This window comes from Streptomyces sp. NPDC040610 (genome assembly GCF_055594065.1).
In genome coordinates, this window is sequence record NZ_JBVIXA010000002.1 from 212,270 (window position 1) to 327,612 (window position 115,343).

The window sequence follows — 115,343 nt, forward strand, 5'->3', positions numbered from 1 at the left end:
GGCGTGACCGGCGCCGCCCGCGCCACCGGCCGCCGCCGCTCGCGCCGGGCCGCGGGTGGCGGCGCCGGAGCACACGCGGAGGGGGACGGACCGGTCAGGGAGGCGCCGACTGCCCTTACATGTACCTCTACACGCACCGAACGAGCGGTTTGCGGAAGGGGCTCTTCCGGGGGCGTCGCGGACGGTGGACGCTCGCCGGGAAGGCCGCCGTCCGCCTCTTCTCGCGGAGCGGCGGCGCGGAAGGCCTCACTGGGAAAACACTGAGGCCCGACCCCCGAGGAGCGACATCACCATGGCCCCACACAGGAGGACCGTCCGGAGCGTGCTCGCCGCATGCGCCGCGGTGGCGCTGGCGACCGCCCTGCCCACCAGCGCCCAGGCCGCCACCGGCAAGTTCTACTACACCGGCACGGACGGATCCAACAATCTGATCATCAACCCCACCAGCGGCCTCTGCCTCAATCTCACCAGGACCTCACTCGGCGTCGACAACCAAACCGACACCAAGGCCACGGTGTACGAGGGCACCGGCGCGCTCCGCTGCCAGGGCGCCAAGGAGGTCGTACCGGCGGGGACAGGGGTGACCTGGGGGACCTTCCGGGCCAACACGGTGTGGTTCGGGACCGGGGCGCCGTAGACGCCCGCCTTCACGCCGAACTGCCGCCGCGTGCGGAGGCGTTGACGACGGCGGGCGCCGCGCCGGGCCCCCGGGGTCGCACGAGCGCCGAGAGCATGACCGCGCCTGCCGCCACCGCGGCCGCGTACACCACGGCCGAGACGGCGAGGCCCTCCGGCAGCGTCGTACCGGCGGGCCGCGCGATGGCGACGTACGACGTGAACAGCAGCCTCCACGCGCTCCACGCGAAGAGCGAACCCGACCCCAGCCAGCCCAGGGTCAAGGGGATCCAGCACGGCAGCCGGGCCGGTCGACCGCGACTGACCGCCCATGTGGCGGCCGCGGCCGTGAGCGCCCAGAGTCCCCAGAGCCCCGTCAGCAGGCGCCCGTCGGCGTGCTGCCGCGCCGGGTGCGCGATACCGGCCGTGCCGCCGAGCGCCCAGTAGACCCACACCACGCCGATGACTGTCGCGGCGCCGACAGCCCCCGGCGCACCCCGTCGACCGGCCGGGCCGAAGCCACCGACCCGACCGGCGAAGGCGTCCGGCCAACGCCGCCCGAGGTAGGCGGGCAGGGCGAGAGCCAGGCCGAGCCCCATGCCCACGAAGCTGAACTGGATCAGCCCGGCCTCCCAGCCGGGCATGGCCGGACCGTCGTCCCCATGGCGCTCGGGCGCGCCGTCCGACAGACCCAGCACGGAGTCCAGTACGGCATACGGCAGCACGGGGACGAGGAATCCCGTGCCGACCCACGCGACGGACACGACAAGCGGCGCCGGTATGCGCAGGCCCCAGGGCCGGACGAGGGCGAGGGCCGTGCCGATCCCGATGCCCGCCATGGCGACGGTCACGGTGTTGAGCACGACCCAACCGGCCGTGCTGAACGAGTCGTCGACCGGCAGCAGCCCCGCCATCGCGCCGACCACCCAGGAGATCTTGATCACCGCATAGGGCGTGATCGCGAGCGCCGCCCCGTACGCCGCAAGGCGCCCCGCCCGGTCCAACCGATCCATCGAGGGTTCCCCTTCACTTCCCGCCGAGAACCCTCACCCTCGCGGGCGGCCCCGCCCGTCGCGTCACCCAGCGGGGCTGTCCCTCTCCCCCGCACGGCGGAGGCGGGATGAACCGAGTGTGCATGGACGTGACGGGGCAGGGCCAGAGTCAGGGTCAGGGGGCCTTGCCGGGGCTTCGGGGGGTGCGGGGCACTCCGATGTCGTCCAGGAATTCGGTGTAGGCGCACAGCCGGGCGGTGTAGTCGCGGATCAGGGCGACGCACTCGTCCAGGTCCCGCACCGCCACCTCGGGCAGTTCCCGCAGCAGCTCCCAGGGTCCGTCGTCGTCGCCGGGGCGCAGCGCGTCGACGCCCGCCTCCCCCGCCACGACGAACACCTCGTCGCGCAGGTCCACCGACACCGACACGCGGGCCTCGCGGCGGTCACCGCGCCGTTCCTCGCCCACCAGGTCGAACGAGACTCCGACGGAGACATAGGCATGGACCGCGGGCGGCAGGATCCCGCCGTAGCGCGGCGTGACGGCGCCCTGGTGGGCGAGGAACCGGTCGTATCCGTAGGACTGGAAGTCGCGCACCGCTTCGTTGAGCGCTGCCATCAGTAGGGCCGCACCCGCGGCTGCGGCATCCATGGCCACAGGATAGGACGGGCCTTCCCTGTTTTTGCAGGCCTGTTTTGCAGGCCCCGCTCTTACAGGGCTATCCATTCGCGAGAAGTGGTGACTTCGTCGAGGACGTCGGGCAGCGGTACGACGCCGAGGCCGGGGCCGGTGGGGACGTCCAGGTGGCCGTCGGCGAGGACGAAGGGCTGCGTGATGTCGGTGGCGAAGTAGCGGTGGGAGCCGGAGGTGTCGCCGGGGAGGGTGAAGCCGGGCAGGGCGGCGAGGGCGACGTTGGCGGCGCGGCCGATGCCGGTCTCCAGCATGCCGCCGCACCAGACGGGGATGCCGTGGGCGCTGGCGATGTCGTGGATGCGGCGGGCCTCGAGATAGCCGCCGACCCGGGCGGGCTTGATGTTGATGACGGAGCAGGCGCCGAGCGAGATGGCCGCGGCCGCGTGTGCGGCGGACTCGATGGACTCGTCCAGGCAGACCGGGGTGCCGAGCTGCTTGGCGAGCGCGGCGTGCTGCACCATGTCGTCGTTGGCCAGGGGCTGTTCGATGAGCAGCAGGCCGAAGTTGTCGAGCTCGGTCAGGTGCTGGGCGTCCGCCAGGGTGTAGGCGGCGTTCGCGTCGACCTGCAGGAGCAGCTCGTCGCCGAAGCGCTCGCGCACGGCGCGTACGGGCTCGACGTCCCAGCCGGGTTCGATCTTCAGCTTGATCCGGACGTAGCCCTCGGCGATGTAGGCCTCGACGGCGTCGAGGAGTTCGGGGACGGAGTCCATGATGCCGACGGAGACCCCGCACGGAACCCGGTCCTTGGCGGCACCCAGATAGGAGCCGAACGACTCGCCAGCGCCGCGGAGTTGGGCGTCCAGCAGGGCCGTCTCCAGCGCGGACTTCGCCATCCGGTGCCCGGTGAAGGGGTCCAGGATCCGTCCCACGGCCTGCACGTCCACGCCGTCCTTCGGCAGGGCGGGGATCAGGAACTCCCGCAGGACGTGCTGGGCGCCGTCGACGTACTCGGAGCAGTAGCGCGGCTCGGACATGGCCGCGCACTCGGCCCAGCCCTCGCCGTCGGCGGTGACGACGCGGACCAGCAGCACATCGCGGCTGGTCTCCACGCCGAAGGAGGTACGGAACGGAGCGACGAGGGGCATCGCGATCCGGCGCAGCTCGACACCGGAGATCTTTGTCTTCATGGCGGGTGGCTCCCTTTCAGGCGGGGTCAGGAACGTTCGAGCAGGGTCAGTGATCAGGAACGGGGTGGGGTGCGCCGGACCACGTAGCGGCGGCGTTCGTGGAAGCCCACGACGTGGGCGCCTTCGGCGAGGAGGCCGCCCAGGGTGTGCCGTACGGCCAGGCGCCAGGCACGGGCGGCGCCGGGATCCGTGTGGCGCAGGGCCTCTATGTCGTCCGGGAGGTCGATGAGGACGGTGTCGGCGTCGGTCGGGCCGGTCTCCGGGCGGCCTTCGTGGTCGCGCAGAGCGTGGGCGGCGCCGACGGGCAACTCGATCGCGTCCGGCGGGGCGGGCGCGGTGAGGTCCCAGGCGGCGAGGACGCGGTCGGACTCGTCGCCGCCGTTGATGGCGTCGTCCATCGCGCCGTAGAAGGAGGTCAGGTACTCCTCCGGGCGGGCGCCGAGTTTGACGAGGTTGAAGTAGGCGTTGCGGCGGATGAGCGGGTCGTAGGTCCAGGTGATGCGCGTCAGTCGGCGGGCGAGGGCCCACTGCCGCTGGTGCTTCTTCAGGGCGAGGCCCACACCGCGGCCCATGACGGCACCGGTGATGTGCGAGTGCAGGCTGGCGCCTATGGGCACGCCGAAGAAGGCGACGGACGCCCCGACGAGACGGCCCTCCTCGTACGCCCCGGCCACGTAGTTGCCCGCGTGGGAGAGGGCCCGCATGGCCTCGGCCGAGAGGGGTGAGTGGCCGGGTTCGCTGCCCCAGATGTCGGCGTAGAGGAGGCTGACCGCTTCGAAGTCGTCCATGGCGTGGAGTTCTCGGATGGTCGGTCCGTTCACGCCGGTCGGCTCGTTCAGGAGCGTCGACGCGCTCGGGAGGGGCGAGGCGTTCGCGAGGGCCGAGGCGTCCGGGACGCGTGATCCGGTCATCGCACCGCTCCGACGAGATGGGCCAGGAGCCGCGCGCGGTCCGGCATGGTGGCGGTGAGCACGTGTTCGTGGTCGGCGTGCGCGCCGTCGCCGACCGCGCCGAGTCCGTCGAGCGTGGGGCATCCGGCCCCGGCGGTGTAGTTTCCGTCGGAGGCCCCGCCGACCGCGGTCTGCGACAGCGGGCCGAGGCCGAGCCATACGGCTTCCTCGGCGGCCAGGGCGAACAGTTTCCGGGACGCTTCGGCGGCCAGGGGCGGTCGGTTGGGGCCGCCGTCGATCTGCAGACGGGCGGCGGGGTTCCGCGGCTCCAGGTTCTTGATGAGCCGGTCGACCGCTTCCTGCGCCGCCTCGTCGGGTACGCGGACGTCCACGCTCAGCTCGGCCCGCGCGGGCACGGTGTTGCTCGCGCTTCCGGCCCGCATCACCGTGGGCGTCACGGTGGTGCCGGGGCCGGTGGAGGCGGTGACGGTGTCGGCGATGCCCTGCAGGGTGAGGAGTTGATGGGCGAGTTCGGTGGCCGCGTTGACTCCCTTCTCCGGTTCGAGGCCGGAGTGGGCGGCGCGGCCATGGACGGTGATGTCGTAGAGGGACACGCCCTTGCGGCTGGTCTTCAGCGCGCCGCCGGGTGCCGAGGCCTCCAGGACGAAGGTGGCCGTGCACTGGCGCGCGATGTCCTCGATGAGCCGGCGGGAGGTGGCCGAGCCGGTCTCCTCGTCCCCGGTGACGAGGACGCAGAGGCCGTCGAGTGAGGGCAGCGAGGCGAGGGCGTGGAACATCTGGACCAGTCCGGCCTTCATGTCGAAGACCCCGGGGCCGCGGGCGACGCCCTGCTCCACCGACCAGGGGTGGGTGGCGAGGGAGCCCATGGGCCAGACCGTGTCGTGGTGGCCGAGGAGCAGGACGCGCGGTGTGCCGAAGGTCCAGCGCACATGGGTGACGCCGTCGGTGACCAGGGTGCGGGGCGAGGCGCCGAGCAGTCGGCGCCCTTGGGCGGCGACCACCTGGGCGCTGCGGGCCACGGCGGCGTGGTCGGCCGAGTAGGACTCGCAGGTGACGAGTTCTTCGAGGTCGGCGAGCATGGCGTCGAGGCTCGGCGCCGGGCTCGCCTGGCGGTGCGGCTGCCGGGCCCCCCGGACGTCCGGCTGCGGGATCGCCCGTCGACCCGGCTGTGGCTCCGGCTGCGCGGAGGGGCTTGCGTCGTCGTGTGGCACGGGTGAGTCCTCCAGGGTGGGTTGGCCACCACGCCGACCGTGCGGCGGGATCCGCAGGCGTGGTGAGGTGACGACCTGATGCGGCGTCGGACCAGGTGCTTGTTCAGGCCGAGCGCTCGTTGAGCGCGGGCCCTCGTTCAGCCCATGTGCTTGTTCATGAGCCGTCGCGTGTTCCCGCCCAGGATCTTGAGGATGTCCTCCTCGGGCAGGCCCCGGCGGACCATGGCCTCGGTGACCCGGGGCAGGTCGGCCGGGCCTTCCAGGCCGGGAAAGCGGAAGAAGGGGTCCTCGTCGTCGACGTTCTCGCAGCAGGGCGGGGTGAGATCCGCGATGATCTCGTCGAGGAAGTCCGCCCCGAGGCCGACGTGGTCGACCCCGGCCACCGAGACGACGTGCTCGATGTGGTCGACGACCCGGTCGACGCCCACCTTCGACTCGTCGTCGGTGAGGAAGTCGGCCACGAAGTTCACGCACACCAGGCCGCCGGTGTCGGCCACGCCGCGGATCTGCTCGTCGGTGAGGTTGCGGTGGTGGTCCCGTAGCGCACGGGCGTTGGAGTGGGTGGCGATCAGCGGGCGGGTGGCCAGTTCAAGGACATGGGCGACCCCGCTGTCTCCCAGGTGGGAGATGTCGAAGAGCATGCCCAGGCGTTCCATTTCCCGCAGCGCCTCGACGCCGGGGGCGGTCAGTCGGCTGCCGGTGGCGTTCTCCCGGCTGCCGTCGGCGAGGGGCGTACGTCCCCAGTGGGCGATCGAGGCGATGCGGACGCCGAGCCGGTACAGGGTGGAGAACAGCTCCACGGAGGCGTCGACGCCCGGCGCGCTCTCCAACGCGAGGACGAGGGCGATCTTGTCCTCGGCGAGGGCCTTGTCGATGTCGGCGCCGTTGAGGCACAGGGCGACGTGGTCGGCGTTGGCCTCGGCGATGACGTGGCCGCACTCGATCATGCGGAGGGTCTGCCGCAGCGCGCCTTCGGGGCGGTACTGCTCGTCGATGAACACCGGCAGGACCTGGATGCCGACGCCGCCCTCGCGCAGCTGCGGCAGCCACCGTTCCCGGAAGAAGCCGCCCCACCGCTTGGGCGGGCGAGCGGAGACGGCCATGAGGAGGTCGTTGTGGGCATCGGCGACGACGGCGCGGCGATGGAGGCCGAGGGACACGACGGAACCTTTCGCGTGGCGGGGAGCAGGGGTGGCCCGGCGGCACGTCGCCAAGAGGCGGCGCGACAGGGGCAGGCCGACCGGACAGGGGCCGGGTGCGGGACCGGTCCGGAACGATGCGGGCGTACGGGACACAACGTACGCACGACGAACCCCCGGGATCTTGGTCCAACGGGACAAACCAGCGGGCCGATGCTTGGACACGCGGACAAACCCGGGGCGCGGCGCGGTCTTTAGAGTGGCGAACCACTACCCCCCTGCACCCCACGTGGCCTGACCCGTCACACCGTACGTCCGCAGAAGGAGACACCCATGCGACGCAGGACAAGCGCTGCCATGACCCTGGCTTTCACCGCCTCTTTGTTGACAGCTCCCGCCGTGTCGGCCGCGTCAGCCGAGCCCGCCGGGTCACCGCGGTGTGACGCCAAGCCCATCCAGGCGGCACTGAAGGCGCTGAGCGGTGTCGGCGCCTCGGGGATCAGCGTGACGGTGAAGAGTCCGCGCTGCGGTGTGCGGAAGAACGGAGTCGGCCTCGCCGACCTCAGGACGGGCCGCAAGGCCGTCGGCAACGAACACAGCCGTATCGCCAGCAACACCAAGACATGGACGGCCACGGTCGTGCTGCAACTCGTCGGCGAGGGCAGGATCAAGCTCGACGACACCGTCGACGACTACCTGCCCGGTCTGATCCGCACCAACGTCTACGACGGCCGCAAGATCACGATTCGGCAGTTGCTCCAGCACACCAGTGGCCTGCCCGACTACCTGGAAGCGCCGTTCTGGAAGGACGACGAGGAGCACCGCTGGGATCACATCGAGCCCCTCCTGACGGTCAAGCAGGCGCTGAAGCTGCCGCCGCCCGACGACAGGACCCCGGACGGCTTCTCCTACTCCAACACCAACTACAACCTGGCCGGACTGATCGTCACCGAGGTCACGGGGCGGAGCATCGGCACCGAGATCAAGCACCGGATCATCAAGCGCCTCGGGCTGCGCGAGACCTACTGGCCCGGTGACCGCGTCACGATCCGCAAGCCGGAACTGCGCGGCTACGTGGAGCGGAACGGCGCCCTGGTGGACAAGACGGAGTGGAACACCTCCGCGGCCGACGCGTCGGGTGCCCTGGTCTCATCCGGTGCGGACGTGACGGCCTTCTGGACGGCGCTGATGTCCGGGAAGCTCCTCGCCCCGGCGCAGTTGGCCGAGATGAAGCGGACCATTCCGGATGACTCCGCGGGGTCGCGCTACGGCCTGGGCGTCGAGCGGTACGAGCCCCGTCCCGGCCTCGTCGCCTGGGGGCACAGCGGCTACATGGAGACCGGCCACAAGCTCAGGAACGCCGTCACGGATGACGGCAAGCGGGCCGTGACGCTGCTGATCGGCTCGGAGTCGTTCGACGACAAGAAAGTGGACGCCGTCGTCAACCGCCTCATCCGCGATCTGCGCTGACCGGCGCGCGCCGCGCCCCTGGGGTTCACCCCGGGGGTCGGCGCCCCGGGGTCGCGGCACCGGTGCACATCATGGGGGTGCGCCGGTGCCGCGCCTCACCCCGGCGCGTCGGTGAACCCGGCACCGGCGGTGCCGCCGAGCCCCGCCAAGGTCCTCAACTGCAGCCAGAGGACGAGCCGTTCGTCGGCGTTCCCCAGGTCGACGCCGAGCTGGCGCCCGGCCTGCTTGAGGCGGTAGCGGCAGGTGTTGGGGTGGACGGAGAGCGCCTTGGCCGCGCTCGCCACGTCGCACCCGGCGTCGAACCAGGACACCAGGGTGCGCGCGTAGTCGGTGCCGTGCTCGGTGTCCGCCGCGAGCACCCGCCGCCAGGAGCCCTCCCTCAACTCCCGCCGTTCACGCATCACTTCGGAGAGCCGCAGCAGCGTCACCCGGGGGCGCACCTCGTCGACCGTCGCCACCGGCAGCGCGTCGCCGAGGAGCCGCAGGACGAGATCCGCGTCCGCGCGCGAGTCCGCCACCCCGCCGAGGTCCGGCACCACCGCGCCGAGCGCCGCTCGCACCGGCACCCGCAGCGACCGCCCGGCCCGGCGCACGATGTCCTGCGCCAGCCGCCGGTGCCGCCGTTCGCCCGCCACCCGTTCCTGCGGTACGTGCGCCACGCCCGGCTCCCCCGCCGCGGGCAGCAGCGCGTACACCACCCCGTCCAGAAGCACACACGCGTGCCGCCCATAGCGCGCCTCGCACTGCAGGCGTACGACGTCGAGCAGCCGCAGCGACGTCCGCTCGGCGTCGGGCACGCTCGCCGCCGCGTCCAGGACGAACGCGGCCACGCGCACCACGTCGAGGCCCAGGCGGTGCGCGGCCGTCGAGGCGTCCGCCGTACCGTCGAGGAGCCTGCGCAGCAGGTCGGTGTTCTGATGGCGCGCCAGTTCCTGGGCCGCGCGGGTGCGCAGCAGGAGCAGCGCCGCCGTGGACGCGCCCTGGGCCAGGGTCTGCTCGGCGTCCGGGGCGAGCGTGCCGTCGTCGACCACCCAGACCGAGCCGAGCGCCTCGCCGCCCGCCCGCACCACGGTGGCGAGCCTCGACAGGCCGCCCTCCTTGAGCGGGGGCAGCCGCACCGGCCTGTCGGCGGCGAACACCAGCCTGACCTGTTCCGCGTTGTCGAGGCTGCCCGGTACCTGAAGGCCCAGGATGCCCTGGCGGCGGTCCTCGTCGACGGGCTGGCCGGGCACGGTGGAGTAGGCCAGGATGCGCCCGCGCGGATCCTCCACCGACGTCGCCCCGCCGGTCGCCGCCGCGATCGCGTCGGCCAGCGCGAACAGGTCCCCCACGCCGCCGCCGTGGGTGGACCGGCCGTCGATCGCCGAGGCCAGCATCAGGTGCACGTGGTGCCAGGCCGTCTCGTCGTCGACCGTCAGGAGCGCGACCCCGCACGCCTCGGCCGCGCCGACCGGCCCGTCCGCACCCCGCACCACGACACCGGTCATCCCGGCGTCCGCCGCGGCCCGCACCAGCGGTTCGGCCGCGGGCGCGGGCACGCCGACCGCGAGCAGCAGGGCTCCGGGCGCGTGCGGCAGCGGAACGTGCGCGTCGTACAGCAGCACCTCGGTGACCGGGGTGGCGGGCCCTGCGGGCGCGGTGCGCAGCCGCAGCGACGAGCCGCCGACTACGTCCACCAGGTCGCCGAGGGTGCAGGCGTCCATGGGTGCTCCTCATCGCGTCGGCCTCGGATCGGCCCGGGCCGCCGTCCTGACAGCCCAGAGTGCTCCCCCGAGGCGTCCGACCGTTTGGCGGATCCCCACAGAAACTTAGGCCCGTGTTGTCCGGATTGACAACCCCGGTCGCCCAGGACTGGCGTCGGCTCTTCCTCGTGGACGGTCCACACGTGGTGGCGGCCCGGCGCCCTGAGGGCGCCGGGCCGTCCGTCGTGTCGGGCTTCCGCTCAGCGGACGTCGACGTCAGTGGAGGTTGATGTCAGCGGATGTCAGTGGATGCCGGTGTCAGCGGATGTTGACGTCGATGCACGCGTAGAAGGCGTTGGCCGTGTCGCCGATGTTCCATACCGCGAGGACCTTGTGCCTGCCGGTGGCGTTGCCGAGGTTGACCTGGTGCGAGACGGTCGCGGGGGGCTGCTGGTTGCCGCCGTCGATGGTGGCGACCTTGGTGCCGTCGACGAAGTACTCGTAGTTCGCGGTGCGGTGCCGGGCGGTGAACGTCCAGGTGAACGTCTGCGTCCTGCTGACGTCGCTGACCCGCCAGCCCTTGCTGTCGTTGTCGAGCTCCGCGAACCTCGCGTTGCCGCCGCTGCAGCTGCGCAGGCCCTTGGGGCCCTCGACGCTCTGCGGTTCCCACTTGATCTCGCCGCACGACACCGTGCCCTGGGCGCACTGCGCCTGGCGGCTCGCGGGTGCGTTGACGTATCCGTGCGCGCTGGCCGAGCCGGTCGGCAGGGTGAGGGCGAGGACCGGTGCCAGACCGGCGCCGATCATGGCGGCTACCTTGCGCTTCTTGTCCATGCGTACTCCTTCACGGCATTGCTTCATGGGGGGGGTGACGTGAAGTGCTCTGGGGTGGGGGGTGGGGGTGCGGCAGACCGTTGTGCACAGTGGGGCCTGATATTCACGGCTGCCGATTAGTCTGGACCATAGACTTTGGCAGGTTACGGTCAAGGGTGATTTCGGGCCACGTTCGCGACCGCCCACGGCTGTCGGCGCCGGTCGGATGCCGGTCAGGCCGCCGTCAGGTACCGCGTGAGCATGGCGACGAGTTCGTTCTCCAGGCGGCGGGTGTCCACCGAGCGCGGCGCGGCGACGAGTTGGTGAACGACGAGGTCGACCGCGGACACCACGAGATGCGCGGCGACCTCGATGTCGGTGACGCGGACCTCGGGGTGGCACGCGAGCAACTCCCGCGTATAGGCCACCCGTTCCCACTGGTGCCGGGCCATCCGCTCCGTCAGCTCGGGAGCGTGCGGGGCCTGCTCCATCATGACCTGCAGCAGCTTCGGGTCGTCGAGGTGGTTGTCGATCACGGCACGCACGAATCCGCGCATGATCACTTCGAGGGAGTCGGAGTGGTCGCCGTCCTGGCGTTCCTTGAGCGCGAGCGCCCCGGCGTGGAGGTGCCGGTTCACCAGCTCGAGGAGGATCGCGTCCTTGTTCGGGTAGTACTGGTACAGCGAACCGATCGAGATCCGCGCCCGCTCCGCGATCCGGTTCGTGGTCCCCGCCGCGTACCCGTACTCGGCGAAAACGTGAGCAGCCGCGGTGAGGATGCGCTCCCTGGTGAGCTCGGCCCGCGCCTGACGCGGTTGCTTACGTGCTCGGAGCGCGTGCGGGTCCGATGCCATGCCACCCTCCTCGGCGCACCCCGAAAGCGAGTAGCGCGGGATGCGAGTAATTGCTCACAATAGTGCCACGACCTGCGGTTGAGCAGTGCGCGGCCGATGCGGGCGTGCGCTCCGGAGCCGCGACCGACCAGCTGCACCAGCCCCGGCCCTACCGGCCGCACCAGCCCCACCAGCCCCACCAGCCCCAAGGAGCCTTCGTGACGCAGACCGGTGTCCGCCCCCGGCGGCTTTCCCTGGCCGAGGTCCTGGAGCGGCTCGGACCGCCCGACGCCCTGGTGGAGGCGAAGGTCCTCGACCGCATCGACGAGCACTTCCGCCGCTTCATCGCGCACTCCCCCTTCCTCTCCCTGGCGACGGCGGACGCGGCGGGCCGCGCCGACTGCTCACCGCGCGGCGACTACCCGGGGTTCGTGAAGGTGCTCGACGAGCACACGCTCGCGATGCCCGACCGACCCGGCAACAAGATCGCCGACTCGTTCCGGAACCTGGCGGAGAACGACGGCGTCGGCCTGTGCTTCCTCATCCCCGGAGTCCGCGAGACGCTGCGGGTCAACGGCAGCGCGTACGCCACCGACGAGCCCGACGTCCTCGCCCGGATGCACACCGAGGGCCGCGAGGCCGAACTGGCCCTGATCATCGAGGTGGAGCAGGCCTACTTCCACTGCGGTCGCGCCCTGGTCCGCTCCCGCCTGTGGGACCCCGCGAGCCAGGCGCTGGCCGACGAGATGCCCTCGGCCGGGGAACTCGTCACCTCCCAGCTGGGCTGGGACGTCGACCCCAAGGTCGTCGACGAGGGCCTCGAAGACGCGTATCACACGCTCTACTGACGCCACGTCAGTCGCTTCACCGGCCCCCCTGCGGACCCGTCCGCCCCACCGCCCGCCCCTCCACCCCCTCAGCCCCACCGACCAGCCCCGAGGTGAATCAGCGATGCAGGCGCAGCACACCGTCATCGACCGCGTCGACCAGGTGGCCGAGGACGTCGTCTCGCTCGTCCTGCGCGCCGCCACCGGCCCCCTGGCACCCTGGGAACCGGGCGCGCACATCGACCTGACGCTGCCGAACTGGCTGACCCGCTCGTACTCGCTGTGCGGGGACCCCGCCGACCAGGAGCGCTATCGCGTCGCGGTGCGCCACGACCCGCTGAGCCGGGGCGGCTCGGAGTACATCCACCACTACTTCCGCCCGGGCCGCGCCCTCGAAGTGTCGCCGCCCCGCAACCACTTCCCGCTCCTGCCCGCGCCGCGCTACCTCTTCCTCGCCGGCGGGATCGGCATCACCCCGCTGCTGCCGATGCTGTCCGCGGCCGTCGCGGCGGACATCCCGGCCACCCTCGTCTACGTGGGCCGGTCGACGTCGACCATGCCGTTCGCCGAGGGGCTGCGCTCGCGGTACGGCGACCGGGTGCGGCTCGTCGCCACCAGCGAGGACGGCCGACCGGACCTCGGGGCCCTGGCCGCCGACCTCGCACCCGACGCCCTGGTGTACTGCTGCGGCCCCGCCCCGATGATCGCCGCGGCGGGGGCCGCCTTCCCCGTGGAGCGGCTGCACACCGAACGGTTCCGCCCGGCCGCCCGGACCTTCGCCCCGAACACGTCCTTCGACGCGGTGTGCGCCCGCTCCGGCCGAACCGTCCCCGTCGCCGCCGACCAGTCGCTCCTGGACGCCCTGAACCGCGCCGGACACCGGGTGCCCTCGGGCTGCCGCGAGGGCGTCTGCGGCAGTTGCGAGGTCACCGTGCTCTCCGGCGGCCCCGAACACCGCGACGACATCGGCGCCCCCGCCGGTCGCATGTACGCGTGCGTGTCGCGCGCGCTCACGCCGGAACTGCACCTGGACCTCTGACGTCCCCTTCCCGGCGCCATGACCCCGGGCTTCGAGACAGTGGTCTCAAGTCCGGGCAAGACGTTCATGCATCTGAACGTGCGAAATGCGGTCGCCTTCGACCACTGGTCCACGGCGGCCCGTGATTCCGCGACAGCCGCGACCACCACCCCGTGGCGCCGCTCCTTGCCCGTTCAGGACGGGCACGAACGGGTACCCCGAAAGGCGGACGGGTCATCTCCGCAGTCGCCGACCTGCGGAAGTCTCCACCAGTTCATCGATATGGACACCACCGGTACCCGCAGTACCGTACGGTTTCTCGTACACGGTACGACGAGTGGCTGCCGATGAACCGCGCGTCCGTGGCAGTCTCTAGCCAGTCGGCTGGCTTTTGTTGAACAGCCAGGAAGGAACGACTCAATCCGATCGCGGATTGTCCAACGGGGTGTCGAGGAAGCATAGATTCCGGTCTCGGAATGCCAACGGGGTGTTGTCTCACGATTGATTAAGTGATGTTGCATGGCTCCGAGTCCCGGCCTGACCAGCCCGCGGGAGTCAGCCGCGGGCCGGCCCTTGGGCCACACACGGCAGCAGAGCCCTCCTCTCCCTCATCCGCCGTCCTCGGGACGGCGCCCGGAGCCTGGCCGCCGCCGCGACTCGGAGCACCGCAGACCCGACCAGCATCCGCTGCACTCACTGTGTGAGGAGTTCTCCATGCAAGCGTTAGGTGTCCTCGTCGTGGACCGGCATCCCGTCATCAGGTACGCCCTCTCATCCCTGCTGGACACCAGAGTGGCGTGGACCGCCGAAGCGGCGACGAGCGACGAGGCATGGCACGTCGTCAGGAACTCCTGCCCGGGTGTCGTCGTCCTCGAACTGGAGCTGGAGGGCACGACCAGCGGCGCCGACCTGTGCCAGCAGGTGAAGGCGATGGAGAACTCGCCCCGGGTCGTGGTCTTCACCGGGGACACCTCACCCGGCGCCGTCGTCGCCGCGATCTCGGCCGGGGCCGACAGCTTCCTGCACAAGAGCGTGGGCAGCGCGGAGCTGGTCGACGCGGTCGTGCGCACCCACCTCGGCCAGCGCATGTGGATACTCGGCAAGAACGAACGCGACCACATAGACGTGCGGAGCGTCACGTCCGACGGGCTGCCCGCCATCACCCGCAGGGAAGAAGAGGTGCTGAGCCTCGTGCTGCGGCGGTACACCAACGAGGAGATCGCCGGTGAACTGTCCCTGGCCCCGCAGACCATAAAGAATCAAGTCAGCAGCGCGCTGCGGAAACTGGGCGTCAGCGGACGCCGTGAGCTGTTCCGCAAGTACTCCTTCCAGGCGGGCGTGACCACCGGAGCCAGAGGCTGACCGGGCGGACCGCCCCCGCATGCCCTGCCGTGCAGACGTCGTCCCGTACAGCTGTCACCAGATCCAGATGTCACCCCCTCCCACCCGAACTCCCACCCGAACGCCCCTGGACGAAGTCGCGCGCCCCGGCACGCGCGCCGGGGGAATCGATGATGTCGGCCAGCAGCTCACGGTGCGAGCGGTACTCGTCGGCCAGCTCCCCGTCGCGCGCCCGGGCCAGGACGGCCTTGCTCGCGAGGACGGCGTGGTCCGCGTGCGCGGCGATCGTCTCCCCCAGCTCACAGGCGGCCGCGACGGCCGCCCCCGCGGGCACGACGCGGTTGACCAGACCCAGCGCGAACGCACGCTGCGCGTCGATCGGTTCGCCGGTCAGAGCCATCTCCATCGCCACGACGGGAGCGATCGCGCGCGGCAGCCGCAGCAGACCGCCGGCCGCGGCCACAAGCCCCCGGCGCACCTCGGGCAGCGCGAACCTGGCGTCCGCCGACGCCACCACCATGTCGCAGGCGAGCACCATCTCGAAGCCACCACCGACCGCCGCCCCCTCCACGGCGGCGATCAGCGGCTTGGCCGGTGGCCGCTCCGTGAGCCCTCCGAAGCCGCGATCCGGCAGGGAGGCACGCTCACCGCGGGCGAAGGCCGCGAGGTCCATCCCGGCACAGAACGCCGGCGGAGTGCCCGTGAGCACGCCCACCCGCAGTTCCTCACGGTCGTCCAACTCCGCGAAGGCCGCGGCGACGCGCTCCGCCATGGCACGGGTCAGCGCGTTGCGCACACGGGGCCGGTTCAGGCACACGACGAGGATCGGGCCGCGCCGCTCGACCAGTACATCGGCAGCGTTCCCGGGGGCGCCGCCGCCGTCGGCGCGGTCCTCTCCGCGGCCGCCGTCCGCCTCGGCGGCGGGGCCCTGCCTGAGCTCTCCGGTCACACCTCTGCCCACCCTGAATCGGCGTGTTACGGGGGTTTGACCAGCAAGCGTAGTGCGGGCGTCGGGAGTCACCTACGCCCTGGAAGTACTCGTCCTGATGCCCGTTTGAGTACCCCCGATGACTGTACGGGCGCGTCCGCGCACACGTGCAATCCCTATGCGGGGAGGGGGGCCGTCCCCCTCATGCCGCCCGACGAGGGAGAGGTTTGCCATGGACGCGCTGACGGAGGCCCTGCAGGCCGATGCGCCGACCCGCGAGTGGGAGGGCCTCCCGCCGCCCTCCGCCTATCTGGCGGCACATCTGCGGGCCGAGGACATGGACCGGTTCGTTCCCGGCGAGGAACGCGACGTCCGCACCACCCTGCACGTCGACACCGTACCCATGCCCGAACTCGCCCCGGACGAGGTCCTGGTGGCGGTCATGGCCAGCTCCATCAACTACAACACCGTGTGGTCGGCGACGTTCGAGCCCGTGCCCACGTTCTCCTTCCTCCAACGCCTCGGCCGCCAGGGCGGGTTCGCGAGCCGCCACGACCAGCCGTACCACGTCGTCGGATCCGACGCGGCGGGCGTGGTCGTGCGCGCGGGAGCGGGCGTGCGCCGCTGGGCCGCGGGAGACCACGTGGTGGTGAGCTGCGTCCAGGTGGACGACCAGGAGCCGGCCACGCACGCCGACGGCATGATGGGCGCCGAGCAGCGCATCTGGGGCTACGAGACGAACTTCGGGGGCCTCGCCCACTACGCTGTGGTGCGCGCAAGCCAACTCCTGCCCAAGCCCACGCACTTGACGTGGGAGGAGGCCGCGTCCGTGCTGCTGACCGCGGCGACGTCGTACCGCATGCTGGTGAGCGACAAGGGTGCCCGGATCAAGCAGGGCGACATCGTGCTGATCTGGGGCGCGGCGGGCGGACTCGGCGGCTACGCCCTGCAGATGGTGAAGAACGCCGGGGGCATCGCCGTGGGCGTCGTCGGCTCCGAGCGCAAGGCCGAGGCGCTGCGGCGGCTCGGCTGCGACGTCGTCATCAACCGCGCCGACCTCGGTCTCGACGCGGGGGCCGACCGCACGCCGGAGCAGACCATCGATCTGGGCAAGCGGCTCGGGCGGGCCATCAGGGACGCGCTCGGCGAGGACCCGCACGTCGTCTTCGACTACGTCGGCAAGGCGACGTTCGGGCTCTCCGTCTTCGTGGTCCGGCGCGGCGGCACCGTGGTCACCTGCGGCTCGAGCACCGGCTACGACCACCACTTCGACAACCGCTACCTGTGGATGAACCTCAAGCGCATCGTGGGCAGCCACGCCGCCAACCTGCAGGAGCAGTGGGAGTGCAACCGGCTCTTCCAGCTCGGCCGCCTCACCCCCGTCCTCTCCGACGTCTATCCGCTGGAGAAGGTGGGCGAGGCGGCCGCGCTGGTCCAGCGCAACGAACACCTCGGCAAGGTCGGCGTGCTGTGCCTGGCGCCCGAGCCCGGTCTCGGCGTCACCGACCCCGAGCGGCGCCAGGCCCTGGACCCTGAGGGCAAGAACCCCTTCGCCGCGCGGCGGCCCGTGCGGGCCTGACGGACATGAGAGTGCGGGCCCGCGCGTCGCGCGGCCCCGCACTCTCATGTGTCTGCGGTTACTGCTTGCGGTAGACGGACACCGCGTCCCTGCTGTCGTAGTGGAACGGCTCCTTGCGCCAGCCGCCCCAGCGGTCCTCGAGCTCCAGGCCGCCGAGACGGGCCATCAGGTCCTGCTCAGACGGCCACACGAAGCGCATGGTCGCCGCGATGATCTTGTTGCCCTTCTCGCTCATGATGACGTCCGTGCGCTTGACCATCTGCGTCGTCGGGTCGACGTGGTTCATCTCGAACCAGGCGAGCCGCGGGTGCCCGGCGAGACGGCCGGAGATGCGGAACGGCTCCGTCATGCCGTAGTCGTTCTGCCGCCCGCGCTGGTAGTACGTCATGTCCGGCACGATGTTCTGGACGACGAGCCGCCCGCCGGGCTTGAGCGCCTTGGCGCTGTTGGCGAGGCAGCGCGCCTGCTCGTCCTGGTCGGGCAGGACGAACAGCGTGGCCAGGGCGATGAAGACGACGTCGTACTTCTCCTCGACGTCGACATCGGCGAAGTTGCCCTCGATGGCCTCGATCTGGTCCCCGCCGGGCTTCTCCTTGAGCTTCTGCAGCATCTTCGGGGAGGCGTCGATGCCGGCCACCCGCACGCCGCGCTGCGCCAGCGGCAGGGCCACGCGGCCGGTGCCGATGCCCAGTTCAAGGGCCGTGCCGTCCTTGGCGAGCGCCGCGAGGAAGTCCGCGGCCTCCTCCGCGTCGTCCCGGCTGTCGTCGGGCGTCCAGGAGTCCCAGATGTCGGCGTAGCGGTCCCACTCCTCCGCCGCCTCTTCCTGCCACTGCTTGCTGGTCTTGCGACCGGTGTGCTGACTGGTCATCTCGTCACTCACCTCTCATCACGTGGAGAAATCCCGTTGTCATGCCCTGGCCCCCGGGTGTCATCCCATGGCCTTGGCGAAGCCGGACTCGGGCAGCCGGCCCGACTTCACATCGGTGAGCGCGCCGTCGAGCGCGCCGGCTATCTCCGCCACGTCGTCCTCGGTGATGACGAGCGGCGGCATGAGCATCAGGTTCGGCACCACGCGCAGGCTGGAGCTGAGCACGCCCCGGCTCTCCAGGGCCATGCGCAGCTTGTTCACCTTGCCGGGCGACCACGAAGGGCCGCCGGGCTCACCGAGCTCCAGGCCGCAGAACAGGCCGAGGCAGCGGAAGCCGGTCAGTTCGGGGTGCTGGGCCTGGAGCTTGCCCAGGGCGGCCAGGAGGTCCGACTCGCGTCGGCGCACGTTCTCCAGGACGCCGTCCTCGGTGAGGGCCCCGATCACCGCGAGGGCCGCCGCCGCTGCCACCGCGTGGCCGTCGTTGGTCGAGCCGACGCTGAGCGCGGTGTCGCCCGTGGTGCGCTCGTGCAGCTGCTCGTAGAGGCGGTCGTGGATGGCGACGGCCGACATCGGCACGTACCCCGAGGTGATGCCCTTGCCCAGGGTGATGATGTCGGGGGTGACGTCGGGCAGTTGCCCGGCCCGGGTGAAGTCGCCGACGCGGCCCATACCGGTGACGACCTCGTCGAAGATCAGGTGGATGTCGTGCTCCCGGCAGAACCGGCCGAGGGAGCCCAGGTACTCGGGGGAGAGAATGTGCCCGCCCTCGCCGACGACGGGCTCCACGATCACCGCGGTCACCCGCTCGGGGCCGAACTCGCGGATCAGCCGCTCCATGTCGCTGACGCCGGGCGTCGCACCGTGGGAGAACGGTCCCGGGGCGTGGTGCACCTCGGGGAGCATGGGGCCGGTCTGGTGGTGCAGGTAGGGGACGCCGGTCACCATGCCGGCGCCGGGGCCCTGCCCGTGGAAGCCGTCCCACATGGCGAACACGGCCATGCGCTCGGGCTGTCCGGCCCGCAGCCGCAGGAAGCGGGAGAGCTGCAGGGCCATCTCCACCGCCTGGGCGCCGTTGCTGGCGAACCGGACGTGGTTGATGCCCTCGGGCAGATGGCCGACGAGGGCCTCGGCGCAGTCCACGGTGACCTGGGCGGGGCGGCCGTAGCCGTAGCTGTTGGCGAACGGCAGCTTGTCCACCTGCTGCTTGATGGCCTCCTTGACGCGCGTGTTGCCGTAGCCGAGCGTCACGTTCCACAGTCCGGAGCGGCCGTCCAGGTACCAGCGTCCGCCGGAGTCGCGGACACGCACACCGTCGGACTCGGCGAGCAGGTCGTCGGGGGACAGCGCCTTGAGGTACGGGCGCGGCACGCCGCTGTTCCACAGGGCGTAGTCAGCGGGGTCGATCACGATAGGTCCCTTTCTCTGCTGGGGGTGCGCTCGCTGGCGGTGGTCGGGGGTTCGGGATGGGGGTGGGGTGCGGATGGGTCGGGGGTGTCGGTGGTGCGGGTGGGTCGAGAGGTGTCGGCGGTGCGGGTGAGGTCGGGGAGCGTCGGCGGTGCGGGTCGGCGCACGGGGTCAGCCCGGTCCGAGTCCGAGCAGCCGGGCCGCGTTGCCGTACAGCCAGCCGTCCGTGACCTCGTCGCCGAGGCCGAGGTCGGCCACCTGCCGGGCGAGCACGGCGACGGGGTCTGCGTTGACCCAGGTCGCCGAGCCGAACAGGACCCGGCCGCGCAGCGCGGTGCCGCCGTACAGGAGCAGTGGCTCCCAGCCCGATCCGGGGCGGGCCATCCACGGCGGCCGGTGGGAGGAGATGTCGAGGTAGACGTGGCGGTGGCGCTGGGCGACGGAGATCAGGTCGAGCACCCAGGGCCAGGCCGCGTGCCCCGCCACGATGGGCAGGCCGGGGTGGCGCAGGGCGATCCAGTCGACGTTGCGGGGGTGGCACAGCTCGGCGGCGTGCCGTGAGAAGTGGTGCCCGGTGTGCAGCCACAGCAGCATGCCGAGCTCCTGCGCCCGGGCGTAGACCGGGTCGTACGCCGCGTCCCGCGGGTCGACGCCCTGCCAGAACGGGGTCACCGCGAAGCCGCGCATGCCGAGGCCGTGGCAGCGTTCCAGCTCCGCGACGGCTCGGGCGGGGTCGGTGAGGTCGATGCCCGCCCAGGCCTGCAGCCGGTCGGGGGCCTTGGCGGCGACGGCGGCGACGCGGCTGTTCACGTCGTCCCCGTCGGCCGTGGCGCCGCCGCAGCTCATCAGGACCTGGTGGACGACGCCGTTGTCGTCCATGTCCGCGAGGAGCGCCTCGGTGTCCACGCGCTCCGGCTGTGCCGCGACGAGCAGGTCGACAGCGCCGTCCTGGTCGCCCGCGTCCAGGCGGGCCCGGAAGCGGGGATGGTCGGCGCCGAACACCGCCGTGGCGTGGCGGCCGAAGGCGCGCAGGTACGACGGTGCCACCGCGCCGAGCCCGCGGAAGTACGTGCGCCAGCACTCCCGGTCCAGGGCCAGCGCGCACACGTCGATCACGCGGTGCGCGGCGGCCGCCGGTTCAGCGGATGCGGTCACGGGTGACCTCGATCCCTGCGGCCACCCGGTCCCAGGTGTCGGGGGTGACGCCCTGCGCGCGCAGCGTCTCCTTGCGGACCTTGCCCGTCTCCGTCACGGGCAGCTCGGCGACGACCCGTACGTAGCGCGGCACCATGAAGTGGGCCATGCGCGGCCGCAGATGGGCGAGGAACTGCTCCGGGTCGAAGCGGACGCCGGACCGCAGCACGAGGGCGGCGAGTATCTCGTCCTCGGCCTGGTCGCTGGGCACCGCCACGGCCGCGGCCAGGGCCACGGCGGGGTGGCTGAGCAGTTCGGCCTCCACCTCGGCGGAGGAGACGTTCTCGCCCCGGCGCCGGATGGCGTCCTTGATGCGGTCCACGAAGAAGAAGTCGCCGCCCGGTTCGCGCAGTACGGCGTCCCCGGTGTGGAACCAGCCGTGCCGCCACGCCGCCGCGGTGGCCTCCGGCATGCCGTGGTAGCCGTGGAACAGCGACCACGGCCGGTCGGCGCGCAGCACCAGTTCGCCCGCCCGGCCGTCCGGTACGTCGATGCCGTGCTCGTCCACGACCCGGCACTGCACCCCGGGGCGCGGCCGCCCGCAGCTGCCGGTGCGCTGCGGGTTGAGCGCGGACACCAGCGGCGCCGACGTCTCGGACATGTTGAAGCCGGTGTAGACGTCCACGCCGAAGCGGCGGCCGAAGTCGAGGGCCTGGCGCGTCAGCGGGATCACGCAGGCGGCCCGCAGCGGATGGTCGGTGTCGCCCGGGCGGGGCGGCAGGCCGAGCAGGAAGTCCACCATGGCGCCGAGCAGGGTGCACATGGTGACCTCGTAGCGGCGGATCACCTCCCAGAACTCGCTCGTCCTGAAGCCCTCGGTGACGACCATCGAACCGCCGAACAGGAGCATGCAGTAGGCCACTTCGGTGCCGCCGCCGTGGCACAGCGGCAGGTTGAGCAGGTACCGGTCGTGCTCGGTGATGTCGTCGTCGAGGAGTGCCGTCACCGTCGAGTAGTGGTGGATGTAGGAGACGAGGACGCCCTTGGACGGTCCTGTGGTGCCGGAGGTGTAGATCACCGCCATGGTGTCCCAGGGGGCGACCGGCCGCTCGGGCGGCACGAAGTCCTCCGGCCGCCCGCGCAGCGCCGCCGGGCCGTGGACGCGCGGGGCGCCGGGCAGGGCGTCGGGCCACGGGTCGTCGGGGCCGCCGCCGAGGACGACGACCTCCTGGAGCCGGCCGCCGCCGGTGTGCTGGAGCCGGTCGACGAGCAGCGCGTGCGCGACCAGGACGCGGGCGCCGGAGTTGGCGAGCACGTGCCCGAGCAGGCTGCCCCGGTAGGCGGTGTTGACGGGGACGTGGACGGCGCCCAGCAGATTGACGCCGTACCAGACACGCAGCGCGTCCCGGCCGTTGGGCAGCCAGCACAGCACGGTGTCGCCCTGGCGCACGCCGAGGCGGTGCAGGGCGGCGGCGGTGGCCCGCGCGTCGTCGTAGGCCTGTCCGTACGTCCACGCGGTGCCGTCGCTGCCGTCGGCGCTGTCGTCGAAGACGGCGTACACGCGGTCGGGGTGGGCCTGGGCGCGGGCGGCGAGCAGCGCACCCGTCACGCAGTGGGCGGCGTCGGGCACCCTGGGGTCCCCGGGCGGGAGGATCTCGACGAGGCGGTCGGACGCCTGCTCGGCGGCCTCGGTCGCCGGGGCCGGGCCGGGGGCGGTCGTGGCGCCGGTCATTCAGGGATCCCGGGCACGTCGACCATGTGGCCGCCGGAGGCGTCGTAGTGGCGCAGCGTCCGCAGGTACTGCTCCCAGTTGACCAGGGTCTGCGCGTTCCTGCTCACGGGGCGCACGGGGATCAGCGGGCCGATGCTGACCGCGGGCGGGCGGGTGACGGCCCACAGCACGACGTCGGCGATGTCCGCGGGATCCAGCAGATCGCTGACCTCCACGCCCAGGGTCTCGGGGTCCTGCGCCAGGTCGGTGCGCACCCAGCCGGGCAGCACGGCGATGGCGCGCACCCCCAGGTGCCGGTTCTCCAGGTCGATCTGGGCGGTGAGCGCGTTCAGGGCGCGTTTGGTGATGGAGTACGGGGCCGACCAGTCGGCCTGCAGCAGGCTGCCCTCGGAGCTGATGTTGACGATCCAGCCGTGGCCGCGTTCGCGCATGCCGGGCAGCACGGCGCGGGCCAGCAGGAACGGCACGTCCAGGTTGAGGTGGAAGGCCTGCCGCCAGTGCCGGGGGTTGGTTTCGTGGATGGGCCCGGTGCGTGCGAGGGCGGCGTTGTTCACCATGATGTCGATGGGGCCGAGGGCCCGTTCGGCGGCGGCCACCGTGTCCTTGGGGGCGCCGTCGGCCGCCAGGTCGGCGACGAGGGTGACGGCGGGCACCTCGTGGCCCGCCACGTCCTGTTCGACGGCGGCGAGCTGTTCCCCCCGGCGGGCCACGAGCGCGACGGAGGCACCCGCCTGGGCGAGCGTGCGGGCGATGCTCGCCCCGATCCCGGAGGAGGCGCCCGCGACCAGCGCCACCTTGCCCTTCAGGGGCCTGTCGTCGGTCACCTGCGGTCTCCTTCCGGCACGGTGGGGTGGGGGCGCGGCACGGAGGGCGTCACTGCCGGGGTCCTTCCTCTAGGGGGTGCTCGGACGGGTCCAGGTGCGGCAGTCCGGCCAGGCAGTGGCCGCCGCCGTCCACGCGCAGCTGCGCGCCGGTCAGACCGGCCGCCGCGGGGCTGATGAGGTAGCAGATGAGCGCCGCGACCTCCGTGGGCTCGCTCATCCGGCCGGTGGGCACCAGGCGGTTGGTCGCGTCCAGGAACGCGGGGTTGGTGACGTCCGTCATCGGGGTGCGGACGAAGCCCGGGAGCACGCTGTTGGCCCGCACCTTGAACCGGGCGGCCGAGGTGGCGAAGTGGCTGGTGAACTGGGCGGTGGCGGCCTTGCTGAGGCCGTAGCTCGCCAGGTTCGCCACCGGTGCGCTCACCGCGGCGAGCGAGGAGACGACGGCCACCGCTCCGCCCCTGCGGGTCGCAGCCCAGTGCTTGAGCAGCGCGTCGCACGTACCGGCGTACGACAGGGAGTTGAGGGCGAGGAGCCGCTGGCGGTTGTCGGAGTTGTCGCCGGCGCCGTCGAAGGAGACGGCGCCCGCGGCGTAGGCGAGGGCGTCGACGCCCCCGGTGCGCTCCCACGCCTCGTGCACCAGGCCGCCCGCGCGCGCCGGGTCGGACAGGTCGGCGGTCACCACCCAGGCCCTGCGGCCCAGTTCACGGACCTCGGCGGCGAGCTTCTCCAGCTCGGGGCGGCGGCGGGCGACGAGGACGACGTCGGCGCCGCGGGCCGCGCTCTCCCGCGCGATGCTCGCGCCGATGCCGCTGCTGGCGCCGGTGACCATCACGACGCGCCCGGTGAGCCGGAACGGATCGGGCACCTCGGTGTCGGCCGCGGCCGGGTCGGGGCGCGGCGGGCGCGCCGACGGCATGGGCACGATGCCCGCGTCGAGCCCGCCGTCCAGCGGCAGGGTCTCCCCCGCTACGCTGCCGAAGCCCCGTGACGCCAGCAGGCGCAGCGCCGCCGTGAGTTCGGGCGGGGTGACGGGGCGGCGGGTGACCAGGTGCCGGAGCAGTTCGCCCTCGGCCTCGTCGGTGAGTTCGTGCCCGAGGAAGGGGGCGTAGCCGACGCGCACGGTGTTGGCGAGCACCCCCTGGGTGGCGCACCGCTTGGCCAGGTGCTGCCACCAGGCGTGGTCGGCCGCCCGTTCCGCCGCGCACTCGGGCTCCGCGTCGTCGTGGACGTGCGGGCCCGCGTCGGTGACCAGGACGGCACGGCCGTCGCCCCGGCGGGCCATGGCCTCGAGGACGCGGGCCACGTGCGCGCGGCGCAGCGACGCCGAGGCGCGGCTGCCGAGCGCTTCGTTGCCGAGGGCCACGACGCAGTACACGTCGGGGGGTTCGGGTGTGTCGGCGCCGTTGACGGCGGTGACGTGGAAGCCGAGGCTCTCCCAGGCCTCCTTGACCGCGCGCGTGTGGGTCGCCCCGGGCGCGGATTCGAGGAGGACGTGGCGGCCGACGGGGGCGAGGGACTCCGTCTCAAGCCGCGACGCGGGGACCGACTCGGCCGTCTTCCACTGCTCGGTCGCCGTCCGGTGTTCGGTCGTCGTCCGCTGTTCAGTCATCGGAGGCTCCCACGAGGATGGCGCTGGCGACGGATCCGATCGTGTAGTTGAGGCTGAGGGCCAGGTCGACGCGCGCGGCCCTGCCCTCCGTCCCGGACACCGGGTCGAAGGTGCACACCTCGGCGGGCTTCTCGCAGTTGGCGGTCGGGGCGATGTGGCCGTGGCCCATCATCTGGAGCGTCGCGGCCACCCCGATCACGCCGAGCGGCGCCCCGCTGTGGCCGAACACGGCCTCCTGGACGGTGACGGGCAGCCTGGCCGTCCGCTCCCCGAAGATCGCGGGCATGATGTTGCCCTCCATGAGGTTGAAGGCCCGGTCGCCGGTCGCGGCGCCGTTGACGTAGTCGATCTCGTCCGGCGAGGCGAGACCCGCCATGCAGGAGCGCGCGGCGCGCACCGCCCCGGCGCCGTCGGTGTCGAGGGCCAGGTTCGGCTGGGCGTTGCGGGTGGTGGTCTGGCCGAGGATCCGGCCGTAGCTGCGCGCTCCCCGGCGCCGGGCGTGCTCGCGGCTCTCCAGGATCAGCGTGGCGGCGCCGTTGCCGTAGTTGAGTCCGGCGGCCCGCTCGTCGTAGGGGCGCATGGGTTCGTCGATGAGGGTGGCGGTCTGCGGCTCGGTCCCCAGGACCGACCGGGCCTCCAGTTCGGCGTACTGGCGCAGGCGGCTCTCGCGCCAGTAGTCGGCGCCGGTGACGACCGCGATGTCCGTCTCGCCGGCCGCGATCATCCGGGCGGCGTTCCCGATCAGTACGGCGGACGAGGCGCATCCGCACGACAGCGTGTAGCTGGGTCCGGTGGCACCGACGAGGCCCGCCTGGGTGGTCTCGACGTCCGACATCACCGCGTTGAGGACGTTGCGGAACAGCACGGAGCGGGCCTCGCGCGGGCTGATGTGCCGGGTGTCGGCGAGCAGCACCGGAAGGTAGGTGTCGACGATGGCGTCGGCCGTGGCGTTGCGGCCCGCGAGCACCGCGGCCTCGCGGAGCGCACCCGTGCGCCAGTCCAGGGTGGCGTCCTCGCACGCTTCCAGGAGGGCGAGCAGCCCGTACAGATGGATGTCGGAGTACTTCGCGACGAAGCGCGGCGGGATCTCCGGCAGCCGGGCGACGACGGACTCCGGGTCGAGGGGCACGCTGCCGAAGTACGTGCCGTCGTCCTGTGCGAGGAACGAGTCGCCGTGCGCGACGGCCGTCCAGAACTGCTCCGGTGTCGCCGTCGGCGCCCCGCGCCCCGGCAGACAGAAGCCCATCCCGGTGACGAGTGCGTCCCGGGGGCTCTTGGTCGTGGTCACCGCTCGGAACCCTTCGCTCGATTCGCCAAGTTCGCCCAGCTCGCTCGGTGCGCTCAGATCCGGTAGAGGAGGCTGCCCCAGCACCAGACCCCACCGCCGATGGACGGGGAGAGGACCAGGTCGCCGGGTTTCACGACGCCGCGCTCGCGCAGCTCCGAGACCGTGGTGGGGATGGAGGCGCTGGAGACGTTGCCGCGGAAGGAGAGGTTGGTCAGGACGCGGGCCGGGTCCGCGCCCAGGTTGTGCTGGATGCCCTTGGCCAGCGGCTCGGTCCCGGAGTGCGGGATCAGCCAGTCGATGTCGCCGATGGTCAGCTTGTTGCGGCCGAGGATCTCCTCGACGGTGTCGGCGATGTGCGCGAGGGCGACGTCGTTGAGGTCCGGGTGGCTCTTGACCCAGCCCTTCTCGCCGCCCGCCGCGGACATGTTGGCGAGGCTGCCGTCGGTGTGGAACACGGAGTCGATCAGGCCCGGCGCGGCGCCGGGGGTCGCCTCCAGGACGCAGGCGCCGGCGCCGTCGGAGACGAGCATCGAGCCCTTGGAGCCGGGACGCACCCGCCGGGTGACGCGCTCGGTGGTCGCCACCAGCGCCTTGCGGTAGCCGGTCGGGGAGGTCAGGAACGAGGCCGCGGTGTGCACCGCCTGGATGAACCCGGCGCAGGAGCCGCACACTTCGAAGGCCATGGAGCCCTTCATGCCGAGCTCCGCCGCGGTCAGCGCGCCCACCTCGTGGACGTAGTTGCGGTCCGTCCAGTGGCTGACGACCACCACGTCGATGTCGTCGGCCTCGACCCCGGCCTGTTCGAGGGCCTGCCGGGAGGCCGCCGCGGCCATGAGGACGGGGGTCTCCTCGTCACCGGCCCGATAGCGGGTGCGGACGCCGACTCCGCCGATGACGCGGTCCTCCACGACGCTCGTCGTGGCGTCCTCCACGCCCTCGTTGTGTATTTCCTCGGAGCCGAAATAGTGGCCGAATCCGGTGAAACGTATTCCGGCGTCTTCCCAAATGCCGTGCTGGCCTGTCGTCATGGACGGAAAACTAGTGGCGTCGGCATTCGAGGGCATCTGGCCTCCAGTACTCGATGATTCATTCCGCGGGTACTCGACGTACCCCACTCATAGGCGCACTCCGCCCGGCCCTGCGGTTTTCGTCACGGCACCCAGCCGGGCGGCCCGCCGCCGTCGACGCGAATCACGGAACCGGTGACATAGGGGTTTTCCGCGGCGAAGCACACCGCGTCCGCGATCTCCTCCTCCGCGCCCCAACGGCCCAGCGGCACGAAGCGCTTCAGCCCGTCCATGTAGTGGGCGTGCCGCGGGAAGGCGGTGCTCTTCTCGCGCAGCGCCTCGCCGTCCATGACGCCCGGCGCGACGGCCGCCACCCGTATCCCGTAGGGGCCGAGTTCGTAGGACCAGGTGCGGGTCAGCGCCTCCACGCCCGCCTTCGCGGCGGTGTACGCGGACTGCCCGTAGGCGCCGGCCGCGAGGCCGGAGGAGACATTGACGATGGCGCCCGCCACCTGGTGCCGCACCATGCTGGCGGCGGCCTCGCGTCCGACGAGGAACACCCCCGTCAGGCACAGCCGCAGCGTCTTCTCCCAGTCGTCGAGCGGATGCGTGAGCAGCTCGGCGGCGCTCTCGTCCCGCGGCTTGCGCAGCAGCAGCCGGGAGAGGTTGCGGCCCGCGTTGTTCACGCACAGATGCAGCGGCTGGTCCGCCGTCAGCTCGGCGAAGACCTCCCGGACGGACTCCTCCGACGTGACGTCGGCGCGCACCGCCCGAAGGTCGAGGCCCTCGGCCTCGGCCATGGCCCGCACCTTCTCTAGGCGGCCCTGGTCGAGGCCGAGGACCGTGGTGCGCCACCCGCGCTCCGCCAGCATCCGGCCGACGGCCAGGCCCAGGCCCCGGGTGCCCCCGGTCACCAGCGCGTTCCTGGAATCGGACAAGACCGTTCACCTCTCGCTCTCGGATTCACCCGCGGACTTCTCTGGTACGCCGGTTCACTGGTACCGGAAAACCATGGCGCCCCAGCTCAGACCGCGCCCGATACTGACGCCGAGCAGCAGTTCGCCGGGTTTCACCGTGCCGTCGCGCACATATTCGGAGAGCGCGCTCGGCATGCCCACGCTGGAGGTGTTGCCGCGCCGCGGGAGATTCAGGAGCATGCGTTCGCGGGGAATTCCGAGGCGGTCCGCCATCGGGTGCAGGAGATTGGTGTTGGCCTGATGGGGAATGCACCAGGAAATCTGTTCCGGCGCCAGGCCGTTGCGCTTGAGCACGGTCTGCCCGGCGTCGACGAGCATGTCCGGCGTGACCTCGGAGAGCACTCCCCCGCGCATCACCATCTTGTCGTTCTCGTCGATGTCGAAGGCGTCGTAGTAGCGGCCGTCGGCGCGCAGGACCACGTCGATCATCCCGCTGCGGGTGGGTAGTCCGTCGGCGCCGCCGCCCACGGACTCGCCGCGCCGCCAGACCGCCGCCGCGGCGCCCGCGCCGAACAGCGCGGAGTTCTTGAAGTCGAAGTTCAGGATGGCGCGCGGGCTCTCGGCGCACACCACGAGCGCGGTCCTCGCGCCCGTCGTCGCGAGGAGACCGCGGGCCACCACGCTCGCGTACAGGAACCCGGCGCAGGCCACCGCGGTCACGTCGAAGCAGAACGCGTCCCGCGCCCCCAACTGCCGTTGCACCGGCAGGGAGATGTCCATGTAGTTGTTGCCGATGGAGGACGGGTTGGCGCGCGGCCGCGCGGTCGCGCTGGTGCCGACGATCACGTCCACGTCGGAGATGTCGAGGCCCGCGTCGTCGAGGGCCGCCCGCGCCGCCTTGACGCCCATCTCGGCGAACCGCTCCTCGGGTCCGGCCCAGTGACGGGTACGGACGCCCGTGTACTTGCGGATCCAGGCGTCGTCCACGTCGAGGTCCGGCAGCCCGGCGAAGTGGTCGTTGGTGACCGGCTCGCCGGGGAAGTAGTGGCCGACTCCGCCGAGCACGACCGGCGGACCGCCGTTGTCGAGCGATGACTGGGTTTCGGACATGGGGGGAGGTCCTTTCCTCGTCTTCCCGTCGTGTGCGCGCTGTCTCGTCGTCGCGCCGTGTCGTCGTCGCGCCGTGTCGTGCCGACGTCGCGTGCTGCCGTCGCGTGCTGCCGTCGCGATGCCGTCGCGCCCTGCCGTCGCGTCGTCGGCCCTGCGCCGCTGGTGCGGCCCGTGCCCGTACCCGTGCCTCAGAGCTGGTAGAGGAGCGCTCCCGAGAACCAGCCCGCGCCTGCCGCGGGCGACAGGATCACGTCGCCCTTGCGCAGTTCGCCGGACTCGGTGAACTCCGAGAGCGCGCTCGGGATCGTCGCGCTGGTCGTCTGGCCGCGGGTGCGCAGGTTCGTCAGGACCATCGCGGGGTCGGCGCCGATGCGCCGTATCAGCTCCTCGCTGATCCGGGTCGACCCCGGATGCGGCACCACCCAGTCCACGTCGGCCATCGTCATGCCGGCGCGCCGCAGCACCAGGTCCGTGGCCTCGCCCGCGGTCGCCGCCGCCACCTGTGCGATGGAGGGCAGGCTGACCGTCCAGCCCTCGCTGCCCCGGGCCTTGGAGACGCCCGCGTGCTCGCCGTAGCTGAGCACGACGGAGTCCCGCAGCCGGGAGTCGTCCGGCGGCCCCGCCTCCAGGACCGCGGCGCCCGCCCCGTCCCCGCCGACGTAACTGCCGCGCCGTCCGGGCTTGAGCCGCCGCGAGAACTGGTCGGAGCAGACCACGAGGGCGCGCCGCCACTGATGGCTGGTCAGCATCGCCGCGGCCGTCTGCACGGAGTGCACGAAGCCGACACAGGCCGCGCACACGTCGAAGGCCAGGGCCCGCTCGGCGCCGAGCCGCATCGCGATCCGGGGTGCGTCCTCGGGCGCGTACCGGCGCTGCGACCAGGAGGAGAAGACCATCAGGTCGAGGTCGGCGGCTTCGAGACCGGCGTTGCGCAACGCGTGCCGTCCGGCCTCCACGGCCATGAACGGCACCGTCTCCGTGTCGTCGGACAGGTGCCGCCGCTCCACGCCGAGGTCGGGGCCGAGGACCGCGGCCTCCATCTCGGGCGCCTCCGGCAGGTCCGCCGGTATCTCCTCGCAGTGCTGCGGGAAGTAGTGCCCGAAGCCCCGGAAGGACAGGCCCTTGCCCATCCAGATTCCACCGCTCACACCGTGCTCCTCACCTGTAGAAACCCTGCGGGTCGAGACTGCGCAGCCAGGCGATCTCCGCCTCGGTGACCTCCGGTTCCGCGGTGCAGCCCGCGCTGCTCACGGGCCAGCGGGTCAGCGTCGCCACGGCGTCCTCGGGCCGGGCGGGTCCGTCGCCGCCGGGCGGCAGCCAGGTGGCGAGCCGGAAGGGGCCCGGGGTGCCCGCGCCCGCCGCCTCCTCCGTGCGCCGGAACCGCCCGAAGTGGCTGACCACCTCGCGCACCCGGGCGCCGGGGCTTGTCACATAGGCGACGCGCTCGACGAACTTGCGCGGCGAGGCCGTGGAGAGGACCAGGCAGTCGGTGCTCGTGGCGATGTCGTTGGCGCCGCCGGAGCCGGTCAGCCAGCGGCCGTCGGCCAGCAGGCTGGTGTTGACGTTGCCGTCCGCGTCGACCTCACCGGCGGCGAGGACGCCGAGGCAGCGCGGGTTCGCCGACACCATGCCGCCGAGGATCTCCGGGATGCCGCCGAGCTGCTGGGAGCGCGTCGCGTGCAGCTGGCTGAACAGGAAGACGTCACCGGGCTCGGGATCCGTGGCGTAGAAGCCGAGTTCGGCGCAGATCGGCACTCGGATGCCGCGCTCGCGCAGCAGCGCGGCGGCCAGCCAGGCGGCCAGGTGGGACACGCCGATGCCGGCGAGCAGGGTGTCGTAGGCGCCGCTGGTGACCCGTTCGACGATGGCGCGCGCCCCCAGGACGATGGTCCGCTCCGCGCGCGTCACCGGCTCGGCGGTCGCGGGGAGCGGCGGTGGAGTCGCGGGCTCGCGCGGGGTCAACGGCTGGGTGGCGAGGGTCAGTTCGGCGCGCCGCTCCGCGCCGAGCTTGCGCACGTACTGGGCGTGCCCGGCGGGTTCCTCGACCCACTCGCGGTACCACTCCTTGGCCCCGTCCTCGGTGGCTAGGCGCTCGACCAGATCGGTGAGGAAGGCGTAGTCGTCGCGGTAGCCCACCACGTCGCCGCTCGCGTCGCCGGTGGCCAGGCCGCGCAGCGACTGCGGGTGCGCGCCGTACGGCGCCTCGCACAGGGCGAGCACGCGCTGCCCGGGGATGACGACCCGCTCCGGGTGCGCGTCGACGAACGCGTCCGGCACGATGCGCTCCACCGTGGCGATCACGCCCTGTTCGGCGGCGTACGCGGCCCAGGGGCCCTCGCCCGCGGGCGGTACGAGCACGATGTTGCCGCGCCGGTCCGCGCAGGCGCCGTGCACGAGCGTGAGGTCCGGACGCAGCCGCTCCACCAGGGCGAAGGGGCGTTCCCCGGCCGCCGGGTCGGCCACCCGCAGGAACTTCGGCCCCTCCCCCGCAGCCTCCGGCCGCGCAGCGGGGCCGTCGGCGGTGAGCCCGCGCTCCAGGTCGCTGCCGACGAGCGAGGACGTCACGGCGTACGGCAGTCCGGTGGCCCCGGCCATCAGCCGCTGCGTGAAGCTGAGCAGGGACCACAGCTCGCAGCTGAAGGGGGTGCCGTGGACCAGGTCGCGGTAGAGCGGGTTGGGGCGCGGCGTGGGGTAGGTGTCGCCGAGGAAGCACGTGATCAGGTGCTTGACGGCGCCCGACATGGTCAGCGCGTGCATCGCCGTGTGCGTCGCCGAGGTGCTGACGGTGAACTCGCCCCGGCCCGCGAACTGCCGCGCGAGGGCGTAGACCATGGCGTTGGGCCGGGCCATGGTCATCGCCAGGTGCAGATGCATGCCCGGCGTCACGTACCGGGACACCAGGGAGTCGACGTCGGGGACGACGACGGGGCGGGACGCCGTGCCGCTGTGCGTGCTCATGGTCTCCTTCAGGGTTCGGGTCCGCGGGAGCGGCGCACCCATCACGCGGCGCCCAGGGCCAGCACCGAGGTCTGGCTGCCGATGGCGAAGGCCAGGGACACCGCGAGGTCGGTGCGGGTCGGCCGGGGGCCCTCCGCGACGTGGTCGTGGTCGCACTCCGGATCGGGTACGGCGCCCGCGTAGTTGGCGGTCGAGCACAGGCACTGGTGGTGCAGGGCCAGGGAGGTGGCGGCCGCGTTCACCATCGAGGCCGCGCCCAGGAGGTGGCCGTAGACGGGCTTGACGGAGCTGAGGGGCGGCCAGGCGGACCGCGGCCTGCCCTCGTAGAGCGCGCCGAGCATCCGGCTCTCCGCCACGTCGTTCTTCGGCGTGGCGGTGCCGTGCGCGCAGAACCAGTCGACGTCCCGCGGGGTCCGGCCCGCGTCGTGCAGCGCCTCGGTGACGGCCGCGGCCGTGACCTGCCCGCTCATGTCCATGCCGAAGGGGTGGGTGGCCTCGTTCAGGGCCCGGTGGGACAGGAAGCGGGCGTAGCCCGTGGCGCCGCGCGCCCGGGCGTGGCTCTCCCGCTCCAGGCACAGGGCGACGGCGCCCTCGCCGAAGGCGAAGCCCTCGCGGTCGCGGGTGTAGGGGCGGATGGCGCGCCGGGGGTCGTCCGCCTCGGTCGACAGGACGCGGTTGCCCATCGCGCGGAAGGACTGGAAGACCAGGGGCGTCAGGGGGAACTCGTAGCCCACGACGACCACGGCGTCGGCGATGCCCGCGCGGATCAGGTCGGCGGCGAAGGCGATGGCGTGGTGCCCGCCCACGCAGGCGCTGCTCAGCGTGGTGACGAACCCGCGCACGTCGCCGTAGATGGCGGAGAGGGTGGCCGGGGCGCCGGGCATGCCGCGCAGCATGGCGCCGCTGTCGCCGAAGTGGTCGGTGCCGCCCGCCTCCTGGGCCGCCTCGCCGTCGTCGGCCGTCAGTGCCTCGCTGACCCACTCCAGGGGGCCGCGGGAGGACGAGGCGATGAGGGACAGGCGGCGCGGGTCGATGTCGTCGGACCCGAGCCCCGCGTCGCGGCGGGCCTCCTCGACGGCGGACATGGTCACCAGGGCGTCCCGGGTGTACCGGGCGGCGAACTTCTCGTTCAGCTCCGGCAGGAACTTCCGGTGGTCGAAGTCCCGCAGCTCCCCGGCCGCGCCGACCCCGGCCCGGTCCGGATCGACTCGGGTCAGACGGCCGATACGGGAATTGCCGTCGCGCACGTCCTGCCAGAATTCATTGACGTGGGTCGCGCCGGGGAGCATGACGCCGATACCGGTGACGAGTACCGAGCCCCGGCGGTCTTTCCGTCCAGCGGTTCCAGCCAGTTCAGCCATGCGGGAAAACTATCCGGCGGCTTCCCGTGCGGCATCGGTCCATCGGTACCCGGCAGAATTCACCTCCGGTACTTGAAGTACCAATTATTGATTTCGGTACCTCCGATACCTGCCGCGGGTGAAAACCGGGTACCTGCGGCCGGTTACGCCCCGCCCGGTCAGCGCCCTAACGTCGGCAGCCGTCACCGGCACAGCACGGTGCATCAGCATGCGCCCACTGCGTGCGGGCGACCTGTCGACAGTGGCACGCAACACAGGGAGTCTCATGGCGGACCAGCAGCAGGATTCCGGTCGCGACACATTGATCACGGGCATGGGATTCGCCCTGCCCGGCCCTGGCGGACTGTGCGCGACTTCCGCGGAATTCCTGGAAATCGTCTCCACAGGCGCCTGTCACGTGGAAAACAATGGTGTCTTCTTCGGTCAAGTGCGCACCGATGTCGCGGATGTCAAGGAGCGTTATCCCGAACTTCCCCTGAAGGCACTGAAACTCTATTCCCCGGTGCAGTTGCTCGGCCTCGTCTCCATGGCGGAGGCCTGCGGCGACGCCGGGCTCGACTGGCGTGCGGGCGCGCTGTCCGAGGCGGCGATCCTCGCCGCCCGCGACGGCGGTGACTGCTGGTCGGCCCAGTACGCCGACATTCTCAGCACCGACCGCGCCAAGGCCACCAAGGACGAGATCAACGAGCTGGGCACCCGGCTCGCCCTCACCGGCATCCCCATGGACGTGGCCAACGTCCAGGTGTCCGTCGTGGCCGGGACCGGCCCCAACTTCACCGTCTCCAACGGCTGTACGTCATCGGCGGTGCTGCTCGGCATGGCGCAGCGGATGATCGCGAGCGGTGAGGTGGACGTCGCGGTGGTCACCGGCGCCGACGTGTTCGGCCTCGACTTCCTGCGCCACTACGCCGACCTGCTCGACCGCTACGCCGAGCTGAGCGCCGAGGAGGGCGTCACCGTCGACGCCATGGAGGACGCGGCCCTGGCGATGGGCGCGCAGATGCGTCCGTACGACAAGAACTCGCCGGGCTCCAACATGGGCAACGGCTCCATCACGATCGTCGTGGAGAGCCGCGCGCACGCCGAGCGGCGCGGCGCGACCCCCTACTCCCGGATGCTGGCGCAGCGCACCCGGCGCAGCCCGCAGCACAGTGCCTTCGCCATCGACCGGGCCGGGGTCGGCATGGTCCAGGCCGCGCGGGACGCCATGGCGGGCCTGGTCGAACCGGACCAGATCGACTACGTCAACGGCGGTGCCGAGGGCGACCGCGTCTTCCACGAGACGGAGTCGAACATCGTGCACAGCCTCTTCGGGGACCGTGCGACGCGCCTGCCCGTGACCGTGCAGGAGGCCTGCTTCGGGCACAACGGCGGGCCGCTCGGCGGCCTCGGCGTGGCGGCCACGTCGCTGATGATCCAGCGCGACGCGGTATTCCCGACGGCGGGCTGCGTCGACCCGGACGACACCTGCCTCTTCGACCCGGTACCGGGCACCACCGCCCGGCCGCAGCGCGTCGAGCACGCGCTGTCCTTCAACTACACCGTCGGCATGGTCAGCAGCGCGATTCTGCTGGGGAAGGCGTGAAGGCCAAGGAGATGGACAAGCACCGCACACGCGCGGCCGTCCTGACGGGCGTGGCCGGCTATGTGCCGCCCGGCACGGTCACCAACGCCGACTTGGAGGCCCGGCTCGACACCACCGACGAATGGATCCGCAGCCGCACCGGCATCGCCGAGCGGCACACCGTCCCCCCGGGCACCGCCACCCGCGAACTGGCCGTGGAGGCAGGCCAGTTGGCTCTGAAATCGGCGGGCCGCGACAGCGTCGACCACGTCGTCCTCGCGACGGCGACCCCGGACCGCCTCTGCCCGGCCACCGCCCCCGAGGTCGCGTCGGCGCTCGGGCTCGGCCCCATCGCCGCGCACGACATCGCGGCCGTGTGCGCCGGGTTCCTGTACGCCCTGTCGGCCGGGGTGGGGGCGATCGCGGCGGGCTTCGCCGATCACGTCCTCGTCATCGGCGCCGAGACGTTCTCCGCCATCGTCGACCCGGAGGACCGGAACACGGCCGTCATCTTCGGCGACGCCGCCGGTGCCGTCGTGCTGCGCGCCGGGGACCCGGACGAGCCGGGCGCCATCGGCCCGATCCGGCTCGGCAGCGACGGCACGTACAGCGACCTGATCCAGATCCCCGCGGGCGGCGCCCGGCAGCGCTCCACCGGCACCGTGCCCGAAGCGAGCGACCACCATCTGCAGATGCAGGGCCGCAAGGTCTACCGGCACGCCAAGGAGCGCATGACCCAGTCCGCGCTCGACGTCCTGGAGCGCTCCGGCTGGGCCGTGGAGGACGTGGACCGGCTCGCGACCCATCAGGCCAACGCACGCATCAGCGAGGCCGTCGCCGACGAGCTGGGCGTGCCGCGCGACCGGGTCCTGTCCAACATCGAGCACGTCGGCAACACCGCGGCCGCGTCCCTGCCGCTGCTGCTCGCCGACTCCGCGACCCAGGGCAAGCTGCGCCCGCACGACCGGGTGCTGCTCGCGGCGTTCGGCGGCGGGCTCGCCTGGGGCGCGGCATCGCTGACCTGGCCGGACGTGACGGCCTTCGCGGCGCACACCTATCGCGGCTGAGGTTCTCCCGGCGCGGGCCCCGCGCCGACCCCACCGACACTGCGCTCCCGGGAGGAAACGGTGTACGAAACGGTCAAGTCCCTGCTCACCAAGGAATTCGACATCTCCGAGGATCAGATCGCCCCGGAGTCCACGCTGGAGGACCTGGGCCTGGACTCACTGGCCTCGGTCGAGTTCGCCCTCGCCCTGGAGAAGGGCCTCGGCGTGGAGATCACCGACGACGAGGTGGTGGAGCTGGAGCGGCTCGACAAGATCCTGGAACTCGTCGAGCGCCGCAAGCGCGCGTCCTGACGCGGTCGTGCGCCGGCCCATGGAGAGAGCCGCGCGCACGGGCGTGAACACCAGCGCCGGACAGCCGGGGCCCATGACGGGCCCCGGCTGTCTCGACGTGCGACGCGCGGAGCGCCCGCGGTCAGGACCGGTCCGCGGACTCGGTCCTGTTCTCCATGGACTCCCCCGGTGCCTGCTTCACCAGGTCGACGCTTCCCTCAGGGCCGCCGTCGGCGCCCTTGTCCGCCGGGGTGAGCCGCCCCGCCGACCGCGGGATGAACAGGAACACGGCGATCGCCACCAGGACGAGCAGGATGCCGGTGCACAGCGACGTGAACCCGAACGCGTCCGCGAACGCGTTGTCGGCCTGCTGCTCCAACGCGTCCCCCGCGGAGCCCGGCAGCGCTTCGGCGACCCCGACGGCGTCGGCGATGCCCTCCCGCGCCGCGTCCATGGACTTCTCGTCCACGCCCGGGACGGGGGTGTCCATCTCCCTGCGGAACAGGGCGGACGCAACACTGCCCATGATCGCCACGCTGAGCCCGTTGCCGAGTTCGTAGGAGGTCTCCTCGATGCCCGCGGCGCCGCCCGCGGTGTCCGCCTCGGCCGTCGACATGATGGCGTCCGACGCGGCCGTCATGGCGCAGCCCGCCCCGGCGCCGATGCCCGCGAGGGCGATGGCGAAGACCCAGTACTCGGTGTCGGGCTTGACGTTCATCAGGACGAAGAACGCCCCGCCGATCAGCCCCATCCCGATCATCATCGCGTACCGCGTGCCGTACCTCGGCACGATGATCGACATGATCGGGGCCCCGATCATGGTGGCGAGCAGCAGCGGCAGCAGCCTGAGGCCCGACTCCATCGGCGAGGCGCCGCCGATGAACTGCCAGTGCTGCGTGAGCAGGAGCATCAGCCCGCCCATGCCGAACATGGCGAGGACCACGCTCACGACCGCCACGGAGAACGCCCGGTTGCGGAACAGCGCCGGGTCGAAGAGCGGGTCGGGCACCCGAAGGACCCGCAGCACCAGGGCGGTGAGCAGCGCGAGGCCGAGGACGCCCGTGATGATCGTCTGGGCCTCCAGGCCCTCCGCGCCGCCGTGCTGGATGGCGTACACCAGCGAGATCAGGCCGGTGACGGAGAGCACCGCGCCGACGGTGTCCCAGCGCGGGGGGTTGGGGTGCCGGGACTCCGGCACCAGGGTCACCGCGGCGAACAGCGCGAAGACCATGATCGGGACATTGATCAGGAAGACCGAGCCCCACCAGAAGTGCTCGATCATGACACCGCCGACCACGGGTCCGACCGCGGCACCGGCCGCGGACATGGTGGCCCACACGGCCAGCGCCACCGTGCGCTCTTTGCGATCTGTGAAGACATTGCGAATGATCGACAGCGTCGACGGCATGATGATCGCGGCGCCGATGCCGAGCAGCGCGCGGGCCGCGATCAGCATCTCGGGCCCGTTCGCCCAGGCCGCGCCAGCCGAGGCGGTGCCGAAGACGATGAAGCCGAGGCACAGGAACCGCTTGCGGCCGAGGCGGTCGCCGAGGGTGCCGCAGCTGATCAACAGCCCGGCCACGACGAGCGAGTAGACGTCGACGATCCAGAGCAACTGCACCGACGACGGCTCGAGTTCGGTGCTGAGCGTGGGCAGCGCCACGTTCAGCACGGTCAGGTCAAGGGCGACGACCAGCAGGCTCAGCGAGAGGACCGCGAGCACCGCCCACCGGTTTTTCGCCCCGGGGACTTCGCCGCCCCCTCCCTTGCCCCCGCCTTGCCTGTCGTCCACCAAGCCATCCATGGCCGGCCTCCTTCGGGATTCCGTCAACTGTGTCCCCGTACGGCATACCATCTATCGTACGTCGTACGAGTCTGCGTTAGCATAGAGACGTGACTGAAACTTCTGGACGAGACACGACACCGAACGGCCCACCTGGCTCGATCTGGTTGCGCGAGCTGAAACAGCGACCGGCCAAACAGCCGCTGAGCCGGGAGCAGATCGTGCGGGCGGCGGTGCAGCTCCTGGACGAAGGGGGCGTGCGCAACCTCCGCATGCGACAGCTCGCCGACTCACTGAACTCGGCACCGATGTCGCTCTACTGGCATGTGCCGACCAAGGACGACCTGCTGGAACTGGCCATCGACGCCGTCTTTCCCGACCCGCCCACGCCGTCCGGCTCGGGGAACTGGCGCACCGACATCCAGACCTGCGCGACGGACCTGTTCGACGTGCTCCTCGAGCACTCCTGGATGATCGAGCTGATGGGCGGTCATCCCCCGGTGGGACCCCGGGCCCTGGCCCACACCAGCGCCATCATCGAGATCCTGGAACAGGCCCGGTTCTCGCCCCGCCAGCTGGACTCCGCGCTCTCCGCGATCTACTACTACACCGTGGGCGCGGCACTCTCCGAGGCGTCCTGGCAGGCCATGGCCCGGCAGAGCGCCGAGAGCGAGGAGGAGTGGGCGAGCCGCCTCGGGCCGTACCTCAGCACGGCCACACAGGACCATCCGGAATCCCTCGCCGACTACGTCAAGCGCAGCGCCTCCAGCAGCACGGGCCAGCGCTTCCGTGACGGCCTGGAGTGCATGGTGTCGGGAATGGACCAAATACGGTCGATGAACTCATGACCCGCACGAACACACCGCACGCCCGTCCCGTCCAGGTGGCGTTAAGGAACCGTAAATCGCTGCCTCATTGCCCGGTACATCTGGCACGCTCCCGGGATGCCAGCAGCTGCTGACCCTTGCCCAGGGTGCCAGCAGTCAGCGACACGCGCCGTATACGGAACCCCAAAGGGGAAGTCCCATGAGTGATGTGGTCGTGCGTGCCCAGTTTCGAGAGCCGTACGAGGACGAACAGCGCATCCCCGACATCATCATGGCCTGCCCGCACGAGGCCCCCGAGCTGCCCGGCGGCGCCGACCAGGTCGGGGAGTTCACCCACACCCTGGAGTGGGCGTTGCTGCTGCTGCGCACCCTGGAGCGGGACGGCCGCGACCGCGTGCCCGAGGACGATCTGAACCGTCTGCACTCCCTCGTCCGCGCCCTGGACCAGCGGCTCATCCCGGCCCTGGAGGGCGTCAGGGACGCAGCCGTCCGTCGCTACCGCGAACTCGGCGGTTCCTACGGCGGTCTGGCCAAGGCGATGGGCGTGCCCCGCTCGACGGCACAGACCAGATCGATGGCCCTCCTCGGCCGCGAACCGTCCGCCCACGAGCGCTGGGCCTCCGGCCGGTGACACCGCACCCGCCCACCGCAGGACCCACCGTCTGACGGTCAGCCAGTCCCCACGCACAGCCCCGGAGCGGCCCCACGCCCGGGGCTGCGTGCTGACCGGCGCAGGCCACGGCCTCGGGGCCGGTGTCGGCGTGCCGGGGGCACCGCGTGCGTCGCTGATCCCCCCGTCCCATAACCTCATGCGTGCGGACGTCGGATGCGACGTGTGTCCACGCTGAGGAGGCGACGGTGCTCGCAAGGGTCACGCGGTTGCTCGCGGGCGCCATGACGCTGGCCTGTCTGGTGCTCATCGGCCCCAGTACCCCGAGCGGTGCCCACTTCGCCGGGACACCGCCGGTCGAGCCGGTCAAGGACGTCGTAGCGAACCGGGTCATGACGTGGAACATCTGCAACCCCTGCGGCGACGAGAACAACGTCGGCCGGGCGGCGGAGATCGCCACGTACGCGCCCCAGGTCATCGGGATGCAGGAAGCGTGTGTGCGGGACGTCGAGAGGATCCGGGACTATCTGGAGCATCTGCACGGGCTGGTGTACCACGTCGAGTACGGGTCGGTGCTGCGCAACCGGAGCCGGTGCGGCGGCTGGCCGTGGAGTCCCGGGGGCTTCGGCCAGGCGATCCTCTCGGCGGCGCCGATGAAGGACCGCGTGAACGTGGAGTACCCCGACGGCGGCTCCGAGGACCGCGGATACATGGCCGTCACCACGAGGGTGGGCGGCCGGTCCGTCCGGGTCTTCAACACCCACCTCGCCCAGCGGCGTCAGGAGGAGTTCCGGGCGGACCAGGTCGACGTGCTCGCCGCGGCCGTCGCCCGGCACGACCGCGCGATCGTCCTCGGCGACTTCAACGCCGTGCCGGAGGCGGCCGAGCTCACCCGGATGTGGTCGGTGGCCACCGACGCGGACCCGCAGTGCCGTCCCTCGCCCACCGGGGCAGGCACGTGCGAGCCGACCACCGACTGGCAGCTCAAGTTCGACTACGTCTTCCTGCGGAACATCGCCCCGCTCGAACAGGGCGTGCATCCCAGTGCGTACTCGGACCACCACCCGGTGCACGCCGACGTGGATCTCGAGTAGACGCGGAAGTAGACACGGAGCGGGTTCTCGCATTGCCGCCCTCCGCCAACTCCCCAGCGGGCGCGAGACTCCGTATCGTTCGCCTGTGCACATGATCTGACCGACCCGAGGCGAGTCTGGGAGGACGCATGCGGGGGGACGGCATCATCACCGGGCGGGGAGGGCAGCCCCGGTTAGGGGCGGTGCTGCGACAACGGCGGGAAAGTCGGGGTATGTCGCTGCGGCAGATGGCACGGCTCCTGCACTACAGCCCCGGCTGGATCAGCCGCGTGGAGAACGGGCGGGCCATCCCCACGGACGAGTTGGCCCGCGCCTGCGACGAACTGCTCGCGCTCGACGGCGAGCTGATCGCGCTCGCCCGGGCCGAGCGGGGCGGCACCGTCGGGCTGCTCAGGCCCGTGCAGCTGCCGCCGGGAGCGTCCGCCTTCGTGGGCCGTCAGGCCCTCCTCCGGGAGCTGGACGTCCTCCTCGCGGATGCAAATCGGAGGGAGAGCGTACTGACGGTCGCCCTCGACGGACCGGCGGGCGTGGGCAAGAGCACGGTGGCGCTCCGGTGGGCGTACGAGATCGCCGACCGGTTTCCCGGGGGCGTGCTGTTCACCGACCTCCAGGGCAACTCCCCCGAAGCGCGGCCGCTCGCCGCAGCCGACGTACTCGAACAGTTCCTGACCGCTTTCGGCCTTCCCGCCGCCGCCATCCCGGCGGACGAGGCCGAGCGGGCCGCGGTCTTCCGCAGCGTCGCGGTGCGGCGCCCCATCCTCGTGATCCTGGACAACGCCGCGGGCTCCCGGCACGTCGAACCGCTGCTCGTCGGCGCGCGCGGCTGCGTCGCCCTCGTCACCAGCAGACGCCGGCTGACCGGGCTCGCGGTCAAGGCGGGCGCCCACCGGCTCTCGGTGCGGCCGATGGACCAGGCGGAGTCCGCCGACCTGCTGAGCGCCGTCGCCGGTCCGGAGCGGGTCGCGGCGGAACCGACGGCGACGGCGGTCCTGGCGCGGCGCTGCGCGCACCTGCCGCTGGCCCTGCGCATCGCCGCCGAGCGCCTCGCCACGTTCCCGCACCGGTCCATCGCCGACGCCGTCGCCGAACTCGCCGACCGGCGGCACCGGTTGAACGTCCTGACCGACATCGACGACCCGCATCTGGCGGTGCGCGCCGCCCTGTCCTGCTCGTACCGCGCCCTGGACGCCGAGGCCGCCCGGACGTTCCGCTTCCTCGGCCTGTTCCCCGGAGCGACGATCAGCGCCGCCGCCGCGGCCGCCCTCGTCGACCGGCCCCTCGGGCACACCCGGCGCCTCCTGGAGGTCCTTGTCGCCGTGCACCTCCTGGAGGAGACCGGCCCCGACCGCTACCGCCGCCACGACCTGCTGCGCGACTACGCCGCCGAGCGCGCCGCCGAGGAGGAGCCGGTGACCGCCTGCCAGGAGGCGGTGCTGCGGCTCATCGGCTGGTACGCGCGCACGGCGCGGGGCTCGGCACCGCCGCACGATCCCGACCGTGCGCGGGTCGACCCCCACGAGGTCGGTGTGCGGCGCGCCTGAGCGTGCCCGGCCCATGAAGGGTGCCCGGCCCCGGCCCTTTCCATCGCCGCCCCCTGTTGCGCAACGGAGAAACACTGTCGGGCACCGGACCCGCTGACCACAGTAGGACCGCGTCGTTCCGGGAAGCTCCGGGCGTCCCGCGCGTGACCTGCGCGGCGTACCGCCGAGCCCGACTCAGCACCACACGTCGGAGCACCACCGCGCCCGGGCATCGCACGGCACGGCATCACCACGACAGAGCTTCCTGACCGAGCTTGGGGTGCGAAGAACCTGCCTATGAACGCCAACGACCGCCACACACGGCACGCATGACACCCGGGCGTCGCCTGAGTGCGAGAAGGAACGCCGCCCGACAGGCACTCGACACGCATCCGGCGCGCGACGACACGGCCCTGCGCCAGGTGCTCGAAGACGCCTCGATGGGCCGCTGGGAAGGCCCGCGCGACCTGCTCACGGCCACCGGCGCGAACTGGGACCGCAGGGTCTTCCAGCTCCAGGTCCTCGCCGAGGCGGGCGCGCGGCTGCGGTTCGCCGACACCTGGGCCGAGGCGGAGCCCCGCTCCCCGCACGCCCTGGCCCTGCTCGCCAATGTGCAGGCCCTGCGCGCGATGATCGCCGGCCGCGACGAGGGCCGGACGCTGATGGAGGACGCCTGGCACACCTGCGCCGCCGTGCAGCGCGTCTGGCCCGAGGACGTGGCGCCGCTGCTCGTCATGCTCGCGCTGCTGCGCACCCACGCCCCCGACCGCTACACGCTGCGGCAGGTGTGGGACGAGATCAAGCAGCGCGACCCCTGGAACCGCGAGGCCCACCACGAGGTGGTGACGTACCTCTTCGCCCGCAACCACGGCGAGCAGGGCGAGGCCATGTGGTGGGCCGAGGAGCAGGCCGCCGTCGCCCCGCCGGGGCTGCCCCTCGCGGTCCTGCCCCTGGTGGTGCTCGCCGAGGTGCACCGGTCGCGGCAGGAGCGGGACCAGGACGGGTACGGGCTGACGATCCACCCCTGGGTGGAGTGTCCGACGACCGACCTGGTCCTGGACCGCTGGTGGCGCCATCGCGCGCCCCGCCCGCACGCCTGCTTCGCCGACGACGCCAACTACCTCGCCCACGCCCTGTCGTTCGCGAACCGCCACAGCGAGGCGTCCGAGGTCTTCGACGCGATCGGCCCGTACGCCACGACCGTGCCGTGGTCCTACTGCGGCCCCGCCACCGAGTTGTTCCGGCGCCACCGCGCCTGGGCCTACGACCCACCGCGCATCCGCCGCCGCTAGCCCCACCCGCTCCACACCTCCCCCTCCCCCTTCACAGACCAAGGACAGAAGAACCGTGCCTCTTGATGTATCCCGTGTCTCCGACGAGGAGCGCCTGAAGCAGCTCGGCTACCAGCAGACCCTGTCCCGCTCCATGTCGGGCCGCGCCAACTTCGGCGTCAGCTTCACGATCATCTCCATCCTGTCGGGCTGCATGACCCTGTACGGCTACGGCATGAACACCGGCGGCCCGGCCGTCATCATGTGGGGCTGGCTGTTCGTCGGCGTCATGACGCTCTTCGTGGGCCTGGCCATGGCGGAGGTGTGCTCCTCGTACCCGACCAGTGCGGGGCTGTACTTCTGGGCCCACCGGATGGCCCCGGAACGCTCGCGGGCGGCCTGGGCGTGGTTCACCGGCTGGTTCAACACCCTCGGCCAGATCGCCGTGACCGCGGGCATCGACTTCGGCGCGGCGACGTTCCTGAACGCGCTGCTCGACCTGCAGTTCGGCTTCGAGGCCACGCCGGAGCACACGATCGTCCTGTTCGGCTGCGTCCTCGCCCTGCACGGGGCCCTCAACACCTTCGGCGTGCGCATCGTCGCCTTCCTCAACGAGGTGTCGATCTGGTGGCACGTCCTCGGAGTCGTCGTGATCTGCGGCGCCCTGGCGATCGTCCCCGACGACCACCGGTCGACCAGCTTCGTCCTGGGCGAGTTCGTCAACAACACCGGCTTCTCGTCCAGCATCTACGTCGTGGCGATCGGCCTGCTCATGGCCCAGTACACGTTCACCGGCTACGACGCCTCCGCGCACATGACCGAGGAGACCATCGACGCCGCCACCGCAGGACCCAAGGGCATCGTCCGCTCGATCATCGTCTCCCTCGTGGCCGGGTTCGTCCTCCTCTTCGGCTTCACCTTCGCCATCCAGTCGTACTCCGGCGCCCTGGAATCGGACACCGGGGTGCCCCCGGCACAGATCCTCATGGACGCGCTCGGCACGACGGCGAGCAAGTGGATGCTGCTCGTCATCATCGTCGCCCAGCTCTTCTGCGGCATGGCCTCCGTGACGGCCAACTCCCGCATGATCTACGCCTTCTCCCGCGACGGCGCACTGCCCTTCTCCCGCACCTGGCACAAGCTCAACCCCACCACCCGCACCCCCACCAACGCCGTCTGGCTCGCCACCGGCGGCGCCTTCGCCCTCGGCCTGCCCTACCTGTGGAACAACACCGCGTACGCGGCCGTCACCTCCATCGCCACCATCGGCCTCTACATCGCCTACGTCATCCCCACCTACCTCCGCCTGCGCCAGGGCGACCGCTTCGAACGCGGACCGTGGCACCTCGGCTCCTGGTCCACCATCGTCGGCACCATCGCCATCGGCTGGGTCGCGGTCATCACGGTCCTGTTCATGCTGCCGCAGAGCTCGCCCGTCACCAGGGACACGTTCAACTACGCGCCCGTCGCGGTCGGCGTGGTCGTCGCCTTCTGCGGCACCTGGTGGCTGGTCTCGGCCCGCCACTGGTTCCTGAACCCGGACCGTCCCCGCGACGACTCCGGCGCCTCCGTCCCCTAACGCCACGGCGCGCAGCGATGACGCGAGCCGCCGCTTCGTCCGCCGACGGTGGGGGCCGGGCCCGGTGCCAGGGGTGGCCCTGACACCACCCCCGTTCGGGCCCCAGGCCTCCTGACCCGCGTCCCGTACCGGAGCAGGATTCTCCGTGTCACCAGCGACGACCCCGGCGCGGGCGCCGGGGTCCCGACACGAACGGGGTTGCACGATGACCAGTCAGACGCCCGGCCACACACGGCGAAGGATCCTCCAGGGTGCGACGTTCGCGGCGGCGGCCGGAGCGGCGGGGGGCCTCGGACTCGGTGGGTACGCACCGACCGCGCGGGCCGCGACGCCGGGTCCGGGCCCCACGGGAACCGGCAAGGCCGCGGCGGCCGGGGCTAATCCGTTCCTGGAGGGCGCCTTCGCCCCCGTCACCGACGAACTGACCGCGTTCGACCTGAAGGTCGTCGGGCGGGTGCCGCGCGACCTGGACGGCCGGTTCCTGCGCACCGGGCCGAACGCGCTCGGCATCGAGGACCCGCGGGCGCACCACTGGATGCTCGGCGACGGCATGGTGCACGGGGTGCGGCTGCGCGGCGGGCGCGCGGAGTGGTACCGGAACCGGTGGGTGCGCTCCTCGCGGGTGGCGAAGAAGCTGGGCGAGAAATACCCGGGTGAGGTGCCGCCGGACGACTTCGCCTGCAACACGCACGTGATCCCGTACAAGGGGCGTGTCCTCGCACTCCAGGAGGGCGGACCGCTGCCGTACGAGCTGGACGGCGAGCTGAACACCCTGCGCCCGTACGACTTCCGGTCCACGCTCAAGGGCGCGTTCACCGCGCACACCAAGTACGACGCGGCCGCCGACGAGTTGCACGCGGTGGCGTACTACCCGACCTGGGACCATGTGCGGCATATCATGATCGACCGGACCGGACGCGTCGCGCGGACCACCAGGGTCCCGGTGCCGGACGCGCCGATGATGCACGACTTCGCGCTCACCGAGAAGTACGTGGTGATCGTGGACGTGCCGATCACGTTCGACGCGGCAGCCGCGGAGGCGGGCGCGCTGGTGCCGTACATCTGGAACGACGAGCGCCCGATGCGGGTGGGCGTGCTGCCGCGCGCGGGCGGCTCCGCGCGCTGGTTCGAGGTCGACCCGGTGTACTACTCGCACACCCTGAACGCCTACGACCAGGGCGACTCGGTGATCGTCGACTTCACCTCCATGCCCGCCCCGTTCTACGCCGCGGGGCGCGGCAACGGCGGGCCCTCGGCGACCGGGTCCCCGGCCCTCGACCGCTGGACGGTGGACCTGCGCGCGGGCCGGGTCCGCAGCTCCCGCGTCGACGACCGCCCGCAGGAGTTCCCCCGCGTCAACGAGTCCCTGATCGCGCACCGGCACCGCTACGGGTACACGGCGAGCGCGGCCGCCATGTGGACGGCGTACGAGACGGTCGACGGGGTTCCGCCGGACACCAAGTTCACCAACTGCCTGGTGAAGCACGACATGCTGCGCGGTACGCGGCAGGTGCACCGCTTCCCGAAGGGCGCGGCGGCGAGCGAGCCCGTGTTCGTGCCCCGGCGCGGCGCGCGGGACGAGGACGACGGCTACATCGTGTCGTACGTCAACGATCCCGACCGGGGCGCGACCGACCTGGTGATCCTCTCGGCCCAGGACTTCACGGGCCGCCCGCTGGCCCGCGTCCAGCTGCCGGGGCGGGTGCCGCTCGGCTTCCACGGGAGCTGGGTGGCGGCGTAGCCGCGCCGGGGTCCCTCAGCCGTGCAGGTCCTCGGCCGCCTGCGCGATCAGGTCGACGACCGGGTCCGGCCGGGAGGCAAGGGAGGCGTGGCCGCAGTCGAGTTCGACGGTCGCGCGCGGGTTCATGCGCGCGGCCATGCGGCGTTCGTTGTCGGGGTGGATCATGCGGTCCTGGGCGGAGACCTGGTACCAGGAGGGCTTGGTACGCCAGGCCGGGGCGGTCACGGTGTCGCCGAACGTGGAGCCCAGCGGTGCCTTCTGCGTGACGGCCATGACCAGCGCCTCGTCGACGGGCAGGTCCTGGCAGAAGCTCTCGTGGAACGTGTCCTGCTTGATCCACAGGTAGCCGTCGGAGTCCGGGGCGATGTTGTCGACCGCCTCGGGCGGCATCTCCTGGGTGATCTGTCCGGGGCTCTCCCCCGCGTCGGGCGCGAACGCGGCGACGTAGACGAGACCGCTGACCTGGGGCAGGTCGCCCGCCTCGGTGATGACGGCGCCGCCGTAGGAGTGGCCGACGAGCAGGACAGGACCCGGCAGCTGCCGGACCATCTTGCGGGTGCGCTCGGCGTCGTCGGCCAGCGAGGTCAGCGGGTTCTCCACCGCGTGCAGATCGGTGAAGCCGCGCTTGTGCAGTTCGACGATGACCTTGGACCAGTGGGCGGCGCCGCCCCAGAATCCGTGCACCAGAACAATCGAGGGCTTGTCCGCCATGATCTCCTACCGTCCTTCAACGGGGCGCGGTGCGGCCGGTCTCCCCGAGGGCCTCGGCCCACGCTAATCGGGCCCTCTAGGCGCCGCCACCGCTCACCCGGTACGCCGGGCCCGCGCTCGGATCAGGTGGGCCGGAGCGGAAAGCTCAGGGTGGCGACGGCGCCGCGGGGGTCGGCGTTCGCGAGCGTGACGTGGGCGCCGATGACGTGGGCCTGACCCAGGACGATGGTCAGCCCCAGGCCGTGGCCGTGACCGCGTTCGGCGGCGCCGGTGCGGAAGCGCTGGGGGCCGTGGGCGAGGAGGTCGGCGGGGAAACCGGGGCCGTGGTCGCGCACGACGACGGTGGCGGCGTCGGCGGTGGCGGCGTCGGCGGTGGCGGCGACGGTGACCTCCACCGGCGGGCCGCCGTGGCGGTGGGCGTTGAGGACCATGTTGGTGACGATGCGGTCGACGCGGCGCGGGTCGGTCTCGACGACCGGGTCCCCGACGACGGTGACCCGGGTGTCGAGGCCGGTGCGCCGCACGGACTCCGTGACCACCTCGCCGAGCGGCACCGGCTGCGCGTCGGCCCGCTCTGCGCCCGCGTCGAGGCGGGAGATCTCAAGGAGGTCGTCCACCAGCGCCCGCAGCACCCGCACCCGGTCCTGGACGAGGTCGGTGGCCTCGCTCTCCGGCAGGAGGGAGGCGGAGGTGACGAGGCCCGCGAGCGGGGTGCGCAGTTCGTGGGCGACGTCGGCGGTGAAGCGCTGCTCGCCCCGCAGGCGCTCCTGGAGGGCGTCCGCCATGTGGTCGACGGCCGAGGAGATCTCGCTGATCTCGTCGTGGCCGCGGCTCGCGGTGCGCGCGTCCAGGGCACCGTTCCGGATGCGCCGGGCCGTACCCGCGACCCGGCGCAGGCGCCGCAGCACCAGCTCGGCGGCGAGCAGGGTCAGGGGCACGACGACGGCGAGGGTGGCGATGGCCGCGTACCGGATGTGCCGGTCGAGCGCCTGCAGGCTGCGCTTCTCGGCGCCCATGTCCGTCCGGACGGCCAGGTCGGTTCCGTCGACGCGGCTCGCCGCCCACATGAACGGGCCCTGGAGCGGCTTGCTTGTGTCGTACCAGGTGAGGGGGCCGGGGTCGGAGGCGAGCCGGCGCCGCAGCTCGTCGGGCACCTCGTCGCCGATGGCGTAGCCGGGCGGCTCCGAGGGGTTCCGGCTCGCGGACCTGCCGTCGCGGAACTCGAACTCGGCGACCTCCAGTTCGCGCAGCGCGGTGCCGTGCCCGATGCTCATGGAGCGCGTCTCGGTCGTCTGGTGCACCAGGACGCCGATGCCCACGGCCATCGCGCAGGCCGCGGCGGCGACGCCTGCGGCGATCTTCCAGCGCAGGGAGCGGAGGTCGGTGAGGCGGCGCAGGAACTGAACGGCGCGTCGCATGTCAGCGCCGGAACTTGTAGCCGAAACCGCGCACCGTCTCGATGTGGTCGGCGCCGATCTTCTTGCGCAGCCGCTGCACGGTCAGGTCGACGACCCGGCTGTCGCCCTCCCAGCCGTAGTCCCACACCTTGCGCAGCAGGGTCTGCCGCTCCAGGACGATGCCGGGAGCGGCCACGAACTCCAGGAGCAGGCGCAGTTCGGTGGGGGTGAGCGCCAGGAGGCGGCCGTCCGTGCGGACTTCGAGGCCGCGGGTGTCGACGGTGAGGTTCCGGAAGGTGAGCGGGCCGCCGCCGTCGGGCGCCGGGGTGTCGGCCGTGGCGGGTGCGGTGAAGGTGGCGCGGCGCAGCAGGGTGCGGATGCGGGCGACCAGGACCGTGGTGTCGACGGGTTTGACGATGTAGTCGTCGGCGCCCGCCTCCAGGCCCGCGACGACGTCCAGTGCGTCGCCGCGCGCGGACATCATCAGGATGGGGGCCTGGCTCGTCTCGCGGACCCGGTAGGAGAGGCCGATGCCGTCGAGGTGGGGCAGCATGACGTCGACCAGGAGCAGGTCGTGCCTGCCGTCCCGGAACATCTCCAGGCCCGTCAGCCCGTCGGGGGCCGCCGCCACCTCGTAGCCGTAGCGCTCCAGGGCCATGCCCACGGACTTGCGGATCGTGTCGTCGTCCTCGATCAGCAGGACGCGCACGGGGGCGGCGGGGCCGCCCGCATGGGGTGCGGGGTGTTCCGCCGGTTCGTTGTGGGGCTGTGGCATCTCGTCACCTGGGGGTCGTCTCGTGCGGGGGCCGGGCCCGCTGATCACGACGGTATCCGCTTTCGCCGTGGTCACAGGGTCAGGGCCGCCGCGACGGGCAGGTGGTCGCTGCCGGTGCGCGGCAGGGTCCAGGACGAGGCCGGGGTGACGCCCTTGACGAGGATCTGGTCGATCCGGGCCACCGGGAACGACGCGGGCCAGGTGAACCCGAACCCGGCGCCCGCCTCCTCCTGCGCCGACCGCAGCTGTCCGGTCAGCGGGCGCAGGGCCGTGTCGTCGGTCGTGCCGTTGAGGTCGCCGACCACCACGACGCGCGGCAGCGGCTCGGCGCGTACGACGGCGGCGAGCTTCCCGGCGGCCTCGTCGCGCGTGGCCGTGGCGAAGCCGCCGCCCGGGTGCACGCGCACCGACGCGAGGTGCGCGGTGTACACGGCGAGCGGGCCCTTGGGGGTCTCGACGGTGGCCCGCAGCGCGCGGGTCCACGGCATGATCGGGATCGGCTCCACGTTCCGCAGGGGGTACTTGCTCCACAGCCCGACCGTGCCCTGCACCGCGTGGTACGGGTAGCGGCCGTCCAGTACCCGCCCGTACTCCGGTGCCGTGGCCGGGGACAGTTCCTCGAGGGCGACCAGGTCCGCGCCGGAGGCCACGAGCGCGCGGGCGGTGCCGTCGGGGTCGGGGTTGCGGTCGTGGACGTTGTGGCTGACCACGGTGACGTCGCCGCCGCCGGAGCGCTTGTCCATGACCATGCCGCCGAACAGGGAGCACCAGACCACGGCCGGGACCAGCACGGCGAGAGCGGCGGTCGCGGAGCGGCGCACGGCGGCGAGCACCAGGAGCAGGGGGACGGCGGCGCCCAGCCAGGGCAGGAAGGTCTCCAGGAGGCCCCCGGGGTTGCCGAACCGGTGGGGCGCCCAGGTGTGGCCGAACATGATCAGTGCGAGGAGCACGGCGGCCGCGGCGATGAGTCGGCCGCGGCGCCAGGGGCCGCCGCCGGTGCGGCCCTCCCCGGGATCCCCGGCCATCGCGGGCGCGGGCCCGTCCGTGCCGACCGCGCGTTCCGGCAGTCGTTCGTGCAGCGATGTCATGAGCGCACCGGCTTGTCCGCGTCCAGGGCGAGGGGAAGGTTCCGCTGTACGGCGTCGATCAGCGCGCCGCTCCTGTCGATGGCCGCCGCGAGCCCTTCGGTGGGGGTGGTGTCGGCGCGCTGTCCGAGGACGACTCCGAGGACGAGGTACCGCTTGCCGCCGGACTTCGCCTCGGCGGCCCACATGAGGTTGCCGCCCGCGGGTGTGCTCGACCCGGTCTTCAGGCCGATGACTCCGGGCTTCTCCAGGAGCCGGTTGGTGTTGGTGACGGTGCCGGGCACGCCGGGGACCGTCGTGTCGCGCAGGGCCACCATCTCGCGGAGCGCGGGCTGTCTCATGGCCTGCCGGGCGAGCTTCAGCTGGTCGTCGGCAGTGCTCTTGGTGCTGGGCTCGAAGCCGCTCGCTCCGGTGTACGTCGTGCGGGTCATGCCGAGTTCTTCGGCGGCGCGGTTCATCTTCGCGACGAACGCCTTCTGGCTCCCGGCGTCCCAACGGGCCAGCAGCCGGGCGACGTTGTTGCCGGAGGGGAGCAGGAGGAGTTCCAGGAGTTCGCGCTGGGTGTGGCGGCGGCCCTCGCGGAGTCGCACGGTGGATTCGCTGAGCGAGTGCGACTCCTGCGCGGCGGCCGCGTCGACGGTGATCCGTGGTCCCTTCTCCCCCGCGTCCAGGGGGTGTTCCTTGAGGAGCACGTACGCGGTCATCACCTTCGTGACGCTCGCGATCGGCACCGGCTCCCGGCCGCCCCTGCTGCCGAGGCTGCCGACGCCCCGCACCTCGATGCTCGTCTGGCCCTCGTCGGGCCACGGCAGCCCCAGGGACCCGACGGAGCCGAGGCCCCGGCCGCCCTCGCCCTCCCCACTGTCCTCGCCCCCGGGAAGAACCAGCCAGCCGCCCGCTCCGGCGGCGACCAGCACGGCGGCGGCCGCGCACAGCGCCCTGCCCCGGTGCGGCCACCGCCGCAGCACCCCGCCCGCACCGGCCACTCGTACCCGACGCACCCTCACCGACGACCACCTCTCCACGCCCGACGTCCGCGGGCTCTCCCGCGAACGCCCCCAGCCTTGGGGAGGACCGCGTCCAGCCGGTCAGGGCCGTGCATCCACCGGCGCGCGGTTCTGTGTCAGCCAGGTATCGGTGGGGAGCAGCGGGCGGGCCGGAGGGAGGGCGGTGCTCGGGTCCGGAACGGTGTCAGCGGGAGACGATGTGGAGGGTCGCCGTCCCGCCCTCGCCGGTCGCCGCCTGGATGACCACGGCGTCGGGCTGGGGGCTCGGCCGGGTGGCGTCGCCGAGCCCGCCGCAGGAGTTGCCGCTGCCGTTGGCGCGGAGGACCGTGACGCAGCCTTGGCCGGGGCCGGTCGCGCCGCCCTTGGCCCGGCCGCTGCCCGACTTCACCGTGTACGCGACCTTGTTCGGGCCGACCTCGGTCACGGTCAGGGTCGCCGTACCTCGCGGGCCCTTGAAGCGGAAGGTCACCTTCTCGGACACCGCGATCTCGCAGTCGCCGTCCGCGCAGGCCCCGACGTCATGCCCGTCGGCAGCCGACACGGACGGCTTCGCCGTGCGCTTCCCGGCGGATGCCTGCGTGGACGGGGACTTCGAGGTCCCCCGGTGGGAGGAGGACTTGTCGTCGGCGTCGTCCGAGTCACCGCAGCCGACTACTGCCAGGGGCACCAGGGCGGCGAGCACGAGGCCCGCGGCCCAGCGGGTCGCCCGTCGACGCACCCCGCGAGTAGCCCGCCGGGTCGTCGATCGAGCCGCCCGTCGCTGCGAGAGCCGCGCCCGCTGTCCGCGTGCCGTTGTCGCCGCCATGATGTGCCCCCGTGTCCCGGCGTGCCTGGGTTCGGTGTTCGGCAGCCAGCCTTCCCACTTGTCACCGCCGTCACGCGCGACCCCCGCGGCCACCGGAGCTTCGTTCGAGGACAGGCCCTCAGGGCCTGCCGTACGGGACGAACGCGACCGCGGGCGCCTGCTGCTCACCGAACTTGCCGCTCCCGATCACCACGCGCCGACGACCTTCGTGTGCGGGGTGCTGGAGCAGACCAGGGTGGCCTCCAGATGTCAGTGGCCGCTGTCACGATGGCCGGATGACCTCCACGATCTTCGCCCGGCTCCGGTCCGGCGGCTTCGAGCAGGCACACTTCCATCAGGACGCCCGGACCGGGCTGCGCTCGCTCGTCGTCCTCCACGACACCACCCTCGGCCCCGCGCTCGGCGGCGTCCGCATGCACGCGTACGAGGACGAGAACGCCGCCCTCGAAGACGGCCTGCGCCTCGCCCGGGCCATGACGTTCAAGGCCGCGGCCGCGGGGCTCGATCTCGGTGGCGGCTGGAGCGTCGTCCTCGGCGACCCGGCGCGCGAAAAGACCGAGGCGCTGCTGCGCGCCCACGGCCGCTTCGTCGCCACCCTCGGCGGGCACTTCATCCCCGTCAACGACGTCGGCACCACGCAGGCCGACCTGAAGGTGATCGGCGCCGAGGCCTCGCCGGTCTGCGCCGACGGCGACCCCTCCCCCATGACGGCGCTCGGCGTCCTCGAAGGGATACGGGCGTGTCTGCGCGCCACCGGCAGCGACGGGAGTCCGCGGGGCGTGCGGGTGTGCGTGCAGGGCGCGGGCAACGTGGGTGCCGCCCTGGCCCGTCTCCTGGCGGCGGAGGGCGCGGAGCTGCTGGTGTCCGACATCGACGCCCGACGCGCGGACGCCGTCGCCCGGAGCGTGGGTGCGCGCGTCGTCGACCCAGCGACCGCGGCGGTCACCGCCTGCGACGTTCTCGCCCCCTGTGCCCTCGGGGGCGTCGTCGACGACCGTACGCTGCCGGAGCTGCGCTGCCGGATCATCGCCGGTGGCGCGAACAACGTGCTCGCCGCGCCGGAGCACGCCGCCGCGCTGGAGGCCCGCGGCATCCTCTACGCGCCGGACTTCTGCGTGAACGCGGGCGGCCTGATCTTCCTGGAGGAACGGCTCCGCGGGCATGACGACGCCCGGACCGAGCAGCGGGTCCGTCAGGTCGGCGAGCGCCTGGCCACGGTCATCGAGCACGCGCGTCGCTCCGGTGTGCCCCCGACGGAGGCCGCGCTGACGCTGGCCAGGGCGCGGCTCCGCTCGCGCTGACGCGCCCTGCCAGGGAGCGGCTCACCTGAGGAGCGATTCACCGTAGGAGCGGTTCACCGTGTTTCGGGGAGCCCCGAAACACCTGGAGTCGGTCGGGTGGAGGCCACCAACATGGTGGCCCGGAACAGGAGACGACCACGGGGAGATCTCATGACCAAGAACCGCACGGCCACCATCGGCGTCGCCTCGCTGCTGCTCGCGGCGGGCGCTCTCGGGGCGACCGGCCTTCCGGCCGCCGCCGACACCGGGACCGGGATCGGGACCGGGGAGGCCCGCACCGCCACGGGGAAGTCCGACTCCCAGGAGGCCAGGGCATTCTGCTCGGGTCCGGGCGTCGGGATCTACCGGGACAGCGGACACCGCACGTACAAGGGGCGCTTCACCAGCATCGACACGGAGAGCATCCGCGACGAGAAGGCCCGCGCCTACGCCGAGGACATCGTGAAGGGCGACAAGGTCCAGGTGCAGCGCAGCATCAAGCCGTTCAAGATGAAGAACCATGTGCAGCACCCTTCGACGAAGTACATCAAGGAGAAGAAGGGCGGCTACAAGAGCTGCACCAAGAAGGCGAACTGGTTCGACGCGAACGTGCGCGACTGGATGGTGACGAAGGCCGTGAAGCTGCAGATCGGGGGAGACAAGTCCTACGCCGTGCGCAGCTGCGTCTTCCCGGTCTCCGGGGGCAAGGGCTGCACGAAGTGGTTCGTGGACCACAAGTAGGAGAGGGAAGCAGTCAGCGGATTCCCGCGGGGATGCCCCGCCGCCCCCTTGGGCGGCGGGGCATCCCCGCGACGTCACCCCGGGCCCGCATCATCCGCGCCGCCCGTCTGCCTTAAGGTACTGCGGACACCCCCGTATACCGCGCGAAACCGGAGCAAGTGCCCGTGCCCCCGTCCCTCAAGGCGGTCCTGGACCGCATCGCCACCGAGATCCAGGCCCTGCCGGGGCGTGGCCGCCCCGCCGACTACATCCCGGCGCTCGCCTCGGCCGACCCGCGGCACTTCGGGATGGCCGTCGCCGAGCTCGACGGCACGGTGTACGGCGTCGGCGACTGGCAGCGGCCCTTCTCCACCCAGTCCATCACCAAGGCCTTCACCCTGGCCCTCGACCTCTCGCTGGACGGCGACCTGCTGTGGGAGCACGTCGGCCGGGAGCCTTCCGGCAACCCGTTCAACTCCCTGGTGCAGTTGGAGTACGAGAACGGCATCCCCCGCAATCCGTTCATCAACGCGGGCGCGCTCGTCGTCACCGACCGCCTGCACGCCCGCACCGGCGACGCGGCCGGGGCGCTCCGCGCGTTCCTGCGCGCCGAGTCCGGCAACGACCGCCTCGACTTCGACGAGGCGGTGCTCGCCTCCGAGACCGCGCACGGCGACCGCAACGCCGCCCTCGCCCACTTCATGGCGTCGTACGGCAACATCACCAATCCGGTGCCCACGCTCCTCGATCAGTACTTCCGCCAGTGCTCCATCGAGGCGTCCTGCGCCGACCTGGCCCTGGCCGCCGGTTTCCTCGCCCGCCACGGCATACGGTCCGACGGCTCCACGCTCCTTACCCGCAGCCAGGCCAAGCAGGTCAACGCGGTCATGCTGACCTGCGGCACCTACGACGCCGCGGGCGACTTCGCCCACCGCGTGGGCCTGCCCGGCAAGAGCGGCGTCGGCGGCGGCATCATCGCGGTCGTCCCCGGCCGCTGCACCGTCTGCGTCTGGAGTCCGGGCCTCGACCAGCGCGGCAACTCCGTGGCGGGGGTGGCCGCACTGGACCGCTTCACCACGCTCACGGGCCTGTCCGTGTTCTGAGGCACCAGGCTCCCGGAGCGCTCCGTCCTCAATCCGTCGGCCCCTCGGCCCCTGAAGGTTCCGGCCCACGCCCCGGGGCCCCAATACTGGGCCTCATGGGATTCGCCGTCTTGATGACCCTGCCCGGACTGGTCATCCTGCTGACCGTCATCGCCTTCACCGACCAGCTGTTCCTCCGCGCGGGCCGCGCCGGACTGCTGCCCTGGCGCACCAGCGCCCGCCAGGGCCAGATATCGTCGACCGGCTTCGAACAGCTCCACGCCAGCTTCTCCCCCGGCAAGCAGAACGAACTCAAGGAACGCCAGTCGGCGCTTGTGATGCGCGACGACGAGCAGGACGGGGCGCCGCCGAACCGGACGACGGTGGACCTGGAGGGCAGGGTCGCGGTCGTCCGCGTACCGCCGCGGGCCGACCGGTAGGGGAAGTCCGGTGGTAGGGCGTCCGGCTGGACCCGGCCCTGGCCGACGGAGACCCCCAACTGGCCACGGCGGACTGTCAGATCGTGTCCATCGTGTACTGATCGGTCCGGCCCGGGGCGGGTACACGTAGCCCTCCCCCTGCGTTCGCCGGAAGCGCGTTTGAGTCTTCTGGCGTAGCTGTGCCGCGACCCCCTTCGACGGGGGCGGTCGCGCGCCTACGCTGGCGGCCCGGCGTACGGGCAATGCCTCCGTGCACGCCGGTCGGGGGGCACATCGGGGGGCACGATGGGATCCAGAGGCATGGCGGCGGGGGTCGTCGCGGCGCTGATCGGCGTGGCGGGGATGATCATCGCGGCGCTCATCACGATCAGCGGTGGCGACGGTGGTGACAAGTCCGGCCCGAGCCCGATCGTCCAGACCAACGAGAGCGGCGACAACATCCTCTGCCTCGGCGACGTCAAGGTCTGCGTGGGCCGGACGGACAAGGCGAAACCCAAGTCGTCCGCATCGTCCTCGACGCCGAAGAAACCGCCACGGACGTCACCGGCACCCAAGGACTCGCCCGCGGCCCGCACCCGTACGCCCTCCCCGACGGACGAGAAGGACGAGAAGGGCGACGGCGGCGGGACGCGACCGCGGCCCGACAGCGCCGCGGTCACCTCCCTCCTCGCCCGGGCACCCCGGGTCGCGCTGCGGGGACCCGGTCCCGGCGCCCTCCGTGTCGTCCTGCTCGACGTGCCCTCCCCGGCGCCGCGGTGGAGCACGCTCGGCATCGGGGCCCGGCGACTGCGCACCGCCGGGGTGGACGGGGTGCTGTTCCGGCTGCCGACGCCGGTCTCCGCCGGAGTGTCCGTCGACACCTCGCAGGCACCGGCCGACGTGGAGTACGTCTTCTTCGACACCGACGGGTGGCGGCTCGGCACCCAGACGGCAGCCAGCTGCGCCACGCTGTGCCCCTCCCTGACGCAGAATCAGGTGACCGCGCCCCAGTACCAGCACGTCCTGGTGACGGACGCGGGGCGCAGCATGGGGTGGCCGCCGGGGCAGCGGTACATCTACACGTCGGGGTAGGCCGTCGCCGGGCGGGAACTGCCTAGTGGTGGAAGGTCGCGACCGTTTCGAGCGCGGCCCGCGGGGTCGTGACGCGGTTCACCGGCGCGGCCTCGTCGGCGTAGCCGAAGGAGACGCCGACGAGCAACTTCCCTTCGGTGACGCCGAGTTCGGCGCGGACCGTGTCGGCGTAGAAGCTCAGCAGCCCCTGCGGGCAGCTCGCCACGCCGTACGCGGTCATCGCCAGGAGCAGGGTTTGGAGGTAGGCGCCGACGTCCGCGGCGAGGCGGGGGCCGCCGTCGCCGGTGACGAACAGGAACGCGGCGTGCGGGGCATCGTAGAAGCCGAGGCTCCGGGCGTCGTAGGCCGCCCGTGCCGCGTGGTCGTCGGGGCCGATGCCCAGCGCCCCGTACAGGTCGGCGCCGAACGCCGCCCGGCGCTCCCGGTGCACCGCCGTGTAGATGTCCTCGGAGTACGGGATGTCGATCGAGGTGCGCCGCGCGGCGTGGTCGGCCCGCAGGGCGTCCGCGAGGCGTCGGCGCGCCTCGCCGCCGGCCACCTCCACCCGCCACGGCTGCGCGTTGGAGTTGGACGGAGCGGCACCGGCCAGCGAGAAGATCGCGCGGATCGTGTCCTCGGGCACGGGTTCCGGGCGGAAGGCGCGGGTCGCGTGCCGTCCGCGTATCAGCTTCTCCGCGCAGCCGCTCAGCTCGGTGGGGGCCAACGGACTCATGCCTCACTCCTCGACGACAGCCGATGTAAACGGGTTCGTTTACATGACTGACCCTAGCAAGCCACTCCCTCCGAAGTAAACGCGGACGTACACTTTGCGGATGGGTACGACGACTACGGCATCGACGACTGCGACACCCCGGGGGCGGGGGCGCGGCGGACGGGAGCGCGTCCTGGCCGCCGCCGCCCGGCTGTTCGCGACCCAGGGGATCAACGCGACCGGCATGGAACAGGTCGCGGAGCAGGCCCCGGTCTCCAAGCGCACGCTGTACGCGCACTTCCGGACCAAGGGCGACCTGGTGATCGCCCACCTCCAGGACCTCGCGTCGTCGGGGGCCACCCTGGAGAGCGCCCTGACCCGCGAGGACGTCCCGCCGGTGGAGCGGATCCTCGGGCTGTTCGACCCGCCCGCGGCGGACGCGGATCCGGTCCGCGGATGCCCCTTCATCGACGCCGCGGCGGAGTTCCCCGATCCGCAGAACGCGGTCCACTCCTACGCGCGCGAGCAGAAGCTGCGGATGGTGGAGCTGGTCACCGCGCTCGTGACGGAGCTGGGCTGCCGCGAACCCGCCGCGCTCGCCGAGCAGTTGGTCACCCTCGCGGACGGGGCGGCCAGCCGCGCCATGGTCCTGGGCGAAGCGGACTACGGCCGGCACGCGCGGGCGGCGGCGGAGATCCTGCTCGCCCACGCGTCGGCGGACACGGCCTGACGCGGTCCGCTACACCCCGCCGCCCTCCCGGCCCCCGCGCGCCGCACGCGCACGGTCCCGGCGCTCGGCGTGGGCGAAGTGCCGCGACACGGCGTGGAACGACTCCTTCGGCTCCCAGTGCCACCGCGCCGTCGGGTCGTCCTTCGTCTTCCAGATGGCCTTGGTGAGGCTGTAGCCGGCGATGTCGAGGTCGTGGCGGCGGGTGCGCCGGTGCGGGGCGTCGGAGGTGACGAACTGGTACACCATGGCCGCGTGCAGGTCCAACTGCTCGAACGCGTTCAGGACCTGCCCGAGGTACTGGGCCTGGGTGTGCTCGCTGCGCCGCACGCCCTTGCGGACCTCCGGCTCCGGCTTGCTGTAGTCGACGACGTCCCAGCCCATGCCGCCCGCCTCGGGCGCGCCCTCGAAGGTGCAGGTGCCGCACTCGGTGACGGCGACGGGCTTGCCCCACTTCCGGTACGGGGTCAGCTCCTTGGCGTAGCCGCGCGGGTCGGCGAAGTACGAGTAGTAGTTGACGCCGACGATGTCGAAAAGGTCCCAGTCGACCTGGTCGCCGTGCGCGGAGCCGTAGGTCAGCGGGCCGTGGAACACGCGGCGGCCGGTCTTCGCGGCCAGGCCGATGAACCGCTTCAGCGCGCGCCGCGTCGCCGCGGGGTCCCAGTTGCCCTTCTGGATGTTCTCGATCCGCTCGACCGCGTTCGCCCCGGGGACGATGCCCGGCACGAACAGGATGAACTCGCACCCCACGCTCAGATACACCCGCGCGCCCTGGCGGCGCAGCCGCTCGGCCTGCCTGCCGGTCTCGGCCAGGTGGTCGAGGATCTCGCGCTCGGGGACGTCGGCCAGGCGCGGCTGGAGCCATACGTGCATCCCGTGCTCGACTGCCTCCCTGGCGGTGGCGGTCAGGCGCTCGACGCCGGTGCCGAAGGCGACGACCGAGTTCGCGTGCAGGTCGTGCCTGATGGAGCGCATGTCGGAGCACATCCGGGCGCGGCGCCATCCCGTGTGCCGGGTCTCGCCGTCCTCGCACTCGTACATGACGCCACGGTGGACCAGACCGCGGCCGGTCGCCGTGCGCGCGTCGGCCGAGGTCGGGGCGGCCCCTGGGCGCGCACCGGACCGCGGGTCCGGCGCGGAAGCCGGGTGCGTACCGGACCGCGGGCCCGTCACGGCGCCCGCCTGCCCGGTGAGGGCCGTGCCCACCAGCGCGCCCGCGCCGACCGCCGCCCCCGTCAGGAACGTCCCTCTCGTCATCGCTTCCTTGCGCATCGAGCACTCCCACCGTCGTCAACAGGTCGCGTTCCGGCACGTCTCCGCGACGTCCCCGGAACGTCTCAAGACTCGGCGTCGGGCAGGGTCCCGCTCATCAGCCATCGGTCCTCGCCGCCGTATCCAAAGTCGCGACCGCCCGGTCGGCGGCCCGACTTCCGGCCCGGTTTCCGGCACGGCTTCCGGCACGAGGGGGCGCGGCCCGTCCGGGCGAGCCCTCCGCTCACGCCGCCCGGACCGACAGCGCGTGGTGGAAGACGTCGCGCGGATCCCACCGCGCCTTCACCGCGCCCAGGCGGGCCTGGTTGGCCTTGAAGTAGAGGGTCTGCCAGGGCGTGCCCGAGGTGTTCCAGCGCGGGTCGGCGAGGTCGGTGTCGGGGTAGTTGATGAAGGCGCCGTCGGCGTGCTCGCCGGGGACGGGGACGCCGCCGGTGTCGGCGAAGAGGTCCCGGTAGCAGGCGCGGATCCAGGCCAGGTACGCGGACGCCCGCTGCGGGTCGGCCCAGGAGGCGAGGCAGGAGAGCTTGAGGGCGGAGTCGCGGTGGGGCATGGCCGTCGCGGAGGGGGACGGGGTGTTGACGGCGCCGCCGTAGGTGTTGAGGACGACGCTGCCCCCGACCACGTCGGTGTCGGCGCGGGTGAGGTGGCGGTGCAGCACGGCCACCTGGCGGTCGGTGAGACGGCGGCGCAGGAACGCCGACTTGATCTTGATGTGCCAGTCGCCCGCGGCCTCGCCCGAGCCGCGCAGCGCGGCGGTGAGCCAGGGCAGCCGCTGGACGTTCAGCTTGGCGGGCCGACGGGTGCCCGCGCTCACCGCGTCGAGGAAGCCGTCGAGGAGCCGCCGGTCCGCGCCGGGCTCGGCGGTGACCTGGCCGAGCATCCGGTGCGCCCCGGCCGCCCTGCGGTTCAGCGCGAACTCGGCGTACAGCGCGGCCTGCGGGTCGTCTGCGCCCCGGTGGCGCTCGGCCCACTCGCCGTGATTGCGCACCAGGCGGGCGAAGTGCTCCTCGTCCATGCCGTCCCAGCTCCAGTCCGCCGTGAAGGTGAGGGCGGTCCGGGTGGGGGCGGGCAGCATGTACGCGGGGTCGGTGTCGCGGGTGGCGTCCGGCGAGCGGAACCACATGCGGGTGACGACCCCGAAGTTCCCGCCACCGCCACCGGCGTGGGCCCACCACAGCTCGCGGTGCGGGTCGTCCTGCTCCCGGCTCGCCACCACCGCGCGGGCCTCGCCGTGCCGGTCCACGACGACGACCTCCACGGCGTACAGGTAGTCGCTGACGAGGCCGAAGAGGCGGCACAGCGGCCCGTACCCGCCGCCAGGGCCATGCCCGCCCACGCCCACCTCGGGGTGGTATCCGGCGGGCAGCGTCACACCCCAGCCGAGGTACAGCTTCCGGTACACCTCCCCGAGCGTCGCCCCGGCCTCCACGACGAAGGCGCGGCGTACGGCGTCGAACGACACCTCCCGCATGGGCGACATGTCGATGACGGACTGCACCTGGGGGTGGTCGACGAAGTCCTCGAAGCAGTGCCCGCCGCCGCGCACGGCGAGCCGGGCGCCCGCCCGCACCGACTCCTGTACGGCGCCCACCACTTGGGCCGTCGAGCCGACCAGGTAGACCTGCTCGGGCCGGCCTCGGAAGCGGTTGCTCGCGCCTCGGGTGGTGAGATGGGCGTATCGCGGGTCCGTGCGGGTGACGCGGACGGGACCGTCCGGCAGCCGGTCCGCCTTCCCCGTGCCGCTCCCGGCGATGCCGACGGCGGCGGGGCCAGCGGCCTCGGCCGCCGGTGACGTCGCCCTGGCGGACGCCGGGTTCAGCACCGGGCTCAGCGCCGGGTCGAGCGCCACCCCCGCGCCCGTGACCGTCGCGGCCCGCGGAACGGTGCGTCGAGCGTGCTCGTCCTTGGAACCCATCACTGCCCCTTCGGTAGTCGGCCATGCGCACGCGCCGCGCGCCCATGCCCTGCGTCCGTGCCGCAATTCCCTGTCGTACGGCGGCACTTATGAAGGTAGGCAGGAGCGGCGGCGGTGGCAGGCGCGCTACCAACCACGTCGGGGGTGCACTCAGCACCACCCCCCACGGAGGTGGTGCCGCGCCAACGGCCCGGGGAGGTGGTGCCCTGCGCAGGGCTCACCGGGCCGCCGGGTCACATGCCGCTCGGCCGGATCATCTCCCGTCCCGCCATGACCCCGCCGTCCACGGACACGGAGGCGCCGGTCATGTACGAGAAGTCGTCGGTCGCCAGGGAGACCACGGCGCGGGCGATCTCCGTGGGCTCCGCCATGCGTTCGAGGCCGTCGACGTTGAGGGGCCCGAACGCCTTCTTGTACGCGGCCCAGTCGGCGTCGGGGATGCCCGGCGGGCGGACGAAGGGGGTGTCGGTGGTGCCGGGCAGGACGGCGTTGACGCGGATGCCCCGGGGGCCGTACGCGAGCGCGGCGGACTTCACGATGCCCTGGACGGCGCGTTTGCTCGCGGTGTACGCGGCGCCGTTCGGCCGGGCGCACTCGGCCGCCGAGGACGACGTGCAGAGGACGACGCCGCGCCCCGCCTTGAGCATGTGCGGGATCTCGTACTTCAGGGCGAGGAACACCCCGCGCGCATTGGTGGACTGGACGTCGTCCCACTCCTCGACGGTCAGTTCGTGCGGCAGTTTGGCGCTGCCGATTCCGGCGTTGTTGAAGGCGACGTCGATGCCGCCGTAGCGGTCGGCCATCGCGTCCACGAAGGCGCGCACCTGGTCGGCCTCGCGGACGTCGGCCCGCATGTAGGTGGCCTCGCCGCCCGCCTTGCGTATCTCCTGCTCGACGCGGCGCCCCGACGAGACGCGGCGGCCGCAGAATCCGACGTGTGCGCCTTCCGCGGCGAAGGCCTTCGCCGTCGCCTCGCCGATGCCCGAGGTGGCGCCGGTGATGAGGACGGAGCGGCCGTCGAAGCGCCGTTTCGCCCGGGGGCCCGGACGGGGTGTCGCCGCGCGGGCGGTGCCGTCGAGGGTCAGGGAGGCGAGCCCGAGGGCGGCGGCGCCGCCGAGCAGGGAGCGCCGGGTCGTGTCGTGTGCGTTCATGCGGCCCACGCTGTCAGCGCGGGCGGGCGGGACGCTTCCTGCGACGGGACCCCGCGGCGGCCACTGGGAGGAGCAGGCCGCGGGGGGCCTCCTCCTTCGGCAGGACCCCGGTGGCGCGACGGCGCTTATCGTTGTCCCGGTGAACCGATCTTGGGTGGAAGCGGCCTTCGACCGCGGGTACGCGCGGGTGCGCGTCCTGGTGGTCGCCGGTGCGCTGCTCGGCTATCTCCTTCTGGTCCAACGGCCCTCCCAGGCAGCCGACTGGGGGTTCGCGGCGGTCGGCGTCGCGCTGTGTCCGGCCGGGGTCCGTTGGGTGTTCGCCTCGGCGGTGGCCCGGTCGGGGCTGCTGGTCGCCGCGCACGCGTGGGGCGCGGAGCCGGTCGTGGCCTTCAAGGTGCTCGCCGCCCTCGGCGTCTTCGAGCTGTCGGTACGGCGCACGGGGCGACGGCCGGTCGTCGCGGCCGCCGTACTGGCCTGCGCCGTCGTCGTGAACCGTCTTGACGACCTCCCCGGCGAACTCCCTTCCGTTCTGTACAAGATGAGCGTCGTCGCCGGGGTCCCCCTGCTCCTCGGCGCGTACGTCCGGGCCACCCGGGACGCCGCCCGCCGCGCCCGCGACCACGCGGAGCAGGAGCAGGCACGCGCCGAGCAGCGCCTCCTGTCGGCCCGCACCGCCGAACGCACTGCCATCGCCCGCGAGTTGCACGATCTGGTGGCGCACCACGTCTCGTCCATGGTGGTACGGGTCGGGGTCGCCCGGCACGTCCTGCCCGCCGCGGGCACCGACGGCGCGCCCGACCCCCGTATCACCGCCGTCCTCGACGACCTGCACGCCGGCGGCACCGCCGCGATGGCCGACCTGCGCCGCCTGGTCGCGGTGTTGCGGGACCCCGACAGCGTCACCCCGGACGCCTCCCCGCTCCTGTCCCCCGGCGCACTCGCCACGGCCCTGGAGTCGGTCGTGGCCCAGAGCTCGCGCTCCGGCCTGGTGGTCGAGGCCGCGATGGACGACGGCGAACTCGCGCGGATCGACACGGCACGGGGGCTCGCGGTGCTGCGGCTCGCCCAGGAGGGGCTGGCGAACGTGACCCAGCACGCGGGTACCGGGGCGCGGGCGGGGCTGAGGGTGCGGGTGGGTGCGGACGGGGGTGTGCGGGTCGAGGTGGAGGATGACGGAGGGGGTGGTGATGACGGAGAGAGCGGCGGTCGCGGAGGGGGTGACGACCACGGTGGAAGAGGTGACGGTCACGGCGGCGGGGGTGGCTCGGGGCACCAGCCCCCTGCGCGGGCGGCCGGGCCGTCCGGGCACGGGCTTGTCGGCCTGCGTGAGCGGGTGCGGCTGCTGGGCGGGCGGTTGGCGGCCGGACCCGTCGGGCCGGGGTGGCGGCTCCAGGCGGAACTCCCGCTCCTGGAGGGGGATGTGACGGCCGAGGAGGCCCTGGACAGCGTGGCAGGGGTGCGGGCCGGGAGACCCTTGGAAGCCGCCGGGACGGAGCCGCGGCCGTGATACGACTCCTCATCGTCGACGACCAGCAGCTCGTCCGCATGGGCCTGCGCATGCTCTTCGAGCAGCCCGACGACATCGACCTCGTGGGCGAGGCGGCCAACGGCCAGGACGCCGTCCGCCTGGCCGAGCACCTCGCCCCCGACGTCGTCCTGATGGACCTGCGGATGCCGGGCGTGGACGGCATCACCGCCACCCGACGCATCACCGCGGCCCGTCCCGCCACCCGGGTCCTTGCCCTGACCACGTTCGACGACGACGATCACCTCTACCCGGCGCTCGCCGCCGGGGCCTGCGGCTTCCTGGTGAAGGACACCCCGCCGCCCCAACTCCTGGACGGCGTCCGCCGCGCGGCCCGCGGCGAGGCCCCCTTCAGCCAGGCCGCGCTGGACCGCATCGTCGCCCGCGCCCTGCACACCGGCACGGCCCCGCCCGCGCAGAGCGCCACGGCGCCACCCGCCGGTCTGACGCCCCGCGAGCGACAGGTCCTGAGCCTGCTCGGGCAGGGCCTGTCGAACAAGGAGATCGGCGACCGGCTGCACCTGGGGGTGACCACGGTCAAGACGCACGTGGCGAACCTGATGGCCAAGACGGGCTGCGACAACCGCATCCGGCTCGCGGTCCTCGCGGTCCAGTCCGGCGTCACCGCCTCCGGCTGAGCCGACACGCCCTCAACCCACCCCACTCAACGGGTCGATGGGTCAGGCGCGGCAGCGGAGCATCACCAGCGGCGGGTTGCCGAGGAGGTCCGCCCAGAACTCCGCGCCGAACTCGCGCAGGCCCGCGTCGGACACCTCAAGGGGGACCCGGGTCAACTCGCTGAATCCGGCGGCCCGCAGGCACTGTTCGTAGACCTCGCGGCGCGGGCAGACAAAGATCCGGACGGCGTCCCGGCGTCCCGCGCAACGGGGCGGGTCTCAGGTCAGGTTGCGGGCCCGTTCAAGGACCTCGGCCGGGGCCTTGGCCACGGAGCCGGTGTCGAACGGGGGCTGCGGGTCGTACTCCGTGTAGAGCTGGATCGCCTGTGCGGTGGTGTCGTCGCTGAGCAGGGCGGCCAGTCGGAGCGCCATGTCGATGCCCGAGGAGACCCCGGCGGAGGTGATGATCCGGTCGTGGCGGACGATCCGCTCGGGGGTGTAGTGGGCGCCGTACGACCGCAGTTCGTCGATCACGCCCCAGTGGCTGGTGACGGTCAGGCCGTCCAGGAGCCCGGCCGCCGCGAGCACCAGGGCTCCGGTGCAGACCGAGGTGGTGAAGCGGGTGCCCGCGTGCATGCGGCGGACCCAGTCGAGGAACTCGGGGTCGTCCGCCACCGTCCAGGCGCCTCCGCCGCCGGGGATCAGCAGGACGTCGCAGCGCTCCACCTCGGAGTACCGGGTCGGGACGTGCACCGGCAGGGAGCCGAGCACGTCCTGCACCAGACCGGGTTCGGGAGCCACGAAGCGCACGGTGGCGTCGGGCACGTGGGCCAGGATCTCGTACGGTCCGATCGCGTCGAGCGGCTCGAAACGGTCGAAGAGCGGGATCACTATGTCCATGCGCCGCATCCTAGCCCGGGAGTTGATCAGCGTCCGCGGGATCGGAGAGGTGCGGCCGGGGCCGGGGAGGCTCGGGTGCGGCCGGGGCAGGGCCCTGCCCCGGCGCCGCCCCGCCCCTCACTTCCGGCCCGCTCCCCCGGCCCGGACCGCGCCCGCGCTCGCCCCCACCACCAGGGCGATCGCCACGCACTGCAGCGCCGAGAGCGTCTGCCCGAGGACCAGGAATCCGGCCAGCGCGGCGACCGCGGGGGCCAGGCTCATCAGGACCGCGAAGGTGGCCGCGGGCAGCCTGCGCAGGGCGAGCAGCTCCAGCGTGTAGGGCACGCCGGACGACAGGAGCGCGACGGCCAGGCCGATGCCGAGGACCTTCGGTTCCAGCAGGGTGGTGCCCGCGGCGCCGATCCCCAGCGGCAGGCTCACCAGGGCGGCCACGGCCATCGCCAGGGCCAGCCCGTCCAGGCGCGGGAAGCGGGCCCCCGCCCGGGAGCTGAAGACGATGTACGCCGCCCACATGGCGCCCGCCCCGAGCGCGAACCCCGCGCCCGCCGGGCTGAGTTCGCCGAAGCTGCCCTGCCCGAGCAGGAACACGCCCGCGAACGCCATCCCTGCCCACACCAGGCTCGCCGCCCGCCGCACGGTGACGACGGACAGGAGCAGCGGGCCGAGCACCTCCAGCGTCACCGCCGGGCCCAGCGGAATACGGTCGATCGCCTGGTAGAAGAGGATGTTCATGCCGCCCAGGGCGAGCCCGAAGGCCCCGACGACACCCCAGTCCGCACGGCTGTGGCCGCGCAGCCGGGGACGGCAGACGACAAGGAGCAGGACGGCCGCGATCGTCACCCGCAGCGCCACCACGCCGAGCGCGCCCGCGCGCGGGAAGAGCAGGGCCGCCGCGGCGGAGCCGAACTGCACCGAGAGGACACCGGCGAGCACCAGGCCGATGCCGCCGAGGCTGCCGGCGCTGGCGGGGGCGGCCGCCTTGCGTATCCCGACGGCGGGTGCGGCCCGCCCTGCCGTGGGCGCCGCCCCCACGGAGCTTGTCGCCGTGGCGCTCGTACCCCCAGCCACCGTGCCCCCGGCCACCGGGGGACCCGCCATCCCGGCCCTTGCTCCCGCGGGCCCCGCCGCCCCGGCCCCTGTCACCGCGGAGCTTGCCGCCGCGGTCCCCACCTGAACCCTCGTGTTTGTCATGCCCCCACGCTAGAAAGCCGCACGCGTCCTGTGAAATGCCTTATGGACGGTGGTTATGCTTCCGAGGCATGACCATGGAACTGCGCCACCTGCGGGCCTTCCTCGCCATCGCCGAGGAGGGCACGATCACGCGCGCCGCGACCCGGCTGCACACGGGCCAGCCCGCGCTGTCGCGCACGCTGCGCCAGCTCGAAACGCATCTCGGGGTGCGCCTGGTCGACCGGTCCACACACCATCTGGAACTCACGGCCGCGGGCCGGGTGTTCCGCGACCAGGCCGCGGCCGCCCTGGCCGCCGTGGAGACGGCCTTCGATCCCCGTTCGCTGGCCGCCCTGCCGCTGCGCCTCGGGCACCCCTGGGCCGCGCTCGGCGATCTGACCCTGCCGCTGCTGCGCCGCTGGGACGAGGAGCACCCCGGTGTGCCGCTGGAGCTGCGCCGCGTCGACGACCGTACGGCGGGGCTCACCCAGGGCAAGGTCGACGTCGCGTTGCTGCGCGGCGAGCTGAGGGCTCCAGACCTGGTCACGGAGCTGCTGTTGCGGGAGGAACGCGTGGCGGTGGTGCCCGCCGACAGCGACCTCGCCGCATGCGACACGCTCACGCTGGCCGACCTCACGCCCTGGCCGATCGCCCTCAACACGGTGGCGGGCACGACCACGCTCGACCTGTGGTCCACCGCCACGCGCCCCGAGGTCGTGATCGAGGTCACCAACACCGACGAGTGGCTGACGGCCATCGCGGCGGGCCGGGCCGTGGGCATCTCCACCTCGGCGACCCCCCGCATGCACACCCACCCGGCGATCGCCTACCGCCCCCTCACCGACGCCCCACCGGTCCCCCTGGTCCTGGCCTGGCACCGCGGCGCCCCGGCGCACCCGGCGATCCCGGACCTGATCCGCCTGGCGCACGAGCTGGTGGGGGAACGCTGACGGTCAGCACGGCCGGACCGACGGAGGGCGGGCGGGTTGCCGTGCCGTAGGCGGCTTGTGCGCCCGCCGACCACGCGGGTCCGGCGCCGAGCAGCGGGCTCAGGGGCAGCGAACAGCGGGATCGGGGGCAGCGAGCAGCGGGAACGGGGCAGCGAACAGCAGGCTCGAAGTCAGCGAGCCTCGTGCCTCGGCAGCACATGGTCCAGGGCTCCTGTCGGCAGCTCCTTGCTCGAGTTGTGTTCGCGCACGATCCGCCAGCCCTTCGGCGTCCGGCGCCAGACCAGCGAGGTCGTGGTGCGAAGGTCGGTGATGACGTCCGGCATGGTGATACGCGCCACGAAAGCGAGGGTGGACGCGGCCAGACCGCCGCCGACGACGATGTGCGGTCCGTCGTCCACGGCATGGCGTGCGGCGAGCATCTCCTGGAAGACGGGCTCCCAGATCGCCCCGTACCCGACGGCTGTCGTCGCCACCCGCTGCTCGGGGTCGAAGTCGTCGTAGAGGCGGACGTCCGGAGAGCCGAAGTCGTAGAACTCGCCGAACGTGCGCCGGAAGTCGAACGGCGCGTCCCCTTCGTCGCGCTCCCATCCGAACACCCACCGGCTGTGCAGGTCCGCGATCAATTGTTCATCGTTCATCACGCGAAGCTAAGGCAGCGCGCGAGGTCCAGGGTGGGCCTGTCGCACCCAGGACGGAGGCTCCTGGACCGAGCGCTGCCTGGTGAGGGCCGCCGGTCCGGTCGAAGGTCGAGGCATGACAACTCCTGCAACGCATGCGACCACGGCCACCAGCTCCGGCCCCGCCTCCTGGTCCGGCAGCTCCCTCGCCGGACGGGTGGCTGTGATCACCGGCGCCACCAGCGGCATCGGAGCCGCCACCGCCCGCCGTCTGGCCCTCGGCGGCGCCCACGTCGCCCTCATGGGCCGCCGCGAGAACCGGCTCAAGGACCTCGCCGACGAACTGCGCACCGCGGGCCGCGGACAGGTCCTGCCGATCGCCGTGGACCTCACCGACCTCGAAGCCCTCGACCGTGCGGCGACCTCCGTCCGCTCCGCGCTCGGCCCCGTGGACCTCGTCGTGGCCAACGCGGGCACCATGCTCGGCGCCCCCTTCGAGTCCGCGGCCACCAGCGAGTGGGACAGGATGCTCGACGTCAACGTGCGCGGGCTGATCCACACGGGGCGGGCGTTCGTCGGCGATCTCATCACCGCCGCCGAGAACGGCCCCGCCGACCTCGTGCACATCGGCTCCGTCGCCGGCCACACGCTCTACCCCAACTGGTCCGTCTACGGCGCCACCAAAGCGGCCGTCGCCCAGCTCACCCGCAACCTCCGGGCCGAACTCGGCCCCCGCGACGTACGCGTGCACGCCATCGAACCCGCCGTCACCGCCACCGAACTCGGCAACGACATGAGCAACGAAGAGATGCGAGCCGCCCTCACGCGGATGCGCGACAGCCTGCGCCCCCTCGCGGCGGAGGACATCGCCGAAGCAGTGGCCTTCACCGTCGCCGCACCGGCCAATGTGAACATCGCCGACATGGCCGTCGTCTCCGTCCGCTACGGCTGACCTGGCACCATCCGCGGCGGGTGCCCCCGGACCCACAGGGGTGCCCGCCGCGGCATGAGCACATGCCCCGTCCTTCCTCTGGGCAACGCCGACACTCGGTGCTGAGATGCCGGAAACCCCCGTTGCCAACGTTGCAAGAGGGCCGGGCGCGGCCGTCGCGGCGAAGCCGTCCCCGCCTCTCCCCCGTCGCACAGCGCACAGCACGCCACCCACCAGCGAGCACGGACCACAACGGGACGGTAGCCATGACGCAGTTCGGGCGACGGCACTTCCCCCTGCGCTCCGGCGCGATCACCCTCGGCGCGACCGGCGGGGCGGGCGCCATGAACAGCGCCTTCGCACGAGCGGCCGCCCCGCCACGCGCCGGACTGTACGGCCCGAACGTCGCGCCCCTGGCGCCCACGGCCTTCCAGAAGCTTCCGCTGGGCAGCGTCACCGCGCGCGGTTGGCTGCGCGGTCAGCTGGACCTCCTGCTCGGCGGGCTGTTCGGCAGGTACGCGGAGGTCTCGCGCTTCCTCGCCTTCGACGATTCCGGCTGGGCCCACCCGGACAAGGAGGGGTGGGAGGAAGTGCCCTACTGGCTGCGGGGCTACGTCGATCTCGCCGCCCTCACCGGGGACCGCACCGCCCTCGCGGCGAGCCGCAGATGGATCGACGCGATCCTCGCGACGCAGGAGCCCGACGGGTTCTTCGGGCCCAGAAGGCTGCGCACCCAGCACCACGGCGGCCCGGACTTCTGGCCGTACCTGCCGCTTCTCCAAGCGCTGCGCTCACACCAGGAGTTCACCGGGGACGAGCGGATGGTGCCGTTCATGTCGCGCTTCCTGCGCTTCATGCACGCCCAGGGCCCCGCCGCCTACAACTCCGGCTGGGTGTCCAAGCGTTGGGGCGACGGCCTCGACGTCGCCTTCTGGCTCTACCACCGCACGGAGGAGCCCTTCCTCCTTGACCTCGCCGACAAGATGCACACCCACGGCGTCGACTGGTCGTCGGGCATCGCCGACTGGCACAACGTCAATGTGGCCCAGGGCTTCCGCGAGCCCGCCCAGTACGCGCTGCGCTCCGGGAAGGACACGCACACCCGGGCCGCGTACCGGAACTACGCCACCGCGATCGGAACGTACGGCCAGTTCCCCGGGGGCGGCTTCGCGCCTCGCCGTCAACGGCACGCGGCTGCGGGCCCCGGACGGACCGGCCTTCGCCGAGGTCGAGCGGACCTGGCGCAGCAGGGACCGGGTCACGCTGCGACTGCCGCAGCGCACCAGCGTACGCACGTGGAGGAGCGGAGCGGTCAGCGTCGACCACGGGCCCCTGACCTACTCCCTGCGCATCGGCGAAACCTACGAGCGGTACGCGGGGACGGCCGCCTTCCCGCACCTGGCGGTGCACGCCGCCACTCCTTGGAACTACGCGCTCGCACCCGACCCGGAGGAGGACCTCTCCTTCACGGCCGAGGCGGGTCCGCTGGCCGGCGACCCCTTCACGCACGCGGGCACTCCGGTACGGATACGCGGCCGCGCCCGTCGTCTGAAGGAGTGGGTCGCGGACGACGAACACGTGGTGGCCCCGCTCCAGGCCGGAACGGCCCGTGCCGTCACCCCGCGGGAGAACGTGACGCTCATCCCGATGCGCGCGGCCCGACTGCGCGTCACCGCGTTCCCCACCGCGACGCCCGGCGGCCGCCCCTGGACACCCGAGCCCGCCTACCACCGGATCGGGAACCAGCACAGCGGCAAGGCCCTCGGGGTGGACGGCATGTCGACAGCGAACAGCGCGCAGGTCGTGCAGTACGAGGACAACGGCACGGCGGACCATCTGTGGCGGCTGGTCCGCCGCCAGGTCACCCCTCCACGTACTGGCTGACGTACGCACCGCTGGGCGGTATGGGGGTGATGACGTCGACCAGGACCCCCGAGGGGTCGGCCACGATGAAGTGCCGCTGCCCGAAGTCCTCGCTGCGCAACCCGAGGGCGGGGGCGAGTCCTTCGCGTACGACGAGTCGCTCCCACTCCGCGTCGACGTCCTCGACTTCGAGGTTGAGCAGGAGGCCCTGGGCGGGGAGGCGGTAGGCCTCCGGGAGGGTCGGGTGGGTGTGGTCGAGGAGGGCTAGCTCGTACGGCGAGTCGCCCGGGCGGCGCAGGCTCACGTACCAGTCGGCCTCGAAGGTGGTCTCGAAGCCGAGGAGCCGGGTGTAGAAGTCCCGGGACTCCGCGAGGCGGGCGGTGCAGATCACGGGATAGAAGCCGGTCAGTTTCATGGTCGCCCCTCATTCACATACCGATGGTATGCGAATGACGGTAGTCACGTACTATCGGTACGTCAACCGTCAACCGAGTGGAGCGCGATGAGTCGGCAGGGCGTCCGGGCACAGCAACGGGAGCAGACGCGGCGGACGTTGCTGCGGGAGAGCAGGCAGCTGTTCGCCGCTCAGGGCTACGGCGCGGTGGGCCTCGCGCAGATCGTCGAGGCCGCGGGGGTGACCAAGGGCGCGCTGTACCACCACTTCGACAGCAAGGCCGACCTCTTCGGCGCCGTGCTGGAGGAGGTGCAGCGGGAGGTGGGGCGGCGCGTGGCCGCGGCGGCCGAGGCGCACGCCGACCGCTGGGATCAACTGACGGCGGGCTGCCGTGAGTTCCTCACCGTGACCGCCGAACCCGACATTCAGCGGATCATGCTCGTGGACGGGCCCGCCGTCCTGGGCTGGAGCGCCTGGCGCGCCCTGGACGAGGCGTCATCGGCCCAGCACCTCCACGACGCCCTGACCGCCCTCGTCGCCGAGGGAACCCTCCCTCCGCAGCCCGTGGAACCCCTCACCCACCTCCTGTCCGGCGCCATGAACGAGGCCGCCCTGTGGCTGGCCTCCCCCGCCGGCCCGACGGACCCGGCCGAGACCTGGACGGCCCTCGAACGACTGCTCCGGGCCCTGCGCCACACCGCCTGAGGCCGCGGGGCTTTCACACCGCGTCACCCGATTCCGGCCCGGTCGGGCCCTTGTGCCAGACGAAGACCTCCGTGTCCGGCCGGTGCTGCGAGAACCGGCCCGACGGGGAGGCCTCCTGGAGTACGCGGCGCAGGTCGGCCTCGAAGGCGGGGCGGTGCGGGCCGAACAGGTGGGGGGCCGAGAAGGACATCGAGTAGACCTCGGCCACCAGGTCGTCACGGTCGCGGGTCAGGGGTCCGCCGCCGGGGACGACGTGGTGGTCCGGGCCGGTGAATCCGGCGCGGGTGAACACCGTCGCCTCGTCGCCGGGTGTGCCCTGCGGCAGGGTTCCTCGGCCCGCTCGTCTGACCGGGCCGAGGTACTTCCTGACCAGGTCGTCGATCGCGGCGCGGGGTGGGGCCGGGTGGGGCAGGGCCTCGGCGGTGGGGGGCGCCGTCTTCACGTCCGAGATGTGCAGGAGTACGCCGCCGGGGCGGAGCATGTCCCGCACGGTCGCCGCCACCAGGTCGCGGTCCATCCAGTGGAACGACTGGGCGAAGCCGACGGCCGTGAACGTGCCGAGGCCCGCGGGCAGGTCCTCGGCGCGGGCCCGCACCCAACGCGTCTTTCCCGTCAGGCCAGCCCTCGCCGCCTCGCGCCCCGCCTCGGCGATCATTCCGCCGTCCGGGTCCACGCCCACGACCTCGCGGAACAGATCCGCCAAGGTCAGGGCGATCGTGCCCGGGCCGCATCCCACATCGAGGAGGCGCCCCCGCCCGTCGAGCCGCAGGGCATCCGCGAGGGCTTCCGCAAGGCCGGGTGCGTACGGGAGCCGCCCCCGCGCGTAGTGGGCGGCCGCTCCCGAGAACAAGGTCTCGTCCCATTCCCAGCCGTCGATCACACCCGCCCCTCTCCTCTTGCTGGCCCTTGGTGCCGCTTGCTGCCCCTTGCCGGCCCTTGGTTCCTCGCGGACCCTTCTGCCCGTTCAGGCCGGGCCGGGCCGAGCCTGGCCGCCCGATGATTCCATGACTGGGGTGATGTGGCGGGCATTTCCCCCGCGTAAGCAAGCACGCGGGGCCCTGGCACCCTCACTTCGGTGGCGCGAGGAAGCCGTCCACGACACGGCGGACCTTCGCGACGACCTCCGCGTCCCCCAGCCGCAAGGCCGTGTTGGCGGCCACGAGGACCGCGTCGATCTGGAAGGCCGTGAGGTCCGGGTCGAGTTCGGCGATCTCTTCCGCGTCCACGGCGTGGCGCAGTTCGTCGGCGAGGGCGGTGAGCCAGGTGCGGCGGTGGCGCAGCAGGGTGTCGCGGACCGCCCCCGGCCTGCTGTCGAAGTCGGGGACGCTCGCCGCCCAGAAACAGCCACCGGCGAACAGGGGTTCCTCGGCGTAGGCGATCCAGCGTTCCGTCAGCGCGCGCAGCCTGGCGGCGCCCGGCGGCTCGGTCCGCGCGGGGCCGACGACCGCTTCGGCGAAGGCTTCGCGCGCCGACTCCGCGACGGCGAGTTGCAGGTTCTCCTTGGTCCTGAAGAGCGTCTGGATGCCGCTCTTGCTCAGCTCCAGGTCGGCGGCCAGACGGCCGATGCTCAGGCCGCTCAGACCCTCCAGCGAGGCGACGTCGACGCCGTGGCGAGCGATCTTGTGCCGGGCACGGGCTCCCCGGGCGAGGCGTTGATCCCCGCTGCCCTCCCCCGCCACTTCCGGCCCGGCCAGCCCTCCGGGCCCGGACGCATCGGCCTGTGAACTCCGCCGTCCCGCACGCTCGTTCATCGATCCCCTTCCACTCGTCATCCACCCTTGCTCAAAGCATACGACCGATCGTACGTTTAGTTCGAGCCCTTGAGGAGGCACATCCACATGACCGTGAACCCGCACATGGCCCCGCACATCACCCCGCACGTGGACCCTCGCATGAAGGACGTCGGCGACGTCCGCACCGCCCACCTCTTCGACATGGTCGTCGACTTGAACCCCCGACTGTCCATCGGCGGCGGACCCTACGGCCGACGCGTCCTCTTCGGCGCCGCGGGCGGCACGTTCCACGGCCCGAGGCTGCACGGTGACGTCCTGCCCGGCGGCGGGGACTGGGCGCTGTTCGGCCCGGACGGAACGATGAACCTGGACGTGCGCCTCACGCTGCGCACCCACGACGGCGCCCTGCTGTACATGACGTACGGCGGCCGCTGGGTCACCCCGCCCGAGCTGCGCGACAGACTGGCCGACCCCGGCGAACGATCCACGATCGACCCCGACCACTACTACTTCCGCACCACCCCCCTCTTCGAAACCGGCGCCGAGCCCTACGCGTGGCTCAACGGCACGGTCTGCGTCGGATCGGGCTACCTCATCGAAGGGGGCATCGCCTACAAGGTCTCCCAGGTGCTGTGACGACTCGCCGTCATCCCGGCTACGGCTGGCGGGTGGCCGCGATCAGGAGGCGTGCGGCCTGGGCCGCCTGGGTCGCCGGGGCCGGGGTGCCGGTGATCGCTGCTGTCGCCATCGCGCCTTCCGCCAGGAGGAACACCTGGTCCGCCAGGCTGTCGGGGAGGTCCGCCCGGGACACCAGGTCCGCCACGTACTGCTTGAAGGCCTGCTTGTGCAGGCGGACTTGGCGGGCGACCGGCTCCGAGGTGGCGCCCAGCTCTCCGTAGGAGTTGATCCAGGCGCAGCCGTTGAAGTCGGGTTCGGCGAACCACTCCCCCAGCCAGTCGAAGATCGCCAGGATGCGCCGCTCGGGATTCTCGTGCCGCTCGACGTGTTCGGCGAGGTCGCGCCTCCAGCGCTCGTCGCGGCGCTCCAGGTAGGCCTCGACGAGACGTTCCTTGGCGGGGAAGAGCTGGTAGAGGCGCTTGAGGGAGAGGCCGGACTCGGTGCGGATCCGGTCCATGCCGACGGACTGGATGCCCCGCTGGTAGAAGAGCCGCTCGGCCGCGTCCAGCGCCCGCTCGGCAGCGGTGGCTGTGGTGTCCATCGGCCAACGCTACCGCGATGACCTGCCGAAGGACCGGCCGGTTTGCCTCGGAGGCAATGCCGCTACCCAGGAGAACGGGCGTTCTCTAGAGTGGCCGACGAGGCGGAGAACGAGCGTTCTCCAGCTGCGGTCAGTATGAGCGCACGGCACATGAAGGAGCAGACATGACGTCACGCCCTCCGTTCCCCCCGTTCGACGAGGAGACGGCACTGCTGAAGGTCCAGGCCGCCGAGGACGCCTGGAACACCCGCGACCCCGAGCGCGTCGCGCTCGCGTACACCGTGGACTCGGTCTGGCGGAACAGAGACCGCTTCCTCACCGGCCGGGACGAGATCACCGCGTTCCTGCGCGACAAGTGGTCCCGCGAGGGCGAGTACGCGCTGCGCAAGGAGCTGTGGGACTTCCACGGGCCCCGGATCGCGGTGCGCTTCCAGTACGAGTGCCAGGCGCTGGACGGCCAGTGGTGGCGCAGCTACGGCAACGAGCTGTGGGAGTTCACGGCGGAAGGGCTCATGGCCCGCCGCGAGGCCAGCATCAACGACGTGCCGATCAGCGAGGCGGAGCGGCGCATCTTCGGCCCGCGGCCGGAGAGCGAGCGGCGCACGCCGCTCCCCGTCCAGTAGCGAGTCGCAGGGCACGCGGGCGAGGCGGGACCGGTGCGGCACCGGTCCCGCCTCGCTCCGTCGTGCGCCGGACCCGTCCCGTCAGTCGGTGCGAAGCAGCAGCTTCGTGGCGCCGATCGCCTGCTCCACCGGCAGGAACTCCGGCGGGTTGGCGGGGTCCGTGCGCAGCACGGGGTAGCGCTCCAGGAGCGCGTTGATGGCGATGCGCGCCTCCAGGCGGGCCAGCGGCGCGCCGATGCAGAACTTCATGCCGCGGCCGAAGTCCAGGTGCGGGTTGGGGTCACGGTAGGGGTCGAACTCGTGGGGGCGCTCGAAGCGCCGCTCGTCGCGGTTGGCCGCGCCGAGCCACAGCGAGACGAGCGAGCCCTTGGGCACCTTGACCCCGGCGGCCTCCGTGTCGGCGGCGGCGATGCGGTACGAGCCCGCGATCGGGCTGAGGAACCGCAGGGTCTCCTCGGCCACGCCCGAGACCATCTCGGGGTTCTCGCGCAGCCGCGCGAAGTGCTCGGGGTGGGCGTCCAGGCACAGCAGCATGTTGCCGAGCAGCGCGCTGGTGGTGGTGTGCCCGATGATCAGCAGCTCGTTGGCGAAGTTCACGACGGCCGCGTCGCTCAGGCCCTCGCCGTCGACCTCCGCCTGGACGAGTTTGGTGAGCAGGTCCTCCCGCGGCTTCGAGCGGCGCTCGTCCACGTGCTGCTGGAGGTAGGCGAGGAACTCCGGTACGTGCCGCAGCGCGGCCGCCACGTCGGCGTCCTCCGCCGTCTCCTCGCCGCCCACCGAGATGTCACCGGCGGCGGCGATCATCTGGTCGACCCACTGCTTGAACAGGCCGCGGTCGCTCTGCGGCACGCCCAGCATCTCGGCGATGACCATGACGGGCATCGGGTAGGTGAGGGCGTCGACCAGCTCCAGCTGGTTGCCGGTGGCGCGCTCCTCCGCCTCGTCGAGGAGGCCCTTGGTGATCTCGACGATGCGCGGCTCCAGCTCGGCCACCATGCGCGGGGTGAACACGCCGCTGATGAGCCTGCGCAGCTTGGTGTGGCCCGGCGGGTCCGCCTGCAGGAGCGTGCCCTGGTTGAAGGCGTCGGCGGCCGCGGTGTCGCCCATCAGGGCGGCGCTCACGTTGGCCGAGTACTCCTTGGGGCTGCTGTAGACGCCGACGATCTCGTCGTAGCCGTAGATGTGGACCACGCCGTTTTCATCGATCTTGACGGGGTGCTCCGGGTTGCGTCCCCACATCCAGAAGTGCAGCGGGTTGAGTCCCCAGCGGTCGGCGAGTTCGGTCATGTTCGTTCGTTCCCTCTCTTCGGGCACTGCTCGGCTCTCGGGGGTTGTGCGCGGTGGGTGGTGTGCGGGGTGCGCTGCTGTACGCGACCGGCGGGGGCCGTCGTCACGCGCCCGCGGCCATGGCCTCGCGCAGGCTCTTGGGCCGCAGGTCCGTCCAGTTCTCCTCGATGTAGGCGAGGCAGGCGGCGCGGTCCGCCGTGCCGAAGACGACGCGCCAGCCCAGCGGGACCTCGGCGAACTGCGGCCACAGGGAGTGCTGTTCGTCGTCGTTGGCGAGGACGTAGAACGTGCCGTTCTCGTCGTCGAAGGGGTTGGTGCTCATGCTGGCTCCCTGTCCTTAGTCCGTGAGGTGGCGGGTGATGATGGAGCACATCTCGGCCGCGGGCCCGGGCTCGTTCAGGCCCAGGTGCGTGGCGTCGATGTCGTAGGTGTGCAGGTCGCCCTCGATGTGGGGCTCCCAGAAGGCGGCCTGGGCCTCGGGGCTCCGCGTGGCCTTGAAGAACAGCGCGGTGCCCCGGTACGTCGGCTGGCTGAACTCCCGGACCATCCGGCCGTGCTGGACCATCAGGGCGGCGCCGTTGTCGATGAGCGCCCGGCGCTCCTCGCCGTCCTCCTCGCCCGGCAGGTAGTTCTCCAGGAAGTCCCTGGCCTCGTACAGGTCCAGGCGCGCGTCCTCCTGTGCGGCGAACCAGTCGCCCGGTACGGCGTCGAGGAGGACGACGAGGGGAACCTCGTGGCCACGGCGCTGCAGTTCCACGGCGACGGCCTGGCCGATCGGGCCGCCGATGGAGTGGCCGACGAGGTGGAAGGGGCCTTCCGGCTGGACGGAGAGGATCTGGTCGGCGTAGTCGGAGACCATGGCCTCGAAGGTCTCCGGCAGCGGCGCCCCGTCGAAGCCGCGGGCCTGGATGCCGTACGCCGGGCGGTCGCCGAGCTGCGTGGCCATGCCGAGGTAGGACCAGCACAGTCCGAAGCCGGGGTGGATGAACCACACGGGCGCCTTGCTGCCGCCGGTCTTCAGGGGCAGCACCACGCCGAACGGGTCGCTGTGCCCGGTGGCTTCGGAGCCCCCGGTCAGATGCGCGGCCACGTCGGCGACGGTCGGCGACTGGAACACCAGGCGGATCGGCACCTCGACCATCAGGACCGTGCGGATGCGGCTGATGAGCTTGGTGGCGAGCAGCGAGTGGCCGCCGAGGTCGAAGAAGTTGTCGTCGATGCCCACCTTCTCCACGCCGAGTACCTGGGCGAACAGGCCCGCGAGCACCTCTTCCTGCGGGGTGCGCGGGGCACGGTAGGCGGCCCCGCTGACGAGTTCGGGGGCGGGCAGCGCCTTGCGGTCGACCTTTCCGGCGCCGGCCAGCGGGATGGACTCCAGGGTGACGAACGCGGCCGGCACCATGTGCTCCGGCAGCCGCTCGGCGGCGAAGGCCCGCAGCTCGTCGGTGTCCGGTCCCTCCCCCTCGGCCGGGGTGACGTAGGCGACGAGGCGTTTGCCGGTGCCCCGGTCGTCGCGGGCGATCACCACGGCCTGGGTGATGCCGGGGTGTCCCGCGAGGACGGACTCGACCTCGCCGGGTTCGATGCGGAAGCCGCGGATCTTGACCTGGGTGTCGGCGCGGCCCTGGAAGACCAGGCCGCCGTCCTCGGTCCAGGCCACCACGTCACCGGTGCGGTACATGCGCTCCCCCGGCCCGCCGAAGGGGCAGGCCACGAAGCGCTCCGCGGTCAGGGCGTGCCGCCCCAGATAGCCGCGGGCCAGGCGCTGCCCGGCGACGTACAGCTCTCCGGGGACGCCGGGCGGCACCGGCCGCAGGGCCGTGTCGAGGACGTACAGACGGGTGTTCTCCATGGGCCCGCCGATCGGCACGGTGGCGGGGATGTTCTCGGGGTCGGTCACGAAGTGGTGGGAGGTGGCCGCGGTGGTCTCGGTCGGGCCGTAGCCGTTGACGACCTGGAGTCCGGGGCAGGTGCGCAGCGCCCGCTCCAGGGAGGCCGGGGCCACCACGTCGCCGACGGTCCACACCTCGCGGGCCCCGCTGAACGCCTCGGGGCTCTCGTCGGCGATGGTCATGAACAGTCCCGCCGCGAGGGCGAGTCCGGTCACGCCGTGCGCGGCGATCAGCTTCGCGAGGGCCGCCGCGTCCAGGCGTCCGGGCGGGGCGACGACGACGGTGCCGCCGCCGAGCAGCGGGATCCACAGCTCGTACGTCGAGGCGTCGAAGGCCTGCGGGTTGTGCATCAGCACCCGCTCGTGGCGGCCGCCGGCGAAGCAGCTGTCGGCGGCGAGGAGCACCACGTCGCGATGGGTGGTGCCGACGCCCTTGGGCAGCCCCGTCGAGCCGGAGGTGTACATCACGTAGGCGAGCTGGTCCGGGTGTCCGGCGGTGGCCGCGGCGAGCGGTCCCGCCTCGGCCCGGGCGATCTCGGCCGCGGTGCCGGGCTCGTCGACGACCAGGTGCGGGCAGGGGCTGTCGAAGAGCCGCTCCGAGATCTCCGCGTCGGTCACCAGGAGCACCGGTGCGGCGTCGCCGAGGAGGAACGCGAGGCGCTCGGCCGGGTAGTCCGGGTCGACGGGCAGATAGGTGCCGCCCGCCTTCAACACGGCCAGGACGGCGACGACTTGCTCCACCGAGCGCGGCAGCGCGAGTCCGACCACCGACTCCTGTCCGACGCCGCGCGCGGCCAGCACCCGGGCGAGCCGGTCGGCCCGCTCGTCCAGCTCCCGGTAGGTCACCTGCTCCTCGCCGAGGACCACCGCGATCCGGTCCGGCCCCTGCGCGGCCTGCTCGGCGAACGCCTCCTGGATGGTGCGCGCGGCCGCCGGGGCGACCGTGTCGTTCCATGCGGCGACGACCCGTTCGAGCTCGGCCTTCGGCATCAGGTCGAGGTGGCCGAGGGGGGTGTCGGGGTCGGCGGCCAGCTGCTCGAGGAGGCGCCCGAGGCCGGCGGCTATGCGTGCGGCCGTGGCGGGGTCGAACAGGCTCTCCTGGTAGTGCAGGCCCGTGCGCAGGTGCGGGGAGGCCTCGGCGGCCACGCCCATCGGGTAGTGGGCGCCGGTGACGGGCCGGGCACCGGTGATGGCGATGCCCGCCTCGTCGTGCGCCTCGACCAGGCCCGCCCGGTCGATCGGGTAGGACTCGAAGACGACCATCGTGTCGAAGAGGGTGCCGAGACCCGCGGCGTCCTGGATGTCGCTCAGACCGTGGTTCTGGTGGTCCATCAGGACGGCCTGGCTCTGCTGGAGCCGGGTCAGGACCTGCGCGAGGGTGTCCTGCGGGGTGTAGCGCACGCGCACAGGCAGGGCGTTGATGAACAGGCCCACCATGTCGTCGACGCCGGGCACCTGCGGCGGTCGGCCGGAGACGGTGGTGCCGAACACCACGTCCTGCCGCCCGGTCAGGGCGCCGAGCAGGACGCCCCAGGTGCCCTGCACCAGGACGTTGAGGGTGACGCCCAGTTCGGCGGCCCGCTGCGAGAGCATCCGGGACGTCTCCGTGGACAGCGGCACCTCGGCCGACCCGAACCCGCCCTCGTCGTCACCGGCGGCATCCGTTCCCGCCCCGGCGAGCATGGTCGGCGTGTCCACACCGTCCAGCTCGGTGGCCCAGGCGCGGGCCGAGGTGGCGCGGTCCTGCCCGGCGAGCCAGGTCAGGAAGTCCCGGTAGGGGCGCACGCGCGGCAGCTCGGAGGTGTCGCCGTCGGTGCCGTAGGCGCGGATCAGGTCCTGCAGGAGGTGCGGGATCGACCAGCCGTCGTACAGGGCGTGGCTGGCGGTGAAGACCAGCTCCGAGCGGCCCGGCTCCATCAGGACCAGGGTGAGCCGCATCAGGGGCGGCTTCGCCGGGTCGAAGTGGTCCGCGTGGTCGGCGGCGAGCAGCCGCTCCAGCTCGGCGTCGCGCGCCGTGTCGGAGAGATCCCTCAAGTCCACGACCTTGTACGGCAGTTCGACGCGGTCGCGGATGAGCTGTACGGGCTCGCCCGCCGCGCTGGTCACGAACGCGGCGCCGAGGTTCGGGTACCGGTCGAGGAGCACCTGACCGGCCCGGCGCATGCGCTCGGGGTCGACGTCGCCGGACAGGTGGAACGTCAGCTGCACGTGGTAGGCGTCGAACGAGGAGTCGGCCATCATGCTGTGGAACAGCAGGCCCGACTGCATCGGCGTCACCGGCCACACGTCCACCAGGCCCGGGTGGCTCTCCGTCCACACTTCGAGGTCGCGCTGGCTGACCTTGACGAGCGGCACGTCCGACGGTGTGAGGCCGCCCGCGTCGGGCCGCTCGGCGTGCCGGGCGAGGCCTTCGAGGGCCGTGCGCCACAGGTCCGCGAGCTGCTGCGCCTCGTCCCGGGTGAGCAGCCCGCCGGGGAAGCCGATGCCCGCGCTGAGCCTCGGTCCGGCCTCGGTGTCGGTGACGTACGCAGTGACTTCGAGGGTGGCCATGGCGGGCATGTCCGCGTCGGGCTGGGCGAACAGGTCGTCCACGTCGGCGGCGGCGGTCCAGCCGAGGCCCCGCAGGCTCTCCGGCATGTCGGCGGAGGCGAACCGGCCGAGGTAGTTGAAGGAGATCTGCCCGGTTCCGTGGTCCTGGAGGGCGGCCGCGGTCTCGGGGTTGAGGTAGCGCAGCAGGCCGAATCCGATGCCGTGGTCCGGTACGGCGTTCAGCTGCTCCTTGACGGCCTTGATGGCGCCGCCCGCGGCCCGGCCGCCGGTGGCGGCGTCGTCGAGGTCGAAGCCGCCGACGTCCAGGCGTACCGGGAACATGCTGGTGAACCAGCCCATCGTGCGGGACAGGTCCGCGCCCGGCGCCGCGCTCTCCTCACGGCCGTGGCCCTCCAGGCGGATCAGCGCCGAGGAGGCGTCGCGCTCGTCGACGCCCCGGGCGCGCCGCCACTGGGCGAGGGCCACCGTCAGCGCGGTGAGCAGGCCGTCGTTGACGCCGCCGTGGAAGGCTGCGGGCAGCGTGGTGAGGAGCGTGTCGGTCGCGGCCACCGGCAGTTCGAGGTGGACGGTCTCCACGGTGGCGCGCACGTCGAGCGCCGGGTCGAACGGACGGGACCCGATGGCCGGGTCGGGTCCGTCCAGGATGCCCTGCCACAGCGGGAGTTCGGCGACGCGGTCGGCGTCAGTGGCGTGCTCCTGGAGGGCGTGCGACCAGCGGCGTACGGAGGTCGTGACCGGGGCGAGTTCGGGGGTGCGGCCCTGGCCGAGCTGCTGCCAGGCCTCGGCGAGGTCGGGCAGGAGGATGCGCCAGGAGACGCCGTCGACGGCGAAGTGGTGCAGGACGATGATCAGGCGCCCGGGTGTGACGGCGCCCTCGGAGTCGCCCTGGCCCGGCGCGGCAGAGGTGTCGAACCAGACGAACTGGGCCATCAACCCGGCCTCCGGGTCCAACCGCCCCGCCGCCGCGTCCAGTTCCGCCGCGGCCCGCTCGTGCCAGTCCGGCCGGTCCCAGCCGCCCCGCCACTCCACGCGGTGGACCAGCTCGGCGGCGTCCACCGTGCCCGGCTCGGCCACCTCCAGGCCCTTGGTCCCGGTGAGCACCAGGCGGGAGCGGAGGATGTCGTGGCGGTCGACGACCGCGCCGAGCGTGGCGGCGAGGCCGTCGTGGTCGATGCCCGCGGGCAGGTCGACGACGGTCGACATGGTGAACCGGTCGCTGCCGCCGCCCAGTTCGAGAAGGTAGTGGCCGATCGGCAGCAGCGGCATGAAGCCGACGCCGCCGCCCTCCAGCTCCTCCAGGACGGTGCCGGTGCGGCCCGCGGCCGCGGCCTCGGCCAGCTCGGCGACCGTACGCAGCTCGAAGATCTGCCGGGGTGTGACCTCGAGGCCCTGGGCACGGGCCCGGGAGACCACCTGGATGGAGCGGATGCTGTCGCCGCCGACGGCGAAGAAGTCGTCGTCGACGCCGACGCTCTCCAGGCCGAGGACCTCGGCGTACACGGCGGCGAGCGTGTGCTCGTCGGCGGTGCGCGGCGCCCGGTAGGCGCCGCCGGTGAACTCGGGCTCCGGCAGGGCCTTGTGGTCCAGCTTGCCGTTCAGGGCCAGCGGGAGGCGGTCCAGCATCACGAAGGCGGCGGGCACCATGAACTCCGGCAGCCGCGCGGACACGAACTTGCGCAGGTCCCTGGCCTCGACACCGGCGGTGATGTCGTAGTTGTCGCCGGTCTCGTCGACCTCCACCGGGACGACGTAGCCGACGAGCTGGGTGCTGCCGCGCACCTCCCGGGCGACCACGGCGGCCTGGGCCACCGCGCGGTGGGCGGTGAGGGCCGCCTCGATCTCACCGGGCTCGATGCGGAAGCCGCGCACCTTGACCTGCGCGTCCCCGCGGCCGACGTAGTCGAGCTGGCCGTCGGCCCGCCAGCGGGCGAGGTCGCCGGTACGGTACATCCGCGCGCCGGGCCCGCCGAACGGGTCGGGCACGAACCGCTCGGCGGTGAGCGCGGCCCGGCCGTGGTAGCCGCGGGCCACGTTGCCCGCGACGTACAGCTCGCCCACCACACCGACGGGTACGGGCGCGAGGCCCGGGCCGAGGACGTAGGCGCGCATGTTGCCGAGCGGGGCGCCGATGGGGGCGCCCGCGGCGCCGGTGCCGTCCTCGGCGATGGTGCTGGTGGTGGCGTAGAAAGACTCGGTCTGGCCGTAGGCGTTGACGACGCGCACGCCGGGGATGGCCTCGCGCACCCGCTCCACGAGCGAGGCGGGCAGGGCCTCGCCCGCGAACACCACCGCGTCCGCCGTGATGTCCACGTCGGCCTGGTCGAGCAGCCCGGCGAGGACGGACGGGACGGTGCTGATCACGCCGCCGGACCACCCGCCGCGCTCGCCGACGACCAGTACGTCGCGGACGACCTCGACGGTGCCGCCCCGGGCGAGCGTGGTGACGGTCTCGAAGACGGACACGTCGAAGTTGACCGAGGTGCCCGCAAGCGTGCGGGTGCCCGCGTCGATGCCGACGGACTCCGCAAGGCGCAGCACGCCGTTGACGACGTCGCGGTGGGTGATGGTCACGCCCTTGGGCACACCGGTGGAGCCGGAGGTGTACATCACGTACGCGGCGTTCGCGGGCCGCGCCGCCGTCACCGGGGCGTCCGCGCCGTCGTCCGTCAGGTCCCCGAGGTCGTCGAGGCTCTTCAGGATGAGCGCGGGGCGGGCGTCGTCGAGGATGTGGTCCAGGCGGGTGCTCGGGTACTTGGGGTCGATCGGCAGGTAGGCGCCGCCCGCCTTGAGGATGCCGAGCATGGCGACCACGAGGTCGGCCGAGCGCGGCAGGTTCAGGCCGACGATCGTCTCCGGGCCGACGCCGCGCGCGGCGAGCGCGTGGGCCACCCGGTCGGTGCGGGCCTCCAGTTCGGCGTAGGTGAGCTGCTCCTCGCCGAAGACGACGGCGGTCGCCCGCGGAGTCCGGGCGGCCTGCTCGGCGATGAGCTGCGGCACGGTCAGGTCGGGTGTCTCGGCGGCGGTGTCGTTGAAGCCGCGCAGGACCAGTTCGCGCTCGTCCGGCTCGACCAGGTCGACGGTGGCGACGGGCCGCGCGGGTTCGGCGGCGAGCCGGTCGAGCAGGCGCACGAAGCGGTCGGCGATCGTGCGGGCGGTGCCCTCGTCGAACAGGTCGGTGGCGTACTCCAGGACGCCGAGGACGCCACGCCCGGGCAGGTCGGCCATGTTGAAGAACAGGTCGAACTTGACGGTGTCGTTGGGCACGCGCTCGAACTCGACCTGCAGGCCGGAGAGTTCGAAGTCCTGCCGGTTGAAGTTCTGCCAGGCGAACATCACCTGGAACAGTGGCGAGTACGCCGTGGAGCGCTCCGGGTTCAGGACCTCCACCAGGCGCTCGAAGGGCACGTCCTGGTGGTCGTAGGCGGCAAGGGACTTGGTGCGGACCTGGTCCAGGACGTCGTTGAAGGTGGGGTTGCCGTCGAGGCGGGCGCGCAGCACCCAGGTGTTGACGAAGAAGCCGACCATGTCGGTCAGGTTCTCGTCGGTGCGGTTGGCGATCGGCGAGCCGATGGTGACGTCGTCGCCACCGCCGAGGCGGTTCAGGAGCACCGCGAGGGCGGCCTCCAGGACGATCGCCACGGTCGCGCCGCGCTCCCGGGCCAGTTCGCCGATGCCCGCGACGGTATCCGGGTCGAGGGCGAAGTCGACGTGGGCGCCGCGGTGGCTGGCCTTGGGCGGCCGGGTGCGGTCGGTGGGCAGTTGCAGGGGCTGCGGTACGCCGGTCAGCTCGCCGCGCCAGTAGTCGAACTGGGCCGTGAGCAGGCTGTCGGGGTCGTTCTCGTCGCCGAGCAGGTCGCGCTGCCACAGGGTGTAGTCGACGTACTGGGCGGGCAGTTCGGGCCAGCGCGGGGCCTGACCCGCGAGCCGGGCCGCATAGGCGTCCGCGAGGTCACGGAACATGGGCGCCATCGAGGAGCCGTCACTGGCGATGTGATGGACCATCAGGACCAGGACGTGGTCGTGCTCGGCGAGCCGCAGCAGCACCGTGCGCACGGGGATCTCCGTGGCCAGGTCGAAGCGGTAGGAAGCGAAGTCCATGATCGAGGCGGTCAGGTCCGCCGCCGCCACGTCCACCACGGGCACGTCGAGGCGCACCTCGGCGGCCGGCAGGACCCGCTGGTAGGGGGTGCCGTCGGGGTCCTCGGCGAAGAGGGTGCGCAGACTCTCGTGCCGGGTCACCACGTCGCGTACCGCCGCCGCGAGCGCGTCGGGGTCAAGATCGCCCGTCAGGCGCAGCGGGAAGGGCGCGTTGTACGTGGCCGAGGGGCCCTCGAACTTGTCGAGGAACCACAGGCGGCGCTGGGCGAAGGACAGCGGCACCCGCTCCGGGCGCGGCTCGACGCGGACCATCGGCGGGCGGGCCCGGTCGCCCTCGGAGAGGTGACCGGACAGGCCCACCACCGTCGGCGCGGCGAACACCGCGCGGATGGGCAGCTCCACACCGAGGACGGCGCGGATGCGGCTCACCAGGCGGGTGGCGAGCAGCGAGTGGCCGCCCAGGGCGAAGAAGTCGTCGTCGATGCCGACCCGGTCCAGGCCGAGGACCTCGGCGAACAGGCCGCACAGCAGCTCTTCCTGCGGGGTGCGCGGGTCCCGTCCTGTGGCCTGGGCGACGAAGTCGGCGACGGGCAGCGCCTTGCGGTCCAGCTTGCCGCTGGCCATCAGGGGCACCTCGGCGATGGCCACCACCGATGCGGGCACCTGGTGCGCGGGCAGCCGCTCGGTGAGGTAGTCGCGCAGCGAGCCCACGAGGGTGCCGATGCGTCCGGCCGCGGCGGGCTCGCTGGCCAGCTCGCGGTCGGCGCGTCCGGCGGGCACGAAGAGGCCCGTCAACTGGTCGGGCAGTTCGGGGCCCTGCGGGAAGACCAGGACGTCGAAGCTCTCGGCCACCGCTCCCGACCAGGTCAGGAGCACCGTCCAGCCCTGCTCGGCGGCCTGGTCCCAGACGTCCTGCGGGTCCACGGCGGGGCCCGTCACGGCGGGGGCGGTCATGAGCCCCGCGGCGACCGCGAGGTCCACCTCCTCCGTGAGGCGGGCGTTGGGGATGCCCACGACCCGCAGCACCTCGGTGTCCTCGCGGGCGGCGCACAGCTGCGCCAGCTCGCGCAGGTCGCCGACCTGGCGGCCCCAGTACAGCGGGGGCGCCTCGGTCAGCTCCACCGGCGCCGCGGGCTGCTTGTGCAGCACGGCCTCGTAGCGGTGGCGGGTGAGTTCGTTGTGGGCGCGGCCGGGCTTGAGGCGGATGTCCACGCCGGCGGCGCCGTGCCGCGCGGCCCACTGGGTGAACCACTCCGGGTCCAGGACCAGTTCCTGCTCCATGAGCATGGCGCGGGTGATCGCGGCCCGGGCCTGGGAGGTGGCTGCCTCCGGCTGGTGGGCGTGCTGGACGCCCGCGCGGAACAGCCGCAGGGTGGCGGCGTTGCGGACGTCGCCGACGATGATCCGGCCGCCGGGCGCGAGGAGTTCGAAGGCCTGCGCCAGGACGCGGTCGAGGTAGTCGGCGTCCGGGAAGTACTGCACCACCGAGTTGAGCACGACGGTGTCGAAGTGGCCCTGGGGCAGCCCGGTCACGTCGTCGGCGGCGCGGTGGCGCAGGGTCGCCTTGTCGGCGTACCCGGCCTGCTCGGCCTCGTGGGCGAGGCGCTCGATGACGGCGGACGACAGGTCGGTGGCCCAGTACTGCTCCACGTGCGGCAGGACGTGCGCCATCAGCAGGCCGGAGCCGACGCCGATCTCCAGGACGCGGCGCGGGCCGCGGCTGAGGATCTGCCGGACCGCCGCGTCCCGCCACTCGCGCATCTCGTGCAGGGCGAGCGGCCGGTCGGTGTAGGTGGAGTCCCAGCCGGTGAAGTCCTCGCCCCAGACGGTGTTCGCCGCGGAGTAGACCTGGTCGTAGATGGTCTCCCACTCCTCGACCTGGCGCTCGGCGGCGGCGCTCTGGCCGGTGCCGTCCAGGTGCGGGACGACGTAGCCCATGAGGCGCCGCTCCCCGGCCTCGTCCTCCTGGACCGTCACCACGGCCTGCGCGACACCGGGGTGGGTGGAGAGGGCCGCCTCGACCTCGGCGGGTTCGATGCGGAAGCCGCGGATCTTGACCTGGGTGTCGACGCGGCCGTGGAAGACCAACAGGCCCTCGTCGGTCCAGGCCACGACGTCGCCGGTGCGGTACATCCGCTCCCCCGGCGCGCCGAAGGGGCAGGCCACGAAGCGCTCGGCGGTCAGGCCCGGGCGGTTGCGGTAGCCGCGGGCCAGGCGCTCCCCGCCGATGTACAGCTCGCCGGGCACGCCGGGAAGGACGGGCCGCAGCGCGGCGTCCAGGACGTAGACCTGGGTGCTGTCGAGGGGGCGGCCGATCGGGACGACCTCGCCGATGTCCTCGTGGCGCTCCATGTTGTGGATGGAGGTGGCCATGGTGGCCTCGGTGGGCCCGTAGCCGTTGACGACCCGCAGGCCGGGGCAGGTGTCGAGGACGCGCCGCACCAGGGCGGGCGCCACCGCGTCACCGGCCGACCAGACCTCGCGCACGCCGGTGAAGGCCTCGGGCATCTCGTCGGCGATGACCATGAACAGGCCCGCCGTCATGACGACGCCGGTCACGTCGTGCTCGCGCACGGCCGCCGCAAGGGTGGCCGCGTCCAGGCGGCCGGGCGGGGTGATGACGATGGTGCCGCCGCCGAGCAGGGGGATCCACTGGTCGTAGGTGGAGGCGTCGAAGGCCTGCGCGTTGTGCATGAGGGCGCGCTCGTGGTTGCCGCCCGCGTAGCAGCTGTCGGCCGCGAGGCTCACGACGCCCCGGTGGGTCACGCCCACGCCCTTGGGGCGGCCCGTGGAGCCGGAGGTATACATCAGGTAGGCGAGCTGGTCCAGCTGCCCGGCCTGCGCGGAGGCCAGCGGCTCCGCCGAGGCGGCGGTGATCTCGGCGGCGGTGTCGGGCTCGTCGACGACCAGGAACGGGCAGGGGCTCTCGGGCAGGTCGGCGGCGATCCGCGCGTCGGTCACCACCAGGGTGGGGTCGGCGTCGCTGAGCATGAACGCGAGGCGGTCGGCCGGGTATTCGGGGTCGACGGGCAGATAGGCGCCGCCCGCCTTCTCGATGGCCAGGAGCGACACGATCTGCTCCACGGAGCGCGGCAGGGCGAGCCCGACCACGGACTCCTGCCCGACGCCCCGCGCGGCCAGGACCCGGGCGAGGCGGTTGGCCCGCTCGTCGAGGTCCCGGTACGTCAGGGTCCGGGCGCCGTCCACCACGGCGGGGGCGTCCGGGGTCCGTGCCACGTGCGCCTCGAAGACCTGGGGGACGGTCTGCCGGGCGATCGCGGCGGGGGTGTCGTTCCAGTCGGTGAGGATCCGCTTGCGCTCGTCGTCCTCCAGGATGCCGAGGGCGGCCACCGGGGTGTCCGCGTCGCGCGCCAGGAGTTCCAGGATCCGCGCGAGGCGGCCCGCGATGGCGCCGACCTGGGCGGCGTCGAACACGTGCGGCCGGTACTCGATGCCGACCTTCAGGTGCGGCTCGGCGAGCGCCATGACGACCAGCGGGTAGTGCGCGCCGCTGAGCGGGCTGATGCCGGTCAGCTCGATCCCGGCGGCGGCTCCGGCCTCGCTGAGGGCGACGGCGTCGATCGGGAAGGACTCGTAGCCGACCATGGTGTCGAACAGCGTCGGCAGGCCCACCGCCTGGTGGATGTCGAGCAGCCCGTGATGGTGGTGGTCGAGCAGCGCGCTCTGGCGCTCCTGCAGGTCGGTGAGGAGCTCGCGCAGGGTGGTGCCGGGGGCGCAGTTCACCCGCACGGGCAGCGAGTTGATGAACAGGCCGACCATCTCGTCGGCCCCCGTGACCTGGGGCGGGCGGCCGGAGACCGTGGTGCCGAACACCACGTCCTGGCGCCCGGTCAGGCCCGCGAGGAGGACCGCCCAGGAGCCCTGGATCAGGGTGTTCAGGGTGATGCCGAGGTCGGCGGCCCGGCGCGCCAGGTCGCGGCCCGTCTCCGGGGACAGCGGTACGTCCGCCATGGCGATGCCCGCCGGTTCCGCGTCGCTGTCGGCCGCGCCCGGCGCGAGGAGCGTCGGTGACTCGACGCCGGACAGCTCCGTGGCCCAGGCGCGGGCCGCCGCGCCCTCGTCCCGCTCGGCGAGCCAGGACAGGAAGTCGCGGTAGTCGCGGATCCTGCCGAGGCCGCTCGCGTCGCCCGCCGAGCCGTACAGGCGCAGCAGGTCCTCCATGACGAGGGGCAGCGACCAGCCGTCGAACAGGACGTGGTGGGCGGTGAAGACCAGCTCCCACCGGTCGGCGGCCAGCTTGACCAGCGACATGCGCACCAGGGGCGCGGTGGCCGGGTCGAAGTGGCGGGCGTGCTCCTCGGCGAGGTGGCGCTTGAGCCGCTGCTCGCGCTCGCCGTCGGCGAGGCCGCTGAGGTCGTACTCGGCCCAGGGCAGCTCGACGTGCTCGTGCACGAGCTGGACGCGGCGGCCGTTGTCGGCCATGACGAACGCGGCCCGCAGGGTCGGGTAGCGCTCCAGGAGTGCCTGTCCGGCGGCGCGCATCCGGGCGCCGTCGACCTCGCCGTTGAGGTGGAAGACGAGCTGCATCTGGTAGGCGTCGAAGGAGGCGCCTGCCAGTTCCGCGTGGAAGAGCAGGCCGTCCTGCATGGCGGTGAGCGGCCAGACGTCGGCGAGGTGCGGGTAGCGCTCCTCCCACGCTTCGAGCTGGGCCTGGTCGGCGGTGACCAGCGGAACGTCGGAGGGCGTCAGGCCGCCCGCGTCCGGCTGGTCGGCGTGGCGGGCGACGCCTTCGAGGGCCGTGCGCCACAGGGCGGCGAGCTCCTCGGCCTCGCCCTGGGACAGCAGGCCGGAGGGGAAGTCGAGGCGGGCGTCCAGGCGCGGGCCCTGCGGTGTGTCGGTGACGTAGGCGCTCACCGCGAGGGTCGCGAGGGCGGGCATGTCCGCGTCGAGGTCGGCGATCAGCTCGGTGGTGCCGTCGGCCTGGGTGAAGCCGAGGCCGCGCAGGTGCTCGGGCATGTTGCCGGAGCCCGTGTAGTGGCCCAGGTAGTTGAAGGAGATCTGCCCGGTGGGGTAGCGCTCCAGGATCTCGGCGGTCTCGGCGTTGAGGTGGCGCAGCATGCCGTAGCCGACGCCCTTGTCGGGCACGGCGAGGAGCTGTTCCTTGACGGCCTTGACGGCGGCACCGGCGGCGCGGCCGCCCGCGAGGGCGTCGTCGACGTCCACGCCCGCCACGTCGAGGCGCACCGGGTAGACGCTGGTGAACCAGCCGACCGTGCGGGACAGGTCCGCGCCCGGCGCCGCCGCTTCCTCGCGGCCGTGGCCCTCCAGGCGGATCAGCGTCGAGGCGGAGGCGTCGTCGGCCACACCCCGGCCGCGCCGCCACTTGGCGACGGCGAGGGCGAGGGCGGCGAGGAGGCCGTCGTTCACTCCGCCGCGGAACGCGCCGGGCAGGGTGGTGAGGAGCGTTTCGGTGGCCGCCGTCGGCAGGTCCATGTGCACCGTCCGCACGGTGGCGCACACGTCCACCGCCGGGTCGAACGGCCGCCCGCCGAGGTCCGGGTCGGGGCCGGTGACGATCGCGCGCCACAGCGCCAGCTCGCTCGTGCGCCGCTCGCCGGCCGCCTCGTCGGCCAGGGCGTGCGCCCAGCGCCGTACGGAGGTGGTGACCTCGGCGAGTTCGGGGGTGCGGCCGTCGCGGACCTGGCGCCAGGCCTCGGCGAGGTCGGGCAGCAGGATGCGCCAGGACACGCCGTCGACGACGAAGTGGTGCAGCAGGATCAGGAGGCGTCCCGCGGTGTCGGCGCCCGCGTCGAACCACACGAACTGCGCCATCACTCCGCGCCGCGCGTCGAGGCGGTCCGCGGCGGCGTCGAGTTCGGCGGCGGCCTGGTCGCGCCACGCGCCGTCCCAGGCGCCGCTCCAGGTGACGCGGTGCAGCAGCGCGCCCGCGTCGACCGTGCCGGGGCCGGTCACGTCGAGTCCGGGGGCGGGGTCGGTGACGAGCCGGGAGCGGAGGATGTCGTGCCGGTCGAGGACCGCGCCGAGGGTGGCGAGCAGGCCGCGCTCGTCGATCCCGGCGGGCAGGTCCACGGTCATCGACATGGTGAACCGGTCGGTGCCGCCGCCCAGTTGGGTCAGGTAGTGACCGATGGGAAGGAGCGGCACGAAGCCGACACCGCCGCCGTCCAGTTCGTCGAGGACGGGACGGCCCGGGCCCTCGCCCGCCGCCTGCGCCAGCTCGGCCACGGTGCGGCACTCGAAGATCTGCCGCGGTGTGACGTCGACGCCCTGGGCGCGGGCGCGGGAGACCACCTGGATGGAGCGGATGCTGTCGCCGCCGATGGCGAAGAAGTCGTCGTCGACGCCGACGCGTTCGAGGCCGAGGACCTCGGCGTAGACGGCGGCGAGGGTGACTTCCTCGGCGGTGCGCGGGGCGCGGTACTCGCCGCCGGTGAACTCCGGCTCCGGCAACGCCTTGTGGTCCAGCTTGCCGTTGGGTGCCAGCGGAAGGCGGTCGAGCATCACGAACACCGACGGCACCATGAACTCGGGCAGCCGCCCGGAGACGAACCGGCGCAGGTCCCGCGCGGACACGATCGCCGTGAGGTCCAGGTCCAGGTCGCCGAGGCTCGACACGCTGTCGAGGCCGCCCTCGCCGGAGTCGACCGGCACGACATAGCCGACCAGTTGGGTGGAGCCGGGGCCCGCGTGGGTGGTCACCACGGCCTGCGCGACGCCCGGGTGCGCGGTCAGGGCCGCCTCGATCTCGCCGGGCTCGATGCGGAAGCCGCGCACCTTGACCTGCGCGTCGTCGCGGCCCGCGTACTCCAGCTGTCCGTCCGGGGTCCAGCGGGCGAGGTCGCCGGTGCGGTACATCCGCGCGCCGGGCTCGCCGTACGGGTCGGGGACGAAGCGTTCGGCGGTGAGTGCGGCGCGGCCGTGGTAACCGCGGGCCACGTTGCCCGCGACGTACAGCTCGCCCACGACGCCCGGTGCCACCGGCTCCAGGCCGGGGCCGAGGACGTAGGCGCGCATGTTGCCGAGGGGGGCGCCGATGGGGGCGCTGCCGGTGCCGCGCCAGCTGTCGTCGGCGGTGAAGGTGGTGGCGTAGAACGACTCGGTCTGGCCGTAGGCGTTGACGACGCGGACGCCGGGGATGGCCTCGCGCACCCGCTCGACGAGGGCGGCGGGCAGGGCCTCGCCCGCGAAGACCACCGCGTCGGCCTGGAGCTTCCCGCCGACCTGGTCGAGGAGTTCGGCGAAGACGGAGGGGACGGTGCTGATGATGCCGCCGGACCAGCCGCCGCGCTCGCCGACGACCAGGATGTCGCGGACCACTTCGAGGGTGCCGCCGACGGCCAGGGTCGTGATCGTCTCGAAGACGGACACGTCGAAGTTGACCGAGGTGCCGGCCAGCGTGCGGGTGCCCGCGTCGATGCCGATGGCGTCGGCCAGGCGCAGCACGCCGTTGACGACGTCGCGGTGGGTGATGGTCACGCCCTTGGGCACACCGGTGGAGCCGGAGGTGTACATCACGTAGGCGGCGTTCGCGGGCTTGACGCGCGGCAGTTCGCCGCCTCGGCCCTCCGCGTCGCCCGGCTCGAAGTCGACGTCGTCGACGAACAGCGTCGGTATGTCCGTCGTCGGCAGCACGCCCACGGTGTCGGCGCTGGTCAGGACCAGGCACGGGCGGGCGTCGCGGAGGATGTGGTCCAGGCGGGTGCTGGGGTAGCGGGGGTCGATCGGCAGATAGGCGGCACCGGACTTGAGGATGCCGAGCATGGCCACGACCAGGTCGGCGGAGCGCGGCAGCGCCAGGCCGACGACGCTCTCCGGACCGGCGCCGCGTGCCACGAGCTCGCGGGCGAGCAGCCCGGCCCGCGCGTCGAGTTCGGCGTAGGTCAGCTCCGTGTCGCCGTGGACCACGGCGAGCGCGTCGGGTGTCGCCTCGGCCCGGCGCTCGACCAGGCCCGCGATGCTCACCTCGGGCGTCTCCGCCGCCGTCTCGTTGAAGGTGCCGAGGACGAGCCTGCGCTCGCCCGCGTCCAGGACGTCCGCGAGGGCGACGGGCCGCTCCGGCGCGTCCACGAGGTGGCGCACGAGGCGGACATAGCGTTCGGCGACGGCTTCGGCCGTGGACCGGTCGAACAGCTCGGTGGCGTACTCCAGGGACACGGAAAGGCCCGGCTCGTCGGGGTCCGCGAAGCAGCTGAACTCCAGGTCGAACTTGGCGGTCGGCGTCGGCAGGCCGGTGCAGCGGGCGGTGAGGCCGCCGTGGAGTTCGAGGGTGACCGAGCGGTGGGTCTCCCAGGTGAACATCGTCTGGAACAGCGGGTGGTAGGCCGTGGACCGCTCGGGGTTGAGCATCTCCACCAGGCGCTCGAAGGGGGCGTCCTGGTGGTCGTAGGCGGCCATGGCCTTCTCGCGGACCCGGCCGAGCAGGTCCTCGAAGGACGGGGTGCCGGACAGGTCGGTGCGCAGCACCCAGGTGTTGACGAAGAAGCCGACCAGGTCGTCGAGCTGGCTGTCCATGCGGCCCGCGACGGTGGAGCCGATGGTGACGTCCGCGCCCGCGCCGAGCTGCTGCAGGAGCGCCGCGAGCGCCGCCTGGAAGACCATCGGCGCGGTCACGCCGTGGCGGTGGGCGAGCTCCTCGGCCCGGCCGTACAGCTCCGCGTCGACGCGGAAGTCCACGACGTCGCCGTGGCGTCCGGCGACGGGCGGGCGCGGCCGGTCGGCGGGCAGGCGCAGCGGCTGCGGGACGCCGGTGAGTTCGCCGCGCCAGTAGTCGAGCTGGGTGGCGAGGATGCTCTTGGGGTCGTTCTCGTCGCCGAGCAGGTCGCGCTGCCACATCGTGTAGTCGACGTACTGCACGGGGAGTTCGGGCAGGTCGGGTTCGGCGCCCTCGGCGCGTGCGGTGTAGGCGGCGGCGAGGTCGCGGACGAGCGGGGCCATGGACTCGCCGTCGGTGGCGATGTGGTGGGCGAGCAGGAGCAGCTGGTGGTCCTGGGGGCCGCTGCGGAACAGGGTGGCCCGTACGGGGATCTCCTCGGCCAGCGTGAACGCGTACTGGGCGGCCCGTGCGACGGCCGCGTCCCGGTCCGCGGGCGCCACCTCGACGAGCGGCACGTCCAGGTGGACGTCCTCGGCGGGGACGACCTCCTGTGCCGGTACGCCGTCGGCGTTGTCGATGATCAGGGTGCGCAGGCTCTCGTGCCGGACCACCACGTCCCGTACGGCCGCGGTGAGCGCCGCCACGTTCAGCTCACCCGTCAGCTCGATGAGGAACGGGAGGTTGTATGTGGCCGAGGGACCCTCGAAACGGTCGATGAACCACAGACGGCGCTGCGCATAGGACAACGGGATCATTTACTTTGCACTCCTGTTCATCTTCTGCAGACGGGGCCGCCTGGTGGTCGATGCCTCCAGGACGGTGCGCGAGAGGTCGGCGACGTCGCGGGAGTCGAGCACCGCGCGGATGGGAACGTCGACGCCGAAGCTGTCGCGGATGTGATTGGTCAGGCGGGTGGCGAGCAGGGAGTGGCCGCCCAGGTCGAAGAAGTTGTCGTCGATGCCGACCCGGTCGAGGCCGAGGACTTCGGCGAACAACGAGCAGAGCTGTGCTTCCTGCGGAGTGCGCGGGGCCCGCCCGGCGCTCTGCGCGGCGGGCGCGGGGTCGGGAAGCGCCTTGCGGTCCACCTTGCCGTTGGCGGTGAGGGGGATCTCGGCGAGGGCCACGAGGCCGGTGGGCACCAGGTGGGCCGGGAGGAGTGCGGTGAGGTGCTCGCGCAGCGCGGCGATCAGGGCGTCGGCGCTTCCGGCGGTCCGGGTACCGGCGGTGAGCCCGGCCCCGCCCCCTCCCCCGGCGCCGTCGTCCGGCTCCGGCACCACGTAGCCGACGAGTTGCTTGCCCGCCTTGCCGGTGCAGTCCCGGGCCACGACCACGGCCTGCGCCACATCGGGGTGGCCGATGAGGGCCGCCTCGACCTCCGCGGGCTCGACGCGCACTCCGCGGATCTTGATCTGGTCGTCGGCGCGCCCGGCGTATTCGAGCTGCCCTTCGGCGTTCCAGCGGGCCAGGTCCCCGGTGCGGTACATGCGCGCGCCCGCCGGGCCGAAGGGGTCGGCGACGAAGCGCTCGGCGGTCAGGGACTGCTGCCGGTGGTAGCCGCGGCCGAGGCGGCCCGCCACGTACAGCTCGCCGACCACGCCGGGCGGTACGGGGGTGAGGCCGGGGCCGAGGACGTAGGTGCGCATGTTGCCGATCGGGGTGCCGATGGGCGCGCTGGCGGTGCCCTGCCAGGTGTCGTCGGCGGTGAAGGTGGTGGCGTAGAACGACTCGCTCTGGCCGTATGCGTTGATCACGCGCACGCCGGGCAGGGCCTCGCGCACCTTGGCGACCAGGGACGCGGGCAGCGCCTCACCGGCGAACACCACGGTCCTGAGCCCGGTGATGGTGCCCATCTGGTCGCGGAGTTCGGCGAAGACCGACGGCACCGTGCTGATCACGTCGGCGGTCAGGGAGGTGCGTTCGCCGAGGACCATGGCGTCGCGGACCACTTCGACGCAGCCACCCCGGGAGAGGGTGGTGACGATCTCGAAGACGGACACGTCGAAGTTGACGGAGGTGCCGGCCAGCATCCGCGTGGACGCGTCGACGCCCACGCGCCGGGCGAGCCGGGCGACGCCGTTGACCACGTTGGCGTGCGTGATCATGACCCCCTTGGGGGTGCCGGTGGAGCCGGAGGTGTACATCACGTACGCCAGGTGGTCCGGGCTCGGCGGCTCGGTCCTGTCCGGGCCCACCCGGTCCGGGGCGCCCTGGAGGTCCACGTCGTCGAGGTACAGGGACGGCGTGTCCGTCCTCGGCAGCACCTCGACCGTCGCGGAGTCGGTGAGGATCAGGGCCGGGCGGGCCTGGGCGAGGATGAAGTCCAGGCGGTGGCTGGGGTAGGCGGGGTCGATCGGGAGGTATCCGGCGCCCGACTTGAGGACGGCGAGCATGCCGGTGACGAGGTCCGCCGTGCGCGGCAGGGCCAGGCCCACCACCTGTTCCGGCCCGGCGCCGCGCGCGCACAGCTCGCGGGCGAGGACGTTGGCGCGGGCGTTCAACTCGCGGTACGTGAGGGAGTGTTCGCCGCAGACCACGGCGGTGGCGTCGGGCGTCTCGGCGACCTGCTTCTCGATCAGCTCGGGGATCGTGTGCGCGGCCGTCGGCTCCGCGGTGTCGTTCCACTCGCCGACGATCCGGTGGCGCTCGCCGTCGTCGAGGAGGTCGACGAGGCCCACGGGGGTGCCCGGCTCCTCGGTGAGCCCCGTCAGGACGCGGCCGAGGCGGGTGGCCAGGTCGTCGGCCGCGGCCGCGTCGAGGGCGTGCCGCTGGTACTGGACGGTCAGGCGCGGGTGGGCGCCGTCGGGGTAGACGAACAGGGTCACCGGGTAGTGGCTCGCGGTGAAGGAGCGCAGGCCGCTCACCGAGATCCCGGCGGCCTCGCTCGCCTCGGCGATGCCCGTGCGGTCCAGCGGGAACGACTCGAAGGCGACCACGGTGTCGAAGAGCGCCGCGAGCCCGGTGCCGCGCTGGATCTCGGTGAGGCCGAGGTGGTGGTGGTCGAGGAGCGCGGCCTGCCGGTCCTGGAGTTCGGTGAGGACCGCCGCGAAGGGTGTCGCGGGTGCGCAGCGGACGCGTACGGGAACGGTGTTGAGGAACATGCCGACGACGGAGTCGACGCCCGGCAGCGTGGGCGGCCGTCCGGACACCGTCGCGGAGAACACCACGTCCTGCCGTCCGGTCAGCTGGCCGAGGAGGACTCCCCAGGCGCCCTGGACGAGGGTGTTCAGGGTGACGCCCGAGTCGGCGGCGCGGGCGGCGAGTTCACGGACCTGGGCGGGGGTGAGCGGGACGTCGGTCTGGTCGATGCCGGGGCTCGCGGTGTCGAGGGCGGCGGGGGCGACCAGCGTCGGCTCGGTGACGCCGTCGAGTTCGTCGGCCCAGGCGCGCAGGGACTCCTGCGGGTCCTGCCGCTCCAGCCAGGCCAGGTACTCCCGGTAGCTGCGGGCCCGCCCGAGCGCCGAGGCGTCGCCGTCCGCCGCGTAGAGCTGCAGCAGGTCCTGGATGAGCAGCGGCAGCGACCAGCCGTCCACCAGGACGTGGTGCACCGTCAGGACGACGGCGTGGCGGTCGGCCTCCGTGATGATGTGGGCCAGGCGCAGCATGGGCGGCGCGGCCGGGTCGAAGTGGGCCTTCAGGTCCTCGGCGAGGAAGTCCTCGTACGCCGTGGTGCGTTCGGCCGCGGCGTGGCCGGTGAGGTCGAGGTGGCGCCAGGGCACCTCGACGCCGTCGACGACGAGTTGGACCAGGTCGCCTCCGGGGCCGGGCACGAACGCGACGCGCAGGGCGGGGTGGCGGTCGAGCAGGGCCTGGGCGGCGGTGCGCAGCCGGGTGGTGTCCACGGGTCCGGACAGGTGCAGGACGTACTGCTCGTGGTAGGCGTCGAAGTCGGATCCGGACTCGGCGACCAGCTTGGAGTGGAAGAGCAGTCCGGACTGCAGGGGCGAGGCCGGCCAGACGTCGGACAGGCCGGGGTAGCGCCGCTCCCAGCCCTCGATGTCGCCCTGCTCGACGGGGGTGAGGAGCACGTCGGAGGGGGTGAGGCCACCGGCGCCGGGGTCGGCGGTGTGCCGGGCGAGGCCGGTGAGTGCGGCGCACCAGAGGTCTGCGAGTTCACGCACCTCCGCGGCGCTGAGCACGCCTTGCGGGGCAGTGAACAGGGCGCCGAGGCTGGGGCCTTCGGGGGTGTCGGTGACGTGGGCGTTGATGTCGAGCTCGGCGAGGGCGGCCATGCGGGGGTCCTGGCCCGCGTCCAGTTCGGCAAGTTCCGTCAGGCCGGGGGTCTGGGTGAAGCCGAGGCCGCGCAGGTTCTCGGGCATGTCGGCGGCGGCGGAGAAGCGGCCCAGGTAGTTGAAGGAGATCTGGCCGGCCTCGTGGCCCTTGAGGGCGTCGGTGGTCTCGGGGTTGAGGTAGCGCAGCAGGCCGTAGCCCATGCCCTTGTCGGGGACGCCGGCCAGGTGCTCCTTGACGGTCTTGACGGCGCGGCCCGCGGCGGCGCCGCCCGCGAAGGCCTCGTCGAGGTCGGTGCCCGAGAGGTCGAGGCGGACCGGGAAGACGCTGGTGAACCAGCCGACGGTGCGCGACAGATCGGCGCCCGGCGCCACGGTCTCCTCACGGCCGTGCCCCTCGAGGCGGATCAGCGTGGACGGTTCCTCGACGCCACGGCCGTGCCGCCACCGCGCGACCGCCATCGCCAAGGCGGCGAGCAGGCCGTCGTTCACACCGCCCCGGTAGGTCGCGGGCAGGGTGGTCAGGAGCGCCTCGGTGACGGCCGGGGGCAGCTGCACCCGCACCTTGCCGAGGGTGGCGACGACGTCGACGGCGGGGTCGAGCCGCCGGGTGCCGAGCACCGGGTCCGGTCCTTCGACGACGGACTTCCAGTGCTCCAGTTCCGCGGTGCGGCCGGGGCGGCCCGCCTCCTCGACCAGGGCGTGCGACCAGCGGCGCACGGAGGTGGCGACCGGCGCGAGTTCAGGTGTCGTACCGGCGCGCACCTGCTGCCAGGCCGCCGCCAGGTCGGGCATCAGGATGCGCCACGAGACGCCGTCGACGACCAGGTGGTGCAGGGCGAGCAGCAGCCGCCCGGCCCGCTCGGGCCCGGCGTCGAACCACACGAACTGCGCGACGGTCCCGGCGACGGGGTCGAGGCGTCCGGCGGCGGCGTCCAGTTCGGCGAGCAGCGACTTGTGCCACTCGTCCGCGTCCCACTGGCCCGCGCACTCCACGCGCCGGATGAGCGACGCCGTGTCCACGGAGCCCGGGGCCTGGGTGACCAGGCCGCTGAGGACGCCCTGCACCAGGCGTGCCCGCAGCAGGTCGTGCCGGTCGACGACCGCGCCGAGCGTCGCAGCGAGGCCCGCCTCGTCGATGCCCTGGGGCAGGTCGAGGACCATCGCCTGGAGGAACCGTTCGAAGCCGGGGCCGCGGCCCTGCAGCCAGCGCGTCACCGGCAGATGCGGTACGAAGCCGATGCCGCCGCTCTCGAACTCCGCGAGGACCGGGGCGTCTTCACCGGTCCCGGCGGCGTTCGCCGCGTTGGCGGCCGCGGTCTCGGCGAGGTCGGCGACCGTGCGCCGCTCGAAGACCTCCCGGGTGCTGAGCACCACACCGCGGGCGCGCGCCCGGGTGACCAGCTGGATCGACTGGATGCTGTCGCCGCCGACGACGAAGAAGTCGTCGTCGACGCCGACCCGCTCCACGCCGAGGACCTCGGCGAACAGCGCGGCGAGTATCTCCTCCCGCTCCGTGCGCGGCGCCCGGTAGACGGCGCCGCGGAACTCCGGCTCCGGCAGTCCCGCCCGGTCGAGCTTGCCGTTGGCCGTGAGCGGCAGTGCGTCGATGACCACGAACGCGGCCGGGATCAGGTACTCGGGCAGGGTGCGGGCGAGGAAGGCGCGCAGCTCGCCGGGGCCGAGGCCCGCCTGGAGGCCGAAGTGGCCCGTGCCGCCGCCGCGTTCGGCCTCCAGGGTGGCGTCGTCGGCGGCCGGGACGACATAGCCGACCAGTTGCTTGCCCCGGTTGCCGCGCCCCTCGTGCGGGACGACCACGGCGTGCGCCACCCGGGGGTGCAGTTCCAGGGCGGCCTCGATCTCGCCGGGCTCGATGCGGAAGCCGCGGATCTTCACCTGGGCGTCCGAGCGGCCCTCGAAGCTCACTTCGCCGTCGGGGGTGCGGGAGACGACGTCGCCGGTGCGGTACATGCGCTCGCCGGGCGCGCCGAAGGGGCAGGCCACGAAGCGCTCGGCGGTCAGGGCGTGGCGGTTCAGATAGCCGCGGGCGAGGCCCGGACCCGCCAGGTACAGCTCGCCGCTGGTGCCGGGCGCCACCGGGCGCAGCCCGTCGTCCAGGACGTACGCGTCGATGCTGTCCATCGCCCAGCCGACGGGGAACGGCTCGGCCACGTCGGCGGGCTCGGACACCGGGCGGCACAGGGCGAACGTCGTCGTCTCGGTCGGGCCGTAGCCGTTGACGACCGTCAGGTCCGGGCAGCCGCGCAGCACCCGCCGCACCGCCTCGGGTGACACCACGTCACCCCCGGCCCACACCTCCCGCATCCCGGTGAAGCTCTCCGGCCGCTCCTCGGCGACGACCTTGAACAGACCGGCGGACATGAAGGCGGCGGTGACGCGGTGTTCGGTGATGAGGGCGGCCAGGGCGGTCGCGTCGAGGACACCCGGCGGGGCCACGACCACGGTGCCGCCGGACAGCAGCGGCACCCACAGTTCGTACGTCGAGGCGTCGAAGGCGAGCGGGGCGTGCTGCAGGACGCGGGTGTGCGCGCCGCCCGCGTAGCGGCCGTCCAGGGCGAGGGTCACCACGTCGTGGTGGGTGACGGCCACGCCCTTGGGGGTGCCGGTCGAGCCGGAGGTGTAGATGACGTACGCGAGGTTGTCGGGGTGCCCGGGCGGGGGCGCGGCCGGGGTCTGGGGGGCGTCGGTCGTACGCGGTCCGCTCGGCGTGGTCGCTTCGGTGGTTCGCGGCCCGCTCCGCGCGAGCGCCTCTCTCGTGCCGGGCCCGTCGAGGACGAGGTGCGGGACGGTGCTCGGGGGCAGGGAGCGGGCGGTCTCGGTGTCGGTCACCAGGACCGTCGGCGCGGCGTCGGTCAGCATGAAGTCGAGGCGCTCGGCCGGGTAGTCGGGGTCGACCGGCAGATAGCCGCCGCCCGCCTTGAGCACGGCGAGGACCGACACGACGTACTCCGGCGACCGGCGCAGCGCCACGCCGACGATCGACTCCTGGCGCACCCCGTGCCCGGTGAGCACCCGCGCGAGCCGGTCGGCGCGCTCGTCGAGCTGGCGGTAGGTCCACGCGACGTCGGGTCCGCCGACGACCGCCACCGCGTCCGGTGTCGCGGCCGCCTGGCGCGCGAAGAGCGCGGCGACGGTCGCGTCGGGGGCGGGCAGGGCTGTGGCGGAAGACTCATGAGGGTCGGTCACGAAGGCTCCAGAGGCTCAGAAATTCCGTGCGGGACGCGGTGAGCGAACAGTTCGCGGCGCCGGTGGGGCGGCGGCGAGCCATGGCAGCGCAACGGAACCCAGCATTCGCCGGTGCCTCGGAGAGCCGTGGAGATAAGGCGGACCGACCCGAAGTGCGGCGCACTTCCGTCGGCCCGGACCGTCTCCACTCCCCCATTGGTTTCCGGTCTCGCTTGCCTGCCGGGGAACCGTAACGCAACGAGTTCCGGGCCGTCCGACGGCTGGATTTCCCCCGTCGCCGCACCCACCGTTCTCACCCGGACGGGCCGCTGCCCGGCGCATCGGGCGCGTCCTGCGCGGCTCGCGTGAATGTCCTTTCTCACGCCCTCGCCGCGGTGCGTCGCTCGATATTTCCCAAAGGGGGTGACTGTACTTTCTCAACACTCGATTCAGAGCCGCTTTTTCAGCGCCTTAACCGCAGGTCAGAGGCGGTGTCCCGACCGTTCTCACTCCGTTTCGCAGAGGTGTCGGAATGACCTTCGGAACGGCCGGTCCACGCGGTCCGCACAAGTCCTGGCCAGCCATGTCCCGTCACCGGGACAGCCCTCCTCGGCGAGCCTTTCTCCGGTTCACCAGGGGTCGGGTACGGGGTACGTTCGGACTCGGCCCGAGTGCGGCCCGACGGCCTGTGTGGAATCGGGGCGCGGCACCTCTCGCTATGAGACCGAGAGTTCTTGGACATCGGCCGGGTCCCCACGATTTCCTGACGGAGAAATAACGCCGCCCGAATACCGCACGGCCTTCTTTCGGACCGTCCTGACGAGTTCCGCCACGGCCGTCCCATTCGCCCCGTGCCGCCGCACGGCATCCGCCTAGACCGAGAGCGAGTAGAACCGTGTCTGCCGACCGCACGCGCACCGATGCCGGGTCCGCCGGGGAACCCCTCTTCCGCAGCGGCACGATTCCGCTGGTCGTCTCCGGGGCCACCCCGGCGGCCGTACGCACGCGGGCGGAGCGCCTGCTCGCGCTCCACGCCGAGGACGGGCCCGCGCTGCGGGACCTCGGCCTGGCCCTCGCGGCCGCCCATGCCGCCGCTCCCCCGGACGCCGCCGACGAGCACGCCGGGCGCGCACCGACCGCGGCGCGGCACCGGGCCGTCCTGTGGGCCGACGACGAGGAGCAGCTCGTCGAGGAGTTGACGGCGCTCGCCGAGGGCGGCCGCAGCGCCACCCGGATCAGCGGGGTCGCCGGGGCGCTCGACCGGGCCGTGTTCGTCTTCCCCGGCCAGGGCCCGCAGTGGCTCGGCATGGCGGCCGGGCTCCTCGACCACTCCGACGTGTTCCGCACCTCCGTCGACGCCAGTGCACGCGCGCTCGCCCCGTACCTCGACTGGTCCCTCGAGGACGTGCTGCGCGGGACGCCCGACGCGGCGTCCCTGGAGCGCGACGACGTGGTGCAGCCAGCCCTGTTCGCCGTGATGGTGGGCCTTTCCGAGCTGTGGCAGTCCTTCGGGGTGCGGCCCGCGGCGGTGCTCGGGCACAGCGTCGGCGAGATCGCGGCAGCGGTGGTCTCGGGCGGCCTGTCCCTGGACGACGGGGCGCGGGTGGTGTCGCTGTGGAGCAAGGCGCAGGCGCGGCTCGCGGGGCTCGGCGGGATGATCTCGGTGTCGGCCACGCGGGCGTACCTGGACACGAAGGTCGCGCGCTGGGACGGCCGCGTCGGCGTCGCCGCGGTCAACGGGCCGCAGTCCGTGGTCCTTTCCGGCGACCGTGACGTGATCGACGTGCTCCTGGAGGAGTTCACCGCCGAGGGCGTGCGGGCCCGGCGGATCCCCGTGGACCTCGCGGCCCACTCCTCGCACATCGAGGCCATTCGCGAGGAGATGCTGACCGGGCTCGCGCCGGTACGGCCGCGCACGGGGAACGTGCCGTTCCACTCCACCGCGACCGGCGACTACTTCGACACCGCAGGGCTCGACGCCGGGTACTGGTACGCCAATCTGCGCGGCACGGTGCTGTTCGAGCAGTCGACGCGCGCCCTGGCGGCGGACCACCACGCCTTCATCGAGGTCAGCCCGCACCCGGTCCTCACCATGGCGCTCCAGCAGACCCTGGACGACCTCCAGTCGGACGCAGTCGTGGTGGAGTCGCTGCGGCGCCGCGAGCCCGGCACCCGCCGGTTCCTCAGCTCGGTGGCCCGCCTGTACGCCGGGGGCGCCACGGTGGACTGGCGGCCCGCGTTCGGCCCGGACGCGACACCCGTCGAACTGCCCGCGGACGTCCTGCCGTCGCCCGACCCGGTAGCGGACGCCGACGCTCCGCAGCGCCCGGGCACCCCGGCCGGCGAGTCCCCGCAGGAGACCGTGGCCCGCCTCCTCGACGTCGTGCGCGCCGAGATCGCCGCCGTCCTCGACCTCGACGCGGACGCCGAACTCGACGACACCGGGGCGTTCAAGGACCTCGGCTTCGACTCCGTACGCGCGGTGGAGCTGCGCAACCGTCTGGTCGACGCCACCGGGATGCGCCTGCCGGTGACGATCGTCTTCGCGCACCCGACACCGGAGCGCCTCGCCCAGCACCTCGCCGCGCAGCTGACCGGCACCGCGGATTCCGCGACGCCCGCGCCGACCCCGGCCCGGCGGAGCGCCGACGCGGACGAGCCCGTCGCCATCGTCTCCATGGCCTGCCGCTTCCCCGGCGACGTGGCATCCCCGGAGGACCTGTGGCAGCTCGTCGTGGACGAGCGGGACGTCATCTCCGGCTTCCCCGTCAATCGCGGCTGGCCCCTCGACACGCTCTTCGACGGCGACCCGGACCGCGCGGGCCGCTCCTACACGCGCCAGGGCGGATTCCTGCACGACGCGGACCAGTTCGACGCCGAGTTCTTCGGCATCAGCCCGCGCGAGGCGCTGGGCATGGACCCGCAGCAGCGCCTCGTCCTCGAAACCGTGTGGGAGGCCCTGGAGCGGGCCGGGGTCGACCCGGCGGCCCTGCACGACACCGACACGGGCGTGTACCTGGGCGCGCTCGCCCAGGACTACGGCCCGCGGCTGCACGAGGCCGACGACAAGGCCGGCGGGTACCTGCTCACCGGCAACTTCACCAGCGTCCTCTCCGGCCGCGTCGCCTACACCCTCGGCCTGCGCGGACCCGCCGTCACCGTGGACACCGCGTGCTCCTCGTCCCTGGTGGCCCTGCACCTGGCCGCGCAGGCGCTGCGCGCCGGTGACTGCGAACTGGCGGTCGCGGGCGGTGTGACGGTGATGTCGAGCCCCGGCATGTTCGTCGAGTTCAGCCGTCAGCGCGGCCTGTCGCCGGACGGGCGGTGCAAGGCGTTCGCGGAGGACGCGGACGGCACGGGCTGGGCCGAGGGCGTGGGGGTGCTGCTCCTGGAGCGGCTCTCCGACGCGCGCCGCAACGGCCACGAGGTCCTGGCCGTCGTCCGCGGCTCCGCCATCAACCAGGACGGCGCGAGCAACGGACTCGCCGCGCCGAGCGGCCCGGCCCAGGAGCGCGTGATCCACGCCGCGCTCGCCGCCGCCGGGCTCGCCCCCGCCGACGTCGACGCCGTCGAGGCGCACGGCACCGGTACCCGGCTCGGCGACCCGATCGAGGCCGGTGCGCTGCTCGCCACGTACGGGCAGGGGCGCACGGACGAACAGCCGCTGTATCTGGGCTCGTTGAAGTCCAACATCGGGCACACCCAGGCCGCGGCCGGGGTCGGCGGTATCGTCAAGATGGTCCAGGCGATGCGCCACGGCACGCTGCCGCGCAGCCTCCACCTCGACCGGCCCACGTCGCACGTCGACTGGAGCGCCGGCGCGGTGCGCCCGCTGACCGAGGCCCAGTCCTGGCCCGAGACCGGCCGCCCCCGGCGCGCCGGGGTGTCCTCCTTCGGGATCAGCGGCACCAACGCGCACGTGATTCTGGAGCAGGCGCCGGTGGAGGCGGCCGTTCCCGGTGAGGCGGCCGAGGCCGACGGCGCGGGCGTCGCGGACGGCGCGAGCAGCGCGGGCGTCGCGGACACCCCGGGCGACGCCGCCCTGACGAGCGGTGCAGGTGTCGCGGCCGACGCGCAGGACACGGACACCGCCGACACCCCCGACACCCCCGCCCTGCCCCACCCCACCCCGCACCCCTGGCTCCTCTCCGGCCGCACCGAGGACGCCCTGCGCGCCCAGGCCGCCCGCCTGCACGCCTTCGTCTCCGAACTCCCCGAACACCCCGAGCACCCCGAGCGGGACGGCCTCGCGGACATCGGCCTGACGCTCGCCACCGCGCGCACGCGTTTCGCGCACACCGCCGCCGTCGTCGCACAGGACCGCGAGGGCTTCCTCGGCGGGCTCGCGGCGCTGGCCGACGGCGCGCCCTCCGCCGACGTGGTGCGCGGTCCGGCGGGCGCGGCCGCGGGCGGCCGGACGGCGTTCCTGTTCACGGGGCAGGGCAGCCAGCGCCACGGCATGGGCCGTGAGCTGTACGCGTCCCAGCCGGTGTTCGCGGCCGCGTTCGACGCGGTGTGCGCGCAGCTGGACCAGCACCTTGAGGTGCCTCTCAAGGACGTGGTGTTCGCGGCGGACGACGCCCGCCTGCACCGGACGGAGTTCACACAGCCCGCCCTGTTCGCGCTGGAAGTCGCGCTGTTCCGGCTGCTCGAACACTTCGGGGTCACTCCCGACCACCTCCTCGGCCACTCCGTCGGCGAGATAGCGGCCGCCCATGTCGCGGGCGTACTCGACCTCACCGACGCCTGCACCCTGGTCGCCACCCGAGGCCGACTGATGCAGTCCGCCCCTGCGGGCGGCGCGATGACGGCCGTCGAAGCCACCGAGGACGAGGTACGCGAGACCCTGACCCCTTACGCCGGGCGTCTCGACATCGCCGCCGTCAACAGCCCCGGCTCCGTCGTCGTCACCGGCGACACCGACGCCGCCGCCCAACTCGCCGCGTCCTTCCGGGAGAAGGGCCGCCGCACGACCGACCTCAAGGTCAGCCACGCCTTCCACTCGCCGCACATGGACGGCGTACTCGACGCGTTTCGCGAGGTGGCCGCCGGGCTGACCTACGCGCCGCCGCGCATTCCCGTGGTCTCCAACGTCACCGGCCGTGTCGCCACCGCCGACGAACTGGCCGACCCCGAGTACTGGGTCCGCCACCTGCGGCACACGGTCCGGTTCGCCGACGGAGTCGGCGTTCTCCAGGACGAGAAGGTCACGACGTACGTCGAGCTGGGCCCGGCGCCCGTGCTCGCCGCGATGGCCCGGGCCTGCCTGGGCGAGGACGGCCCGCGGCCGGTCGCCGTGCTGCACCCCGACCGGCCCGCGGCGCACACCTTCGCGACCGCGCTGGCCCATCTCGCCCTGCACGGGGCGCCCCTGGACTCCGGCGCGCTCTTCCCCGGCGCCCGCAGGACCGTGCTGCCCACGTACGCCTTCCAGCGCCGCCGCTACTGGCTCGACACGCCCGCGCCCACGGGCGACGCCACCGGCCTCGGCCTGGAGGCGGCCGGGCACCCGCTGCTCGGCGGCATGACGAGCCTCGCCGGGGGCGACGGCCTGCTCCTGTCCGGGCGGCTCTCGGCGCACACGCACCCGTGGCTCGCCCAGCACCTCATCGCCGGCTCCACGCTGGTGCCCGGCGCGGCCCTCGTGGAACTCGCCGTCGCCGCGGGCGACCGGGCCGGGCTCGGCTCCTTGCGCGAACTCGTCCTCGAAGAGCCCCTGCGCCTGCCCGACGAGGGCATCCGCCTCCAGCTCACCGTGGGGCCCGCCGACGACTCCGGCGAGTGCGCCGTCGCCGTCCACTCGCGCCGCGACCCGGCAACCGGGGGGTCCGGGTGGGGCGAGGGCGAGTGGACGCTGCACGCCTCGGGCGTCCTCGCCGCGGCCGGTGCGCCCGCGCCCGCCTCCGACGCGGAGGGGAGCTGGCCGCCGCCCGGCGCCCGGCCGCTCGACCACGAGGGTCTGTACGCGCGCCTCGCCGACCTGGGGTACGCGTACGGCCCGGCGTTCCAAGGGCTGCGGGCCGCCTGGCGGTCGGGCCCCGACCTGTACGCGGAGGTGGCGCTGCCCGAGGAGCAGCATGCGGAGGCCGCCGAGTACGGTCTCCATCCCGCTCTCCTCGACGCGGCCCTGCACGCCCTGCTGCTCGGCGAACCCGACGCGCCGGGCGCGCTGCGCCTGCCGTTCTCGTACGACGGCGTCACCCTGCACGCGGCGGGAGCCACCCGGCTCCGCGTCCGGCTCAGTCCCGGCGAGGGCGACGGCGTCGTCCTGGAGGCCACCGACCCCGCCGGGCAGCCCGTGCTCACCGTGGACTCGCTCACGATGCGCCCGGTGCCGCTGGACCGGATCGCCGCAGGGGGCGGCTCCGTCCGCGAGGGCCTGCACCACCTGGAGTGGCACCCGGTCCCGGCTGTCAACACCACGCCCCGCAGCGGCCGTTGGGCCGTCCTCGGCGGCACCGCGCCCGGCCTCACCGGCACGCCGTACCGGGACCTGGACGCCCTGGACACCGCCCTGGCCTCCGGCGAGCCCGCTCCCGACGTCCTCGTACTCCCGTACCGCACCCCCGAAGACCGGCGCGAGGAGCTGACGGCGACGGGTGACGCGGTCCGCCGGACCCTCGCCACCGTGCAGCGCTGCCTCGCCGACGAGCGGCTGCAGTCGACCACGTTCCTGTTCCTGACCCGCGAGGCGGTCGCGACCGCGTCCGGCGACGACGTGCGCGACCTGCCCGGGGCCGCCGTGCACGGGCTGCTGCGCACCGCGCTGAGCGAACACCCGGGCCGCTTCGCCCTCTTGGACATCGACGATGCCGCCGACAGCCCCGCCGAAGGCCACGGCCCCACCGGGATCGACGCGGCCGCCGCCCTCGCCGCCGCCGACGGGCTCCAACTGGCGCTGCGGGGCGGCACCTTGTACGCGCCCCGGCTGACCCGCACCTCCGTCCCCGAGGACGCGGCGGTTACGCTCGACCCGGACGGCACCGTCCTGGTCACCGGCGGCACCGGGGGCCTCGGCCGACTCGTCGCCCGGCATCTGGCCGTCCGGCACGGGGTGCGGCACCTGCTGCTGTGCAGCCGCAGCGGGCACGCCCCCGAACTGGTCGCGGAACTGGCCGGGGCGGGCGTCACCGCGACCGTCGTGGCCTGCGACGTCACGGACCGGGAGCGGTTGGCCGAGGTCCTCGCCGCCGTGCCGGACGAGCATCCACTGACGGCCGTGGTGCACACGGCCGGTGTCCTCGCCGACGCCACGCTCGACAACCTGCGCCCCGACGACGTCGACCGGGTGCTCGCCGCCAAGGCCGACGGCGCCCGGCACCTGCACGAACTCACCGCGGAGCGGCCCCTGTCCGCGTTCGTGGTGTTCTCCTCCATCGCCGGTCTGCTCGGCAACCCCGGCCAGGGCGCCTACGCCGCCGCCAACGCCCACCTGGACGCGCTCGCCCAGCACCGGCGGGCCCACGGCCTGCCCGCGACGTCGCTGGCCTGGGGGATGTGGGACGCGACGGCCGGAGGCATGGCCGCGAAGCTGTCCGACGCGGACGTCGCACGCTGGAGCCGCAACGGCATCCTGCCCCTGTCGGCCGAGCGCGGCATGGAACTGTTCGACGCGGCCCTGGCCTCGGGCGAGCCGCTGCTCGTCCCGGTCGAGCTGAACGTGGCGGCGCTGCGCGCTCCCGACGCGTCCCCGCCCGCGCTGCTGCGCACCCTGGCGCCCCGCACCCGCTCCCGCCGCCGCGCCGCGGACGGTGGCGCGGGGACCGGCGCGGACTCGTGGGCCGCGCGCACGGCCGCGCTGCCGGAGACCGAACGCCGCCGCGCCGTCATGGACCTGGTCGCCTCGACGGTGGCCGCGGTGCTCGCGCTGCCGAGCGCCGCGGGCATCGCCCCGGACGCGGCGTTCCGTGAGCTGGGCCTGGACTCCCTGTCGGGCCTCGAACTGCGCGGCCGGCTCGGCACGGCCACCGGCCTCAAGCTGTCGGCCACCGTCGTCTTCGACCACCCCACCCCGTCCGCCCTCACCGAGCACATCGTGTCCCGCCTCGACCAGGCCCCCACGGCCCGGCCTGGCACGCCGAGCGCCACGCCGACCGCCGTCCGGGACGACGACCCGATCGTGATCGTCGGCATGGCCTGCCGCTACCCCGGCGACGTCCGCACCCCGGACGACCTGTGGCGGCTCGTCTCCGACGGCACCGACGCGATCGGCCCGTTCCCGGAGAACCGCGGCTGGGACGTCGAGAACCTCTACGACCCGGACCCCGAGCGGCCCGGCAAGTCCTACACCCGGCACGGCGGCTTCCTGTACGACGCGGACCGCTTCGACCCCGAGTTCTTCGGCATCAGCCCGCGCGAGGCCGCGGGCATGGACCCGCAGCAGCGCCTTCTCCTGGAGACCAGCTGGGAGGCCGTGGAGAGCGCGGGCATCGCGCCGACGGCCCTGCACGGCAGCCGTACCGGCGTGTTCTGCGGTGTGATGTACAGCGACTACACCTCGCGGCTGCGCGCCACGCCGGAGAGCGTGGAGGCGTACGGCTTCACCGGCAACTCGCCCAGCGTGGTGTCCGGCCGTGTCTCCTACACGCTGGGCCTCAAGGGGCCCGCCATCACCGTGGACACGGCGTGCTCATCGTCGCTGGTCGCCACGCACCTGGCGGCGCAGGCGCTGCGCAACGGCGAGTGCGAGTACGCCCTCGCCGGGGGTGTCACGGTCATGTCGGCGCCCGCCACGTTCATCGAGTTCAGCCGCCAGCGCGGCCTCGCACCCGACGGGCGCTGCAAGGCGTTCTCGGGCGCGGCCGACGGCACCGCGTGGAGCGAGGGCGCCGGTGTGCTGCTGCTCGAGCGGCTTTCCGACGCGCGCCGCAACGGCCACGAAGTCCTCGCCGTCGTCCGCGGCTCCGCCATCAACCAGGACGGCGCGAGCAACGGCCTCACCGCGCCCAACGGCCCCTCGCAGGAGCGGGTCATCCGCGACGCCCTGGCCCAGGCCGGGCTCGCCCCCGCCGACGTCGACGCCGTCGAGGCGCACGGCACCGGCACCCGGCTCGGCGACCCGATCGAGGCGCAGGCGCTCCTCGCCACGTACGGCCAGGACCGGGACGCGGAGCGGCCCCTGTACCTGGGCACGCTGAAGTCCAACATCGGGCACGCGCAGGCCGCGGCCGGGGTCGGCGGCATCGTCAAGATGGTCCAGGCGATGCGGCACGGCGTCCTGCCGCGCACGCTGCACGTGGGCGAGCCGACGCCGCACGTCGACTGGGAATCCGGCGCGGTGTCGCTGCTCACGGACGCCAGGCCCTGGGACGCGGGCACCGCGCCGCGGCGGGCCGGTGTGTCGTCGTTCGGCGTCAGCGGCACGAATGCCCATGTCGTACTGGAAGAGGCGCCGGTGGTCGCTCCGTCGCCCGAGCAGGCGGGGCAGCCCGGGCAGCCGGGGGCAGAGCGGCCGGAGACCGGGATCGCCGCCGGGCCGGGTCTGGTGCCGTGGCTGGTGTCGGCGCGGGGCGCGGGGGCGCTGCGGGCGCAGGCGGCGCAGTTGCGGCCGCTCGCGGCCGGGGCGGGCAAGTCGTCCGTCGGGGCCGCCGGGTCCGCTGCGGCCGTCCTGCGCGACGTGTCCGCCGAGGTCGCCTTGTCCGACGCGTCCGCTCAGGCCATCCAGTCCGTCGCGTCTGTCGCGTCCGCCGGGGCCGTCGGGGTCCTCGACGCCCACGACACGATGGCGCTCGGCCGGGCCGACCTCGACATCGGCCACTCCCTCGCCGCGTCCCGCGCCACCCTCACCGACCGCGCCGTGATCCTCGCGGCCGACCGCGCGGAGCTGCTCGCCGGGCTCGACGCCCTGCGGGACGGCAAGGCGGCGGCGAACGTGGTGACCGGCGGCGTGGCGGGCCCGGTGCGCACCGCGTTCCTGTTCACCGGCCAGGGCAGCCAGCAGCCGGGGATGGGCCGTGAACTGCACGCCCGTTTCCCGGTGTTCGGCGCCGCCCTCGACGAGATCTGCGACCGGATGGAGTCCGTCGCGGGCATCGACCTGCGCGAGCTGATCTTCGCCGACGAGGGCAGCCCGGAGGCCGCCCTGCTCGACGAGACCCAGTACACACAGCCCGCCCTGTTCGCCGTCGAGGTCGCCCTGTTCCGGCTCATGGAGCACTTCGGGGTCACTCCCGACCACCTCCTCGGCCACTCCGTCGGCGAGATAGCGGCCGCCCATGTCGCGGGCGTACTCGACCTCACCGACGCCTGCACCCTGGTCGCCACCCGAGGCCGACTGATGCAGTCCGCCCCTGCGGGCGGCGCGATGACGGCCGTCGAAGCCACCGAGGACGAGGTACGCGAGACCCTCACGCCCTACGCCGGGCGCCTCGACATCGCCGCCGTGAACGGACCCACGTCCGTCGTCATCACCGGAGACGTCGAAGCCGCCCTGGAACTGACCCGCGTCTGGCGGGACAAGGGCCGCCGCACGTCCCGCCTCCGCGTCAGCCACGCCTTCCACTCGCCGCACATGGACGGCGTCCTCGCCGACTTCCGTGCCGTGGCGGCCCAGTTGACGTATGCGGCACCCCGCATCCCGGTCGTCTCCAACGTCACCGGCCGCGTCGCGACCGCCGACGAACTGGCCGATCCGGACTACTGGGTACGTCAACTGCGCGGCACCGTCCGCTTCTTCGACGGCGTGCGCCACCTCACCGCGGACGGCGTGACCGGGTTCCTCGAAGTCGGCCCGGACGCCGTGCTCACCGCCATGGTCCGGGGCAGCGAGGGCGAGGACGTGTCCGTCGCGCCGCTGCTGCGCCGCGGCCACGACGAAGTCCGTACCGTCACCGCCGCACTGGCCCGGAACTACGTGGGCGGCGCCGCCGTCGACTGGAGCGACTTCTTCCCCGGCGGCCGTACGGTGCCCCTGCCCACCTACCCCTATCAGCGCGAGCGGTACTGGCTCAGCGCCCCGACCGCCCCGGCCTCCCCGGCGGCGGCCGCGGGCCACGGCCACCCGGTTCTCGACGACGGCGTGGAACTGGCCGACGGCCAGGCCCTGTTGTTCACGGGGAACCTCGACCCGTACGCCGAGCCGTGGCTCGCCGATCACGTCATCGCCGGTTCCGTACGACTGCCGGGCGCCGCCGTCGCGGAGCTCGCCCTGTACACGGCGCGGCGCACCGGCGCGGCGCAGGTGGCCGACCTCACCCTGGAGCAGCCCCTGTCGCTCGCCGAACCCGCCGCGGTCCAGGTCATCGTCGGCGCTCCCGCCGACGACGGCAGCCGCTCCCTGGCGCTCTACTCGCGGCCGGGGGGCTCGCGGTCCACGCCGTGGACGCGGCACGCGACCGGCGCGCTGAGTGCGGACGGGGCCGGACTTGGTGGGCTTGGTGGGGCCGACGCGACCGATGGGTCGACCACTGCCGTGCGAGGCCCGGCCGACCTCACCGCCTGGCCGCCCCCGGAGGCCTCCCCCGTGCCGATCGACGGCCTCTACGCCCGCCTCGCCGACCGCGGTTACCGCTACGGCCCCACCTTCCAGGGCCTGCGTCGGCTGTGGCGCGCCGGGGCCGAGCTGTACGCGGAGGTCGACGCGCCGACGGGCGCGACCGACGCCGGGTTCGTGCCGCACCCCGCCGCCCTCGACGCCGCCCTGCACTCCCTGCTCGGCGCCGCGGGCGACGACGACCGGCTCCTCGTACCGTTCGCGTGGAGCGGCCTGAGGCTGCACACCGAAAGCACCGAACGCACCCGGGGCACGGGCTCGACGGACGGCGCCGAGGGCGGCACGCTGCGCGTGCTGCTGCGGCGCGGCGACGGCGACACGTACGCGCTCCTCATCGCCGACGCGACCGGCGCCCCGCTGCTCAGCGCCGACGCGCTCGCCCTGCGCGAGCTGCCGCCCGGCGCGGACCAACCGGCGGACAGCGCCACCCTGTTCGCCCTGCACTGGACCGAGCAGAAGCTGTCCGCGCCCGCTCCGGCGGGAACCTGGGCCGTGATCGGCCGGAGCACGGACGCGCTGCGCGACACCGTGCGGGCGGGGGGCGTGACCGTACGCGCCCACGCGGCCCTCGACGACCTGCTCCGCACGCACGACGACGGGGCCGATGCGCCCCATGTCGTCGTCCTCACACTCGGTGGGGCCGCCGCACACGGCGACCTCACCGGATCCGGCGCGCCCGGCCAGGGCGGAGCCAACGGGTCCGCGGCACCCCGCGGATCCCACGCACCCGGTGGGTCCACCGAACCTGGCGGACCCACCGGGGCGGCCACCACCGAAGCACTCGCACTCGTCCAGCGCTGGCTCACCGAGGACCGGTTCACCGCGAGCCGCCTCGTCCTGCTCACCCGGGACGCGGTCGCCGCGGCCGACGGCGAGCACCCGGACCCGGCGCTCGCCGCGGTGTGGGGGCTGGTCCGCTCCGCGCAGGCCGAGCATCCCGGCCGGTTCACGCTGATCGACACCGACGATCACCCCGACTCGGTCCGCGGCCTCGTCCGGGCCATCGCCTCCGAGGAACCCCAACTCGCCGTCCGCGCCGGTGCGTCACTCCTCCCGCGGCTGCGCGAGCACCAGCCGGGCGACACCGCGTCCGTGGCGTTCGGCGCGCACAGCAACGTCCTGATCACCGGTGGCCTGGGCGCCCTGGGCCGGGTCGTGGCCCGTCATCTGACGGAGCTGCACGGCGTACGCCGCCTCGTCCTGACCGGGCGGCGCGGCCTGGACACGCCGGGCGCCGAGGAGTTCGTGGCCAAGCTGGAGGCCACCGGCGCGCAGGTGACCGTCGCGGCCTGCGACACGGCCGACCGGGCCGCCGTGGCCGCGCTCCTGGACGGTCTCGAGCAGCCGCCGACCGCGGTGGTGCACTCGGCGGGCGTCCTCGACGACGTGGTCGTGGAAGGGCTCACCCCACAGCGCCTGGACGCCGTCCTGCGGCCCAAGGCGGACGCCGCCCTGCATCTGCACGAGCTGACCCGGCACCTGGACCTGTCGGCGTTCGTCCTGTTCTCCTCCCTCTCGGGCATGCTCGGCACCGCGGGGCAGGGCAACTACGCGGCCGCCAACACCTTCCTCGACGCCCTGGCGCGGCGACGGCACGCCGAGGGACTGCCCGCCGTGTCGCTCGCGTGGGGCCTGTGGGCCGGCGAGGGGGACATGGCCGCGGGGCTCGGGAACACGGATCTGCTGCGCCTGTCGCGGTCCGGTGTCGCCCCGCTGTCCGCCGACGAGGGCCTCACCCTCTTCGACGCGGCCGTCGCGGACGGGGCTCCGGTCCTGGCACCCGCCCGGCTCGACCTGCGCGGCCTCGACTCCGGTACGGTCCCGCCGGTCCTGCGGACCCTCGCCCCGGCGGCGGCCCCGGCCCGGACGGCCACCGCGCGTCCCACCGAGACCCCGGCCGCCGTGCTGCGCGGACGCCTTTCCACCGCGCCGCACAAGGAGCAGCGGC

At 73.0% G+C, this 115,343-nt stretch carries 77 protein-coding genes and 1 pseudogene (2 of these 78 running past the window's edge); 33 read left to right on the forward strand and 45 right to left on the reverse strand.

Features of this window, described 5'->3' with window-relative positions; all coding sequences use genetic code 11:
- A protein-coding gene (locus ACZ6AA_RS07890; RefSeq protein ID WP_471456856.1) for a helix-turn-helix domain-containing protein crosses the window boundary here: on the forward strand, window positions 1-7 show its final stretch. 926 nt of this gene lie to the left of the window's left edge; only the last 7 of its 933 coding nucleotides appear in the window; its start codon lies off the left edge, out of view; its stop codon occupies window positions 5-7.
- Between the two features lie 285 nt (window positions 8-292).
- Window positions 293-637, forward strand: coding sequence for a hypothetical protein (locus ACZ6AA_RS07895; protein ID WP_468457724.1), 345 nt, complete (start codon window positions 293-295; stop codon window positions 635-637).
- A gap of 10 nt (window positions 638-647) precedes the next feature.
- On the opposite strand, the gene ACZ6AA_RS07900 is transcribed toward ACZ6AA_RS07895, so the two are convergent.
- The 6 genes from ACZ6AA_RS07900 to ACZ6AA_RS07925 form a co-directional block, all read right to left on the reverse strand.
- Window positions 648-1,628: a hypothetical protein gene (locus ACZ6AA_RS07900; RefSeq protein WP_471456858.1), complete on the reverse strand. Its 981-nt coding sequence runs from the start codon at window positions 1,626-1,628 to the stop codon at window positions 648-650.
- 154 nt (window positions 1,629-1,782) lie between these two features.
- Window positions 1,783-2,256: a hypothetical protein gene (locus tag ACZ6AA_RS07905; protein WP_468457720.1), complete on the reverse strand. Its 474-nt coding sequence runs from the start codon at window positions 2,254-2,256 to the stop codon at window positions 1,783-1,785.
- A 59-nt stretch (window positions 2,257-2,315) separates the two neighbouring features.
- Entirely contained in the window at window positions 2,316-3,425 is a 1,110-nt protein-coding gene (menC, locus tag ACZ6AA_RS07910) for an o-succinylbenzoate synthase (protein ID WP_468457718.1), read from the reverse strand.
- A gap of 53 nt (window positions 3,426-3,478) precedes the next feature.
- Window positions 3,479-4,213 carry a GNAT family N-acetyltransferase gene (locus ACZ6AA_RS07915; RefSeq protein WP_468482486.1) on the reverse strand — a complete coding sequence of 245 codons (735 nt, stop codon included), beginning with the start codon at window positions 4,211-4,213 and terminating at the stop codon, window positions 3,479-3,481.
- A gap of 119 nt (window positions 4,214-4,332) precedes the next feature.
- Entirely contained in the window at window positions 4,333-5,415 is a 1,083-nt protein-coding gene (locus ACZ6AA_RS07920) for a M20 family metallopeptidase (protein WP_468458076.1), read from the reverse strand.
- A gap of 269 nt (window positions 5,416-5,684) precedes the next feature.
- The gene (locus tag ACZ6AA_RS07925; RefSeq protein ID WP_471456860.1) at window positions 5,685-6,707 is read right to left on the reverse strand and encodes a dipeptidase; all 1,023 of its coding nucleotides are present in this window, start codon (window positions 6,705-6,707) and stop codon (window positions 5,685-5,687) included.
- A gap of 312 nt (window positions 6,708-7,019) precedes the next feature.
- Between ACZ6AA_RS07925 and ACZ6AA_RS07930 the strand changes: the two genes are divergently transcribed.
- A complete protein-coding gene (locus ACZ6AA_RS07930) occupies window positions 7,020-8,156 on the forward strand; it encodes a serine hydrolase domain-containing protein (protein ID WP_471456862.1) in 1,137 nt (378 codons plus the stop codon).
- A gap of 95 nt (window positions 8,157-8,251) precedes the next feature.
- Here the strand turns inward: ACZ6AA_RS07930 and ACZ6AA_RS07935 are convergent, their stop codons facing one another.
- The 3 genes from ACZ6AA_RS07935 to ACZ6AA_RS07945 form a co-directional block, all read right to left on the reverse strand.
- A complete protein-coding gene (locus ACZ6AA_RS07935; RefSeq protein WP_471456864.1) occupies window positions 8,252-9,859 on the reverse strand; it encodes a PucR family transcriptional regulator in 1,608 nt (535 codons plus the stop codon).
- A gap of 297 nt (window positions 9,860-10,156) precedes the next feature.
- Window positions 10,157-10,672, reverse strand: a complete 516-nt coding sequence (locus ACZ6AA_RS07940; RefSeq protein ID WP_468457711.1) for a lytic polysaccharide monooxygenase auxiliary activity family 9 protein — start codon at window positions 10,670-10,672, stop codon at window positions 10,157-10,159.
- A gap of 212 nt (window positions 10,673-10,884) precedes the next feature.
- Window positions 10,885-11,505: a TetR/AcrR family transcriptional regulator gene (locus ACZ6AA_RS07945; RefSeq protein WP_468457709.1), complete on the reverse strand. Its 621-nt coding sequence runs from the start codon at window positions 11,503-11,505 to the stop codon at window positions 10,885-10,887.
- 197 nt (window positions 11,506-11,702) lie between these two features.
- On the opposite strand from ACZ6AA_RS07945, the gene ACZ6AA_RS07950 reads away from it, so the two are divergent.
- The 3 genes from ACZ6AA_RS07950 (at window position 11,703) to ACZ6AA_RS07960 (ending at window position 14,691) form a co-directional block, all read left to right on the forward strand.
- Window positions 11,703-12,332: an MSMEG_1061 family FMN-dependent PPOX-type flavoprotein gene (locus ACZ6AA_RS07950; protein WP_468457707.1), complete on the forward strand. Its 630-nt coding sequence runs from the start codon at window positions 11,703-11,705 to the stop codon at window positions 12,330-12,332.
- Window positions 12,333-12,435: 103 nt separating this feature from the next.
- Window positions 12,436-13,350, forward strand: coding sequence for a PDR/VanB family oxidoreductase (locus ACZ6AA_RS07955; protein ID WP_471456866.1), 915 nt, complete (start codon window positions 12,436-12,438; stop codon window positions 13,348-13,350).
- A 693-nt stretch (window positions 13,351-14,043) separates the two neighbouring features.
- Window positions 14,044-14,691 carry a response regulator transcription factor gene (locus ACZ6AA_RS07960; RefSeq protein ID WP_468457703.1) on the forward strand — a complete coding sequence of 216 codons (648 nt, stop codon included), beginning with the start codon at window positions 14,044-14,046 and terminating at the stop codon, window positions 14,689-14,691.
- 70 nt (window positions 14,692-14,761) lie between these two features.
- On the opposite strand, the gene ACZ6AA_RS07965 is transcribed toward ACZ6AA_RS07960, so the two are convergent.
- On the reverse strand, window positions 14,762-15,619 hold the full coding sequence (locus ACZ6AA_RS07965) for a crotonase/enoyl-CoA hydratase family protein (RefSeq protein ID WP_471456868.1): 858 nt from the start codon (window positions 15,617-15,619) through the stop codon (window positions 14,762-14,764).
- A gap of 211 nt (window positions 15,620-15,830) precedes the next feature.
- Here ACZ6AA_RS07965 and ccrA point away from each other — a divergent pair, with 211 nt between their 5' ends.
- The gene (gene ccrA / locus ACZ6AA_RS07970) at window positions 15,831-17,177 is read left to right on the forward strand and encodes a crotonyl-CoA carboxylase/reductase (RefSeq protein ID WP_471456870.1); all 1,347 of its coding nucleotides are present in this window, start codon (window positions 15,831-15,833) and stop codon (window positions 17,175-17,177) included.
- A gap of 58 nt (window positions 17,178-17,235) precedes the next feature.
- Here the strand turns inward: ccrA and ACZ6AA_RS07975 are convergent, their stop codons facing one another.
- The 13 genes from ACZ6AA_RS07975 to ACZ6AA_RS08035 form a co-directional block, all read right to left on the reverse strand.
- Entirely contained in the window at window positions 17,236-18,045 is an 810-nt protein-coding gene (locus ACZ6AA_RS07975) for a class I SAM-dependent DNA methyltransferase (protein ID WP_468457697.1), read from the reverse strand.
- Window positions 18,046-18,105: 60 nt separating this feature from the next.
- Window positions 18,106-19,452, reverse strand: coding sequence for an aminotransferase family protein (locus ACZ6AA_RS07980; protein ID WP_468457695.1), 1,347 nt, complete (start codon window positions 19,450-19,452; stop codon window positions 18,106-18,108).
- Window positions 19,453-19,620: 168 nt separating this feature from the next.
- The gene (locus ACZ6AA_RS07985; RefSeq protein WP_471456872.1) at window positions 19,621-20,604 is read right to left on the reverse strand and encodes an amidohydrolase family protein; all 984 of its coding nucleotides are present in this window, start codon (window positions 20,602-20,604) and stop codon (window positions 19,621-19,623) included.
- Window positions 20,588-22,315, reverse strand: a complete 1,728-nt coding sequence (locus ACZ6AA_RS07990; RefSeq protein WP_468457691.1) for an AMP-binding protein — start codon at window positions 22,313-22,315, stop codon at window positions 20,588-20,590. Before ACZ6AA_RS07990 ends, ACZ6AA_RS07985 begins: the two co-directional genes overlap by 17 nt.
- Window positions 22,312-23,139, reverse strand: coding sequence for an SDR family oxidoreductase (locus tag ACZ6AA_RS07995; protein WP_468457689.1), 828 nt, complete (start codon window positions 23,137-23,139; stop codon window positions 22,312-22,314). Before ACZ6AA_RS07995 ends, ACZ6AA_RS07990 begins: the two co-directional genes overlap by 4 nt.
- 49 nt (window positions 23,140-23,188) lie before the next feature.
- On the reverse strand, window positions 23,189-24,748 hold the full coding sequence (locus ACZ6AA_RS08000) for an SDR family NAD(P)-dependent oxidoreductase (protein WP_471456874.1): 1,560 nt from the start codon (window positions 24,746-24,748) through the stop codon (window positions 23,189-23,191).
- Window positions 24,741-26,036, reverse strand: a complete 1,296-nt coding sequence (locus tag ACZ6AA_RS08005) for a beta-ketoacyl-[acyl-carrier-protein] synthase family protein (protein WP_468457685.1) — start codon at window positions 26,034-26,036, stop codon at window positions 24,741-24,743. Before ACZ6AA_RS08005 ends, ACZ6AA_RS08000 begins: the two co-directional genes overlap by 8 nt.
- 53 nt (window positions 26,037-26,089) lie before the next feature.
- On the reverse strand, window positions 26,090-27,064 hold the full coding sequence (locus tag ACZ6AA_RS08010; protein ID WP_468457683.1) for a ketoacyl-ACP synthase III: 975 nt from the start codon (window positions 27,062-27,064) through the stop codon (window positions 26,090-26,092).
- A 122-nt stretch (window positions 27,065-27,186) separates the two neighbouring features.
- Window positions 27,187-27,981 carry an SDR family NAD(P)-dependent oxidoreductase gene (locus tag ACZ6AA_RS08015; RefSeq protein WP_468457681.1) on the reverse strand — a complete coding sequence of 265 codons (795 nt, stop codon included), beginning with the start codon at window positions 27,979-27,981 and terminating at the stop codon, window positions 27,187-27,189.
- A 54-nt stretch (window positions 27,982-28,035) separates the two neighbouring features.
- Window positions 28,036-29,070, reverse strand: coding sequence for a 3-oxoacyl-ACP synthase III family protein (locus ACZ6AA_RS08020; protein ID WP_468457679.1), 1,035 nt, complete (start codon window positions 29,068-29,070; stop codon window positions 28,036-28,038).
- 188 nt (window positions 29,071-29,258) lie between these two features.
- Window positions 29,259-30,218 carry a ketoacyl-ACP synthase III gene (locus ACZ6AA_RS08025; protein WP_471456876.1) on the reverse strand — a complete coding sequence of 320 codons (960 nt, stop codon included), beginning with the start codon at window positions 30,216-30,218 and terminating at the stop codon, window positions 29,259-29,261.
- Window positions 30,219-30,228: 10 nt separating this feature from the next.
- Window positions 30,229-32,028 (reverse strand): CoA-transferase, encoded by a 1,800-nt coding sequence (locus ACZ6AA_RS08030; RefSeq protein WP_471456878.1) that lies wholly within the window; start codon window positions 32,026-32,028, stop codon window positions 30,229-30,231.
- Window positions 32,029-32,069: 41 nt separating this feature from the next.
- A complete protein-coding gene (locus ACZ6AA_RS08035) occupies window positions 32,070-33,389 on the reverse strand; it encodes a beta-ketoacyl-[acyl-carrier-protein] synthase family protein (protein WP_468482455.1) in 1,320 nt (439 codons plus the stop codon).
- Window positions 33,390-33,786: 397 nt separating this feature from the next.
- Between ACZ6AA_RS08035 and ACZ6AA_RS08040 the strand changes: the two genes are divergently transcribed.
- From ACZ6AA_RS08040 to ACZ6AA_RS08050, 3 genes are read left to right on the forward strand one after another with little or no spacing between them, the layout of a single operon-like run.
- Window positions 33,787-34,974, forward strand: a complete 1,188-nt coding sequence (locus tag ACZ6AA_RS08040; RefSeq protein WP_471456880.1) for a beta-ketoacyl synthase N-terminal-like domain-containing protein — start codon at window positions 33,787-33,789, stop codon at window positions 34,972-34,974.
- 11 nt (window positions 34,975-34,985) lie between these two features.
- On the forward strand, window positions 34,986-36,020 hold the full coding sequence (locus ACZ6AA_RS08045) for a beta-ketoacyl-ACP synthase III (RefSeq protein WP_468458074.1): 1,035 nt from the start codon (window positions 34,986-34,988) through the stop codon (window positions 36,018-36,020).
- Window positions 36,021-36,080: 60 nt separating this feature from the next.
- Complete coding sequence (locus ACZ6AA_RS08050) at window positions 36,081-36,311, forward strand: acyl carrier protein (RefSeq protein WP_190118824.1); 231 nt, start codon at window positions 36,081-36,083, stop codon at window positions 36,309-36,311.
- A 121-nt stretch (window positions 36,312-36,432) separates the two neighbouring features.
- Here ACZ6AA_RS08050 and ACZ6AA_RS08055 read toward each other — a convergent pair whose 3' ends face one another.
- Window positions 36,433-38,094: an MFS transporter gene (locus ACZ6AA_RS08055; RefSeq protein ID WP_468482457.1), complete on the reverse strand. Its 1,662-nt coding sequence runs from the start codon at window positions 38,092-38,094 to the stop codon at window positions 36,433-36,435.
- 89 nt (window positions 38,095-38,183) lie between these two features.
- Between ACZ6AA_RS08055 and ACZ6AA_RS08060 the strand changes: the two genes are divergently transcribed.
- The 7 genes from ACZ6AA_RS08060 to ACZ6AA_RS08090 all read left to right on the forward strand — a co-directional run bounded on the left by ACZ6AA_RS08060 (window position 38,184) and on the right by ACZ6AA_RS08090 (window position 46,715).
- Window positions 38,184-38,921: a TetR/AcrR family transcriptional regulator gene (locus tag ACZ6AA_RS08060; protein WP_471456882.1), complete on the forward strand. Its 738-nt coding sequence runs from the start codon at window positions 38,184-38,186 to the stop codon at window positions 38,919-38,921.
- A gap of 178 nt (window positions 38,922-39,099) precedes the next feature.
- A complete protein-coding gene (locus tag ACZ6AA_RS08065) occupies window positions 39,100-39,531 on the forward strand; it encodes a hypothetical protein (RefSeq protein ID WP_468457666.1) in 432 nt (143 codons plus the stop codon).
- Between the two features lie 182 nt (window positions 39,532-39,713).
- Window positions 39,714-40,604, forward strand: a complete 891-nt coding sequence (locus ACZ6AA_RS08070) for an endonuclease/exonuclease/phosphatase family protein (protein WP_468457664.1) — start codon at window positions 39,714-39,716, stop codon at window positions 40,602-40,604.
- A gap of 128 nt (window positions 40,605-40,732) precedes the next feature.
- Window positions 40,733-42,145: a helix-turn-helix domain-containing protein gene (locus ACZ6AA_RS08075; protein ID WP_471456884.1), complete on the forward strand. Its 1,413-nt coding sequence runs from the start codon at window positions 40,733-40,735 to the stop codon at window positions 42,143-42,145.
- Between the two features lie 308 nt (window positions 42,146-42,453).
- Window positions 42,454-43,416: a hypothetical protein gene (locus ACZ6AA_RS08080; protein ID WP_471456886.1), complete on the forward strand. Its 963-nt coding sequence runs from the start codon at window positions 42,454-42,456 to the stop codon at window positions 43,414-43,416.
- 55 nt (window positions 43,417-43,471) lie between these two features.
- Window positions 43,472-44,974 (forward strand): amino acid permease, encoded by a 1,503-nt coding sequence (locus ACZ6AA_RS08085; protein WP_471456888.1) that lies wholly within the window; start codon window positions 43,472-43,474, stop codon window positions 44,972-44,974.
- 205 nt (window positions 44,975-45,179) lie between these two features.
- Window positions 45,180-46,715 carry a carotenoid oxygenase family protein gene (locus ACZ6AA_RS08090; RefSeq protein ID WP_471456890.1) on the forward strand — a complete coding sequence of 512 codons (1,536 nt, stop codon included), beginning with the start codon at window positions 45,180-45,182 and terminating at the stop codon, window positions 46,713-46,715.
- A 15-nt stretch (window positions 46,716-46,730) separates the two neighbouring features.
- Here the strand turns inward: ACZ6AA_RS08090 and ACZ6AA_RS08095 are convergent, their stop codons facing one another.
- The 6 genes from ACZ6AA_RS08095 to ACZ6AA_RS08120 form a co-directional block, all read right to left on the reverse strand.
- Complete coding sequence (locus ACZ6AA_RS08095; RefSeq protein WP_471456892.1) at window positions 46,731-47,426, reverse strand: alpha/beta hydrolase; 696 nt, start codon at window positions 47,424-47,426, stop codon at window positions 46,731-46,733.
- A 122-nt stretch (window positions 47,427-47,548) separates the two neighbouring features.
- On the reverse strand, window positions 47,549-48,844 hold the full coding sequence (locus ACZ6AA_RS08100; RefSeq protein WP_471456894.1) for a sensor histidine kinase: 1,296 nt from the start codon (window positions 48,842-48,844) through the stop codon (window positions 47,549-47,551).
- Window position 48,845: 1 nt separating this feature from the next.
- Complete coding sequence (cseB, locus tag ACZ6AA_RS08105) at window positions 48,846-49,598, reverse strand: two-component system response regulator CseB (RefSeq protein WP_471456896.1); 753 nt, start codon at window positions 49,596-49,598, stop codon at window positions 48,846-48,848.
- Window positions 49,599-49,669: 71 nt separating this feature from the next.
- Window positions 49,670-50,623, reverse strand: coding sequence for an endonuclease/exonuclease/phosphatase family protein (locus ACZ6AA_RS08110; protein ID WP_471457836.1), 954 nt, complete (start codon window positions 50,621-50,623; stop codon window positions 49,670-49,672).
- 59 nt (window positions 50,624-50,682) lie between these two features.
- A complete protein-coding gene (locus ACZ6AA_RS08115) occupies window positions 50,683-51,690 on the reverse strand; it encodes a D-alanyl-D-alanine carboxypeptidase family protein (RefSeq protein WP_468482465.1) in 1,008 nt (335 codons plus the stop codon).
- Between the two features lie 184 nt (window positions 51,691-51,874).
- A complete protein-coding gene (locus ACZ6AA_RS08120) occupies window positions 51,875-52,408 on the reverse strand; it encodes a hypothetical protein (RefSeq protein WP_468457646.1) in 534 nt (177 codons plus the stop codon).
- Between the two features lie 362 nt (window positions 52,409-52,770).
- Between ACZ6AA_RS08120 and ACZ6AA_RS08125 the strand changes: the two genes are divergently transcribed.
- The 5 genes from ACZ6AA_RS08125 to ACZ6AA_RS08145 all read left to right on the forward strand — a co-directional run bounded on the left by ACZ6AA_RS08125 (window position 52,771) and on the right by ACZ6AA_RS08145 (window position 57,088).
- Entirely contained in the window at window positions 52,771-53,796 is a 1,026-nt protein-coding gene (locus tag ACZ6AA_RS08125; protein WP_471456898.1) for a Leu/Phe/Val dehydrogenase, read from the forward strand.
- A 150-nt stretch (window positions 53,797-53,946) separates the two neighbouring features.
- The gene (locus tag ACZ6AA_RS08130) at window positions 53,947-54,516 is read left to right on the forward strand and encodes a hypothetical protein (protein WP_468482467.1); all 570 of its coding nucleotides are present in this window, start codon (window positions 53,947-53,949) and stop codon (window positions 54,514-54,516) included.
- Window positions 54,517-54,680: 164 nt separating this feature from the next.
- Entirely contained in the window at window positions 54,681-55,598 is a 918-nt protein-coding gene (locus tag ACZ6AA_RS08135) for a glutaminase (protein ID WP_468457640.1), read from the forward strand.
- 95 nt (window positions 55,599-55,693) lie between these two features.
- Window positions 55,694-56,017: a DUF6191 domain-containing protein gene (locus ACZ6AA_RS08140; RefSeq protein ID WP_468457638.1), complete on the forward strand. Its 324-nt coding sequence runs from the start codon at window positions 55,694-55,696 to the stop codon at window positions 56,015-56,017.
- A gap of 285 nt (window positions 56,018-56,302) precedes the next feature.
- A complete protein-coding gene (locus tag ACZ6AA_RS08145) occupies window positions 56,303-57,088 on the forward strand; it encodes a hypothetical protein (RefSeq protein WP_471456900.1) in 786 nt (261 codons plus the stop codon).
- Between the two features lie 22 nt (window positions 57,089-57,110).
- On the opposite strand, the gene ACZ6AA_RS08150 is transcribed toward ACZ6AA_RS08145, so the two are convergent.
- Window positions 57,111-57,800, reverse strand: a complete 690-nt coding sequence (locus ACZ6AA_RS08150) for a nitroreductase (RefSeq protein ID WP_471456902.1) — start codon at window positions 57,798-57,800, stop codon at window positions 57,111-57,113.
- A gap of 100 nt (window positions 57,801-57,900) precedes the next feature.
- Here ACZ6AA_RS08150 and ACZ6AA_RS08155 point away from each other — a divergent pair, with 100 nt between their 5' ends.
- Entirely contained in the window at window positions 57,901-58,509 is a 609-nt protein-coding gene (locus tag ACZ6AA_RS08155) for a TetR/AcrR family transcriptional regulator (RefSeq protein WP_468482470.1), read from the forward strand.
- 9 nt (window positions 58,510-58,518) lie between these two features.
- Here the strand turns inward: ACZ6AA_RS08155 and ACZ6AA_RS08160 are convergent, their stop codons facing one another.
- From ACZ6AA_RS08160 to ACZ6AA_RS08170, 3 genes are all read right to left on the reverse strand, one after another.
- Window positions 58,519-59,778: an abortive phage infection protein gene (locus ACZ6AA_RS08160; protein WP_471456904.1), complete on the reverse strand. Its 1,260-nt coding sequence runs from the start codon at window positions 59,776-59,778 to the stop codon at window positions 58,519-58,521.
- Between the two features lie 223 nt (window positions 59,779-60,001).
- Window positions 60,002-61,693, reverse strand: coding sequence for an FAD-binding oxidoreductase (locus ACZ6AA_RS08165; RefSeq protein WP_471456906.1), 1,692 nt, complete (start codon window positions 61,691-61,693; stop codon window positions 60,002-60,004).
- Between the two features lie 233 nt (window positions 61,694-61,926).
- Window positions 61,927-62,844, reverse strand: coding sequence for an SDR family NAD(P)-dependent oxidoreductase (locus tag ACZ6AA_RS08170; RefSeq protein ID WP_468457626.1), 918 nt, complete (start codon window positions 62,842-62,844; stop codon window positions 61,927-61,929).
- Window positions 62,845-62,983: 139 nt separating this feature from the next.
- Here ACZ6AA_RS08170 and ACZ6AA_RS08175 point away from each other — a divergent pair, with 139 nt between their 5' ends.
- The gene (locus tag ACZ6AA_RS08175) at window positions 62,984-64,351 is read left to right on the forward strand and encodes a sensor histidine kinase (protein WP_471456908.1); all 1,368 of its coding nucleotides are present in this window, start codon (window positions 62,984-62,986) and stop codon (window positions 64,349-64,351) included.
- The gene (locus ACZ6AA_RS08180) at window positions 64,348-65,007 is read left to right on the forward strand and encodes a response regulator (protein WP_468457622.1); all 660 of its coding nucleotides are present in this window, start codon (window positions 64,348-64,350) and stop codon (window positions 65,005-65,007) included. Before ACZ6AA_RS08175 ends, ACZ6AA_RS08180 begins: the two co-directional genes overlap by 4 nt.
- A 258-nt stretch (window positions 65,008-65,265) precedes the next feature.
- Here the strand turns inward: ACZ6AA_RS08180 and ACZ6AA_RS08185 are convergent, their stop codons facing one another.
- Both ACZ6AA_RS08185 and ACZ6AA_RS08190 read right to left on the reverse strand, forming a co-directional pair.
- A complete protein-coding gene (locus ACZ6AA_RS08185) occupies window positions 65,266-65,886 on the reverse strand; it encodes a DJ-1/PfpI family protein (RefSeq protein WP_468457618.1) in 621 nt (206 codons plus the stop codon).
- Between the two features lie 117 nt (window positions 65,887-66,003).
- Window positions 66,004-66,984 carry an EamA family transporter gene (locus ACZ6AA_RS08190; RefSeq protein WP_468482474.1) on the reverse strand — a complete coding sequence of 327 codons (981 nt, stop codon included), beginning with the start codon at window positions 66,982-66,984 and terminating at the stop codon, window positions 66,004-66,006.
- Window positions 66,985-67,145: 161 nt separating this feature from the next.
- On the opposite strand from ACZ6AA_RS08190, the gene ACZ6AA_RS08195 reads away from it, so the two are divergent.
- Entirely contained in the window at window positions 67,146-68,006 is an 861-nt protein-coding gene (locus tag ACZ6AA_RS08195; protein ID WP_471456910.1) for a LysR family transcriptional regulator, read from the forward strand.
- 170 nt (window positions 68,007-68,176) lie between these two features.
- On the opposite strand, the gene ACZ6AA_RS08200 is transcribed toward ACZ6AA_RS08195, so the two are convergent.
- Window positions 68,177-68,644, reverse strand: a complete 468-nt coding sequence (locus tag ACZ6AA_RS08200; RefSeq protein WP_471456912.1) for a nuclear transport factor 2 family protein — start codon at window positions 68,642-68,644, stop codon at window positions 68,177-68,179.
- Window positions 68,645-68,759: 115 nt separating this feature from the next.
- Between ACZ6AA_RS08200 and ACZ6AA_RS08205 the strand changes: the two genes are divergently transcribed.
- The 3 genes and pseudogenes from ACZ6AA_RS08205 (at window position 68,760) to ACZ6AA_RS08215 (ending at window position 71,438) form a co-directional block, all read left to right on the forward strand.
- Window positions 68,760-69,575, forward strand: a complete 816-nt coding sequence (locus tag ACZ6AA_RS08205; RefSeq protein WP_471456914.1) for an SDR family oxidoreductase — start codon at window positions 68,760-68,762, stop codon at window positions 69,573-69,575.
- A gap of 245 nt (window positions 69,576-69,820) precedes the next feature.
- A pseudogene (locus ACZ6AA_RS08210) lies at window positions 69,821-71,225 on the forward strand (beta-L-arabinofuranosidase domain-containing protein); the annotation flags it as partial.
- Complete coding sequence (locus tag ACZ6AA_RS08215; protein WP_471457837.1) at window positions 71,202-71,438, forward strand: RICIN domain-containing protein; 237 nt, start codon at window positions 71,202-71,204, stop codon at window positions 71,436-71,438. The pseudogene ACZ6AA_RS08210 and the gene ACZ6AA_RS08215, both read left to right, overlap by 24 nt.
- On the opposite strand, the gene ACZ6AA_RS08220 is transcribed toward ACZ6AA_RS08215, so the two are convergent.
- Complete coding sequence (locus tag ACZ6AA_RS08220; RefSeq protein ID WP_471456916.1) at window positions 71,416-71,832, reverse strand: VOC family protein; 417 nt, start codon at window positions 71,830-71,832, stop codon at window positions 71,416-71,418. The two genes, ACZ6AA_RS08215 and ACZ6AA_RS08220, sit on opposite strands and share 23 nt — an antisense overlap.
- A gap of 87 nt (window positions 71,833-71,919) precedes the next feature.
- On the opposite strand from ACZ6AA_RS08220, the gene ACZ6AA_RS08225 reads away from it, so the two are divergent.
- Complete coding sequence (locus ACZ6AA_RS08225; protein WP_468457606.1) at window positions 71,920-72,516, forward strand: TetR/AcrR family transcriptional regulator; 597 nt, start codon at window positions 71,920-71,922, stop codon at window positions 72,514-72,516.
- Between the two features lie 13 nt (window positions 72,517-72,529).
- Here ACZ6AA_RS08225 and ACZ6AA_RS08230 read toward each other — a convergent pair whose 3' ends face one another.
- Together ACZ6AA_RS08230 and ACZ6AA_RS08235 are read right to left on the reverse strand one after the other, a co-directional pair.
- The gene (locus ACZ6AA_RS08230; protein WP_468482479.1) at window positions 72,530-73,396 is read right to left on the reverse strand and encodes a class I SAM-dependent methyltransferase; all 867 of its coding nucleotides are present in this window, start codon (window positions 73,394-73,396) and stop codon (window positions 72,530-72,532) included.
- Between the two features lie 187 nt (window positions 73,397-73,583).
- Window positions 73,584-74,267 (reverse strand): TetR family transcriptional regulator C-terminal domain-containing protein, encoded by a 684-nt coding sequence (locus ACZ6AA_RS08235; RefSeq protein ID WP_471456919.1) that lies wholly within the window; start codon window positions 74,265-74,267, stop codon window positions 73,584-73,586.
- An 87-nt stretch (window positions 74,268-74,354) separates the two neighbouring features.
- On the opposite strand from ACZ6AA_RS08235, the gene ACZ6AA_RS08240 reads away from it, so the two are divergent.
- Window positions 74,355-74,885: a DUF3237 domain-containing protein gene (locus tag ACZ6AA_RS08240; RefSeq protein ID WP_468457600.1), complete on the forward strand. Its 531-nt coding sequence runs from the start codon at window positions 74,355-74,357 to the stop codon at window positions 74,883-74,885.
- 19 nt (window positions 74,886-74,904) lie between these two features.
- On the opposite strand, the gene ACZ6AA_RS08245 is transcribed toward ACZ6AA_RS08240, so the two are convergent.
- Window positions 74,905-75,468 (reverse strand): TetR/AcrR family transcriptional regulator, encoded by a 564-nt coding sequence (locus ACZ6AA_RS08245; RefSeq protein WP_471456921.1) that lies wholly within the window; start codon window positions 75,466-75,468, stop codon window positions 74,905-74,907.
- A gap of 164 nt (window positions 75,469-75,632) precedes the next feature.
- On the opposite strand from ACZ6AA_RS08245, the gene ACZ6AA_RS08250 reads away from it, so the two are divergent.
- The gene (locus ACZ6AA_RS08250; protein WP_468457596.1) at window positions 75,633-76,091 is read left to right on the forward strand and encodes a nuclear transport factor 2 family protein; all 459 of its coding nucleotides are present in this window, start codon (window positions 75,633-75,635) and stop codon (window positions 76,089-76,091) included.
- A gap of 81 nt (window positions 76,092-76,172) precedes the next feature.
- On the opposite strand, the gene ACZ6AA_RS08255 is transcribed toward ACZ6AA_RS08250, so the two are convergent.
- The 4 genes from ACZ6AA_RS08255 to ACZ6AA_RS08270 form a co-directional block, all read right to left on the reverse strand.
- On the reverse strand, window positions 76,173-77,378 hold the full coding sequence (locus ACZ6AA_RS08255; RefSeq protein ID WP_468457594.1) for a cytochrome P450: 1,206 nt from the start codon (window positions 77,376-77,378) through the stop codon (window positions 76,173-76,175).
- A 103-nt stretch (window positions 77,379-77,481) separates the two neighbouring features.
- A complete protein-coding gene (locus ACZ6AA_RS08260) occupies window positions 77,482-77,700 on the reverse strand; it encodes an MbtH family protein (protein WP_468483125.1) in 219 nt (72 codons plus the stop codon).
- A gap of 15 nt (window positions 77,701-77,715) precedes the next feature.
- Window positions 77,716-95,247 carry an amino acid adenylation domain-containing protein gene (locus tag ACZ6AA_RS08265; RefSeq protein WP_471456924.1) on the reverse strand — a complete coding sequence of 5,844 codons (17,532 nt, stop codon included), beginning with the start codon at window positions 95,245-95,247 and terminating at the stop codon, window positions 77,716-77,718.
- Window positions 95,248-101,925: an amino acid adenylation domain-containing protein gene (locus ACZ6AA_RS08270; RefSeq protein ID WP_471456926.1), complete on the reverse strand. Its 6,678-nt coding sequence runs from the start codon at window positions 101,923-101,925 to the stop codon at window positions 95,248-95,250.
- An 874-nt stretch (window positions 101,926-102,799) separates the two neighbouring features.
- Here ACZ6AA_RS08270 and ACZ6AA_RS08275 point away from each other — a divergent pair.
- Window positions 102,800-115,343 carry the 5' portion of an SDR family NAD(P)-dependent oxidoreductase gene (locus ACZ6AA_RS08275; RefSeq protein WP_471456928.1) on the forward strand. 455 nt of this gene lie beyond the right edge of the window, so 12,544 of the gene's 12,999 nt are visible here — the first part of the coding sequence; it begins with the start codon at window positions 102,800-102,802; its stop codon lies off the right edge, out of view.

Excerpts from the sequence above, each read along its gene's own strand:
- ACZ6AA_RS07895 (WP_468457724.1), top strand. The coding sequence starts at position 293 with ATGGCCCCACACAGGAGGACCGTCCGGAGCGTGCTCGCCGCATGCGCC.
- ACZ6AA_RS07900 (WP_471456858.1), bottom strand. The coding sequence starts at position 1,628 with ATGGATCGGTTGGACCGGGCGGGGCGCCTTGCGGCGTACGGGGCGGCG.
- ACZ6AA_RS07905 (WP_468457720.1), bottom strand. The coding sequence starts at position 2,256 with ATGGATGCCGCAGCCGCGGGTGCGGCCCTACTGATGGCAGCGCTCAAC.
- menC (WP_468457718.1), bottom strand. The coding sequence starts at position 3,425 with ATGAAGACAAAGATCTCCGGTGTCGAGCTGCGCCGGATCGCGATGCCC.
- ACZ6AA_RS07915 (WP_468482486.1), bottom strand. The coding sequence starts at position 4,213 with ATGGACGACTTCGAAGCGGTCAGCCTCCTCTACGCCGACATCTGGGGC.
- ACZ6AA_RS07920 (WP_468458076.1), bottom strand. The coding sequence starts at position 5,415 with ATGCTCGCCGACCTCGAAGAACTCGTCACCTGCGAGTCCTACTCGGCC.
- ACZ6AA_RS07930 (WP_471456862.1), top strand. The coding sequence starts at position 7,020 with ATGCGACGCAGGACAAGCGCTGCCATGACCCTGGCTTTCACCGCCTCT.
- ACZ6AA_RS07935 (WP_471456864.1), bottom strand. The coding sequence starts at position 9,859 with ATGGACGCCTGCACCCTCGGCGACCTGGTGGACGTAGTCGGCGGCTCG.
- ACZ6AA_RS07940 (WP_468457711.1), bottom strand. The coding sequence starts at position 10,672 with ATGGACAAGAAGCGCAAGGTAGCCGCCATGATCGGCGCCGGTCTGGCA.
- ACZ6AA_RS07945 (WP_468457709.1), bottom strand. The coding sequence starts at position 11,505 with ATGGCATCGGACCCGCACGCGCTCCGAGCACGTAAGCAACCGCGTCAG.
- ACZ6AA_RS07955 (WP_471456866.1), top strand. The coding sequence starts at position 12,436 with ATGCAGGCGCAGCACACCGTCATCGACCGCGTCGACCAGGTGGCCGAG.
- ACZ6AA_RS07960 (WP_468457703.1), top strand. The coding sequence starts at position 14,044 with ATGCAAGCGTTAGGTGTCCTCGTCGTGGACCGGCATCCCGTCATCAGG.
- ccrA (WP_471456870.1), top strand. The coding sequence starts at position 15,831 with ATGGACGCGCTGACGGAGGCCCTGCAGGCCGATGCGCCGACCCGCGAG.
- ACZ6AA_RS07975 (WP_468457697.1), bottom strand. The coding sequence starts at position 18,045 with ATGACCAGTCAGCACACCGGTCGCAAGACCAGCAAGCAGTGGCAGGAA.
- ACZ6AA_RS07990 (WP_468457691.1), bottom strand. The coding sequence starts at position 22,315 with ATGACCGGCGCCACGACCGCCCCCGGCCCGGCCCCGGCGACCGAGGCC.
- ACZ6AA_RS08000 (WP_471456874.1), bottom strand. The coding sequence starts at position 24,748 with ATGACTGAACAGCGGACGACGACCGAACACCGGACGGCGACCGAGCAG.
- ACZ6AA_RS08010 (WP_468457683.1), bottom strand. The coding sequence starts at position 27,064 with ATGACGACAGGCCAGCACGGCATTTGGGAAGACGCCGGAATACGTTTC.
- ACZ6AA_RS08020 (WP_468457679.1), bottom strand. The coding sequence starts at position 29,070 with ATGTCCGAAACCCAGTCATCGCTCGACAACGGCGGTCCGCCGGTCGTG.
- ACZ6AA_RS08030 (WP_471456878.1), bottom strand. The coding sequence starts at position 32,028 with ATGAGCACGCACAGCGGCACGGCGTCCCGCCCCGTCGTCGTCCCCGAC.
- ACZ6AA_RS08035 (WP_468482455.1), bottom strand. The coding sequence starts at position 33,389 with ATGGCTGAACTGGCTGGAACCGCTGGACGGAAAGACCGCCGGGGCTCG.
- ACZ6AA_RS08045 (WP_468458074.1), top strand. The coding sequence starts at position 34,986 with ATGGACAAGCACCGCACACGCGCGGCCGTCCTGACGGGCGTGGCCGGC.
- ACZ6AA_RS08055 (WP_468482457.1), bottom strand. The coding sequence starts at position 38,094 with ATGGATGGCTTGGTGGACGACAGGCAAGGCGGGGGCAAGGGAGGGGGC.
- ACZ6AA_RS08065 (WP_468457666.1), top strand. The coding sequence starts at position 39,100 with ATGAGTGATGTGGTCGTGCGTGCCCAGTTTCGAGAGCCGTACGAGGAC.
- ACZ6AA_RS08075 (WP_471456884.1), top strand. The coding sequence starts at position 40,733 with ATGCGGGGGGACGGCATCATCACCGGGCGGGGAGGGCAGCCCCGGTTA.
- ACZ6AA_RS08080 (WP_471456886.1), top strand. The coding sequence starts at position 42,454 with ATGACACCCGGGCGTCGCCTGAGTGCGAGAAGGAACGCCGCCCGACAG.
- ACZ6AA_RS08090 (WP_471456890.1), top strand. The coding sequence starts at position 45,180 with ATGACCAGTCAGACGCCCGGCCACACACGGCGAAGGATCCTCCAGGGT.
- ACZ6AA_RS08095 (WP_471456892.1), bottom strand. The coding sequence starts at position 47,426 with ATGGCGGACAAGCCCTCGATTGTTCTGGTGCACGGATTCTGGGGCGGC.
- ACZ6AA_RS08100 (WP_471456894.1), bottom strand. The coding sequence starts at position 48,844 with ATGCGACGCGCCGTTCAGTTCCTGCGCCGCCTCACCGACCTCCGCTCC.
- cseB (WP_471456896.1), bottom strand. The coding sequence starts at position 49,598 with ATGCCACAGCCCCACAACGAACCGGCGGAACACCCCGCACCCCATGCG.
- ACZ6AA_RS08110 (WP_471457836.1), bottom strand. The coding sequence starts at position 50,623 with ATGGCCGGGGATCCCGGGGAGGGCCGCACCGGCGGCGGCCCCTGGCGC.
- ACZ6AA_RS08125 (WP_471456898.1), top strand. The coding sequence starts at position 52,771 with ATGACCTCCACGATCTTCGCCCGGCTCCGGTCCGGCGGCTTCGAGCAG.
- ACZ6AA_RS08130 (WP_468482467.1), top strand. The coding sequence starts at position 53,947 with ATGACCAAGAACCGCACGGCCACCATCGGCGTCGCCTCGCTGCTGCTC.
- ACZ6AA_RS08140 (WP_468457638.1), top strand. The coding sequence starts at position 55,694 with ATGGGATTCGCCGTCTTGATGACCCTGCCCGGACTGGTCATCCTGCTG.
- ACZ6AA_RS08145 (WP_471456900.1), top strand. The coding sequence starts at position 56,303 with ATGGGATCCAGAGGCATGGCGGCGGGGGTCGTCGCGGCGCTGATCGGC.
- ACZ6AA_RS08150 (WP_471456902.1), bottom strand. The coding sequence starts at position 57,800 with ATGAGTCCGTTGGCCCCCACCGAGCTGAGCGGCTGCGCGGAGAAGCTG.
- ACZ6AA_RS08155 (WP_468482470.1), top strand. The coding sequence starts at position 57,901 with ATGGGTACGACGACTACGGCATCGACGACTGCGACACCCCGGGGGCGG.
- ACZ6AA_RS08160 (WP_471456904.1), bottom strand. The coding sequence starts at position 59,778 with ATGCGCAAGGAAGCGATGACGAGAGGGACGTTCCTGACGGGGGCGGCG.
- ACZ6AA_RS08165 (WP_471456906.1), bottom strand. The coding sequence starts at position 61,693 with ATGGGTTCCAAGGACGAGCACGCTCGACGCACCGTTCCGCGGGCCGCG.
- ACZ6AA_RS08170 (WP_468457626.1), bottom strand. The coding sequence starts at position 62,844 with ATGAACGCACACGACACGACCCGGCGCTCCCTGCTCGGCGGCGCCGCC.
- ACZ6AA_RS08185 (WP_468457618.1), bottom strand. The coding sequence starts at position 65,886 with ATGGACATAGTGATCCCGCTCTTCGACCGTTTCGAGCCGCTCGACGCG.
- ACZ6AA_RS08190 (WP_468482474.1), bottom strand. The coding sequence starts at position 66,984 with ATGGCGGGTCCCCCGGTGGCCGGGGGCACGGTGGCTGGGGGTACGAGC.
- ACZ6AA_RS08195 (WP_471456910.1), top strand. The coding sequence starts at position 67,146 with ATGACCATGGAACTGCGCCACCTGCGGGCCTTCCTCGCCATCGCCGAG.
- ACZ6AA_RS08200 (WP_471456912.1), bottom strand. The coding sequence starts at position 68,644 with ATGAACGATGAACAATTGATCGCGGACCTGCACAGCCGGTGGGTGTTC.
- ACZ6AA_RS08205 (WP_471456914.1), top strand. The coding sequence starts at position 68,760 with ATGACAACTCCTGCAACGCATGCGACCACGGCCACCAGCTCCGGCCCC.
- ACZ6AA_RS08215 (WP_471457837.1), top strand. The coding sequence starts at position 71,202 with ATGCGCGCGGCCCGACTGCGCGTCACCGCGTTCCCCACCGCGACGCCC.
- ACZ6AA_RS08220 (WP_471456916.1), bottom strand. The coding sequence starts at position 71,832 with ATGAAACTGACCGGCTTCTATCCCGTGATCTGCACCGCCCGCCTCGCG.
- ACZ6AA_RS08225 (WP_468457606.1), top strand. The coding sequence starts at position 71,920 with ATGAGTCGGCAGGGCGTCCGGGCACAGCAACGGGAGCAGACGCGGCGG.
- ACZ6AA_RS08235 (WP_471456919.1), bottom strand. The coding sequence starts at position 74,267 with ATGAACGAGCGTGCGGGACGGCGGAGTTCACAGGCCGATGCGTCCGGG.
- ACZ6AA_RS08240 (WP_468457600.1), top strand. The coding sequence starts at position 74,355 with ATGACCGTGAACCCGCACATGGCCCCGCACATCACCCCGCACGTGGAC.
- ACZ6AA_RS08245 (WP_471456921.1), bottom strand. The coding sequence starts at position 75,468 with ATGGACACCACAGCCACCGCTGCCGAGCGGGCGCTGGACGCGGCCGAG.
- ACZ6AA_RS08250 (WP_468457596.1), top strand. The coding sequence starts at position 75,633 with ATGACGTCACGCCCTCCGTTCCCCCCGTTCGACGAGGAGACGGCACTG.
- ACZ6AA_RS08255 (WP_468457594.1), bottom strand. The coding sequence starts at position 77,378 with ATGACCGAACTCGCCGACCGCTGGGGACTCAACCCGCTGCACTTCTGG.
- ACZ6AA_RS08260 (WP_468483125.1), bottom strand. The coding sequence starts at position 77,700 with ATGAGCACCAACCCCTTCGACGACGAGAACGGCACGTTCTACGTCCTC.
- ACZ6AA_RS08265 (WP_471456924.1), bottom strand. The coding sequence starts at position 95,247 with ATGATCCCGTTGTCCTATGCGCAGCGCCGTCTGTGGTTCATCGACCGT.